Annotated in this window: 97 protein-coding genes and 1 riboswitch (1 of these 98 running past the window's edge); of the genes, 44 read left to right on the top strand and 53 right to left on the bottom strand. The window is 63.7% G+C overall.

The window, feature by feature from the left end:
• A protein-coding gene (murA, locus tag NR193_RS05860; RefSeq protein ID WP_256749930.1) for a UDP-N-acetylglucosamine 1-carboxyvinyltransferase crosses the window boundary here: on the bottom strand, positions 1-546 show its start. It extends 711 nt beyond the left edge of the window; 546 of the gene's 1,257 nt are visible here — the first part of the coding sequence; the start codon lies at positions 544-546; its stop codon lies off the left edge, out of view.
• A gap of 193 nt (positions 547-739) precedes the next feature.
• On the opposite strand from murA, the gene NR193_RS05855 reads away from it, so the two are divergent.
• Both NR193_RS05855 and NR193_RS05850 read left to right on the top strand, forming a co-directional pair.
• Positions 740-1,600 (top strand): MurR/RpiR family transcriptional regulator, encoded by an 861-nt coding sequence (locus tag NR193_RS05855; protein WP_256749929.1) that lies wholly within the window; start codon positions 740-742, stop codon positions 1,598-1,600.
• Positions 1,601-1,817: 217 nt separating this feature from the next.
• On the top strand, positions 1,818-2,507 hold the full coding sequence (locus NR193_RS05850; protein ID WP_256749928.1) for an SDR family NAD(P)-dependent oxidoreductase: 690 nt from the start codon (positions 1,818-1,820) through the stop codon (positions 2,505-2,507).
• A 132-nt stretch (positions 2,508-2,639) separates the two neighbouring features.
• Here the strand turns inward: NR193_RS05850 and NR193_RS05845 are convergent, their stop codons facing one another.
• From NR193_RS05845 to NR193_RS05830, 4 genes are all read right to left on the bottom strand, one after another.
• Entirely contained in the window at positions 2,640-3,995 is a 1,356-nt protein-coding gene (locus tag NR193_RS05845) for a glutamine synthetase family protein (RefSeq protein WP_256749927.1), read from the bottom strand.
• Between the two features lie 218 nt (positions 3,996-4,213).
• The gene (locus NR193_RS05840; protein WP_256749926.1) at positions 4,214-4,912 is read right to left on the bottom strand and encodes a GntR family transcriptional regulator; all 699 of its coding nucleotides are present in this window, start codon (positions 4,910-4,912) and stop codon (positions 4,214-4,216) included.
• Entirely contained in the window at positions 4,885-5,169 is a 285-nt protein-coding gene (locus NR193_RS33610; protein WP_375162687.1) for a hypothetical protein, read from the bottom strand. Before NR193_RS33610 ends, NR193_RS05840 begins: the two co-directional genes overlap by 28 nt.
• Positions 5,166-7,232 (bottom strand): N,N-dimethylformamidase beta subunit family domain-containing protein, encoded by a 2,067-nt coding sequence (locus NR193_RS05830; protein WP_256749925.1) that lies wholly within the window; start codon positions 7,230-7,232, stop codon positions 5,166-5,168. The genes NR193_RS33610 and NR193_RS05830 overlap by 4 nt, the downstream gene beginning before the upstream one ends.
• A gap of 543 nt (positions 7,233-7,775) precedes the next feature.
• On the opposite strand from NR193_RS05830, the gene ftsZ reads away from it, so the two are divergent.
• The 12 genes from ftsZ to NR193_RS05770 all read left to right on the top strand — a co-directional run bounded on the left by ftsZ (position 7,776) and on the right by NR193_RS05770 (position 22,238).
• On the top strand, positions 7,776-8,813 hold the full coding sequence (gene ftsZ, locus NR193_RS05825; RefSeq protein WP_256749924.1) for a cell division protein FtsZ: 1,038 nt from the start codon (positions 7,776-7,778) through the stop codon (positions 8,811-8,813).
• Positions 8,814-9,316: 503 nt separating this feature from the next.
• Positions 9,317-10,291: a sugar-binding transcriptional regulator gene (locus tag NR193_RS05820; RefSeq protein ID WP_256749923.1), complete on the top strand. Its 975-nt coding sequence runs from the start codon at positions 9,317-9,319 to the stop codon at positions 10,289-10,291.
• Between the two features lie 45 nt (positions 10,292-10,336).
• A complete protein-coding gene (locus tag NR193_RS05815; protein ID WP_256749922.1) occupies positions 10,337-11,782 on the top strand; it encodes an ABC transporter substrate-binding protein in 1,446 nt (481 codons plus the stop codon).
• A 209-nt stretch (positions 11,783-11,991) separates the two neighbouring features.
• Positions 11,992-12,915: a carbohydrate ABC transporter permease gene (locus tag NR193_RS05810; protein ID WP_091576905.1), complete on the top strand. Its 924-nt coding sequence runs from the start codon at positions 11,992-11,994 to the stop codon at positions 12,913-12,915.
• Positions 12,916-12,924: 9 nt separating this feature from the next.
• Positions 12,925-13,782 carry a carbohydrate ABC transporter permease gene (locus tag NR193_RS05805; RefSeq protein WP_256749921.1) on the top strand — a complete coding sequence of 286 codons (858 nt, stop codon included), beginning with the start codon at positions 12,925-12,927 and terminating at the stop codon, positions 13,780-13,782.
• A gap of 2 nt (positions 13,783-13,784) precedes the next feature.
• Positions 13,785-14,903, top strand: coding sequence for an ABC transporter ATP-binding protein (locus NR193_RS05800; protein WP_256749920.1), 1,119 nt, complete (start codon positions 13,785-13,787; stop codon positions 14,901-14,903).
• Positions 14,900-16,024, top strand: coding sequence for an ABC transporter ATP-binding protein (locus NR193_RS05795; RefSeq protein WP_256749919.1), 1,125 nt, complete (start codon positions 14,900-14,902; stop codon positions 16,022-16,024). Before NR193_RS05800 ends, NR193_RS05795 begins: the two co-directional genes overlap by 4 nt.
• Complete coding sequence (locus NR193_RS05790) at positions 16,024-17,577, top strand: FGGY-family carbohydrate kinase (RefSeq protein WP_256749918.1); 1,554 nt, start codon at positions 16,024-16,026, stop codon at positions 17,575-17,577. Before NR193_RS05795 ends, NR193_RS05790 begins: the two co-directional genes overlap by 1 nt.
• A gap of 10 nt (positions 17,578-17,587) precedes the next feature.
• Positions 17,588-18,628 (top strand): 2-hydroxyacid dehydrogenase, encoded by a 1,041-nt coding sequence (locus NR193_RS05785; protein ID WP_256749917.1) that lies wholly within the window; start codon positions 17,588-17,590, stop codon positions 18,626-18,628.
• 46 nt (positions 18,629-18,674) lie between these two features.
• Positions 18,675-20,192, top strand: a complete 1,518-nt coding sequence (locus NR193_RS05780; RefSeq protein ID WP_256749916.1) for a glycerol-3-phosphate dehydrogenase — start codon at positions 18,675-18,677, stop codon at positions 20,190-20,192.
• Positions 20,162-21,247 carry a class II aldolase gene (locus NR193_RS05775; protein WP_256749915.1) on the top strand — a complete coding sequence of 362 codons (1,086 nt, stop codon included), beginning with the start codon at positions 20,162-20,164 and terminating at the stop codon, positions 21,245-21,247. The genes NR193_RS05780 and NR193_RS05775 overlap by 31 nt, the downstream gene beginning before the upstream one ends.
• A gap of 49 nt (positions 21,248-21,296) precedes the next feature.
• Positions 21,297-22,238: a sugar phosphate isomerase/epimerase gene (locus NR193_RS05770; RefSeq protein ID WP_256749914.1), complete on the top strand. Its 942-nt coding sequence runs from the start codon at positions 21,297-21,299 to the stop codon at positions 22,236-22,238.
• A 66-nt stretch (positions 22,239-22,304) separates the two neighbouring features.
• On the opposite strand, the gene fba is transcribed toward NR193_RS05770, so the two are convergent.
• On the bottom strand, positions 22,305-23,369 hold the full coding sequence (gene fba, locus NR193_RS05765) for a class II fructose-bisphosphate aldolase (RefSeq protein WP_091576590.1): 1,065 nt from the start codon (positions 23,367-23,369) through the stop codon (positions 22,305-22,307).
• Between the two features lie 271 nt (positions 23,370-23,640).
• Between fba and NR193_RS05760 the strand changes: the two genes are divergently transcribed.
• From NR193_RS05760 to NR193_RS05750, 3 genes are read left to right on the top strand one after another with little or no spacing between them, the layout of a single operon-like run.
• Complete coding sequence (locus NR193_RS05760) at positions 23,641-24,408, top strand: DeoR/GlpR family DNA-binding transcription regulator (RefSeq protein ID WP_256749913.1); 768 nt, start codon at positions 23,641-23,643, stop codon at positions 24,406-24,408.
• 9 nt (positions 24,409-24,417) lie between these two features.
• Complete coding sequence (locus tag NR193_RS05755; RefSeq protein ID WP_256749912.1) at positions 24,418-25,176, top strand: triose-phosphate isomerase; 759 nt, start codon at positions 24,418-24,420, stop codon at positions 25,174-25,176.
• Between the two features lie 39 nt (positions 25,177-25,215).
• Positions 25,216-25,656, top strand: coding sequence for an RpiB/LacA/LacB family sugar-phosphate isomerase (locus NR193_RS05750; protein ID WP_256749911.1), 441 nt, complete (start codon positions 25,216-25,218; stop codon positions 25,654-25,656).
• Here NR193_RS05750 and dhaL read toward each other — a convergent pair.
• The 4 genes from dhaL to NR193_RS05730 form a co-directional block, all read right to left on the bottom strand.
• Complete coding sequence (gene dhaL / locus NR193_RS05745) at positions 25,653-26,288, bottom strand: dihydroxyacetone kinase subunit DhaL (RefSeq protein ID WP_256749910.1); 636 nt, start codon at positions 26,286-26,288, stop codon at positions 25,653-25,655. The genes NR193_RS05750 and dhaL overlap by 4 nt on opposite strands.
• A 15-nt stretch (positions 26,289-26,303) precedes the next feature.
• Positions 26,304-27,311 carry a dihydroxyacetone kinase subunit DhaK gene (locus NR193_RS05740; RefSeq protein ID WP_309145395.1) on the bottom strand — a complete coding sequence of 336 codons (1,008 nt, stop codon included), beginning with the start codon at positions 27,309-27,311 and terminating at the stop codon, positions 26,304-26,306.
• A 75-nt stretch (positions 27,312-27,386) separates the two neighbouring features.
• Complete coding sequence (locus NR193_RS05735) at positions 27,387-27,860, bottom strand: 6,7-dimethyl-8-ribityllumazine synthase (RefSeq protein WP_256749908.1); 474 nt, start codon at positions 27,858-27,860, stop codon at positions 27,387-27,389.
• A gap of 77 nt (positions 27,861-27,937) precedes the next feature.
• A riboswitch (FMN riboswitch) is annotated at positions 27,938-28,117 on the bottom strand.
• Between the two features lie 60 nt (positions 28,118-28,177).
• A complete protein-coding gene (locus NR193_RS05730) occupies positions 28,178-29,398 on the bottom strand; it encodes an MFS transporter (protein WP_256749907.1) in 1,221 nt (406 codons plus the stop codon).
• 48 nt (positions 29,399-29,446) lie between these two features.
• Here NR193_RS05730 and NR193_RS05725 point away from each other — a divergent pair, with 48 nt between their 5' ends.
• The gene (locus NR193_RS05725) at positions 29,447-29,986 is read left to right on the top strand and encodes an Lrp/AsnC family transcriptional regulator (RefSeq protein WP_256749906.1); all 540 of its coding nucleotides are present in this window, start codon (positions 29,447-29,449) and stop codon (positions 29,984-29,986) included.
• A 144-nt stretch (positions 29,987-30,130) separates the two neighbouring features.
• Here NR193_RS05725 and mtnA read toward each other — a convergent pair whose 3' ends face one another.
• Positions 30,131-31,225, bottom strand: a complete 1,095-nt coding sequence (gene mtnA, locus NR193_RS05720; RefSeq protein WP_256749905.1) for an S-methyl-5-thioribose-1-phosphate isomerase — start codon at positions 31,223-31,225, stop codon at positions 30,131-30,133.
• Positions 31,222-32,493, bottom strand: coding sequence for an S-methyl-5-thioribose kinase (gene mtnK / locus NR193_RS05715; RefSeq protein ID WP_256749904.1), 1,272 nt, complete (start codon positions 32,491-32,493; stop codon positions 31,222-31,224). The genes mtnA and mtnK overlap by 4 nt, the downstream gene beginning before the upstream one ends.
• Positions 32,494-32,630: 137 nt before the next feature.
• Here mtnK and NR193_RS05710 point away from each other — a divergent pair, with 137 nt between their 5' ends.
• The 3 genes from NR193_RS05710 to NR193_RS05700 all read left to right on the top strand — a co-directional run bounded on the left by NR193_RS05710 (position 32,631) and on the right by NR193_RS05700 (position 36,321).
• On the top strand, positions 32,631-34,142 hold the full coding sequence (locus tag NR193_RS05710) for a sugar ABC transporter ATP-binding protein (protein WP_256749903.1): 1,512 nt from the start codon (positions 32,631-32,633) through the stop codon (positions 34,140-34,142).
• A gap of 81 nt (positions 34,143-34,223) precedes the next feature.
• On the top strand, positions 34,224-35,219 hold the full coding sequence (locus NR193_RS05705) for an ABC transporter permease (protein ID WP_091576572.1): 996 nt from the start codon (positions 34,224-34,226) through the stop codon (positions 35,217-35,219).
• A 49-nt stretch (positions 35,220-35,268) separates the two neighbouring features.
• Positions 35,269-36,321: a substrate-binding domain-containing protein gene (locus tag NR193_RS05700; RefSeq protein ID WP_256749902.1), complete on the top strand. Its 1,053-nt coding sequence runs from the start codon at positions 35,269-35,271 to the stop codon at positions 36,319-36,321.
• 64 nt (positions 36,322-36,385) lie between these two features.
• Here NR193_RS05700 and NR193_RS05695 read toward each other — a convergent pair whose 3' ends face one another.
• Both NR193_RS05695 and NR193_RS05690 read right to left on the bottom strand, forming a co-directional pair.
• The gene (locus NR193_RS05695) at positions 36,386-38,440 is read right to left on the bottom strand and encodes a bifunctional aldolase/short-chain dehydrogenase (RefSeq protein WP_256749901.1); all 2,055 of its coding nucleotides are present in this window, start codon (positions 38,438-38,440) and stop codon (positions 36,386-36,388) included.
• Between the two features lie 85 nt (positions 38,441-38,525).
• The gene (locus tag NR193_RS05690; protein WP_256749900.1) at positions 38,526-39,494 is read right to left on the bottom strand and encodes a sugar-binding transcriptional regulator; all 969 of its coding nucleotides are present in this window, start codon (positions 39,492-39,494) and stop codon (positions 38,526-38,528) included.
• 198 nt (positions 39,495-39,692) lie between these two features.
• Here NR193_RS05690 and NR193_RS05685 point away from each other — a divergent pair, with 198 nt between their 5' ends.
• The 11 genes from NR193_RS05685 (at position 39,693) to NR193_RS05635 (ending at position 55,104) form a co-directional block, all read left to right on the top strand.
• Positions 39,693-41,333, top strand: coding sequence for an acyl-CoA synthetase (locus NR193_RS05685; protein WP_256749899.1), 1,641 nt, complete (start codon positions 39,693-39,695; stop codon positions 41,331-41,333).
• A 188-nt stretch (positions 41,334-41,521) separates the two neighbouring features.
• Positions 41,522-42,130, top strand: a complete 609-nt coding sequence (locus NR193_RS05680) for a TetR family transcriptional regulator (RefSeq protein WP_256749898.1) — start codon at positions 41,522-41,524, stop codon at positions 42,128-42,130.
• Between the two features lie 54 nt (positions 42,131-42,184).
• Positions 42,185-43,333 (top strand): efflux RND transporter periplasmic adaptor subunit, encoded by a 1,149-nt coding sequence (locus tag NR193_RS05675; protein WP_256749897.1) that lies wholly within the window; start codon positions 42,185-42,187, stop codon positions 43,331-43,333.
• A gap of 199 nt (positions 43,334-43,532) precedes the next feature.
• On the top strand, positions 43,533-46,673 hold the full coding sequence (locus NR193_RS05670; RefSeq protein ID WP_256749896.1) for an efflux RND transporter permease subunit: 3,141 nt from the start codon (positions 43,533-43,535) through the stop codon (positions 46,671-46,673).
• 189 nt (positions 46,674-46,862) lie between these two features.
• Positions 46,863-48,872 (top strand): CocE/NonD family hydrolase, encoded by a 2,010-nt coding sequence (locus tag NR193_RS05665; RefSeq protein ID WP_256749895.1) that lies wholly within the window; start codon positions 46,863-46,865, stop codon positions 48,870-48,872.
• A gap of 132 nt (positions 48,873-49,004) precedes the next feature.
• Positions 49,005-49,955 carry an ABC transporter permease gene (locus NR193_RS05660; RefSeq protein WP_256749894.1) on the top strand — a complete coding sequence of 317 codons (951 nt, stop codon included), beginning with the start codon at positions 49,005-49,007 and terminating at the stop codon, positions 49,953-49,955.
• Positions 49,939-50,826 carry an ABC transporter permease gene (locus NR193_RS05655; RefSeq protein WP_256749893.1) on the top strand — a complete coding sequence of 296 codons (888 nt, stop codon included), beginning with the start codon at positions 49,939-49,941 and terminating at the stop codon, positions 50,824-50,826. Before NR193_RS05660 ends, NR193_RS05655 begins: the two co-directional genes overlap by 17 nt.
• Entirely contained in the window at positions 50,823-51,788 is a 966-nt protein-coding gene (locus NR193_RS05650; RefSeq protein ID WP_256749892.1) for an ABC transporter ATP-binding protein, read from the top strand. The genes NR193_RS05655 and NR193_RS05650 overlap by 4 nt, the downstream gene beginning before the upstream one ends.
• On the top strand, positions 51,785-52,813 hold the full coding sequence (locus tag NR193_RS05645; protein WP_256749891.1) for an ABC transporter ATP-binding protein: 1,029 nt from the start codon (positions 51,785-51,787) through the stop codon (positions 52,811-52,813). Before NR193_RS05650 ends, NR193_RS05645 begins: the two co-directional genes overlap by 4 nt.
• Before the next feature lie 16 nt (positions 52,814-52,829).
• The gene (locus tag NR193_RS05640; protein WP_256749890.1) at positions 52,830-54,377 is read left to right on the top strand and encodes an ABC transporter substrate-binding protein; all 1,548 of its coding nucleotides are present in this window, start codon (positions 52,830-52,832) and stop codon (positions 54,375-54,377) included.
• A gap of 46 nt (positions 54,378-54,423) precedes the next feature.
• Positions 54,424-55,104, top strand: a complete 681-nt coding sequence (locus NR193_RS05635) for a TetR/AcrR family transcriptional regulator (RefSeq protein ID WP_256749889.1) — start codon at positions 54,424-54,426, stop codon at positions 55,102-55,104.
• On the opposite strand, the gene NR193_RS05630 is transcribed toward NR193_RS05635, so the two are convergent.
• The 18 genes from NR193_RS05630 to NR193_RS05545 form a co-directional block, all read right to left on the bottom strand.
• On the bottom strand, positions 55,101-56,639 hold the full coding sequence (locus NR193_RS05630; RefSeq protein ID WP_256749888.1) for a trimethylamine methyltransferase family protein: 1,539 nt from the start codon (positions 56,637-56,639) through the stop codon (positions 55,101-55,103). The two genes, NR193_RS05635 and NR193_RS05630, sit on opposite strands and share 4 nt — an antisense overlap.
• 53 nt (positions 56,640-56,692) lie before the next feature.
• Positions 56,693-58,795 carry an FAD-dependent oxidoreductase gene (locus NR193_RS05625; RefSeq protein WP_256749887.1) on the bottom strand — a complete coding sequence of 701 codons (2,103 nt, stop codon included), beginning with the start codon at positions 58,793-58,795 and terminating at the stop codon, positions 56,693-56,695.
• Positions 58,796-58,975: 180 nt separating this feature from the next.
• Positions 58,976-60,685, bottom strand: coding sequence for an APC family permease (locus NR193_RS05620; protein WP_256749886.1), 1,710 nt, complete (start codon positions 60,683-60,685; stop codon positions 58,976-58,978).
• A gap of 252 nt (positions 60,686-60,937) precedes the next feature.
• On the bottom strand, positions 60,938-63,307 hold the full coding sequence (locus NR193_RS05615; RefSeq protein ID WP_256749885.1) for a DUF1989 domain-containing protein: 2,370 nt from the start codon (positions 63,305-63,307) through the stop codon (positions 60,938-60,940).
• Positions 63,308-63,434: 127 nt separating this feature from the next.
• Positions 63,435-64,064, bottom strand: a complete 630-nt coding sequence (locus tag NR193_RS05610; protein ID WP_256749884.1) for a sarcosine oxidase subunit gamma — start codon at positions 64,062-64,064, stop codon at positions 63,435-63,437.
• A complete protein-coding gene (locus NR193_RS05605) occupies positions 64,057-67,038 on the bottom strand; it encodes a sarcosine oxidase subunit alpha (RefSeq protein ID WP_256749883.1) in 2,982 nt (993 codons plus the stop codon). The genes NR193_RS05610 and NR193_RS05605 overlap by 8 nt, the downstream gene beginning before the upstream one ends.
• Before the next feature lie 241 nt (positions 67,039-67,279).
• Entirely contained in the window at positions 67,280-67,555 is a 276-nt protein-coding gene (locus tag NR193_RS05600; protein WP_256749882.1) for a sarcosine oxidase subunit delta, read from the bottom strand.
• Between the two features lie 16 nt (positions 67,556-67,571).
• Entirely contained in the window at positions 67,572-68,825 is a 1,254-nt protein-coding gene (locus tag NR193_RS05595; RefSeq protein ID WP_256749881.1) for a sarcosine oxidase subunit beta family protein, read from the bottom strand.
• Between the two features lie 89 nt (positions 68,826-68,914).
• The gene (gene glnT, locus NR193_RS05590) at positions 68,915-70,222 is read right to left on the bottom strand and encodes a type III glutamate--ammonia ligase (RefSeq protein ID WP_256749880.1); all 1,308 of its coding nucleotides are present in this window, start codon (positions 70,220-70,222) and stop codon (positions 68,915-68,917) included.
• Positions 70,223-70,261: 39 nt separating this feature from the next.
• Complete coding sequence (locus NR193_RS05585; RefSeq protein ID WP_172351489.1) at positions 70,262-71,590, bottom strand: FMN-binding glutamate synthase family protein; 1,329 nt, start codon at positions 71,588-71,590, stop codon at positions 70,262-70,264.
• 6 nt (positions 71,591-71,596) lie between these two features.
• Positions 71,597-72,322 carry a GXGXG domain-containing protein gene (locus NR193_RS05580; protein ID WP_256749879.1) on the bottom strand — a complete coding sequence of 242 codons (726 nt, stop codon included), beginning with the start codon at positions 72,320-72,322 and terminating at the stop codon, positions 71,597-71,599.
• 4 nt (positions 72,323-72,326) lie between these two features.
• Complete coding sequence (locus NR193_RS05575) at positions 72,327-73,223, bottom strand: glutamine amidotransferase family protein (protein WP_256749878.1); 897 nt, start codon at positions 73,221-73,223, stop codon at positions 72,327-72,329.
• 85 nt (positions 73,224-73,308) lie between these two features.
• Complete coding sequence (locus NR193_RS05570) at positions 73,309-73,638, bottom strand: hypothetical protein (protein WP_256749877.1); 330 nt, start codon at positions 73,636-73,638, stop codon at positions 73,309-73,311.
• On the bottom strand, positions 73,635-74,324 hold the full coding sequence (locus NR193_RS05565; RefSeq protein ID WP_256749876.1) for a hypothetical protein: 690 nt from the start codon (positions 74,322-74,324) through the stop codon (positions 73,635-73,637). Before NR193_RS05565 ends, NR193_RS05570 begins: the two co-directional genes overlap by 4 nt.
• Positions 74,325-74,369: 45 nt before the next feature.
• Entirely contained in the window at positions 74,370-75,764 is a 1,395-nt protein-coding gene (locus NR193_RS05560) for an APC family permease (RefSeq protein ID WP_256749875.1), read from the bottom strand.
• 14 nt (positions 75,765-75,778) lie between these two features.
• The gene (locus NR193_RS05555) at positions 75,779-75,940 is read right to left on the bottom strand and encodes a hypothetical protein (protein WP_256749874.1); all 162 of its coding nucleotides are present in this window, start codon (positions 75,938-75,940) and stop codon (positions 75,779-75,781) included.
• 15 nt (positions 75,941-75,955) lie between these two features.
• Positions 75,956-76,333 (bottom strand): hypothetical protein, encoded by a 378-nt coding sequence (locus NR193_RS05550; RefSeq protein WP_256749873.1) that lies wholly within the window; start codon positions 76,331-76,333, stop codon positions 75,956-75,958.
• Positions 76,334-76,345: 12 nt separating this feature from the next.
• Positions 76,346-76,633: a hypothetical protein gene (locus NR193_RS05545; protein ID WP_256749872.1), complete on the bottom strand. Its 288-nt coding sequence runs from the start codon at positions 76,631-76,633 to the stop codon at positions 76,346-76,348.
• Positions 76,634-76,918: 285 nt separating this feature from the next.
• On the opposite strand from NR193_RS05545, the gene NR193_RS05540 reads away from it, so the two are divergent.
• From NR193_RS05540 to NR193_RS05525, 4 genes are all read left to right on the top strand, one after another.
• On the top strand, positions 76,919-78,052 hold the full coding sequence (locus NR193_RS05540) for an aminomethyltransferase family protein (protein WP_256749871.1): 1,134 nt from the start codon (positions 76,919-76,921) through the stop codon (positions 78,050-78,052).
• A 41-nt stretch (positions 78,053-78,093) separates the two neighbouring features.
• On the top strand, positions 78,094-78,690 hold the full coding sequence (locus NR193_RS05535) for a dimethylamine monooxygenase subunit DmmA family protein (protein WP_256749870.1): 597 nt from the start codon (positions 78,094-78,096) through the stop codon (positions 78,688-78,690).
• A complete protein-coding gene (locus tag NR193_RS05530; protein WP_256749869.1) occupies positions 78,687-79,652 on the top strand; it encodes a PDR/VanB family oxidoreductase in 966 nt (321 codons plus the stop codon). Before NR193_RS05535 ends, NR193_RS05530 begins: the two co-directional genes overlap by 4 nt.
• Positions 79,653-79,742: 90 nt before the next feature.
• On the top strand, positions 79,743-80,783 hold the full coding sequence (locus NR193_RS05525) for a DUF3445 domain-containing protein (protein WP_256749868.1): 1,041 nt from the start codon (positions 79,743-79,745) through the stop codon (positions 80,781-80,783).
• A gap of 146 nt (positions 80,784-80,929) precedes the next feature.
• On the opposite strand, the gene NR193_RS05520 is transcribed toward NR193_RS05525, so the two are convergent.
• Complete coding sequence (locus NR193_RS05520; protein WP_256749867.1) at positions 80,930-81,655, bottom strand: XRE family transcriptional regulator; 726 nt, start codon at positions 81,653-81,655, stop codon at positions 80,930-80,932.
• A 258-nt stretch (positions 81,656-81,913) separates the two neighbouring features.
• Between NR193_RS05520 and NR193_RS05515 the strand changes: the two genes are divergently transcribed.
• A complete protein-coding gene (locus NR193_RS05515; protein ID WP_256749866.1) occupies positions 81,914-83,272 on the top strand; it encodes an NAD(P)-binding domain-containing protein in 1,359 nt (452 codons plus the stop codon).
• Positions 83,273-83,287: 15 nt separating this feature from the next.
• Here NR193_RS05515 and NR193_RS05510 read toward each other — a convergent pair whose 3' ends face one another.
• The 13 genes from NR193_RS05510 to NR193_RS05450 form a co-directional block, all read right to left on the bottom strand.
• The gene (locus tag NR193_RS05510) at positions 83,288-85,270 is read right to left on the bottom strand and encodes a proline/glycine betaine ABC transporter permease (RefSeq protein WP_256749865.1); all 1,983 of its coding nucleotides are present in this window, start codon (positions 85,268-85,270) and stop codon (positions 83,288-83,290) included.
• The gene (locus NR193_RS05505) at positions 85,267-86,352 is read right to left on the bottom strand and encodes a glycine betaine/L-proline ABC transporter ATP-binding protein (protein WP_256749864.1); all 1,086 of its coding nucleotides are present in this window, start codon (positions 86,350-86,352) and stop codon (positions 85,267-85,269) included. The genes NR193_RS05510 and NR193_RS05505 overlap by 4 nt, the downstream gene beginning before the upstream one ends.
• Before the next feature lie 75 nt (positions 86,353-86,427).
• Positions 86,428-87,402: an ABC transporter substrate-binding protein gene (locus NR193_RS05500; RefSeq protein ID WP_256749863.1), complete on the bottom strand. Its 975-nt coding sequence runs from the start codon at positions 87,400-87,402 to the stop codon at positions 86,428-86,430.
• Between the two features lie 12 nt (positions 87,403-87,414).
• Positions 87,415-87,621 (bottom strand): hypothetical protein, encoded by a 207-nt coding sequence (locus tag NR193_RS05495; RefSeq protein WP_256749862.1) that lies wholly within the window; start codon positions 87,619-87,621, stop codon positions 87,415-87,417.
• Between the two features lie 221 nt (positions 87,622-87,842).
• A complete protein-coding gene (locus NR193_RS05490; RefSeq protein WP_256749861.1) occupies positions 87,843-88,607 on the bottom strand; it encodes an SDR family oxidoreductase in 765 nt (254 codons plus the stop codon).
• Between the two features lie 119 nt (positions 88,608-88,726).
• On the bottom strand, positions 88,727-90,757 hold the full coding sequence (locus NR193_RS05485) for an ABC transporter ATP-binding protein (RefSeq protein WP_256749860.1): 2,031 nt from the start codon (positions 90,755-90,757) through the stop codon (positions 88,727-88,729).
• Positions 90,750-91,628 carry an ABC transporter permease gene (locus tag NR193_RS05480; protein ID WP_256749859.1) on the bottom strand — a complete coding sequence of 293 codons (879 nt, stop codon included), beginning with the start codon at positions 91,626-91,628 and terminating at the stop codon, positions 90,750-90,752. Before NR193_RS05480 ends, NR193_RS05485 begins: the two co-directional genes overlap by 8 nt.
• A complete protein-coding gene (locus NR193_RS05475; RefSeq protein WP_256750280.1) occupies positions 91,625-92,578 on the bottom strand; it encodes an ABC transporter permease in 954 nt (317 codons plus the stop codon). The genes NR193_RS05480 and NR193_RS05475 overlap by 4 nt, the downstream gene beginning before the upstream one ends.
• 71 nt (positions 92,579-92,649) lie before the next feature.
• Positions 92,650-94,314 carry an ABC transporter substrate-binding protein gene (locus NR193_RS05470; RefSeq protein WP_256749858.1) on the bottom strand — a complete coding sequence of 555 codons (1,665 nt, stop codon included), beginning with the start codon at positions 94,312-94,314 and terminating at the stop codon, positions 92,650-92,652.
• Positions 94,315-94,549: 235 nt separating this feature from the next.
• Positions 94,550-95,734: a mandelate racemase/muconate lactonizing enzyme family protein gene (locus NR193_RS05465; protein WP_256749857.1), complete on the bottom strand. Its 1,185-nt coding sequence runs from the start codon at positions 95,732-95,734 to the stop codon at positions 94,550-94,552.
• A 1-nt stretch (position 95,735) separates the two neighbouring features.
• Positions 95,736-96,842 carry a mandelate racemase/muconate lactonizing enzyme family protein gene (locus NR193_RS05460; protein WP_256749856.1) on the bottom strand — a complete coding sequence of 369 codons (1,107 nt, stop codon included), beginning with the start codon at positions 96,840-96,842 and terminating at the stop codon, positions 95,736-95,738.
• Positions 96,843-96,877: 35 nt separating this feature from the next.
• On the bottom strand, positions 96,878-97,570 hold the full coding sequence (locus NR193_RS05455; protein WP_256749855.1) for a GntR family transcriptional regulator: 693 nt from the start codon (positions 97,568-97,570) through the stop codon (positions 96,878-96,880).
• Between the two features lie 114 nt (positions 97,571-97,684).
• The gene (locus NR193_RS05450) at positions 97,685-98,473 is read right to left on the bottom strand and encodes a 2OG-Fe(II) oxygenase (protein ID WP_256749854.1); all 789 of its coding nucleotides are present in this window, start codon (positions 98,471-98,473) and stop codon (positions 97,685-97,687) included.
• Positions 98,474-98,576: 103 nt separating this feature from the next.
• Here NR193_RS05450 and NR193_RS05445 point away from each other — a divergent pair, with 103 nt between their 5' ends.
• On the top strand, positions 98,577-99,485 hold the full coding sequence (locus tag NR193_RS05445) for a LysR substrate-binding domain-containing protein (RefSeq protein WP_256749853.1): 909 nt from the start codon (positions 98,577-98,579) through the stop codon (positions 99,483-99,485).
• Positions 99,486-99,529: 44 nt separating this feature from the next.
• Here NR193_RS05445 and NR193_RS05440 read toward each other — a convergent pair whose 3' ends face one another.
• On the bottom strand, positions 99,530-100,684 hold the full coding sequence (locus tag NR193_RS05440; RefSeq protein WP_256749852.1) for an efflux RND transporter periplasmic adaptor subunit: 1,155 nt from the start codon (positions 100,682-100,684) through the stop codon (positions 99,530-99,532).
• Between the two features lie 15 nt (positions 100,685-100,699).
• Positions 100,700-103,885 carry an efflux RND transporter permease subunit gene (locus NR193_RS05435; protein WP_256749851.1) on the bottom strand — a complete coding sequence of 1,062 codons (3,186 nt, stop codon included), beginning with the start codon at positions 103,883-103,885 and terminating at the stop codon, positions 100,700-100,702.
• An 83-nt stretch (positions 103,886-103,968) separates the two neighbouring features.
• Between NR193_RS05435 and NR193_RS05430 the strand changes: the two genes are divergently transcribed.
• Entirely contained in the window at positions 103,969-104,289 is a 321-nt protein-coding gene (locus NR193_RS05430) for a hypothetical protein (RefSeq protein ID WP_256749850.1), read from the top strand.
• A gap of 77 nt (positions 104,290-104,366) precedes the next feature.
• On the top strand, positions 104,367-104,957 hold the full coding sequence (locus NR193_RS05425) for a TetR/AcrR family transcriptional regulator (RefSeq protein WP_256749849.1): 591 nt from the start codon (positions 104,367-104,369) through the stop codon (positions 104,955-104,957).
• Positions 104,958-105,308: 351 nt separating this feature from the next.
• Here NR193_RS05425 and NR193_RS05420 read toward each other — a convergent pair whose 3' ends face one another.
• From NR193_RS05420 to NR193_RS05400, 5 genes are all read right to left on the bottom strand, one after another.
• Positions 105,309-106,331: a LacI family DNA-binding transcriptional regulator gene (locus NR193_RS05420; protein ID WP_256749848.1), complete on the bottom strand. Its 1,023-nt coding sequence runs from the start codon at positions 106,329-106,331 to the stop codon at positions 105,309-105,311.
• A gap of 125 nt (positions 106,332-106,456) precedes the next feature.
• Positions 106,457-107,248, bottom strand: a complete 792-nt coding sequence (locus NR193_RS05415; protein ID WP_256749847.1) for an ATP-binding cassette domain-containing protein — start codon at positions 107,246-107,248, stop codon at positions 106,457-106,459.
• Between the two features lie 3 nt (positions 107,249-107,251).
• Positions 107,252-108,238, bottom strand: a complete 987-nt coding sequence (locus NR193_RS05410) for an ABC transporter permease (RefSeq protein WP_256749846.1) — start codon at positions 108,236-108,238, stop codon at positions 107,252-107,254.
• Between the two features lie 117 nt (positions 108,239-108,355).
• Positions 108,356-109,291 (bottom strand): substrate-binding domain-containing protein, encoded by a 936-nt coding sequence (locus tag NR193_RS05405; RefSeq protein WP_256749845.1) that lies wholly within the window; start codon positions 109,289-109,291, stop codon positions 108,356-108,358.
• 307 nt (positions 109,292-109,598) lie between these two features.
• Positions 109,599-110,756: a fumarylacetoacetate hydrolase family protein gene (locus tag NR193_RS05400; protein ID WP_256749844.1), complete on the bottom strand. Its 1,158-nt coding sequence runs from the start codon at positions 110,754-110,756 to the stop codon at positions 109,599-109,601.
• 221 nt (positions 110,757-110,977) lie between these two features.
• Here NR193_RS05400 and NR193_RS05395 point away from each other — a divergent pair, with 221 nt between their 5' ends.
• The 4 genes from NR193_RS05395 (at position 110,978) to NR193_RS05380 (ending at position 115,139) form a co-directional block, all read left to right on the top strand.
• Positions 110,978-112,261: an FAD-binding oxidoreductase gene (locus NR193_RS05395; protein WP_256749843.1), complete on the top strand. Its 1,284-nt coding sequence runs from the start codon at positions 110,978-110,980 to the stop codon at positions 112,259-112,261.
• An 84-nt stretch (positions 112,262-112,345) separates the two neighbouring features.
• Positions 112,346-113,230 carry an ABC transporter permease gene (locus tag NR193_RS05390; protein ID WP_256749842.1) on the top strand — a complete coding sequence of 295 codons (885 nt, stop codon included), beginning with the start codon at positions 112,346-112,348 and terminating at the stop codon, positions 113,228-113,230.
• A complete protein-coding gene (locus tag NR193_RS05385; protein WP_256749841.1) occupies positions 113,227-114,096 on the top strand; it encodes an ABC transporter permease in 870 nt (289 codons plus the stop codon). Before NR193_RS05390 ends, NR193_RS05385 begins: the two co-directional genes overlap by 4 nt.
• Positions 114,081-115,139: an ABC transporter substrate-binding protein gene (locus tag NR193_RS05380; RefSeq protein ID WP_256749840.1), complete on the top strand. Its 1,059-nt coding sequence runs from the start codon at positions 114,081-114,083 to the stop codon at positions 115,137-115,139. The genes NR193_RS05385 and NR193_RS05380 overlap by 16 nt, the downstream gene beginning before the upstream one ends.
• Positions 115,140-115,343 lie beyond the last annotated feature (204 nt).

Raw genomic sequence — 115,343 nt, 5'->3', positions numbered from 1 at the left:
TTCGGTTTCGCCCTTCGCCGTAGCCGCCGCCATCATCGCGGTTTCCGTTGCCCCGACCGACGGCGAGCTCAAGACGATGCGGGTGCCGGTCAGTCCGCTCGGTGCGGAGGCGACGATCGAGCCATTCTCGATCGCGATGCTGGCGCCCAGTGCCGCGAGCGCCGCCACATGCATGTCGACAGGCCGTGCGCCGATCGCGCAGCCGCCCGGCAGCGAGACCCGCGCCTGACCGAAACGGGCGAGCAGCGGCGCCAGAACGAGCACCGTCGCCCGCATCTTTCGCACCGTGTCGTAGGACGTTTCCTTGGAGACGGCGGCACTGGTGTCGATCGTCGCGGCATGAGCCGATCGTGTCACCTCGGCGCCATGAAGCCGCATCACGCCGAGCATGTTCTCGACGTCGGTCACATCAGGCAGGTTGGTCAGTTCGAGCGGGTAGGGGCTGAGCAGCGCCGCCGCTATCTGCGGCAGGGCGGCATTCTTGGCGCCGGAAATCGTCACCGCGCCTTCCAGCCTTTGTCCGCCGACGATCCGCAATCTGTCCATGGGCTGAAACCTTGGTGATGAGAGCCGGGCCGGCGTCTCGCTCCGGAGATAATGCTCCGAATCCCGATTTTTGGCCCGGTCCAGGTCGAGAATTAATTCTACGTTCTTGGCTGTCAATCGAAATTGGAATAATTTATTCCTTGGCCCGGCAGGTCGTCTCCGGCTTGCGGGCCTGAAAGCGCGAGGGAATCCCGTGTCCGTTCTGAACAGGATCAATGCGAAGCTTGACGCCATGGCGCCTGGCGATCGCGAGATCGGCCAATACATCGTCGACAATCCCGACCAGATGCTGCGGCTGTCGACGGCTGCTCTCGCGGCCGAGATCGGGCGCAGCCAGTCGAGTGTCGTCAAGTTCAGCCAGAAGCTCGGCTATGCCAGCTATCAGGAACTCAAGCTCGCGGTCAGCGAAGCCAAGGCGCAGGAATGGCAGGTGCCGGCCGGCGTCATCCACGGCTCGATCGAGGTCGGCGACAACTACCAGGTCATCCTGAAGAAGCTGATCGGCAGCAAGCTTTTGTCGATGCAGCAGACCGTCGCCGCCAACAGCGAGCGCATCATCTCCAGGACGTTGGAATTGCTGGATGGCGCGCGCCGCATCCATCTCGTCGGTGTCGGCGCCTCCTCCCTGGTGGCGCGCGATTTCTCCTACAAGCTGATGAAGCTCGGCCGCAACGTGCTGCATGACAGTGACAGCCACATCCAGATGGCCAATGTCTCGACGCTCGGGCCCGGCGACGTGCTGTTCGCACTCTCCTATTCCGGCGCCAGCATCGAAACCTTGCGCATCGCCGAACTGGCCCGCAAGCGCGGCACGACGGTGATCGCCGTCACCGGCCTGCACGACAATCCGCTGAGCCGTGTCGCCGACATCCGCCTCTACACCGTCGCCGACGAGGAGCGCGCGCGCTCGTCCTCCATCACCGCGCGCGACGCGCAGCTGACACTGACCGACCTGCTGTTCATCCTGCTCGTGCAGAAGCAGCCGGACGCCAACGAGTATGTCCACAACAGCGAGGCGGCGGTCTCGGTGCTGAAGGCGGATCGCGCCTCGTAGGGTGGCCAGTCAATGGTGGCCAACTCCACCCGCAGCGATCCTTCCCTCTGTCCCGCCGACGTCGTAGGTCGGCTGGTTGTCCGGGAGCTTGCACGTGCAGCTTTTGGCATCAGCATCTGCCAGGCGCCAAAATTCCAGCAAGGCTTTTCTTGCCTCTCGTCGCCGAAGGCGCGACGCTGCGAAACGCAGCGCGTTCGTTCGCAAGGAGGAAGATATCATGGCATCCGACGTCGCAGTGATAGCAGGCGCGGGGCAGGGCCTTAGCGCCTCGCTGGCACGCCTGCTCGCCAAGGATGGTTTTCGTGTGGTCCTGGCCGCCCGCAATGTCCAGAAACTCGCCTCCCTGGTCGACGAAACCGGCGCGCTGGCCGTCGAGACGGACGTCGCTGATCCAGCCTCCGTCACAAATCTGTTCGAGACCGCCGACAAGGCCGGTCCGCTGGCGCTTGCAGTGTTCAACGCCAGCGGGCGCACGCGCGGCCCGATCGCCGAGCTCGATCCCGATGCGGTCAGGCAGGCGCTGCTGGTCGGCGCCTATGGCGGCTTCCTGGTCGGCCAGCAGGCGGCGCGGCGGCTGCTGGCGCGCGGCTCGGGATCGATCCTGTTCACCGGTGCCACCGCCAGCCTCAAGGGATTTTCCGGCTCCGCCGGCTTTGCCATGCCGAAATTCGGGCTTCGCGGACTGGCGCAATCCATGGCCCGCGAACTGGGTCCGCAAAACATCCATGTCGCCCACTTCATCATCGACGGCCAGATCGAGCCGCCCGGACAGCCAGCTGATCCGGACCGGCCGGACCGCCGTCTGTCGCCGGACGCGATCGCCGAGGCCTATCTCGCGATCCATCGTCAGCACCGCAGCGCCTGGAGCTTCGAAGTCGAGCTCAGGCCGTGGGTCGAGGCGTTCTGACAATCCAGCTGGTTTCATGACCGATCGATGCGCGCCCGCTCGGTCGCGCTTGCCCGCCGTATGGATAGATGCCTACATCATCGATGTCGGCAGCGGTGCCCTATAGGGAAGGAAGCTGCCGGTCAGTCGGGGCTAGACGCTTTCGAGATAGGTTTCGATCTCGAAATCGCTGACATTGAGTGCGAACGTATTCAGTTCCTGGCGTTTGCAGGCGATGAAGGAGTCGCGCAGGATCGCTGGAAAGATCTCCGCCACATGGGTTCCGCTCTCAAAGGCGGCGATCGCGGACGCCCAGTCCGGCGGCAGCTTGGCCGGCGCAAGCCCTTGGCCATCGCTGCCGGCCGGGTCGCCCGGCGACATCTGTCTTTCAATGCCGATCAGTGCGGCACCCAATATGGCCGCAAGCACGAGATAGGGATTGGCATCCGCTCCCGAAACGCGATGCTCGATGCGGCGCGCGCCGGTCGGGCCGCCGGGAATGCGGATCGCGACCATGCGGTTCTCGTAGCCCCAGGCGACCGCGGTCGGCGCGTAGGACCTCGGACGAAGCCTGCGGTATGAATTGAAATGCGGTGCGAACACCAGTGTGCTCTCGGCCATCGCCGCAAGCAGGCCGCCGACCGCATGGCGCATGATCTCCGAGCCCTGATCGGTGCCGTCGTCGAAGACGTTGCGCCCTTCGCCGTCGACAAGGCTGAAATGGACGTGAAAGCCATTGCCGGCGCGGTCGCCATAGGGCTTTGCCATGAAACAGGCGGCGAAGCCGTGCTTGCGGGCGATGCCCTTGACCGTGCGTTTGAACAGCACGGCATCGTCGGCCGCCCGCAGGGCGTCCGCGACGTGGTTCAAATTGATCTCGAACTGGCCGACGCCATTTTCAGCAATGGCGGTGTCGACGGGAATGCCTTGTGCCCGGCAGGCTTCGTAGACGTCATGGATGAAGGATTCGAAATCGTCGATCTCGTCGATGGACAACGCCGCATCCGAATCGAGACGACGCCCGGTTACCGGCGAGACGGGCCCGACCGGCCGCTGCGATTGCGGATCGACCAGATAGAATTCAAGTTCAGTCGCCGCGACCGGGGTCAGGCCCAACGCCTTGTAGCGGTCGAGGATTCGAGCCAGCGCCCGCCGGGGATCACCGAGATAGGGCGCGCCGGTTTCATCGGCGAGCCAGAGCGGGACAAGCGCCGTCGGATGCGCCGTCCATTCCACCGGGAGAATGCCGCGTCCGGTCCATTGGCAAAGCCCGTCGGCATCGCCGGTCGAGAAAACCAGCGTGTTACCTTCGATGTCCTCGCCCCAGATGTCGAGCCCGATCAGCGAATAGGGCATGCGCAGCTTGCCTTCCAGCGCCTTGCGGGCCTGCTCGACCGGGATGCGCTTGCCGCGCATGACACCGTTGAGGTCGCACACCGCCGCTCTCAGGCTCTGGATATCGCTTCTGCTTTCAAGCCAGTTCAGAACGTCCGCAATTGCATCGCTCAATTTCCAACCTCTGGTTTTTGGTGCCGCGGCCTGATCGGCCGCACTGTCCCTGGTAAAAATAGCTCGTGAGTTTTTCGAAAACGAACTCTGGCTGCTGCAGAGCGTTTTCCTTATTTTTTCAATTCACTAGCCGGGATGTCGGGAGGCATTTCCAAAACCAATTGCGCGATCTGCGATCGCAACATAAAGGCAAGAGAATGGAAAGCCAAGTGGCATTTCTAGGTTCTTGTTCCCGGAAATCTGGCCTGCTGCAGGATATGTATCGCGCCTTCGTCGATGTCGCGCACGATGGCTGCGCGGGCTCGTTCCCCGTCCTGGGCCTCGATCGCCGCGACGGCTTCCTCGTGATAGTCGATGTCGAGGATGGAGGCGAGGTCATTCTCGAACCCCATGGCGAGGTTCCGCAGAAATGGACCCACCTGCATCCATACGGTCTCGATCAGGAAGATCATCTGCTCGTTGCCGCAATGGCGATAGATCGAGAATTTGAAATCGTAGTTCTTCCTGAGATAGTCGTCGATATCGCCCTTGCGGGCTGCCCGGGTTAGTTCGGTGCCGTGGCGTCGGATCGTCCGCAGATTGTTGCCGTTGATGAGTTTTGTCGCAAGCTCGGTCGCCGAGCCTTCGAGGATCGTCCGCACGGCGGTCAATTGCGAAAACCGTTCGGCCGAGATCACCGGCACCTCGACGCTGCCGTTCGGCATCGGGCTGAGCGCGCGCAATGCCTGGAGCCGCATGAAGGCGCTGCGCACCGGCATGTCGCTGGTGCCGAGTTCCTTGGCGAGCTTGCGTGAGGTCAGCTTCTGGCCAGGTACGAACTGGCCGGACATCAGGGCCCGCACGAGTTCCAGATAGACTTTCTCATGCAAGGGAACGGTGTCGACGGCGGTCAACCCGAATTGTGTTCTGTCGGCCATTGGCGGGTCGCTAATCTACGCAGCTGACGACATTCGCCGCTAGTAATTGTTTTGCTGGCTGAACGCCATGTGTGGGCCGTTGTCAGCGACTTGTGGGTCGGCATGATAGACGCATCGATCGCAGCGCCGCAAGGCACCGGAATGCGCCCCGGGTTGAGGCCAATGACAAAGATGCGATCGGACAGACAGACGGCCTCCTCGGCATCGTGGGTGACGAGGATCACGGTCAGGCGATGCTGCTGCGAGATATGCATCAAGAGCCGCTGCATCCGGCCGGCTGGTTCTTTGCCCTCGCCAGGTGCGCCAGCAAATTCATCGTGATCCTGCCGACGTCGTTCATCGCACTTCCCGTCGGCAATGCGCCGCACCAGGCGACCGAACTCGCGCAGAAGATCAAACCTCCTGAAGGAAGATGGCGCAGCGTCATCTCCGCGCAACGGCGCGCGGCGCACTCGCTGGCGCCGCCCTCATACCAGCGCGTCGCGTCATGGACGAAACTGTCCGGGAAGCCGGTTGCACGCGCAATGACTATCGTATCGAGGGACGTGCCAAGATGCGGATCGGTGGCATCGACCTCATAGCCGGCCGCGCCGCCCAGCACGATGCCCTCGTTGCCGAAGGTCTCGTCGGCGACGCCGTCGAACAGCCATGCGGCCGAAGGTTCATGGCTTTGCGGTGTGCGGGTGAAGGGGCGCGCGCCGTCAAAGCCCATCAGCGAGATGGCGACGCCGGTCAGCGAGAATTCGCCGCGCCCGCTGGCGCGAAGATGACCGCCCGGCTGGTTGGTGATCGACAGCGATTGTTCGGCGATCGGCCCATCCCAGGTGCGCGCCGCCTCGAGCGGCGAACGGCGCAGTTCCATGAGATCGTCCTGGAACGCGACCTTGCCGGCAAAACCATTGCCGCCGAGATAGGCGATGCTGCCGCCTGTTGCCGCGAACTGGCGCAGGGCATGCTCCATTTCGATCGACATGTATTCCGGGTGGCTGCCGGTGACGACGGCCCGATAGCCTTGCAGGCCGGCGAGGCCCCGCTCATGCAGGTCGCGGTCGGTGATGAGATCGAAGGCGATGCCGTTGCTATGGCAGAAGCGCAGCAAGTGCAGGTCGACCGGCAGATTGTGCGGACAACCACACAGCGGGTAATTGTAGTCGTCGCGCAGCGTCGCCTTCGGCTTCCGGTAGGAGCAGATCGACACGCCGCTGAGGTCACTATGGTAGTCGTAGAGCGACTTCAGATTGTTATCGATCGCAAAGCGATGGCCCCGATCCTCGCACATCCACTCGTACAGATGCGCGGGCAGGAATTCATCCGCGTAAGCGAGATAGGTGGCCGTCGGCACCAGGAACAACAGCGGTGAACACCGGAGGGACGAGGTGATGAAGAAGACGATGCGCTCCGATCCACCGGCATGGCCGACCTCGAAGGCGTAGACGCCGGCAGCCGCCTCGGCGGGGACACGCAATTGGTATGAGGCTGGCCACTGCAACGATCCCATGTCGTCGTCGTGGCAATGCACCGCGTCGTAGTGTGACGGCACCAGCCTTGGATCGAAACTCGATCCGTCCCAGCGGCGTGAGGTCATGCAGAACGCCGGTTGGTTGACCGCTTCCAGCAAGAGGGCGCGATCTCCGCCTGTCGAGGCGAGCGGGCCGCTCGGCAGCAAGGTGGGGAACGTCCAGGCAATGCGTCCGGCCGTGGTTTGCAGGGCGATTGCCGAGAACTTGGCGTTGAGCGACCTGACATCGTTTGCCGCGCTGGCGCCGAAGAACACATCGTCTGACGGAGGCTGCCAGGGCAGATTGAATTGCCGATGCAGGCGAAACGGCGCCAACAGGTCGTCGGAGCTGATCCGAAGGACTGTCCCGTCGCCATCGGATGAAATCTCGACCGCCAGCCAGGTGTTTGCCGGCACGGTCCCGCCGGTCTGAAGCGCTTCGCCATGATGGATGAAAGTCAGCTTTCCGTCCTGCAGCTGAAGCCGCAATGCGCCGCCCTCAAACAGCACCCGGACGCCGTCATAGCGGGTCAGATACACTTCAAAGGCGACGCCGCTGATCTCCGCGCACTTGGCAAGTTCCGACGCCGCGATCTTCAGGAAAGATCCCTGATCGAATTCGCGGTGGGACGCGGCATCCCTGGTCGGCCCAACGTGCCAATCCATGAATTCAGCCGAGGGTGTGTCGAGCCGTACGATCCGCACATCGCGCACTTGCCGCGATGACGAGACATGAAGGGCGACAGGCGTTCCTGCCGCTGCGTGCCAGGGAACCGTGTAACCTGAAACGGCCATGGCGCCGTGATCGACGGGACGTCTCATCTCGGCAAAAGTCCGCGCCGCGATTCCGGCCGGTGCAATCCGTTGGATGGCAAATTCGACAATTCTCTCGTACCCCCTTTTTGAATCACACTATGGGCATCGCTTCTTGTGGATATATCCCATCGCGGCACGATCGGTGACAAAGTCCGTTTTTTGAGGGCTCGCGCCGAGGAATGCCCGCGCTCGCATGAGCCGGCGATCGTGTTGTTGCTGCGTGCCCCTTGGTTCGCGTCCGGGTCCCCGCCCGCGGTCGCCGATGCCTATCCTTGAGCTCGGGCAACCCAGCCAGGTTCCGGGGACGCAGGGTCGTCCCGAAGCGGCGCCTGATCACAGGATCGCCGGGGGCGGACAGTCCCGCGGCACGAGGTCGATCCCGTCATCACAAATCTTGACTTTTGCCGCACTTGCACGCGCGGCCGCTCTCTGGCTTTTTGGGGCACCCATCCGAGCGGACTGATTCGCATCATACCGCTCGATTGCAATACCCCCCAAGACAGTCTGCGGGTGGTCGTGAAGCGCGCAATTGGCAAAGGAGAAAGCGGCATGGCCGAGTTCAAGAAGCCCGAGATCTCCGAGATGAGACCCAAGATCACCGTGATCGGCGTTGGCGGCGGAGGTGGGAATGCCGTCAACAACATGATCGCGGAGCAGCTTCAGGGCACCGAGTTCATCGCCGCCAACACCGACGCCCAGGCGCTTGCGATGTCGAAGGCAACGAGGCTGATCCAGCTTGGTGCTCATGTCACCGAGGGGCTGGGTGCCGGATCGCTTCCCGAGATCGGCCGCGCCGCCGCCGAGGAATCGCTTGACGAGATCATGGACCATCTCCAGGGCACGCACATGTGTTTCGTCACCGCCGGCATGGGCGGCGGCACGGGAACCGGAGCCGCTCCGATCATCGCGCATGCGGCGCGCAAGGCCGGCATCCTGACCGTGGGTGTCGTCACCAAGCCGTTCGCGTTCGAGGGCAAGCGGCGCATGCAGATGGCCGAGGAAGGCATCGCGCGGCTTCGCGAGAGCGCCGACACCGTAATCGTCATCCCGAACCAGAACCTGTTCAGGATCGCCGATGCCAAGACCACCTTTGCCGACGCTTTCGTCATCGCCGACCGGGTGCTTTATTCCGGTGTCGGCTGCATTACCGACCTGATCGTCAAGGAAGGCCTGATCAATCTCGACTTCGCCGACGTGAAATCGGTGATGCGGGGCATGGGCCGCGCGATGATGGGTACGGGCGAGGCGTCCGGCGAAAGCCGGGCCATCAAGGCAGCGGAAGCGGCAATCGCCAATCCGCTTCTGGATGAGGCGTCGATGAAGGGCGCAAAGGGCGTTCTGGTCTCTATATCAGGCGGCCGCGACATGACCCTGTTCGAGGTCGATGAAGCCGCCACCCGCATACGCGAAGAGGTCTACGAGGATGCCGACATTATCGTCGGCGCCATCTTCGACAAGAATCTGGAAGGCAAGTTCAGGGTGTCGGTCGTGGCGACCGGGCTCGATCGCCCGTTTGAGGCGGGGGACGCCAACGCCGAGTTCACGGGCGACCGTTCAGGCCAGGCGCCGTCGCGGATACTGCAGTAGGGCGTATTCGATCCGAACGCCGTCCGGCAAAACTCGTGTTCCGCGCATTGCCCGTAGCGTGCCGGGCGAGGGGACGATCCCCCGGGTCGGCCGCATCGCTGCGGCTTCGCGATCAATGCCGGTGGCAAAACGCGGCTCTTCTTCGCAGCGGCGTCATCGCGGTTTGCGTGCTGAGCAGCTTGGCCCCGGACCTTTGACAACGCAGTCAGCCTTATCGTGCAACGACCATGCGGCAATCGGATCTCCGCCCGAGCCGCTGCCTGAATCCGCATAGCCGCACGCTTTCCTGCGCGAAGCATAAGCGCCTTTTCTCTTCTGGCTGCCCGCTGTCATTCCTGACTGGCGCTGCTCATATGGCCGGCTGCCCTGCACTTTGCTCCCCACACGACTGTCGTTGAACAGCCCGAAGGCTGTTTCAAGCCTCGCGCATGGCTGGGCGCTTGACTCCGGGGATGTCTTGTGAAAAATTTTGCATGAGCTGATAAAAATATCAAAGGGCGGAAATGGTCGGATTTGGCAACGGGCTCTTGCGCGACGATGAAACCAGCATGGCGGCGCGTGCCGCATGGCTTCATTACGCCGGCGGCCTGACCCAGTCCGAAGTTGCCAAGCGGCTGGGACTGACCAGCCTCAAGGCCCATCGCCTCATCACCAAGGCCAACCAGGAAGGGCTGGTGAAGGTCTATATCGACGGCGAAGTGTCGGAATGCGTCGAGCTCGAGGACGAACTGTCCCGGCGCTACGGCCTCGATTATTGCGAGGTGGTTCCCGATTTCGATTCGGAAGATCTGCCGCTCAAGGCGCTCGGAATTGCCGGCGCGCAATTTCTCAAGCGCGAGATCGAACGTGGCGAGGAAGCGCTGATCGGCGTCGGCCATGGCCGCACGCTGGCCGCTTGCGTGGAATATCTGCCGCGCACCTCGACCGACAAGATCCGCTTCGTCTCGCTGCTCGGCGGCCTGACGCGGAAATTCTCGGCCAACCCGCATGATGTCATCCACCGCCTCGCCGAACGCACAGGCGCCGAAGCCTACGTCATGCCGGTGCCGATGTTCGCCAATACCGCGGAGGACCGGCTCGTGCTGCTCGGGCAGAAGGGCGTCAGCGAGGTCTTCGATTTTGCGAAATCGGCCGACCTGCTGCTTGCCGGCATCGGCACCGCCGAACGCGAGGCGTCGCTGGTCGCCACCGGCATGATCGAAAAGGGCGAGATGGAGGAGATCCGCCGCAACGGCGGCGTCGGCGAATTGCTCGGCCATTTCTTCGATGATGCCGGCAATGCGGTGGCGACGACCGTTTCCAACCGGGCGCTGGCGCTGGCCAGGGAGGATATCAGCAATCGCCGGATTGTCGCCGTCGCCGGCGGCAAGGTGAAGGTTCGTGCCATCAAGTCGGTGCTGGAGGGCCGCTATCTCAGGGGCCTGATAACCGACGAGCGGACGGCGCGATCGCTCGTGGGAGAGACGCCGGTCGGGTAGCCGGCAACCGTTCAGTTGAAACTACCCTGTGGAGGAGAAGACGAAATGCATGAGAAAGAGAAAGACCTCATTGACGCCTTCCTGCGCGGACAAGTCGACCGTCGCGGGCTGATCAAGGGACTGGGTGCGATGGGCCTTGCCGCGGGTACCGCCGGCACGCTGCTCAATCTGGGCCAGACCCGAGCGCTTGCCGCGGACTTCGACTGGAAGGCGCACAAGGGCAAGACCATCAAGCTCTTGCTCAACAAGCATCCTTACGCCGACGCGATGATCGCCGATCTCGAGAACTTCAAGCAGCTGACCGGCATGAACGTCGTCTATGACGTGTTCCCGGAAGACGTCTATTTCGACAAGGTCACCGCCGCGCTGTCGGCGAGCTCGCCCGAATACGATGCCTTCATGACCGGCGCCTACATGACCTGGACCTATGGTCCGGCCGGCTGGATCACCGACCTCAACGAATGGATCAAGGACCCGGCCAAGACCAACCCGAACTATGCCTGGGACGACTTCCTGCCCGGCGTCAAGAATTCCTGCGCATGGAATGGCAAGCCGGGCGGCGCGCTGGGTTCGGACGACGCCAAGCAGTGGTGCATTCCGTGGGGCTTCGAGCAGAACAACATCACCTACAACAAGGCCATGTTCGACAAGGCCGGCGTCACCATTCCCGGCAACATGGACGAGATGGTTGCCGCGGCGGCCAAGCTCACCAAGGATGTCGGTGGCGGCGTCTACGGCATCGGCGTGCGTGGCTCGCGCTCCTGGGCGACGATCCATCCCGGCTTCCTGTCGGCCTACGCCAATTTTGACCAGAAGGACCTCAATGTCTCGGCTGACGGCAAATTGTCGGCCGCGATGAACACCGCCGAGTCCAAGGCTTTCCACAAGCAGTGGGTTCAGATGATCCAGGAGAGCGGCCCCAAGGACTGGTCGACCTACACCTGGTATCAGGTCGGCACCGATCTCGGCGCCGGCGCCTCGGCGATGATCTTCGACGCCGATATCCTCGGCTACTTCATGAATGGCGGCGACAACAAGATGGCCGGCAAGCTCGCCTTTGCAAGCTTCAAGGCCAATCCGGCGGCCAAGGCGGCGACGCCCAACATCTGGATCTGGTCGCTGGCAATGTCCAATTTCTCGAAGGACAAGGACGCCACCTGGTACTTCATGCAATGGGCCTCCGGTCCGGAGCACGGGCTGTTCGGCGCCACCAAGATGGACTTCGTCAATCCGGTCCGCCAGTCGGTCTGGAAGGACGAGATGTTCCGCGACAAGCTGAATAAGAGCTATCCGGGCTATGTCGAGATGTTCGACGCCTCGGCGCCGGGCGCCAGCATCAAGTTCACGGCGCAGCCGCTGTTCTTCGATCTCACCACCGAATGGGCGGCGACGCTGCAGAAGATGGTGGCCAAGGAAGTGCCGGTCGACGAGGGTCTCGACAAGTTGGCCGAGAGCATCGACGGCCAGCTCAAGGAAGCCGGCCTCGGCTAGGCCAAGGCCCAGGGGCTGGCTCGCCGCGGCAGGCCAGTCCCGACCCGACTTTCACGACTGCGACGCGGCGCCTGGAGCATCGGGCCCAAAAGTGGACTCCGGTTTTGGGAAAAACCGATGCTCGAAAAAAGCGCCGCCAATTCGCCCACCGGCCGCCTGGCTCCCTTGGGCGGCCGGCCGGGCGAGCCAACAGGATCATGGAGCAGCGGATGACTGCCGCAACAACACAAAGGGCCGGGCCGTCCGGCTTCAGGATCAGCAAGAGGGTATTGCCCTACGTGCTCAGCCTGCCGGCCTTGCTGGTCTGCATCGGCATCCTCATCCCATTCCTGACCTCGGTCGTCTATTCGTTCCAGCGCTACCGCCTGAGCCAGCCCTGGGCACGGCAGTTCAACTGGGGCGACAACTACATCTCCTTCTTCACCGACCCGAAGTTCTGGAACACGCTCAAGGTCTCGCTGCTCTATGCGGGCACCACGGTCGTACTGGAGCTGCTTCTCGGTCTCGCCATCGCCATGCTGCTGCAGAAGCGCTCGACGCTGAACAATTTCATCTCGATCATGCTGTTGATGCCGCTGATGACGGCGCCGGCGCTGGCCGCGCTGATGTGGAAGCTGATGACCAATCCCGGCTTCGGTGTGCTGAGTTATCTCGCCAGCCTGATCGGGCTGCAGGATTTCCGCTGGGCCTCGTCGCCGTCGACGGCGCTTTTCACCGTCGTGCTGGTCGATATCTGGGTCTACACGCCCTTCATCATGATCCTCCTGCTGGCCGGCCTGCGCAGCCTGCCGACGCAGCCTTTCGAGGCCGCGGCACTCGACGGCGTGCCGAGGAGCTTCGTGTTCTTCCGCATCACCTTGCCGATGCTGACGCCCTACATACTGACGGCGACGCTGTTCCGCCTGCTCGACTCCATCCAGCAGTTCGACATCATCTACGCGATGACGCAGGGCGGGCCTGGCGATACGCTGACGGTGTTCCAGGTCGAGGCCTATCTGAACTTCTTCCAGTCGACCAATGTCGGCCGCTCGGCGGCGCTGATGATCATCCTGTGGGCGATCACCTATTTCCTCTCCAACATCTTCATCAAGAACTGGCTGCGGCTGCGCGAACGCGCCCGCGGCCAGGCATAGGAGGCGGACATGGAACACACCTCCCTGCTCGAACGCATCCTGCGCGGCGCGGCACTGACGCTGGTCGTGATCTTCTTCATGTTCCCGATCGCCTGGATCTTCATGATGTCGTTCCAGACCAACGAAACCATCCTGCGCATTCCGCCGCAGTTGATCTTCGAGCCGACGCTGGCCAACTACACCGCGCTGATTACCGGCAAGCTGGTGACGGCGGCCGGCACGCTCGACATCGCCTTCATGCGCAACCTGTGGAATTCGGTGTTCCTGTCGGTCACCTCGGTTGCGGTCTCCCTGCTGCTCGGCGTCCCGGCGGCTTACGCCTTCGCGCGGCACAAGTTCCGCGGTTCGGAGGACATCGCCTTCACGCTGCTGTCGTTCAAGTTCGCGCCGGCGCTGCTGGTGCTCTTGCCGCTCACCCTCTATTTCCAGAAGCTTGGATTGGCCAACACCTATATCGGGCTGATCTGGGTCTACCAGCTGATCTGCCTGCCGCTGATCCTGTGGATCGTGCGCGGCTATTTCGAGGACATTCCGGCCGACATCGAATATGCCTACCGCATCGGCGGCCATTCCTGGTTCGCCACCTTCCGCAAGATCGCGCTGCCGCTTGCCGGCCCGGGCATCGCCGCCGCCGGTCTGCTCGCGTTCATCTTTGCCTGGAACAACTTCGTCTTCGCGCTGGTGTTGGCCTCGGCCGACAAGCAGCCGGTGACGGTCGGTGCGCTCGCCTTCATCACCTCCTCGGGCATCCAGTATGGCCAGATTTCGGCGGCCATCGTGTTGTCGATCACGCCGACGCTGGCGCTCGCCCTTTATGCGCAGCGCTATCTCGTCGAAGGTCTGTCGCTCGGCGCGGTGAAAGGATAGAAATGGCCAGCCTCGAACTCAGAAACGTCGTCAAGCGCTACAAGAGCCAGACCGTTCTCGACAATCTGTCCCTGACCGTCGCCGACGGCGAGACCCTTGTCCTGTTCGGCCCCTCCGGCGCCGGCAAGACCGTGCTGCTGCGCCTTGTCGCCGGCGTCATCGATCCGGATGAGGGCAAGATATTCATCGGCGGCGACGACATGACCGATGTCGATGCGGAGTTCCGCGGCATCGGCATGGCTTTCCAGAATTTCGCCTTGTTTCCGCATATGACCGCGTTCGACAACATCGCGACGCCGCTGGAGGCCAAGCGATCATCGCAAAGCGCGATCAAGGCCGGCGTCGAGAGCGTCGCCAAGCTGTTGAAGATCGCCCATGTGCTCAGCCACAAGCCGCGCGCGCTCTCCAACGGCCAGAAGCAGCGCACGGCGCTTGCCCGCGCGCTGGTCGGTTCGCCGCCGCTGCTCCTGCTCGACGATCCCTTGCGCAATGTCGACGCCAAGCTGCGCTTCGAGATGCGCCTCGAACTGCCGAGGCTGCTCGCCGATCGCGGCGCGACCGTCGTCTACGTCACCCAGGACTACAAGGAAGCCATGGCGCTCGGCGACCGCATCGCGGTGATGTCGCAAGGCGTCATCAGGCAGCTCGGCACGCCAGAGCAGATCTACCGCGAGCCGGCCAATATCGAGATCGCGCGACTGTTCGGCGACCCCACCATCAACCTGCTCGACGTCAAGCCCGCGCAGGATACCAGGGGGATCTATGTCGGCCTGTCCAACGTCCAGGTCCATCTGGCCGGTGCCTACGAGACGGCGGTCGGCCGCGACTGCGTGATCGGCCTGCGGCCGGAAGCCTTGAGCTTCGTCGAGGAGGGGGCGCCCGGCGCCATTCCCGTGACCGTAGAGGCCGAGACGCCGCTCAACGAAAAGATCGTCACGCTGGTGCGCACCGTGCGCGGCCGTGAAATTCTGGTCTCGCGCCCGGCCGGAACGCCGGGCCGCAGCGAGGGCAAGGCCCACATCTCCGTCGACAGCAAGAGCGCCTTGTTGTTCGACCACGCCAGCGGCGAGCGCATCGGTTCCAAGAACGTCGTCGTTTTGCGCAACGGAGAAGCGGCATGAGCCCGAGCGCACTCACCATTTCCGGCGTCGACAAGTTCTATGGCCCGATCGACCGGGGCGTTCACGCCGTCCAGAACCTGACGATGGAAATCGGCAAGGGCGAGATCGTGGCGCTGCTCGGCTCGTCGGGCTGCGGCAAGACCTCGACGCTGCGCATGATCGCCGGCTTCGAGGAGGTCTCGCGGGGCGCGATCTCGGTCGGCGGCCGCCAGGTTCACACCTTGCCGCCGGTCAGGCGCAACGTGGCGATGGCGTTCGAGGGCTATTCGCTCTATCCGCCGCTGACCGTGCGCGAGAACATGGCGTTCGCGCTCAAGGCGGCAAGGTTGCCGAAGAGCGAGGTCGACGCCAAGGTCGCCAGCATCGCCAAGCTGCTCGAGATCGAGGACATACTGGAGCGCTACCCCAGCTCCATCTCCGGCGGCCAGCAGCAGCGCGCCAGCCTCGGCCGGGCACTGATCCGGGAGGCCGATCTGCATCTGCTCGACGAGCCGATGGGTCAGCTCGAACCGCAGCTGCGTGCCGTGCTGCGCGGCCGCATCAAGCACTTCATCAAGGAACGCGGCCTGACCGCGATCCTGGTCACCCACGACCAGACCGAGGCCAACGCGCTGGCCGACCGTATCGCGGTGATGGAGGGCGGCGTGCTGCAGCAGTTCGACACGTCGGACAGGATCAAGGAGCGCCCGGCGAACCTGTTCACCGGCACCTTTGTCGGCGAGCCGCCGATGAACGTCTTCGAGGCTTATGTCGGCGCGACCGCCGGCCGCATCAATCTGCGGCTGCCGGATGGGCTCTCGCTCGACTACGACAAGGACGCCTTCAGCGCTGCGGTTCGCGACCAGCTGCTCAGCCGCGAACGGGTCGTCATCGGCATCAGGCCCTACGCGGTGCGGCGCTCGAAGGAGGGTGTTCCGGCCAGGGTTTCGGCCAATCAGTGGCTCGGCGACCAGACCCACATAGCGGCGGACTTTGCCGGCGGCTCGCTGGTTCTGGTCGAACATGACCGCACCCGCCTGGACCTGGGTGCGCCTATCAATGTCAGCATCGATCCGAAGAACCTGCACGTCTTCGACCAGGCGAGCGGCAAGGCCATCTCGCACGGCATGGAGCTTGCGTGATGCGGGATGTCCTGATCGGCCTCGACGCCGGCACCTCCGTCATCAAGTCCATCGCCTTCGACACCGCTGGCCGGCAGATTGCCGCCGCCGCGCTGCCGAACCACTACGAGACGCTGCCGGGCGGTGGCGCCGAACAGGATCTGGCGCGCACATGGAGCGATGCCGCCGCGACCTTGCGCCAGCTCGCCGACAAGGTGCCCGACCTCGCCAACCGAACCGTCGCGATCGCGGTCACCGGGCAAGGCGACGGCACGTGGCTGATCGACGGCAAGGGCGAACCGGTGGCCAAGGGCTGGCTCTGGCTCGATGCGCGCGCCGCCGGTGTCGTCGAGGAGATGCGCGCGCGGCCCGAGGACCGGCTCCGCTTCGAAAGGACCGGCACCGGCCTTGCCGCCTGCCAGCAGGGCTCGCAGTTCGTGTTCATGAAGCGCAACATGCCAGAGATGCTGGCCAAGGCCGCGACGGCCTTCCATTGCAAGGACTGGCTCTATTTCAAACTGACCGGCGAACGCGCAACCGATCCGTCGGAGGGAACCTTCACCTTCGGTGATTTCCACACCCGCGACTATTGCGACGACGTCCTCGACGTGCTCGGCGTCGCCGATCTCAGGCATCTGCTGCCGCCGGTCGTCGACGGCACCAGGCACAGCACCGGACTGTCGCAGGCGGCGGCCGACGCCACCGGGATGCTCGCCGGTACTCCGGTGGTGCTCGGCTATGTCGACGTCGTTTGCACCGCGCTCGGCGCCGGCTTGCTGGATCGCAAGCGCAAGCCCGGCTGCTCGATCATCGGCTCTACCGGCATGCATATGCGGCTGGCCGAAACCCCCGACGACGTGCAGCTCAACCAGGCGGCAACCGGCTACACGATGGCGATGCCGGCGCCCGGCGTGTTCGCGCAGATGCAGTCGAACATGGCGGCAACGCTCAACATCGACTGGGTGCTTGGGCTGGCCTCCGGAATTCTCGCCTCGCAAGGCATCACCCGCAGCAATGGCGAGATGATCGCGCTGGTCGACACCTGGATTGCGGCCTCGCAGCCGGCTTCGCTGCTCTATCAGCCCTACGTGTCCGAGGCCGGCGAGCGCGGGCCGTTCGTCGATGCCAATGCCAGGGCGGGGTTCGTCGGCATTTCCTCGCGGCACGGCTATGCCGACCTCGTCCGCGCGGTCTTCGAGGGGCTGGCCTTCGCGGCGCGCGATTGCTACGCGGCCATGGGGCCGCTGCCTCGTGAGGTTCGCCTGACCGGTGGCGCCGCCCGAAGCCCGGCGCTGCGCAAGATTCTTGGTGCCGCGGTCGGCGCCGATATTCGCACGAGCGAGCGCGAGGAGGCCGGTGCCGCGGGTGCGGCGATGATCGCCGCGGTCTGCGTCGGCCAATACGCATCGATGGATGATTGCGTCGGCGAATGGGTGACGCCCCTGCTTGGCGAGGCGGAGCCAAGCGACCGCAGCCTCGCCGCGATCTACGACAGGATGACCCCATCCTACATGTTGGCGCATGAGGCGCTACGGCCTGTCTGGCGCGCCATGGCTGCATCGAAGGCAAATTGAGAAGTCGAGTATGCCCAGGAAAATAGCGATCATTGGCGACCATTTCATGCTTCCGGACGTGTTTCGCGCCGAAATCGAGAAGGCCGCGAGCGGCGGCCTCGACATCCGCACACTGCAGACGGCATGGCCCGACGAACCGATGGAATTCGGCAATGCGGCGCTCGGCCTCGACAAGATCAAGGAGTATTTCGGCCACCCCGACGAGATCGTCGATTTCATCGGCGATGCCGAAATCCTCGTCACCCAGCTTGCTCCGCTGTCGGACGGCATGATGCGGCGCCTGCCGGCGCTCAAGCTGGTCGCGGTATCGCGCGGCGGCCCCATCAACATCGACATGGGCGCGGCCAGGACTCACGGCATTACCGTGGTCAATGTGCCTGGCCGCAACGCGACCGCCGTGGCCGAGTTCACCATCGGCGCCATCCTGGCCGAGACGCGGCTGATCCGGGTCGGCCACGAGGCCTTGCGCAAGGGCGAATGGCGTGGCGACCTCTACCGTGCCGACCGCACCGGCCGCGAACTCGGCGAGATGACCGTCGGCGTCATCGGCTATGGCAATATCGGCACGAAAGTGGTCCGTCTGCTGCGCGCCTTCGGTTGCCACGTCCTCGTTTGCGACCCCTATGTGCAGTTGAGCGCCGACGACCGCAATGCCGGCGTCGAGCTCGTCGCGCTGGACGATCTCCTGTCCCGTGCCGATGTGGTCACGCTGCATCCCCGGGTGACCGAGGAGACACGCGGCATGATCGGCAAGGACACCATCGCGCGGATGAAGCCGGGGGTAATTCTCATCAACACTGCGCGGGGACCGCTGGTCGACTATGACGCGCTCTACGAGGCGCTTGTTTCGGGACAGATCGCCAGCGCCATGCTGGAGACCTTCGCGATCGAGCCGGTGCCCGCCGAATGGCCTTTGCTGCAGCTTCCCAACGTGACGCTGACGCCGCACATCGCCGGCGCCTCGGTGCGCACCGTGACCTACGCCGCCGAGCAGGCCGCCGAAGAGGTACGCCGCTATATCGCCGGCCTGCCTCCGGTCAATCCGTGCTGAAAGCGGCGGCCATGACCCACAAATTCGGCATCGAGGCCACGGCGGGATGAACGACGGCTCTGAAATCGTCGACCTCTTTGTCGTCGGTGGCGGCATCAACGGTGCGGGCATTGCACGCGACGCCGCCGGGCGCGGGCTTTCCGTCATCCTGTGCGAAAAGGACGATCTGGCCGAAGGCACCAGCTCGAGATCGGGCAAGCTCGTCCATGGTGGCCTGCGCTATCTCGAATATTACGAATTCCGCCTGGTGCGCGAGGCGCTGATCGAGCGCGAGGTGCTGCTGGAATCGGCGCCGCACATCATCTGGCCGATGCGCTTCGTGCTGCCGCACAGCCCGGACGACCGGCCGGCATGGCTGGTCCGGCTCGGCCTGTTCCTCTACGACCATCTCGGCGGCCGCAAGCGGCTGCCGCCGACCCGCACGCTGAACCTGCACACCGCGCCCGAGGGCGCGCCGATCAGGGACGCCTTCAAGCGCGGTTTCGAATATTCCGACTGCTGGGTCGACGATGCCCGCCTTGTGCTCATCAACGCGCTCGATGCGCGCGAGCGTGGCGCCAGCATATTCACCCGAACCGCCTGCACCGCCGCCCGCCGCGAAGATGGCCTGTGGTCTGTCGAAACGCACGACGTCCGAACCGGCATCAGGACGACGGTGCGGGCACGCGCCCTGGTCAACGCAGCCGGTCCCTGGGTCAACGACATCATCAATCGCGTGGCGGGCCAGAACTCCAAACGCAACGTCAGGCTGGTCAAGGGCAGCCACATCGTCGTGCCCAAATTCTGGGAAGGCCGCCAGGCCTATCTCGTCCAGAACAGCGACAAGCGTGTGATCTTCATCAATCCCTACCAGAACGATCTGGCGCTGATCGGCACCACCGACATTCCCTATGATGGCAGGCCCGAAGACGTCGCGGCGGATGCGAGCGAGATCGATTACCTGATCAAGGTGGTCAACCGCTATTTCAAGCGCGGGCTCGTGCGGGACGATGTCGTCTACAGCTTTTCCGGCGTCAGGCCGCTCTACGACGACAATGCCGACAACCCGAGCGCGGTGACCCGCGACTATATCTTCGAGCTCGACGCGCCGTCCGGAGCGGCGCCGCTGCTCTCCGTGTTCGGCGGCAAGATCACCACCTTCCGCAAACTGGCCGAGCATGCGCTGGACAAAATTGCTCCGTTCTTTCCCCGGATGGGCAAGCCCTGGACAGCGAAGGCACATCTGCCAGGCGGTGACATCGCCAATGCCGATTTCGACCGCTTTCTCGGCGAGCTCGGACGCGACTATCCGTGGATGCCGGCATCGCTGATCGATCACTACGGCCGGCTCTACGGGACCAGGACACGTCTTGTGGTCGGCAACGCCAGATCGCTCGCCGAACTGGGGCGACGCTTCGGCACGGATTTCTTCGAGCGCGAGGCCAGCTACCTGTTCGAACAGGAATGGGCGATGACATCAGCCGATATTCTCGAACGGCGCACCAAGCACGGCCTGCATCTTTCCACCGAGGAAAGGTCGGCTTTCGAGGACTGGTGCGCAAGCCGGCTGGCGAGGGCGGGCTGATGGCGGGCTTCGGTTCCGGCTCCACGGAATTCCGGATGTTGCGCTCCTTTTCAGCCAGCATCGGCGCCGATCCGTTGCTGGTCCAGGGCGCCGGCGGCAACACCTCCATCAAGCAGGATGGCGTGTTGTGGATCAAGGCTTCCGGCACCTGGCTGATGAACGCGCTGACCGGCGACATCATGGTACCGGTCGCGCTGGAGCCGTTGCTCGACGCTTTGGCGCATCGCAGCGACGCCGCCGAGAAGGCCGGGCAATTCACGCTTGAGGAGCTCAATCCCCGGCGGCTGCGGCCTTCCATCGAGACGACGGTGCATGCGCTCATGCGGCAGAAGATCGTCGTCCATGTCCATTGTGTCGAGACGATCTCGATCGCCGTCCAGGCCAATGCGGAGGCCTTGCTGGAAGAGCGCCTGCGCGGTCTTGATTGGGCGTACGTGCCTTATCGCAGGCCGGGCCTGCCGCTGGCGCAGGCCATAGCCGAGCGCCTGAAACCCGCGACCAACGTACTCGTTCTCGGCAATCACGGGCTGGTGGTCGCCGCGGACACGGTTGCCGAAGCGGCCTTGCTGCTGCAGCGGGTGACCGGATTGCTCGCTCGCTCGCCACGGCCGGCGCCGGCGCCCGACATCGACGCGCTGCTCAGGCTTGCCATCGGCAGCGACTACCGGCTTCCCGCCTCGACTGCTGCGCATAGCGTCGCGACCGATCTCGCCAGTTGCCGGATCGCCGCTTCGGGCAGCCTCTATCCGGATCATGTGATCTTCCTCGGGGTTGGATCGACGATCGCCGGTCCGGACGAGAATGCAGCGGCCGTCGTGACCCGGAGCGCCGTCGCTCCCATGTCCATTCTGTTTCCGGGCAAGGGCGTCCTGATGCGACGCGACGCCAATGCCGGCGCCGAAGCAATGGCGCGATGCCTGGCCGATGTCGCCGCGCGCGTCGATGGCTCGGTGCGCCTCAACTATCTGAGCCCGAAGGACAATGCCGAACTCCTGAACTGGGACGCCGAAAAATATCGCCAGGAACTCAACCGCACCGGGGTGACGCTGCAATGATGGTATTCGTCGCCTCGATCCCACGGCAACGCTGAGAAGGGGAGCGGTCTTGGCGTTTACGCTCTCCCTCAACACCAATCCGCTGGTCAACCGCTTTGCCGAGCCGGACGATCTGATCGACACCATTGCCTATGACATCGGCATCAGGGACGTGCAGCTTACGCATGAGTTCATCAATCCCGGTTGGCCGGCGGCGACAATCTCGAAGTTCGTACGCCTGTTCCGCGGCGCGCTGGATCGTACCGGCGTGCGCATCACCTCGGGCATGACGGGCCCCTATGGCCGGCTCAATCATTTCGGCCATCCCGACGCCGACGTGCGCCGCTACTATGTCGACTGGTTCAAGACCTTTGCCGACATCTCGGCGGAACTCGGCGCCGGCGGCATGGGCACGCAATTCGCCATCTTCACCCACAGGGACTATGACGACCCCGAGCGCCGCGTGCGGCTGTTCGATATCGCGCTGGAATGCTGGCGCGACGTCGCCGAGCATGCCAGGGCCGCGGGCCTGACCTACCTGTTCTGGGAGCCGATGTCGGTCGGACGCGAATTCGGCCACACCATCGACAACTGCCGGGCGCTGCAGAATGCGATCGACGCGGCCGGCATGGCCATTCCGCTGGAGATGATGGTCGACATCGACCATGGCGACGTGACCTCCAGCAACCCGGATGACATCGACCCCTATGCCTGGGCCAAAGCCTTTCCCAGGCGGTCGCCGATCATCCATATCAAGCAGTCGTCGATGAACAAGGGCGGCCATTGGCCATTCACCGCCACCCACAACCGGGACGGTCGCATCACACCTGAAAAGTTTCTCGAGACGGTTCGGCGCGGCGGCGGCACCGATAACGAGATTTGTCTCGAACTGTCGTTTCGCGAGCGCGAGCCGGTCGACCACCAGGTCGTCGCCATGATCCGCGAGTCGGTCGACTACTGGGCGCCCTTCATCGAAACCGGCAGGGCCGGTCTTCTGCCAAGGGCCGGATAAAGATCGGGCAGGAGCCGATGCGGCTCCTGCCCGATGAAACGCGGTCAAATTTTGATCGGGCGGAACTCAGCCGAATTTCGGATCGAGACTGCCCGACTTGTAGCGCTTGGCCATTTCCGAGACCGGCAGCGGCTTGATCTTCGGCGCGTTGCCGGCGGTGCCGAATTGCTCGAAGCGCTCCTTGCACAGCTTCCGCATCGCCGCCATGGCCGGCGTCAGGTACTTGCGCGGGTCGAATTCGCTCGGGTTCTCGGTCAGCACCTTGCGGATCGCACCGGTCAGCGCCATGCGGTTGTCGGTGTCGATGTTGATCTTGCGCACGCCATGCTTGATGCCGCGCTGGATCTCTTCCACCGGCACGCCCCAGGTCGGCTTCATCTGGCCGCCATATTTGTTGATGATCTCCTGCAGATCCTCCGGCACCGAGGACGAGCCGTGCATGACCAGATGCATGTTGGGCAAGCGGCGGTGTATCTCTTCGATGACATTCATCGCCAGCACCGCGCCGTCCGGCTTGCGCGAGAATTTGTAGGCACCGTGGCTGGTGCCCATGGCCACCGCCAGCGCATCGACATGCGTATCGCGCACGAACTGTTCGGCCTGAACGGGATCGGTCAGCAACTGGTCGTGGCTGACGGTGCCTTCGACGCCGTGGCCGTCTTCCTGCTCGCCGCCGCCCATTTCGAGCGAACCGAGCACGCCGATCTCGCCTTCCACCGACACGCCGCCCCAATGCGCCATGTCGACGACGCGCTTGGTGATGCCGGAATTGTAGGAATAGTCGGCCGGCGTCTTGCCGTCTTCCTTGAGCGACCCGTCCATCATGACAGAGGTGAAGCCGTGCTGGATCGCGGTGACACAGGTGGCTTCGTTGTTGCCATGGTCGAGATGCATGCAGACCGGGATGTCGGGATGGATCTCGACCAGCGCGTCGATCAGCTTGGCCAGCACCACGTCATTGGCATAGGCGCGCGCGCCGCGGCTCGCCTGCAGGATTACAGGTGATTTGGTCTCCTCCGCCGCCTCCATGATGGCAAGGCCTTGTTCCATGTTGTTCATGTTGAAGGCGGGCACGCCATAGCCGTATTCGGCGGCGTGATCGAGCAATTGTCTCAGTGTGATGCGAGCCAACGATTAGTCTCCCGTATCTGGTTTCAAGCCTGTGGTTGCGGACTGTCCGCGCATCGTTCAGCCCACCGATGCTTCTGGCCGGATTTCCGGACAACCGCAACCGTCAGAGGGCGCTCCGATAGCAATTCTTGTTACAGCGCTGCCATTAAAACGAAACGAATATCCCAAGAGAATAACACATTATCACAAATTTTTTGATGTGAATGAGCCGTTTGGTGTTATATTGCAGCCAACGTGAGGCCTTGCCCGGCCCGCGCAAGGAAATCGAGGAATGAAGAGCGACAGCCGCCGGCAAGGCATCATGGATCTGCTGATGGACGCCGGAACGGCGAGCGTCGACGACCTTGCATCGCGCTTCGGCGTGTCGAAGATGACCGTCCACCGCGATCTCGACGAGCTCGAGGAGAGCGGCTTCCTGCGCAAGGTGCGCGGCGGTGCCTCGATCCAGCCCAGCGGCCTCTTCGAAAGCGATTTCCGCTATCGGCAGAAACAGGCGACCGAGGAAAAGCAACGCTTGGCGGCAGCAGCGGTGGCGATGATCGAACCCGGCCAGACGGTGATCATCGATGATGGCTCGACGGCGGGAGGCATTGCCGGCCGTCTCTCGGATTTGCGCCCGCTGACCGTGATCACCAACAATCTGGCCGTCATCGAGGAGCTGTCCGGGGTAGGCGGGATCAACCTCATTGCGCTTGGCGGCCTCTACAGCAAGAAATTCCACGGCTTCTTCGGCCTGCTTGCCGAGGACACGCTGAAATCGCTGCGCGCCGATGTCGCCTTCCTGTCGTCGTCCGCCATCCACGGCGCTTCCGCCTTCCACCAGGACCAGGAAGTGGTTCAGACCAAACGCCTGATGATGGCCGCCGCTGCCCGCAAATATCTGCTGGTCGATCACGGCAAGTTCGGCCGCACGGCCCTGCATTTCCTCACCGACCTCAAGGCGTTCGACGCGGTCTTCACCGGTCGTGAGCTCGAGCCGGGGTTGCGCGAGGCGCTGGATGCCGCCGGTGTTTCGCTGACTTTGGTCGACAAACACTAGGGAGTGCGCGTGGTTTACTGGGTTGGCACAAGTTGGAAGATGAACAAGACGCTTGCCGAGGCGCTGGCGTTCGCCGAGATATTGGCCGGATTCATCCCCGGTTTCGACGATCGCATCCAGCCTTTCATCATCCCGCCCTTCACGGCGGTCCGCGAGGTCAGGCAGGCGCTGTCGCGGACGCGGATCAAGGTCGGGGCGCAAAACATGCACTGGGCCGATGCCGGCGCCTGGACCGGCGAAATCTCGCCGGTGATGCTGAGGGACTGCGACCTCGATCTGGTCGAGCTCGGCCACAGCGAACGGCGCGAGCACTTTGGCGAGACCGACCGTACTGTCGGTCTCAAGACCGCCGCGGCTATCAAGCACGGGCTGGTGCCACTGATCTGCGTCGGCGAGACATTGGCGGAACGCGAAAGTGGGCAGGCGGATGCGGTACTGACGGAGCAGGTGCGGGGTGCGCTGCAATTCCTCGAGGGCGAGGCGAAGGGCGCGAAAATCCTGTTCGCCTACGAACCGGTCTGGGCGATCGGCGACAAGGGCATTCCGGCCAGCTCCGACTATGCCGACAAACAGCAGGCGCTGATCAAGACCGTTGCAGGCGATCTGCTGCCGTCCGTGCCGCCGGTGCTCTATGGCGGCAGCGTCAATCCCGGCAATGCCGCCGAGCTGATCGGCCAGCCCAATGTCGATGGCTTGTTCATCGGCCGCTCCGCCTGGCAGGCGGAAGGCTACATCGACATCCTCAAGCGCGCCTCGGCGGCGATCTGAACCAATCGAGATATCATTCAGTCAAGGAAGGACACGACCATGAAAATAGCCATTGGAGCCGACAGCGCCGGCAAGCCGCTGCTCGATGTCATCGCCGCGCATCTTGCCACCAAGCCTGGCATCACCGTCAGCGATCTCAGCCAGGCCGGCTACTATGCCGACCTGTCGCAGAACCTCGCCCGGACGATCGTCGACGGCAAGAACGATCGCGGCATCCTGTTCTGCGGTACCGGCATCGGTGTTTCGATCTCGGCCAACAAGGTGCCCGGCATTCGCGCCGCGCTTACCCACGACACCTATTCGGCCGAGCGTGCGGCGAAATCCAACAACGCCCAGATCATCACCATGGGCGCCCGCGTCATCGGCCCGGAACTGGCCAAGGCGATCGTCGATGCCTGGCTGGCGTCGGAATTCGACGAGAACGGGCCTTCGGCCGGCAATGTCCAGGCGATCAACAGGCTCGATGGAGCGAAGGCCTAAGCCAGGCTCTTCTTCATCGCCGCGATGACCGTCACGGCCGACGCCGCACCAGGATCGATGTGGCCGAGCGAGCGTTCGCCCAATCGCGAGGAGCGGCCCTTCTGCGCGATCATGTCCTTGGTCGCCTCCGCGCCGCGTTCGGCCGCGGCAAGTGCTGCTTCGAGACTTTCGGACAGCGTCTTGCCGGCTGCATTGGCTGCGGCGGCCGCTTCGGCCGCAGGCTGCCAGGCATCGATCATCGTCTTTTCGCCAAGCTCCGCCTTGCCGCGATCCTTGATGCCTTGTGCCAGGGCCTGGAACAGGGCGTTGAAGTCCGCATCCGCCAGCGTCGCCTTGCCCTTGACGGCGGAAGCCGCGCGCATGAAGGCCGTCGCGTAGAGCGGGCCTGACGAGGCGCCGACGGCATTGAGGAAAGATTTCGCCGCCGTGTTGAGCAGCGCCGTCGGCTCGGTCGTCGCTAGGTCGAGCGATGCCAGCGCGTCGTGCACCGCGCCGAAGCCGAGCGCCATCGCTATGCCGTGGTCGGCGTCGCCAATGACACCGTCGAGCTGGCAGAGCCGGCCCTTGTCGGCCTCTATCGCGCCCGCGATGGCGTCGAACATTCTTTTCAGGTCGGCAGCGTCGATGGTCACGGGATCGCTCTTTCGTCAGCCGGCACGGAACATCGCGCAGTCGCAGGGATGGTCGAGCATGGTCTGCAGCTCGTCGTCGAGATGCATCAGTGTCACCGAGGCGCCGGCCATTTCCAGCGACGTGCAGTAATTGCCGACCCAGGTCGCGTGGATGGAAACACCGACTGCGTCGAGACGCTGCCTGATCCGGCGGTTCATGATGTAGAGCTCCATCAGTGGCGTCGAGCCGAGCGAGTTGACCAGCACCGCGACCTTGTCGCCACGCGACGGTGCCATCTCGGCGAAAATCTTGTCCAGCATCTCGTCCGTGATCTCGTCGGCGGTTTTGAGCTTGCCGCGAGCGATGCCGGGCTCGCCATGGATGCCCATGCCGATCTCCATCTCGTCCGCGCCGATCTCGAAATTCGGCCGCCGGGTCTGCGGCAGCGAGCAGGGCGACAGCGCCACGCCCATGGTGAAGGTGTGGTCGTTGGCCTTGCGCGCGATACGCTCGCATTCGTCGAAGGAGAGCATCCGGTCGCAGGCAGCACCGGCCGCCTTGAAGATGAAGAAATTGCCGGCGACGCCGCGGCGCTTCTGCCGCTGGTCGCGCGGTGCCGAGGCGACGTCGTCGGTGGTCAGCACCGTGCGCACCTCGATGTCGTCCATCGCCGCCATCTCGGCCGCCATGTCGAAGTTCATCACGTCGCCGGCATAGTTGCCGTACATGAACAAGACGCCAGCGCCGCCGCTGACCGCCTTGGCGCATTCGAGGATCGGATCGGGAGGCGGCGAGGCGAAGACATTGCCGATGGCCGCCGCGTCCGCCAGTCCCTTGCCGACAAAGCCGAGGAAGGTCGGCTCGTGGCCCGAGCCGCCGCCGATGACGAGCCCGACCTTGCCGGGCCGCGGCCCGTCGCGGGCGATGATCGAGCGCGTGCTGCCGTCCGCGCTCTTGAGATGGCGAGGATGCGCGGCCAGGATCCCTTCGAGCATCTCCTCGACGGCGCGGTTGCCGTCATTGATGATCTTCTTGGTCTGCACCGGCATCCTCCCGATTTCGGCATTTTCCGAGATACTACAGGCTGTTACCGGGATTTCCACCCGGCGAAGCGTATTTCAGGCCATGACGCGTTCCCGCGCGGCCAGGATCTGGACACAGGCGTCGGCAGCTTCCTTGCCCTTGACGGTGAAGTGCTCGAAGAAGAAGCGGTGATGCTCGGTGCTGTCGTGGTAATTGTGCGGCGTCAGCACAGCCGAAAGCACCGGCACGCCGGTCGACAGCTGCACGTTCATCATGCCGTCGATCACCGCGCTGGCGACGAACTCGTGCCGGTAGATGCCGCCATTGACGACAAAGGCGGTGCCCAGAATCGCGGCATAGCGGCCGGTCTGCGCCAAGGTCTGGGCGTGCAGCGGAATCTCGTAGGCGCCGGGCACATCGAAGACATCGATGGCAAAGCGTCCGTCGCCAAGCGCGGAAAGCTCCGCCTCGAAGGCTTGCACGCACTGGTCGACGATATCGGCATGCCAGCGCGCGCGAATGACGGCGATGCGGGTCGTTTCATAGTCTTTATGGGAATGCTGATTCATGGGTCCATCCTTCCGTTTCGAACCAGAATCAGGACGCACGATACGAAATGCGACCCACCAAGGCGGGCCGTCTTTCGTTTCGTTCTCTTCCATCCGGACTGTAACCGTCGGCTCCGGAATCACACCGGATCTGCTGACCTTTCCGATTGTGCCGGAAAGCGCTCGCGGGCTCGGGCCTGCCGCATGACCCGAAGGTATCATGCACACAAGGTGTCCTTACCGCCGGTGGGGACTTTCACCCCGCCCTGAGAACATTAACGCCGTTTGTATGAAAGGGCAGGGCGCTGCTGTCAACCGGACGAAAGGCTGCTGGCCAATCACGTTCTGTCGACTGGAGCAACTCCGTGAAACGGCGATTCACTCTTGTGCGTGCGCCACGCCGCTGCCGAAGCGGCAACCAGCATCAGCAATGCTGCAACCGCCGCGCAGGCCGCAAAACCGAAGGTAGAATAGAGCGGTCCGAAGGCGGTGGTGCCGACAAAGACCGCCAGATAGGTCACCGCGCTGTTCAGGCCCATGATCGTGCCGCGTCGCGACGGGTCGAGTGCAGACAGGCGCATCACCAGGACGTTCAGTCCGAAATGGTTGGCGAGTCCCCAGACCGCCACCATGGCTATGGTCGGGCCGAAGCTGTCGCTGGTCGCGGCGAGCGCGACATAGACGGTGGCGACCAGAAGATAGGCGAACGGCATGACTCGCCGCGCGCCAAGCCGATCGATCACGCCGTCGAGGAGAGCTGCCGTGCCGAAGCCGACGCCATAGGCGAGGGCGGCCCATCCGTTGGCGCTCACGGGCCTCCCCAATCCACTGTGAAGGTGATCGCCGAGATAGCCATAGACACCGTAGAAGGCGGTCATGAAGGCGGCGCAGGCGACGAGGAGCGGCACGATGCCGGGAATGCCGAGCGCGGCCAGCGGCGTCGGTGCGGGGCCGCTCTTCCTGACGTCGCTCAGTGACGACAGCGTGAGACCGGCCAATGCCAGGGTTGCGAGGAGCGCGACGGCCGCGAAAACCGCACGCCAATGGACGAGGTCGGCAAGCACGGCCGACAGCGAAACACCGGCGACCATGCTCAAGGTCCAGCCGGTCAGCACGACGCCGATGGTGCCGCTTTCGCGTCCAGGCGGCGCGATCGCCGCCGAACTCGCATAGATCGCCGGCATGGCAATACCGGCGGCGATGCCGGCGAGCAGTTGTGCCGTAACCAGCATCGTCACTGTCGGCGCCGCGGCACTTGCGACGAGTGCGATCGCCAGCAGCAGCAAGGCGCCCTGCAGCATCCGGCGCGCGCCAATCCGGTCGATGTGGCGCGCCAGGAACAGGGCGCTTGCGGAGGTTCCGAGGCCGAACACGGCGGAGGCGATCATGACGACCGGCACGCTTGTCGCGAACGACGACGCCACGGCCGGTGCTATCGGGCCAAGGACGAGTGAGTTCGAGCCGATCACGGCGATGCATCCGGTCAGCAGATAGGCGAGGGCCGGGATGGGCGCCCTGGCGTTCGCGGCCAACATTGCTGCTTGATCACTGTTCGACATATGACCATAATGGCCGCATTGAGTTCTGCGGCAACCAGGAATCTCGATATGGATGAAGAAACAGATGACATTCTGCGGAACAAGCCAGCGGCCCGCGACGTCGACGCGATCGACCGAAAGATATTAGGCGTTCTGGTCGACGATGCGACGGTCAGCTATGCCGAACTCGGCGATCGTGTTTGCCTTTCGCCGCCAGCCGCCCATGAGCGCGTCAAGCGCCTTCGACGCAGCGGCGCCATCCGAAACACAGCCGTCATCATCGATCCCAAGGCGGTGAAGAAGCCGTTGCTCGCCTTTGTCCATATCGACACCAGGGGCTGGGGAAAGACACCGGAACTGATGGCGGTCTCGGAGTACCCCGAGGTCGAGGAGATCCACACCGTCGCCGGTGACACCTGCATGTTGCTCAAGGTCCGCACCGAAGACACGAGAGCGCTCGAAGGGCTGCTGGCGCGCCTCTACGAGACGCCCGGGGTCACCTCGACGCGCAGCTATGTGGTTCTGTCGACCTATCTCGAGCGGCCGGTGCAGCCCGGCGTCACCGCCAAGTGGCCGACGCCCAAGCACATGGCCGAGCCTCTGTACTAGAGCAATTACAGGAAAAGTGTGAAACGGTTTTCCGTCCGAAATTGCGAAAAAACAAAGAGTTAGAGCGGTTGGCCGTTTCCGTGAAACGGTGAACTGCTCTAGGGGGCGGAATAGAGCCAGCAGAGCGCTGGTGGAGCCAGCGCGCTACGCCCGCTCCGGGAACATCGCCTTCAGACCCTCGCGCGACGCCTTGGCGACGCCGCGTTCGGTGATCAGTCCGGTCACCAGCCGCGCCGGGGTCACGTCGAAGGCCGGGTTTGCCGCGGGCGTCGTCTCGGGCGATATGCGCACCTGGGCGATCTCGCCCTTGGCGGTCTTGCCCCACACCAGCGAGACCTCGTCGGCCGAGCGCTGCTCGATCGGGATCTCGGCCAGCCCGTCATGCACCGTCCAGTCGATGGTCGGCGACGGCAAGGCGACATAGAACGGCACGTCATTGTCGGCGGCGGCAAGCGCCTTCAGATAGGTGCCGATCTTGTTGCAGACATCGCCGTCGGCGGTGGTTCGGTCGGTGCCGACAATGACCATGTCGATCTCGCCGCGCTGCATCAGGTGGCCGCCGGCATTGTCGACGATCAGCGTGTGCGGCACGCCGTGACCGGCCATCTCCCAGGCGGTCAGCTGGGCGCCCTGGTTGCGCGGGCGCGTTTCGTCGACATAGACGTGGACCGGGATGCCGGCTTCGGTTGCCAGGTAGATCGGCGCCGTTGCGGTGCCATAGTCGACTGTGGCCAGCCAGCCGGCGTTGCAGTGGGTCAGGATGTTGACCGGCTCGCCCTTCTGCTTGCGCGCCGCGATGTCCCTGATGATGGCGAGGCCGTTGGCGCCGATGGCGCGGTTGAGGCCGACATCCTCGTCGGCGATCTCACTGGCGCGCCGATAGGCGGCTGCGGCGCGTTGTTCTGTTGGCAGCGGCCGCAGGAAACCCCGCATCTCATCGAGCGCCCAGCGCAGATTGATCGCGGTCGGGCGGGTCTCGTGCAGTGTTTCCCAAACGGCATCGAGCGCTACGTCCGACGGATCATCCGCCATCTGCATGGCGACGCCATAGGCGGCGGTGACGCCGATCAGCGGCGCGCCGCGCACCCACATGTCGCGGATGGCGGTGGCGATGCCGGCGACGGTGCCGATTGTCTCGATGCGGAAATCATGCGGCAGCCAGCGCTGGTCGATGATCTCCACCGAACGCCCGTCGTCGCTCAGCCAGATGGTCCGATAGTGGCGGTCGCCGACGTTCAAATGCTGCTCTCCTGTTCGATCAGCGTGGCCAGGGTGTTGACCTCGTCGATGCTGTGAATCTGGCGCCGGTTGACGGCGATGTGACGGCCGAACTTCAGCGCCTTCGCCTCACATGTGGCGCGCAGGTCCTCGTCGGCAATGGTCTCGAAATCGGCATTGTGGGCGAGGCCGAGGATGCGCCGGTGAACCTCGATGCCGGCAAAGCCGAGCAGATCGGTCCAGACCTGATGCAGCACGTGGTCGAGCGCCTGCTCGGCGCCCAGCCTGTCGCCCTGATCCTCGAACAGGCTCTTCTGGTAGAGCATGCCGGTGCGCTCGGTGCGCCACAGATGCGAGAACTCGGCGCGGAACACCGACCAGGTCTCGACGACGACGTCGAGCAGATAGGCGCGCATGGCATCGCGCTTGCCGTTCTGTTCATGTCCCCGTTGCGAGAAGAAGGACATCCAGAAATTGGCGAGCAGCATGCCGACATCGAAGGCCATCGGGCCGTAGAAGGCGAACTCCGGATCGATCATCCGCGTTTCGCTCTCTGTCACCATGATCGAGCCGGAATGCAGGTCGCCATGCAACAGCGTCTCGGCATTGGCGGCGAAGATATGCTTCAGCCGCTGCGCCTCGACCTTGAGATCTCGGTCGGCGCGCAGTTCGGCAACGAGGCCGTCGAGCTGCGGGCTGGTATGCCGGTTCATCCTGGCATCGAAATACGGGTCGGAGAACACCAGGTTCTCGGTGATGTCGCAGAGTTCGACATTGTCGGCGAACAGGGCCAGATCGGCCTTGCGGTCCTTGGCCGCCATCGAGAGGTCGGAGCCGCGAAACAGGGTGCGGGCCATGAACAGGCCGATATCCCTGGCGATATCAGGCAGCTGCCGGCCTTCGATCAGCGCCCGCCGCAGGATGACGTGCGGCGACAGATATTCCATGATGATCAGCGCCTGACCTTCATCGAAATGATAGATCGCCGGCACCGAGCCCGGCGCGCGCGCCTCCTGCCGGGTCAGCGCGTGATATTCGAAGAAGGAGCGCTTCAGCGGCAACGGCCAGCTGTCGCCGACCAGGCGGACATAGGGCAGGGCCTGCTTGACCACGGCGGCACCGCTGGCACCCTCGACGATGAACACCAGGTTCAGATTGCCGTCACCGACCTCGCGGACTTTCCAGCCTGTCGTGTCCTTGCCGATCTTCGCGCATAGCGCCTCGTTCGTGCCGAGGCGCGTTGAAAGCGTCTCCACCGACAGTGCTTCGAACGGCAATTTCCCGGTCATTCTTTTCCCTCCCGCCTATGCGCTCCGATCATAGGGGAGCCTTAGCGGCTGGGCCAAGCTAGGAAGCTGTCTGGCAATTGTCAATCGTGTTGACAATTGCCGACATAGACCATAGCGTCATGGTCAGGGAGGAACGCATGGTCGGCAGTGCCGTGTTCCGCGTAGAGGGACTGAGGAAATCCTTTGGCCAGAACGAGGTGCTTGGCGGCGTCTCGCTGGAGCTTCATGCCGGTGAAGTGACGGTGCTGATGGGCGCCAACGGCGCTGGCAAATCCACCCTCGTCAAGATCATCAGCGGCGTCTATGAGCGCGGCGGCGGCACGATGAGCCTCGCCGGCCATGACTTCGCGCCGAACACGCCGGCGGAGGCGATCCGCGCCGGCGTCGTCACCGTTCACCAGAACATCGATGACGGCGTCGTCGCCGATCTCGATGTCGCCACCAACCTGACACTCGACCGGCTGAGCGGCAGCGGCGCCCCGTTCCTGTTCAATCCGGCCCGGGTGCGCCGTGAGGCCAAGGCGGTTGCCGACCGCATGGGGTTGGCGATCGAACTGAAGGCTCGAGTGAGCGATCTTTCGCTGGCCGATCGCCAGATGGTGGCGATTGCCCGCGCCCTGGCGCATCAGCCGAAAGTGCTCATCCTCGACGAGCCGACCTCATCGCTGTCAAGCGCCGAGGCCGACCGGCTGTTTGCGCTGGTCGACAGGCTGCGTGAGCAAGGCGTGGCGATCCTCTACATCTCGCACCGCATGTCGGACATCCGGCGGCTTGCCGACCGCATCGTCTCGATGCGCGACGGGGTCATCTCAGGTGTTTTCGACAGGAAGCCGCTCGACTACGAAGGCGCGGTCAACGCCATGCTCGGCCGCAAGATCCATCTCGACCAGATCGTTGCCAGGAGTTCTGCCAAGGCGATCCTGACCCTCGACGGCCTGCGCATCGCGCCAGGCGCCAGGCCGATCTCGCTGACGCTCGGCGATGGCGAGGTCGTTGCCATTACCGGCCTCGTCGGGGTCGGCAAGACGGCGCTGGCCGAGACGCTGTTTGGTGTGCGCAAGCCGCTTGCCGGCACCATGACGATGAACGGCAAACCTTATGCGCCGGGCTCGGCGGGCGAGGCGATCGCCGCCGGCGTGTTCCTCGTCGCCAAGGATCGCGCCACCAGCGGCATCGTTGGAGGCTTCAACATCGAGCGCAATGTCAGCCTGCCGTTCCTCAGGCGAATGTCGAATCTAGGCGTTCTCAAGCGCCGGCTCGAACGCGCCACCGCGCGTCGGCAGATCGAGGAACTCGGCATCGTCTGTCGCTCAGAGAAGGATGAACTGGCGTCCCTCTCGGGCGGCAACCAGCAGAAGGTGATGGTCGCTCGCTGGATGGCGCAGGACGCAACGCTGTTCATCCTCGACGAGCCGTTTCAGGGCGTCGACATCTCGGCCAGGCGCGACATCGCCGCCAAGCTGAGGGCCAGCGCCAATGGCCGCGCGACGCTGCTGTTCGTCACCGAACTCGATGAGGCGCTGGAGACGGCCGACCGCATCCTGGTGATGTCGGAGCAGACCATCGTCGGTGAACATCGCAACGCCGAAGTCGATCTCGATCGCCTGCTGGCGGAGGTGGCCGGCGGGCCGTTGCACAGCGCGGCCTGAGCGTGGCGGCGGATAAATGGGAATTTGGAATGGAGAGACTATGAGTTGGGTAAGAACGGCAGCGGCGCGCGGGAGCGCTGAATGACGCTGCGCGACCACGCCATTCGCTACGGCTTCATCGTCCTCTTGTTCGGGCTCGTCGCCTATTTCGCGATCGCCGCCGACGGTTTCGTCTCGCCGCAAAGTGCCGTCTTCATTTTCCAGTCGGTCGCCATCACCGGCGTGCTGGCGCTCGGCGTCACCGCCACTCTGGTCGTCGGCGGCTTTGATCTCTCGATCGGCTCGGTCGCCACCTCCGCCATGATGGCTGCGGCCTATGTGATGGTGGTGCTGGAGCAGAACGCGGTCGTCGCGGTCGTCGTCTGCCTGCTGATCGGCGCCATCGTTGGCCTGATCAACGGCTGGCTGATCGTCTACATGCGCGTGCCCGATCTCCTGGCGACGCTCGGCATGATGTTCCTGCTCGTCGGCCTGCAGCGCATCCCGACCGAAGGCCGCTCGATCGCCACCGGCATGACGATGCCCGATGGCTCGGTCGCCAACGGCAAGTTCGGCGACGCCTTTCTGGCGCTCGGCCGCCACCGCTTCGATTTCTTCATCCCGAACCTCATTCCGGTGTCGGTCGTCGTGCTGCTTGTGCTCGCCGTGCTGATCTGGTTCTTCCTCGAATACACCCGCTTCGGCCGGATGATGTACGCGGTCGGCAGCAATGAGCGCGCCGCCGAACTCGCCGGCGCGCCTGTCAAGGCATACAAGATCTGGGCCTACGTCATTTCAGGAGTTTTTGCCTCGATCGGCGGCATTTTGCTCGCTGCCCGACTTGGACGCGGCGATATCGCCTCGGGTAATAATCTGCTGCTCGACGCTGTCGCCGCGGCGCTCATCGGCTACGCGGTGCTCGGCGCCGCCAAGCCGAACGCCTTCGGCACCGCCGTCGGTGCGCTGTTCGTCGGCATCTTGCTGCAAGGCCTGACCATGATGAACGCGCCTTACTACACGCAGGATTTCGTCAAGGGCGTGGTTCTGGTCGTCGCCCTTGTCTTCACCTTTGCCCTTTCCGGCAGGGGCAGGGGATAGCTTTCGACTGGGCAGGATTTTGGGTTCAACAAGAGTGGAGGAAAACAAGGTGAACATCACAAGAAGACTTCTAGGGAAGGTCGCGCTCGGGCTGGCCGGCGCAACCATGCTGATGCAGTTCCCGGCACTGGCGGCGGACAAGCCGGCGCCGTTCGACAAGCCCGGCGTCAAGATCGCGCTGGTGCGCTATCTCTCGACCGGCGACTTCTTCCAGGCCTATCTGTCGGGCGTCGAGGCACAGTCGAAAGCACTCGGTATCGATCTGCGCGTCCTCGACAGCCGCCAGGACGCCGCCCTTCAATCCGACATGGTCGATCAGGCCATCGCGCTTGGCGTGCAGGGCATCATCATCCAGCACGGCCTGACGGAATCGATGAAGGACGCCGCCCAGCGCGCGGTCGATGCCGGCATCAAGGTGGTGGCCTTCGACGTCAATGTCGAAAACCCCAAGATCCCGCAGATCGAGCAGTCCGACCGCGACCTTGCGCGCCTGGCGCTCGAACAGGCGGTCAAGGACAATGGCGACAGCTGGAACGCCGGCTATGTCTATGTCGCCGGCATCGCGCCGCTCGATCGCCGCAACGAGACCTGGGTCGATGTGAAAAAGAAATACTCGGGCATCAAGGAAGTCGCGATGTTCGGCACGCTCGACAATCCGATCGCCAACTCGGTCGCCAACCAGGCGCGTTCGGTGCTGTCGGCTCATCCCGACATCAAGGTGATGTTCGCCCCCTATGACGAATTCGCCAAGGGCGTGAAGATCGCCGTCGACGAAGCCGGCATGAACAAGGGCATCAAGATCTATTCGGCCGATATCTCGACGTCCGATATCGCCGCGATGCGCGAGCCCGACAGCGCCTGGGCAGCGACCGCCGCCACCAACCCGGCCGTCGTCGGCCAGGTCTCGGTGCGTGCTCTGGCGCAACTGCTCGCCGGTGAAGACCCCGGCCACAACGTGATCGTGCCCCCGACGCTGATCACCCAGAAGGAACTGATCGACAAGGACATCAAGAACATGGAAGACCTGTCGGCCAAGCTGCCGCAGTTTGCCCATGCCGATGTCGCGATGCCGGCCTGGATGCCTAACCCGAACGCCAAGTAAGCTTCGTCACGACATAAACGCAAAGGGCGGCCCTCGGGCCGCCCTTTTTGTTGATTGGAAATGCCTACCGCAGCGCCGCCGCGATGTTGCCGCCGTCGACCGTCGTCACATCGGCGGTGGTCCGTTCGGCCAGCGCATGATGCAGGAACGCCTGCGCCACGTCCTGCGCCGTCACTTCCTGGCCAAGCAGATTGCCGGACATGTAGTCCTTCTCCGACACGCCGCGCGCGCCCGAACGGCTGGCGATCATGGCGTCGGTCAAAAGGCCTGAGCGGATGCGGTCGGCGTTGACGGCGTTCGAACGGATGCCGTGGGCGCCATAGTCGAGCGCGTATTGCCGGGACAGGAACAGCGTCGCTGCCTTCGGCACGCCATAGGCGCCGAACTTCGGGCCCGGGTTGACCGCCTGCTTGGAGGTGTTGAACAAAAGCACGCCGCCGGTGCCCTGTTCGAGCATGATGCGCACGGCGTTCTGCGCCACCGACTGATGGGCGAAGAAATTGAGCTCGAAGCTCTTGCGCAGAAGCGCATCGTCGAGCTCGCCGATCCGGCCTTCCCACGCGGCCCCGGCATTGGACACCAGGATGTCGACGCCGCCGAACACGGCAACCGCCCTGTCGAAGGCGGCACGCACCTGCGCGGGATCGGTGATGTCGGCGGCGACGCCGATCGAGTTGTTGCCGGCCTTCTTCGCAGCGTCAGCGGCCTTTTCGGCATCGAGATCGACGACGACGGCGTGGGCGCCATTATCGGCGAACAGCTTGGCCGTCGCCGCGCCGATCGCGCCGGCGCCGCCGGTGATCAGCACCACCTGGCCGGTCAGCGGCTTCGGCTTGTTGGAGGCGAGCTTGGCCTGTTCCAGCGACCAGTATTCGAGCGGGAACAGGTCGGCCTTGGAAAGCGGATGGAAACGGCCGACCGCTTCGGCGCCGCGCACCGCCTCGATCCACATCTCGCCGACGTCGGAAGCGATCTTCGCATCCTTCAGCGTGCGGCCGTGGCCGAACATGCCCAGCCCCGGCACCAGCGTCAGGCGCGGCATCGGGTCGAGCATGGTGCGCTTGACGTCGTCGAGCGCATCGTTGGTTTCGAAATAGGCGCGGTAATCCTTGGCGAATGTCTCGACATGGCTCTTGATCACGGCCTTGTAGTCGCCGATCTTGTCGGCATCGGGCGCCGGCACCGCCATCGGTCCGGTCTTGATGCGGATCGACAGATCGGGCGTCGACACGCCGCGTCCGGCATAGTCGGCGATCTCGGCCGAGTTGATGAAATCTACAATGGCGTCCGAGGTGCGGAAATCGCTGATCATGCGGTCGAAGCGGCCTTCGCCGCGCGCCACCGCGACGGCGCCGCGCAGCATCGGCGCGATGGAAGCCGGTGTGGCGAGCTTTGCCGGCAGCGCAGCCTTTGCCGCCTTCGGCTTGGCGTGCTTGGCGACATAGTCCTCGGCGACATTCACATAGTGGATCATCCGGTCATAGGCTTGCCTGGCATCGTCGCCGAACGTGAAGATGCCATGCTTGTCGAGGATCAGGCCCTCGACCGTCGGGTCGGCGTCGAAGACGTCGGCCGCCGCCTTGGCGAGGTCGAAGCCGGGCATGATGTAGGGCACGTAACCCATCTTGTCGCCGAACACCGTCTTCACCAGCGGCTTGCTGTCTTCCTGATCGACGATGGCGAGGATGGCGGTCGAATGGGTGTGATCGACGAATTTGTGCGGCAGGAAGGCGTGCAGCAGCGTCTCGACCGAGGGATTGGGCGAGGATGGGTCGATGAGGTTCGCCCGCTGCAGGGCGACCATGTCCTCGTCGGAGAGCTTGTCGAGCCTGCGCGCCTTGAGCAGCGCGCCCATCTTCACCGCCGGCAGCCCCTGCGGCTCGATGACGGCCATGTCCCAGCCGCTGCCCTTGACGCACAACACATCCCATTCATCGCCGAGGAGGTCGGTTGCCTTGGTCTTGCAGGAGGTGTTGCCGCCGCCATGCAGCACGAGCCGCGGTTCGCCGCCCAGCAGCCGCGTCGTGTAGACGCGCAGCGCCAGGTCGCCGCCGACGCCTTTCCCGGCATAGTCGGCAACCATCTTTTCCGCGTCGCCGTCATTCCAAAGGTTCTTCATTTCGCTTCGTCCGATTCCGTCTTCTTGGTGGTGGTGAACAGGAAAGCCGCGACGCCTTGATGACAGCGCGGCGAGGGTGGTCTTGCTAGGATGCCTTTTCGCTTGCCGCGGGTCCGGCATGATCCAGCAGCCGCTGCGCCATGCGTGCGCCGATCACCAGATGCGTGCAAAGTCCGCCTGCGATCGCCGCGAGAAGTGGTTCGAACTTGCTGTCCTCCTGCACGACCATCAGGCGCCTGTCGATGGCGCGTAGCGAGGAGAGCTCGGCGGAGATCACCCGGCGGTTGTAGCTGCAATCGAGCAGCTTGCCGTCGGCGTCGATGATCTGCCCGGCGATGACCCCGGCGGCACCTCGGCTGCGCAGTTCCGCCATTTCGTCAGAAGTGAGCGCGCCGCATTTGACCAGATGGCTGTCGGCATCGACCGCTCCGACCGAGTACAGCGCCAGATCGCATTCGCCAATCCCCGACAATTGTTCGCGGATCACCGGCTCGGCGCGCAGCGCGCGCGCCAGCTCTTCCGTCGACAGCACCAGCGGCGCGTAGAAATTGAGGCCCTTGGCGTTGAGCCGCCGCGCGATCTCCATCGTGCACTGGTCGGGCCGGTAGGAATAGGGCGCTCCGAGATTGCCGCAGAGCTGCACCACCGTGACGTCCTGCAGATCGGCATAGGACATGATGTCGGCGATCGTGTAGACGGTGCGGCCCCAGGCAACGCCGATACGGTCGCCCTTCTTGACCAGTTCGAGAAACACGCTCGCCGCCAGCACGGCGATTTCCATCGAGGGGTCGGCGATGTGGTCGTTCCCGGGCGCGATCCAGACGGCATCGAGCTTCAACGCATCCTCGAGCTTGCGCGCCAGCACATCGTCGGTGAAGAGCTGGGTCGAGGTCGAGATGTTGACGATGCCGGTCTCGCGCGCCTTGCGCAGATACATGGCGACCGAGGCGCGGGAAATGTTAAGCTGGCTCGCAACCTGGTCCTGCCGCAGGCCATGCGCGTAATACAGCCACGCGGCCTTGTGAATCAGCTGCTCTGCTGGTCGGATCGCCATGCCATCTCCTCCGCTGACATTATTCACGGCCTTCGACAAAAGTCAAACCGGGCGGGAGAATGCAAACGTCTTTCTCTTGTTGATCGGGATCAAGGCGAAGCCGGCTGTGGTGTATGACAGGCTTCGCATACAAGGATGGTGACGTGGCCTGGAGCCTGTGATTAGAAGTCTCCGACCAGGAAGCTAAGGGGAGGCGGGATGGGCAAGCCTTATGAGCAGGATCTCGACAAGAACGCGGCCAATCACCAGCCGCTGACGCCGCTGACCTACCTGGAGCGCGCTGCAAAGACCTATCCTGACCATATCGCGATCATCCATGGCCGCCAGCGTATGGACTATCGCACGTTCTGGCGCCGGTCGCTGAAGCTTGCCTCGGCGCTTCGCAAGCGCGGCATCGGCAAGGGCGATACGGTCAGCGTCATGTTGTCCAACACGCCGCCGATGCTGGAGGCGCATTTTGGCGTGCCGATGACCAAGGCGGTGCTCCATTCGCTCAACACCCGCCTCGACGCGGCGGTCATCGCCTTCCAGCTCGACCATGCCGAAACCAAGGTGCTGATCGTCGACCGCGAGTTCGCTGGTATCGTCGGACAAGCGCTGGATCTGGCCAAGGTCAAGCCGCTGGTCATCGACTATGACGACCCCGAATACGCCGCCGACGCGCCCTTTCCGAAAGGCCAGCGCATCGGCACATCCGACTATGAGGCGTTTGTCGCTGAAGGCGACGAGGACTTTGCATGGTCGATGCCCGACGACGAATGGGACGCCATTTCGCTCAACTACACTTCCGGTACGACAGGCAATCCAAAGGGCGTCGTCTACCACCATCGCGGCGCCGCCCTGATGGCCTACACCAACACCATCCATGCCGGCATGGCCAAGCATGCGGTCTATCTGTGGACGCTGCCGATGTTCCATTGCAACGGCTGGTGCTTTCCATGGACACTCGCCATTCAGGCGGGCACCCATGTCTGCCTGCGCTGGGTGCGGCCGAAGCCGATCTACGACGCCATCGCCGATCACGGCGTCACGCATCTGTGCGGCGCACCGGTCGTCATGTCTGTGCTGATCAATGCGAAGGACGAAGACAAGCGCGAGTTTCCGCAGACCGTCACCTTCAACACGGCCGCGGCACCGCCGCCGGAAGCCGTGCTGTCCGGCATGGCTGATGCCGGCTTTGCCGTCACCCACCTCTACGGGCTGACCGAGACCTATGGCCCGGCGGTGGTCAACGAATGGCATGACGCCTGGAACGATCTCGAAAAGGGAGAGCGCAGCGCCAGGAAGGCACGACAGGGCGTGCGCTACGCCGCTCTCGAAGGCCTGACCGTCATGGACCCCGAGACGATGCAGGAAACGCCGGCGGATGGCGAGACCATTGGCGAAGTCATGTTCCGCGGCAACATCGTCATGAAAGGCTACCTGAAGAACCGCAAGGCGAGCGACGAAGCCTTTGCCGGCGGCTGGTTCCACTCCGGCGATCTCGGCGTCATGCATCCCGATGGCTACATCCAGCTCAAGGACCGCTCCAAGGACATCATCATTTCCGGAGGCGAGAACATTTCGTCGATCGAGGTCGAGGACGCGCTCTACAAGCACCCTTCCGTTGCCTCTTGTGGCGTCGTCGCCAGGCCCGATGACAAATGGGGCGAGGTGCCCATAGCCTATGTCGAACTGAAGCCCGGCAAGACCGCGACCGAGGCCGAGATCATCGAGCACTGTCGTGCGCTGCTCGCCCGCTTCAAGGTGCCGAAGGCGGTGATCTTCGCCGAAATCCCGAAGACCTCGACCGGCAAGATCCAGAAGTTCCGGCTGCGCGAGATGGCCAAGGTCGCCTGACGGCTTCGACAGCTTCCTTCAAGAATATTTTCAGCGGCCCGCATCCTCGGGCCGCTCCGTGACGTCTGTTGGATGTCACCAGCTGTCACCAATCGTACAGGTACGGCGAAATCGCATTGACAAGGCGCTTGTTTCGATTTACGAGTGACGAAAATTAAAATTCGTCACTCGTAAATAAGCAGAAGGCCATGTCCGAAGCCGCCACCATAGTCGCCGACGCCGCCCGACAGGAAAATGTGACGCGCATACTCGACTGCGCCGAGCGCCTGTTCCGGCACTATGGCTACGGCAAGACCAATGTCGCCGACATCGCGCGCGAACTCGGCATGTCGCCGGCCAATATCTACCGTTTCTTCGCCTCCAAGGTCGAAATCCACCAGGCCGTCTGCGGCCGGATGCTCGGTGCCAGCTACAAGATGGCCTACGAGATTTCCCGCCTGCCGATCAGCGCCGAGGAGCGGCTGCGCCGCTACGTGCATGCGCAGTACAAAATGACGCTGGAGGTCATGCTTGACGACCAGAAGGTCCATGAGATGGTTGTCGTCGCGCTCGAGCGGGACTGGGGCGTCATCGACAAGCACGTCAACAGCATTCACGACCTGTTCGCGGAGGTTATCCGCGATGGCATCGAGGCCGGTGAGTTCAGGGAACAGGACCCGGTGGTCGCGTCACGCTGCTTCGGCGCCGCCACCGTCATCCTGTGCCATCCTCAGATGGTCGCGCAGTGCCTTGCCAAGACCAACCGGGCGATGCCCGACGACCTCATCGACTATGCGATCAAGGCCTTGAAGAAATAGCCGCCGCACACGGGTGCCGGTGTCGACCGTTCATCTCCAGTCAGGAGTACCAAGATGTCTTTGCCCACTTCCATCCTTCGCAAGCTGCCAGTTGCCGGACTGATCGTCGCGGCGCTCGGGCTTGCCGGCTGCTCGCAGGAGAAAGCCGAAGTCAAGGACATCATCCGCCCGGTCAAGGTCGTCGAGATCGCCCAGGCGCATGACACCCGCACGCTGTCCTATTCCGGCTCGGTGCGGGCCCGTACCGAGAGCGCCCTGGCTTTCCGGGTCAACGGCAAGATCACCGAGCGTCTTGTCGACATCGGTCAGCATGTGGCGCCCGGCGACGTGCTCGCCCGCATCGATGCCTCCGACTACGACCTTTCGGTCAAGAGTGCGCAGGCTGCTCTCGATGCCGCCGAGCGGCAGGTCGAGACCGTCGAACTTGCGCGCAAGCGCGCCGAGCAGCTTTTTGCCAAGAACTTTGCGCCGAAATCGCAGCTCGAACAGGCGACGCTGACCTATGACCAGGCCGTCGCCACCCGCGATTCCGCCCGCTCCTCGCTTGATCAGGCCAAGAACCAGGTCGGGTATACCGATCTCAAGGCCGACAGGGACGGCATCGTCACGGCGGTCAACGCCGACGTCGGCCAGGTGGTTGGCTCCGGCACGCCGGTCGTCACCGTCGCCGTCGACGGCGAGAAGGAAGTGCTGATCGCGGTGCCGGAAATGGAAATCGCCGAATTCAAGCCGGGCAAGATCGTCAAGGCCGGCTTCTGGTCCGACGACGCGCTGGCACTTGATGGCAAGGTTCGCGAAGTCGCCGGCAGTGCCGATCCGCAGTCGCGCACCTTTGCCGTCCGCGTCAGCCTGCCCAACGACCCGCGCGTGCTTCTCGGCATGACCGCCAACATTGAAGCTTCGGCGGCCAATGAGCGGCAACTCGTGTCGATCCCGCTGAGCGCGCTGGCCGAGCAAGGCAGCCAGTCGATCGTCTGGACCGTCGATCGTGGCGCCGACACCGTTCATGCCCGCCCGGTCAAGGTCGCCAAGTTCGCCGCCGATGGCGTGCGTGTCGCCGAAGGTCTGAAACCTGGTGATGTCGTGGTCGCGGCCGGCACGCAGTTCATGACCGAGAACCTGAAAGTGAAGCTCGCTGCCGACACGGTGCTGCAGTCCGCCTCCGCGGCAGGCGATGGCAGCGACACCAAGCAGTTGCGCTGACGACAGACAACCGGCTGCGCGTTCCCGCAGCCGCTGGTTTCCGGGCGGCAGGCGCCCGATCCGAGACGCTCGGTTGATGTAACCCCCACATCGATTTTCGCGTCCCACCGCGATGAGTGTTTCTCCGCTCGGAGAGCCTTGCCGCCCGGAAGCCACTACCGAACCTCGATCTTGTTGCCAAACAGATGGAACCACCATCATGACCAATTCCACGGACGAGAAGCGGCCCTTCAACCTGTCACGCTGGGCGATCGGCCATCCCGCCATTGCGCGGTTCCTGTTCGGCCTGATCATCATTTCCGGCGCGCTCGGCCTGATGCGCATGGGCCAGAAGGAAGATCCCGACTTCACCTTCCGGGTGATGGTCGTCCAGGCGATCTGGCCGGGCTCCTCGATCCAGGAGATGGAAGATCAGGTCGTCAACAAGATCGAACGCACGTTGCAGGAGACGCCGCATCTCGACTTCGTGCGCTCCTTCACCCGCGCCGGCAGCGCCATCATCACGGTTCAGATCAAGGGCGACACCAACGCCGAAGAGGTGAAGGATGCCTTCTACCAGGTGCGCAAGAAGGTCGGCGATATCGCAGGCGATCTGCCACAAGGCCTGCTCGGCCCCTATTTCAACGATGAGTTCGGCGACACCTTCATCACCCTGCATTCGATCAGCGGCGACGGCTTCAGCTATCCCGAGTTGAAGAAATTCGCCATCCAGGCGCGCGACATGCTGCTGACGACGCCAGGCGTCGAGAAGGCCGTGATCATCGGCGACCAGCCGGAAAAGCTCTACATCGACGTTTCGTCCAAGGCGCTCGCCGAACGCGGCCTGACGCTTGTCGATCTACAGAACGCGATCAAGGGACAGAACAATGTCGACCCGGCCGGGTCCGTCGATACCGGCACCAACTCGGTGCGCATCTCGGTCGAGGGCGACGTCAGCAAGGTCGAGGACATCCGCAATCTGCGCTTGCGCGCCGGCGGTCAGGTCACACGGCTGGGCGATATCGCCACCGTCACCTCAGGACTGGAAGATCCCTTCCAGCGCAAATACCGCTTCAACGGTCATGACAGCGTGCAGCTTGGTGTCGTCATGGCCAAGGGCTTCAAGGTCACCGATGTCGGCAAGGACGTCGAGGCGACCTACAAGCGCTTTGGAGAGACGTTGCCCTATGGTGTTTCGGTCGACCAGATTTCCGACCAGCCGGGAGTTGTCACGGATGCGGTGGCCGAATTCATGCATGCGCTCGGCGAAGCGCTGCTGATCGTGCTTGTCGTTTCGTTCCTGTCGATCGGCTGGCGCTCGGGCCTGGTCATCGCCATCGCCATTCCGCTGGTTCTGGCAGCCACCTTCGCCATCATGTACGAGCTCGGCATCGACCTGCAGCGTATCTCGCTCGGCGCGTTGATCATCGCGCTTGGCTTGCTGGTCGACGACGCCATGATCGTCGTCGAGATGATGGAGCGCAAACTTGAGGAGGGGCTGGTCAAGATCGAGGCGGCAAGCTTCGCCTATTCCTCGACCGCCTTCCCGATGTTGACCGGCACGCTGATCACCACCGCCGGCTTCATCCCTGTCGGCTTCGCCGCTTCGACGGCCGGCGAATATGTGCGCACCTTGTTCTACGTCGTCGGCATCGCGCTGGTCGTGTCCTGGTTCGTCGCGGTCTATTTCACGCCATGGCTCGGCAACATGATCCTCAAGCAGCGCAAGCATGCCGGCAGCCATCATGACGTCTTCGACACGCGCTTCTACCGCAGGCTTCGCGCCACGGTCGGCTGGGCCGTGCGCCATCGCATCATCGTTCTGGTGATGACGCTGGTGACCTTCGGCACCAGCCTGTGGGCGTTCCAGTTCATTCCGCAGAACTTCTTCCCGCAGTCGTCGCGGCCGGAAATCCTCGTCGATCTCTGGCTGCCGGAAGGCACCAGCATCAAGGAGGTCGAGACACAGGCCAAGGCGCTCGAGGCCAAGATGATGGACGACAAGGACAAGCGCTTCATCGCCACCTATATCGGCGAAGGCGCGCCGCGCTTCTTCCTGCCGCTCGATCAGCAGCTGCGCAATCCGAACTTTGCCCAGATGCTGGTCATGGCCAATGACGAGCCGGCGCGCGAAAGGCTGATCGTCAAGCTGCGCGCCGTCCTGGCCGAGGATTTCCCCTCCATCCGCGCCAAGGTCGACCGCCTGTTCCTCGGGCCGCCGACCGGCTGGCCGGTGCAGATGCGCGTCATGGGTCCGGATCGCCAGGAGGTACGCCGCATCGCCGATCAGGTGAAGGCGAAGTTCCGCGAGGATCCGCTGCTCGGCGCCGTGCATGACGACTGGCTGGAGCCGGTGCCGGCGATGAAGCTGGTCATCGACCAGGATCGCGCCCGTGCGCTCGGCGTCACCTCGCAGCGCATCCGCCAGATGCTGCAGACAGCAATGTCGGGCGCGCCGCTCGACGACTTCCGTGACGGCGAGGAGACGGTGTCCATCGTTGCCCGCGAGCCGGATGCCAGCCGCAGCCTGCTGTCCTCGGTCGACTCCGTCTACATCCCGACCGATTTCGGCGGCTTCGTGCCGCTGTCGCAGGTGGCCAAGGTGGTGCCGGTGCTGGAGCAAGGCATCGAATGGCGCCGTGACCGCTTGCCGACCATCAGCGTGCGGGCGACGCTGCCCGACGGCGTGCAGTCAAACGACGTCGTCACCAAGATGTACAAGGACATGCAGGGCCTGCGCGATGGCCTGGCGCCCGGATACAAGATCGAGATCCAGGGCGGCGCCGAGGATTCGGCGGAAAGCCAGGCGTCGATCGCCGCCAAGGCGCCGGTCATGCTCGCCATCATCGTGGTTCTGCTGATGATACAGCTGCAGAATTTCGGCAAGGCGATGCTGGTGCTGGCCACCGGTCCGCTCGGCATCATCGGTGCGGCTGCAGCACTGCTGATCAGCGGCGCGCCGTTCGGCTTCGTCGCCATCCTCGGCGTCATTGCGCTGCTCGGCATCATCATGCGCAATTCGATCATCCTGGTCGACCAGATCGACCAGGACATCGCCAGAGGCATGGACCGCTCCGAAGCGATCATCGGCTCGGCCGTCCGGCGTTTCCGGCCGATCGTGCTGACGGCGATGACGGCGGTGCTGGCGCTGATCCCGATCTCGCGCGCTGTCTTTTGGGGTCCGCTCGCCTACGCCATGATGGGCGGCATCCTCGTTGCCACCGTGCTGACCATCCTGGTGCTGCCGGCGGGCTATGCCCTGTTCTTTGGGCGGGAACCCAAGAAGGCGGTGGATACGGAACAGACGCCTGAACCAGAGTTGCCTGCCGAAAGGCCGCAACTGGCGCTGGCTGCCGAATAAATAGCGCGGGCCGGACGGTACTGTCCGGCCCGCAAATTTTGCGGTCTCTTCCAATGATTCATAACCCGGTCTCTCATCGGTCCGACCGACCGTGAATGGTATGCGGCGCCAAAAAGCGCGAAGCGGGATTGCGCGTTAAATCGCCTTGTTGTACGAACGTTCAACAAGGCGATTTAACGGGTACCTGCCGTGGTACGAACCGAGTTCCCCTTTGCCGTCGAAACCGTCGATCCGCTCTGGATCACGCTGGCCGACGGCACCCGCATAGCCGCCACTTTGTGGCGCCCGCGTACCGACGCCAAGGTGCCTGTCGTCGTCGAAATGGTGCCCTATCGCCGCCGTGACGGCACCGTGGCGCGTGACATCGACATCCATCCCTGGCTTGCCGGGCACGGCATTGCCTGCGCCCGCATCGATATCAGGGGCTCGGGCGATTCCGATGGCGATCTGGCCGACGAGTACTTGCCCCGCGAGCAGCAAGACGCCTGCGAGATCATCGCCCATTTGGCCGCGCAATCCTGGTGCAATGGCAATGTCGGCATGACCGGCATTTCCTGGGGCGGCTTCAACGCGCTGCAGGTTGCTGCGCGACGGCCGCCGGCCTTGAAGGCCATCATCACCAACTGTGCCACCGACGACCGCTACGCCGACGACATCCACTATATGGGTGGCGCGCTGCTCACCGAGCAGGAGATGTGGTCGAACTTCATGCTGGTGAAGAAGGCGATGGCTCCCGATCCGCAGATCGTCGGCGACGCCTGGCGCGCCATGTGGCTCAGCCGTCTTGAGGCGACAAGCTCGCTGTCGGAAATCTGGCTCGCGCACCAGCGCCGCGACGACTACTGGCGTCAGGGCTCGATCTGCGAAGATCATGCGGCGATCGAATGCGCGGTCATGGCCGTGTGCGGCTGGGAGGACAGCTATTCCAACTTCGTGCCGCGCCTGCTCGAGCATCTGCCCGGACCCAAGCTTGGCATCGTCGGTCCGTGGTCGCATGCCTATCCCTGTCGCGGTGCACCGGGGCCGTTGATCGGCTATCTGCAGGAGGCGCTGCGCTGGTGGCGCCATTGGCTGTGCGGCGAAGACACCGGCATCATGGATGAGCCGCTCTACCGGGTCTGGATTACCGGGGAGGAGCGACCGCAGCCTTTTTACCTCCCGGATCATGCCGGCAGCTGGGCCGCCGAGGAGCAATGGCCGTCGCCGCGCATCGAACGCCGTGTTCTGCACCTGAACGCGGCCGGGCTGAGCAGAGAACCAGCGCCGGGTGCCACGCTTTCGGTGCGCTCGCCGGCCAGCGCCGGGCGCGACTGCGGCCGCTGGGGCGGTTATGGCGGCTCCTGTCCGGACATGGCCATCGACCAGCGCCGCGAGGACGGCCTGGCGCTGTGCTTCGACACCTCGCCCCTCGACGGCGACCTGACCCTGCTCGGCGCGCCGGAACTGGATCTGCTCGTCAGCGTCGACCAACCGCATGTCAACCTTGCCGCCCGCCTCTGCGACGTCTATCCCGACGGCACTTCGGCGCTGATGACCTATGGCGTGCTCAACCTCAGCCACCGCGACAGCCATGAGCGTCCGACGCCCTGTCCGGTCGGAACGCCGTTCCGCGTGCGGCTGAAGCTCAACGATTTCGCCCGTACCGTGCCGAAGGGCCATCGCATCCGGCTGGCGCTGGCCAACCAGCACTGGCCGATCCTGTGGCCGCAGCCGAAACTGTCGACGCTGTCGGTTGCCAGTGGCGACAGCGCGGTGATGCTTCCCGTGCGCCCGCCGTCGCCGCGCGATCGCGACGCCCGCTTCGAGCCTGCCGAAACCGCGCCGCCGGTGCCGACAACGACCCTGGACGACGGTTTCGATCGCCGCATCGTCACCGACGATGTCGGCAGCGGCATGCAGACCATCGCGCTGAGTTCCGACCATGGCCGCAAGCGCTACGACGATCGCACCATCACCGTCTCCTCGGCCAACAGCGACACGATGAGCATCCGCGCCGACGATCCGCTGTCGGCCAGGCTCGTCACCGAATACCGCTGGGCCATTGCCAGCGGCGATGCCGACACCGAGGCCATGGCGGTAACCGAGCTGACATCCGATGAAACGCATTTCAACCTGAGTTGGCGGCTCGAGGCCCGAGAACGGGGCAGGCTCGTCCACAGCGCCTCGGCAACGCGACGCATCAGGCGCGATTTCGCATAGAGCCGGATGATTTCAGGTCGAGTCGACCTGAAATCTGAATCCAGCTCTAAATCAAAGAGATAGAGCATGATGTCGTCCGAAAACCGCTTCACACTTTTCGGCATCATGCTCTAGGGAGAGGGGAGGGAGACCATGCTTGCATATGCAGTGAAGCGCATCGGTCTCGGCCTCCTGATCCTCGTCCTCGTCATGGTCGCCATGTATGCGGCCGCCTTCCTGGTACCCGGCGATCCGGCAACCGTGGCGCTCGGTCCCCGCGCCACGCCGGAACTGAAGCGGCTGCTGATCGAGCGCATGGGTCTCGACCAGCCGGTGTGGTGGCAGATCGTCGAATTCTTCCGCAACGCCCTGACCGGCAATCTCGGCTACGACGTCTGGTCGAACCGGCCCGTCTCCACGCTCGTCATGGAGGCGCTGCCGAACACGCTGATCCTCGGGCTCACCGCGCTCGCGGTCGCGCTTCTCATCGGCGTTCCGCTCGGCTGCCTGTCGGTGATGCGGCGCGGCACGCTTGCCGATGCCGTCATCGGCGTGCTCTCGGTCGGCGTCATCGCCGTGCCGTCCTTCGTCGTCGCCATCTATTCGCTGCTGCTCTTTGCCGTCACGCTGCGCTGGCTGCCGGCCATCGGCGCCGGCGAGGCCGGTGACATCGTCAGCCAGGCCAAGGCGCTGGTCATGCCGGCGGCGGCGATAGCGCTCGGCTGGATCGGCTACATCGCCCGCATGGTGCGCGCCTCGATGATGGAGGTGATGGGCGAACCGCACATTCGCACCGCCCGCTCCTTCGGCCTGCCGGAGTGGAAGATCGTTTCCAAATACGCGTTGCGCATCGCCGTCATCCCGACCATCTCGCTGGTCGCCGTCGGTCTCGGCAGCATCCTGTCCAGCGCCGTCTTCGTCGAGGCGGTGTTCGCGCGGCCCGGCATCGGCAAGCTGATCACGGACGCCGTCAACACCCGCAACTATCCGGTCGTCATGGGCACGGTGCTGATCATGACCGCCATCTACGTCTCCATCACCATAGCCGCCGATCTCCTGATCGCGCGGCTCGATCCGAGGGTGCGCGATGTCTTCCGTGGCTGACGCCTCGCTGTCCGTTCCGGATCGGCAACGGTTTCCGCTGCTGCGTGCGCTGCTTGCCGATCCGTTCACCGGCGTGGCGCTGATCCTGGTCATCGGCTTCCTCGTCACCGCCGTCTTCGCGCCGTGGCTGGCGCCCTATTCGCCGGTCAAGATCGATGTCCTGCACAAGCTGCAGCCACCATCCGTCGAGCACTGGTTCGGTACCGATCATCTCGGCCGCGATCTCCTGTCGCGCGTCATCTACGGCGCGCGCACGGCGTTGACGATCGCCATGGTCTCCGTCGCCATAGCCGGTGCGATCGGCCTGATGCTCGGGCTGATCGCCGGCTACGGGCCGCGCTGGCTCGACGCCATGCTGGTGCTGAGCTTCGACAGCCTGAATTCGCTGCCGATGATCATGTTCGCGCTCGCCATCATCACCGTGCTCGGCGCCGGCACGGGCACGCTGATCATCGTCATCGCTGCGACTTCCTTTCCGAGCTATGCCAGGCTGATCCGGGCGCAGACGCTGGCGCTGAAGAACAGCGACTACATCCTCGCCGAGCGCCTGCTCGACGCCAGCCCGGCGCGCATCATCTTCATCCACCTTCTGCCCAACGTCGTCGGCCCGCTGATCATCCTGCTGTCGATGGACATTCCGGTCGTCATCATGGTCGAGGCGGGCTTGAGCTTCCTCGGCCTTGGCGTCAGGCCGCCGACGCCGTCCTGGGGCTCTATCCTCTATGACGGCTACACCAGCATCCGCTCGGCACCGTTCATGGTCATCTTCGGTGGGCTGCCGCTGGTGCTGGCAACGCTCGGCTTCACCTTCCTCGGCGAGGGTCTGCGCGACTATCTCGATCCGCGCCTGCAGTTGCGGAGGCCGGCATGAGCGGTTCGCTCGCCGCCAGCGATCTCAGCGTCCGCTACGAGACGCCACATGGCGCGGTGCACGCGTTGCGCCATGTCGACATCGAAGCGCATCCAGGCGAGGTGATCGGCATTGTCGGCGAGAGCGGCTGCGGCAAGTCCACGCTGGTCACCGCCTTGGCAAACCTGCTGCCGGCCAATGCCCGCATCGACGGGTCGATCAGCTACAACGGCGTTGATCTCGCCAAGCTCGACGCCCATCGCCAGCGCCTGCTGCGCGGCGACGAGATCGCGCTGGTCAGCCAGGATCCGATGACGGCCTTCAACCCGGTGCTGACCATCGGTGACCAGCTTGTCGACTTCCAGCACCACCGCAAGGATCTCGGTCGCGCGCAGAAGCGGTCCCGCATCGCCGCCATGCTTGGCCGCGTCGGCATCGCCGATGCGGAACGGCGGATGGACTGCTATCCGCACGAACTCTCCGGCGGCATGCGCCAGCGCGTGGCCATTGCCGCCGCCTTGCTGACCGATCCCGGCCTGCTCATCGCCGACGAGCCGACGACCGCGCTCGATGTCACCATGGAGGCGCAGATCATCCATCTGCTGCGCGAACTGAGGCGCGAATATAACGGCATCATCATCGTCGTCTCGCACCATCTCGGCGTCATCGCCGAGCTCTGCGACCGGGTCTATGTCATGTATGCCGGGGAGGTGGTGGAGGGCGGCGAGGTCGACGCGATCTTCCACGATGCGAGGCATCCCTACACGCAAGCGCTGCTCGCCTGCGATCCGGCCCGCTTCCATGAAAGGCTGGAGAGGCTGCCGACCATCCCCGGCACGCCGCCAAACCTCACCCAGCCGCCATCCGGATGCGTCTACGCACCACGCTGCGACCGTGCCTTTGCGCCATGCGTCTCAGTCGCGCCACCGCTGGTGAAGCTCTCCGCCTCCCATGTCGCGCGCTGTCATGCGGTGATGCCATGAGCCCGCTGCTCGCTGTCGAGGACCTGTCGGTGACTTTCGCCCGCAACGGGTTGTTCAGCCGCCTGATCAACCCGTTCCCGTTGCCGAGCTTCAATGTCATCGACGGCGTGACGCTGTCGCTGATGCCCGGCGAGACACTGGGTCTGGTCGGCGAGTCCGGTTCCGGCAAGACGACGCTTGCCCGCACCATTCTCGGGCTGGTGCGCGCGGCTGCGGGCCGCATCGTCTTCGAGGGCAGGGAGGTACAGACGCCGGCCGATTTCCGCGCCATGCGCCGGCACTCGGCGATGATGTTCCAGGATCCGGTGGCGTCGCTCAGTCCACGCCTGCGTATCGGCACACTGCTGACCGAGCCGCAGATCATTCAGGGCGTGCCGATGCCGGACCGCCGCGCCGCGGCCAGGGCGCTGCTGGCGCTGGTCGGGCTGCCGGCGTCCTTCGTCGACCGCTTTCCGCATGAGCTGTCCGGCGGCCAGGCGCGCCGCGTCGGCGTCGCCCGGGCGCTGGCGATGAAACCGCATCTGCTGCTCGCCGACGAGCCGACCGCCGGCCTCGATGTCTCGGTGCAGGGCGACGTGCTCAACCTGATCGGCGAGTTGAAGCGCGAGCTCGGTTTCGCCGCCATGATCGTCACCCACAATCTGGCAATGATCCGCCATGTCAGCGACCGGCTGGCCATCATGTATCTCGGCCGGCTGGTCGAGACCGGACCGACGCGGGACGTGTTCTCCGCGCCCATGCATCCCTACACCGCGACGCTGATCCAGTCCGAACCGGTGCCCGACCCGCGCCGGCGCAGCCAAAATCCTGCCGTCACCGGCGAAATCCCGAGCGTTTTCCGGCGCCCACCGGGCTGCGAGTTCCACACGCGCTGCCCGATCGCGCGCGATCGCTGCAAGACCGAGGCACCGGCCTATCGACCGATGGGCGCCGACCGGATGGTGCGCTGCCATTTCCCGCTGGAGACCGGCGGGCAAGAACGGGAAGCCTTCTCACGCGCTTCCGCAAACCAAAGGGGAAACTGACATGACACGATGGAACATGGACAGACGTGCATTCCTGAAAGCGGCCGGCGCGCTGGGGGCCGGGCTGGCGATGAAGCCGGGTTTCGCCTGGTCGGCCGATGGCGACACGCTGCGCATCCGCATGGATGGCGATTTGCAGACGCTTGACCCCGCCTTCATGATCGGCGGCATCGAGGACGTCATCATGCGCGGCATCTATGTGTCGCTGAACCGTCTCGGTGATCTCCGGGAAGGTTCGCCATGGTCGCTGTGGGGGGCGCAGACGCTTGAGCTGAAGGATCCGAAGACGATTGCCTTCACGCTGATCGACGGGCTGAAATGGTCGAAAGGCCTTGGTCCCGTCACCGCCGCGGACGTGAAATTCTCCTACGAGCGCATCGCCGATCCGAAGCTGTCGTCGCCCTGGGCTTATCAGTTCGAAAAGCTTGACCGCGTCGAAGTGGTCGATGCCAGATCCGGCATCATCCATCTCAAGGACCCGTACCAGCCGATCTTCGTCACCAGCCTGCCTTACTATGGCGGCCACATCATCAGCCGCGCCGGTACCGAGAAGGCGGGCGGCAAGTTCACCACCGAGCCACCGGCAACCTGCGGTCCCTATCTCTTCTCCGACTGGCAGCAAAAGCAGAAGGTGACGCTCACCGCCAATCCTGACTGGCCGGGCCCGAAGCCGGATTTCGGCAAGGTCGAAATCTACATCGTCGCTGACGACCAGGCGGCGCAGCTTGCCTATGAAGCCGATGCCTTCGACTACACAAAGATCGCCATTTCGGCGACCAAGGCGGTCAAGGCCAGTCCGCCCGCCAACACCAAGGTGATCGAGGCGCAGTCGACCCGTTATGTCTGGCTGACCATCAACATGCTGAGCCCACGTCTCAAGGACCTCAAGGTGCGGCAGGCCGTGCAATACGGTGTCGATGTCGGGCAGATACTCACCGGTGTCTATGATGACCTCACCAAGCGCTCCACGGGCGTCGTGCAGCCTGGCACCAAATTCGCGCGCGCCAGCAACCTGATTGCGGCGCCGGACTATGAAAAGTCCGCCGCGCTGCTCACCGAAGCCGGTGTCAGTAATCTGTCGCTGACGCTGACGGTGATGAACGATTCCATCCGCACGGCGACGGCGCAGATCATCCAGGCCAGTCTCGAACAGGCCGGCATCAAGGTCGAGATCCAGCCTTACGACGAGGCCGCATTCTGGGGCGTCGGCGACAAGACGCAAGGCGATGGCTACAAGAACGTCGATCTGGCGCTGATGGACTTCGCCGGTGGCGTCGATCCGTCCGAAAACCTGGTCTGGTTCCGCCCCGACCAGATCGGCGCCTACAACTGGTCCGGCTTCGACAGTGCTGAATTCGAGACCAGCTATCAGCAGTTGGTGGCGGAAAGCGATCCGGCGAAGCGCGTCGCGCTGTCCAACCGGATGGAGGATCTGATGGAGCAGTCCGGCGGGTTCGTCTTCATCTGCCACCAGCCGCTGGTCGTCATCCACAAGACGGATTTCGAGCCGGTCATCTATCCCGACGGCCACCCCAATCCGGTGCTGTTCAAGAAGCGGGTGTGACCGGCGGCAAGTGGACAGTTTGGCCGCAATCGATTAGCTGGAGCCCATGACGGAAGCCCAACCAGCAACTGCCAGAAAGAAGCGCGGCGCCAAGAAATCGCCGCCGCGCTTCAGCCGCGAACAGGCCGATGTGCGCCGCTCCATGCTGATCGAGGCGGCGACGCGATGCCTGTCGGTGGGCGGCATCGGCGCCTTCACCATCGATCGCATCTGCAAGGAGGCCGGCGTCTCGCGTGGCCTTATCAACCATCACTTCGAAAGCCTCGATGGGTTGCTGGTCGAGGTCTACAAATCCTCGCTCTATGCCAGCGTCAACAACCAGATTGCCGAAGCCAAGCGCCGCCGCGCCGAGACTTCGGACTGGCCGCCGCAGGCAGCGCTCGCTGCCCTGGTGCACTCCAATTTCTCGCCCGATTATTTCAGCCGCGACAACCTGCTGATCTGGCTATCGCTGTGGGGCGAAATTGCCGTCAACCCGCGTCTCAAGGCGGCGCATCGCGAACTCTACGACGCCTATCGGGCGGAACTCGCGGAGGACATCGCGGCGGTCGCAAAGCCGCGCGGCAGGGATGTCGATGCGCCGGCGCTGGCGCGCAATTTCATCGCCCTGGTCGACGGGCTCTGGCTCGAATGGTGTCTCGACGAAAGCGTCGTGACGCCACAGGCCGCCGAAGCCGCCGGCTTTGAAATGCTGGAGGCACAGGTCGGGCCTTTGCGGGGCGCCTAGTTCAGCGGTGAGCCGCCCTCGCGCTTGCGGCGTTCCATATAGTCGCGCAACGCCTCGTCGATGCCGGGATCGATCGGCGGCTGTTCGTATTCGGCGACCATGCGCTTCCAGATGACGTTGGCCCGCTCGCGCGCCGTCACCTGGCCGCGCTCCATCCATGTGTCGTAATTGTCCCAGTTGGACACCAGCGGCGAATAGAAGGCGCGCTCGTAGCGCTGCATCGTGTGCGCCGCGCCGAAGAAGTGTCCGGCCGGACCGACCTCGCGCACGGCTTCCAGTGCCAGCGTGTCGATATCCACCACCGGCGGTTCGAAATAGGCGCACATCATCTGCAGCATCTCGGCATCGATGACCAGCTTCTCGAACGATGCGGTGAGCCCGCCGCCGAGCCAGCCGGCGGCGTGCAGCACCAGGTTGGCGCCACCCATCAGGCACCCCCACAGCGACATCGCGCTCTCATAGGCGGCCTGCGCGTCGACTGAATTGGCGGCGGTGACATTGCTCGAGCGGAACGGCACGCCGATCAGCCGGCATAGCTGGCCGGTGATCTGCGCGGCTTGCGTGTATTCGGGCGTGCCGAAGGCCGGCGCTCCGGTCTTCATGTCGACATTGGAAGTGAAGCCGCCATACATCACCGGCACCCCGGGTCGCACGATCTGGGTCAACACGATGCCGGCCAGCGCCTCGGCATGCTGCTGCGACAGCGCCCCGGCGAGCGTCACCGGGCTCATCGCGCCGGCGAGCGTGAACGGCGTGATGACATTGACCTGGCCATGCTCGGCCAGTGCGATCAGCCCTTCGGCCATCGGCTCGTCGAGCTGCAGTGGCGAATTGGTGTTGATGATGCCGGTGAACACCGGCATCTCCTGCGCGAGGTTCTCGCGCGTCGTGCCGAGCGAGATCGCCACCATCTCCAGCGCGTCGATGGCGCGTCCGCGGCCGAGCGCCTGCGGCTGCCAGTTCTTGTCGAGCAAGGTGATCTCGGCATAGTAGAGATCGAGATGGCGCGTGTTCTGGTGCAGGTCGAGCGGCTCGAACGGCCCGCCGCCCTCCTGGTGCAGCACGTTGAACGACTGGATGAGTTTCAAGTAGTCGCACATCTCGGCATAGGTGCCGGGACGGCGGCCGCGATCATTGTCCATGACATAGGCCGGCCCGCCCACTGACGACAGGATGCAGTGCCGTCCGCCGACCTTGACATTCTTCTGCGGGTTGCGGGCGCGCAGTTCGAAGGATGACGGCGCCATGGCGACGCGCTCCATGACCATGGCGCGGTCGAAGCGCACCCGCATCTCGCCTTCGTCGACATCGCAGCCAGCCGCGCGATAGAACTGGCGCGCCTGCGGTTGCAGCACCCGCATGCCGATCTCTTCGAGGATGGTGAGGCCCATTTCGTGGATCGTCCGCACCTGGTCGGCCGACAGGATCTCGATCGGCGCATAGGACCGTGTCAGCTGTTTCCATGGCCGCTGTTCGATGCCGCCGATCTCGCGCTGCGGGCGGCCGGGTCTGCGACGTGCCGTGATGCGCTCCATGGTTCTCTAGAACTCCTTGTTTGACGCAATTCCGAACGGAAAACCGTTTCGCTCTATTCGGCAGCTGTGCGCATATCGAAATCCGCCACCGCGTCGACGATCGGCGTGTCGCGGCGGTAGGGCTGCCAGCGGATTTTTGCACCGATCTCCTGAGCAAGCTTGTGGCCGCTGTGCACAGCGTGCGCAATGGCGCCCGGGGCCAGTGCGTCGCCAACACGATCGACGCTGCGGATGCCGGCCGCCGCAAGCTCGTCCGCCCGTTCGGTCAGTGTCTCGAACAGCTCATTGCGCGGCAATCTCAGCCCGACGATCAACACCGAGCGGCAGGCGACGCGAGTCTCCTCACCGGTGAATAGATGCGCCAGTATCGCCGTCTCGCCGTCGAAGGACTTTAGGAGATGCAGCGTGGTCACCGGCACCTTGCGCCGTGCCAGCGCCCGATGCACCAGCGGCAACTCATTGGTCATGATCGTCCATGCGGACGCCTGGCCCGCTGGCGTCACGTAGCTGACCGGGATGCCCCGCGCGGCCAGATGTTCAGTGAGAACGCCGCCCATGTAATAGTTGTCGAAATCGAAAACCAAGGTGGGCCCCTGAGGAAGCCGGCCGCCGGCAACGTCGTCGGGGGTCAGCACATCGGGACGGTCGAGCCGGCCGACCGGAATCTCCAGCGAGGAGTAGAGCATATCGGTCCAGCGCGCGCCGGTCGCCAGCACCACGCGGTCCGGTGCCAGGGCGATGATCTCGTCCGCGCCCATGGGACTCTCGGGATAGAGCGAGACGTTGCTCATCTCGTCGAGGCGCCCGAGCCGGTAGTCGACGACGCGGTTCCAGGCCGAGAGGCCGGGCAGCGTCTTCTCGAAGGTCAGCCGCCCGCCGAAGGACCGGCTGCTGTCGGCGAGCATCACCTCATGGCCGCGACGGCCGAGCGTGAGCGCGCATTCGAGCCCGGCCGGCCCGCCGCCGACAATCAGGATCCGCTCAGGCTTATCGGCGCGCTCGACGCGTTCGGGGTGCCAGCCGCGCCGCCACTCTTCGCCTGCGGTCGGGTTCTGGGTACAGCGCACCGGCACGCCGTCATGCCAGCTCGAAATGCAGATGTTGCAGCCGATGCATTCGCGGATTTCAGCCTCGCGGCCCTCCCGGATCTTGTTCGGCAGGAAGGGGTCGGCGATCGACGGGCGCGCGCCGCCGATGAAGTCCAGCACGCCGCGCCTGATCTGCGAGACCATGGTGTCGGGAGAGGTGAAGCGGCCGACGCCGACCACCGGCTTCTTCGTCAGCGACTTGACGAAATCGATCACCGGCTCGTGGCTGCCTTCCCCCGTGAAACGCGACGCCGAACAGTCGGTCGGACTGGAATCCATCTTGACGTCGAACAGGTCGGGCAGGTCGGCGAGCAGCTCGATCAGCTCGTGCGCTTCCGAGGGCTGGTTGCGACCGGGCCGGCCGCGCAATTCCTCGAGGCTTACCCGCAAGGCGACGCCGCAATCCTTGCCGACAGCGTCCTTGGTGACCTCGATCATCTCGCGCACGAAGCGCACCCGGTTCTCGATCGGTCCGCCATATTGGTCGGTGCGATGGTTGTATTCCGGCAGCAGGAACTCGTAGCCGAGATAGCCCATGCCGGCATAGACATAGACGATGTCGAAGCCAGCCCTGCGCGCCTTGCGCGCCGCCTCGGCCTGGCACCTCAAGAACTCGCGTATGTCGGCCTTGTCCATCGTCTTCGGCCGCAGATTGCCCATGAAGCCGACATGTGTGGCCATCCACGGAATCCCGGATGGTGACAGCGGCGGCAGGCGGCTTGTCCTGTTCATGACCGATGCGCCGCCGTGCCATAGTTCCACGCCGGCAAGGGCGCCGTGGCGGTGCGCCGCCTCCGTCATCAGCGCATGCGCGCGGATATCGTTGTCGTCCCACATCGTGGCGAAAGGCAGTGGCGTGTCGTCCGAGGTTGGGTCGATCGAACAGGCCCCGGTGCAGATCACGCCCCATCCGCCCTCGGCCTTGGCCTCGCGAAAGGCGGCGCGCACCCGCGGCAGCGCGTTGGTCATGCCGCTGGCGTGCGGCACTTGATAGAAGCGGTTCGGCGCGGTGACGGGCCCGATCCGCATCGGCTCGAACAGGATTTCGTAGCGGGGATTGCACGGCATCGAGGCTTCTCGAATATGCTTGTTGAACGATCGTACAACAAGCATATTCGCACGCCGGGCGCCGCGCAATGGGCAGGGAAGCAAACAACAAAAAATCCATCCCGGCTTTCGCCGGGATGGATTGAGATCGCAGGGAGGATGCGGAACGGGCGCTGATCGGCGCCCGTTCAAAGACCCTGGTCAGATGACGAAAAACCAGTTGGCGAGCAGCATCACCACGACACCGGCGACCAGCGTCAGATAGGGCAGCATTCCCGCCTTTTTGACCGAGAGGTCGGCACCCGTCATGCCGAGGTCCGCCATCATATGGTCGGGGAACTTGCCGCCGTCCTGGATATAATGCCGGTAACAGAACACCGGGATGATCAGGGCAGCCGTAATCAGCCCGGCCCACAGCGCCATCGGGTTCCACACCTTGGCACCGGCACCCATGAAGATCGCATTGACATAGGCGAAGATCGCACCGACGCCGAGCAGCCAGCTCGGTGCCTTCCACGGCCGCGCGATATGGCCGTTGTCGATACGATGGATCCAGCCGGCGTTGAGGTTGAGGAAGTTGAAGATGATGTAGCCGCAGTTCGACACGGCGAGGATGAAGAAGAAGCTCGTCGCATCGGCCGAGGCGATGGCCAGCACGATCAGGTTGAAGACGAGATCGGTCCACATGGCACGGGTCGGCGCGCCATGCTCGTTGACATGGCTGAGATAGCGCGGCAGCCAGCCGTCGACGGAGCCCTGGTAGAGCGTGCGCGAGGAACCGGCCATCGCCGTCATGATGCACAGCACCAGCGCCAGGATCATCAGCATCACCAGCAGGCTGTGGATCAGCGCCCCGCCACCGACCATGCCGGCCAGCGCGTCGGCAACGCCGGAGCCGTCGACGATCGGGGTCGCCAGCATGCCGTTCAGCCCCAGCACGCCCTGGAAGGTGAAGGGCACCAGGATGAACAGCAGCATGCACAACAGGCCGGAATAGAAGATGGCCTTGAACGTGTCGGTGCCGGGGTTCTTGAACTCCGAAGTGTAGCAGACGGCGGTCTCGAAACCGTAGGTCGACCATGCGGCGATGAACATGCCGCCGAGCACGAGGGTCCAGCCGGCGATGTTCCAGGCGCCGGGCTCGGGAGCATAGGCGGCTGCCAGCGGCACCAGCGGCGAAAAATTCGCCCAGTTGATCTGGCCGGTGACGATCGGCACGACGCCGACGATCAGCATCGGGATGATGACCAGCAGGCCGATATATTTCTGCACGTTGGCCGTGCCCAGGATGCCGCGATGCTGGATCGAGAAGATGATCAGCATCAGCACCGCGCCGATGAAGAAGGTCGCGTTGAGCGTGAAGGAAACCGGACCCAGCGTGTGGCTGTACAGCGTCCAGTTGCGGATTGCCGGCGTGGCGGCCGCGGTCACCGCCGTGACGGCGTCGGCGGCACTCGTTCCGGCATGCGCGGCGATATAGGCGACGACATCCGGCGAGGCATCGGTGAACAGCGGCACCGGCGCCAGCGCGTTGAGGATGTAGGCGGCGGCGATCGAGCAGCCGAGTGACAGCACCGGTGACCAGGCGAACCAGTTGCACCACACCGATAGCGGCGCGATGAACTTCGAATAACGCAGCCAGGCGGTGGCGCCGTAGATCGAGGCGCCGCCGGACTTGTTCGGGAACAGGCCGGCGATTTCGGCATAGGTGAAGGATTGCAGGAAGCCCATGATCATGGACGCCGTCCAGATCAGGAAGGCCAATGTTCCGGTCGTGCCGGCAATGCCGCCGATCGAGAACAGGACCAGCGCCGGAACGCCGCTTGCCACCCAGAAAGCGCCGCGCCAGTCGATATGCCTCAGCAGCTTGCTTTCGGCAGGCTGCTCCAGGGCCGTGCTTATCGTGCTCATATGTGTGAATTCCCCTTTTTTGTGTTCCCCACCGGCGACGCCTCGACTTCGCGAAGCTTGTTCCCCGGCATGTGATCGCACGGCTGCCGTGTTTCCACTCAGTCGCATTTTTTTCTTAAGAGTGAAGATCGATCCGGCGCGCTTTCACGTCAAGCGTTTTGTGACGCCGTGCACATCACGCTTGCGAGCGTGCGGGCTCACGCGTCCGGCGACGTCGCCGACCGGCCGGTCTGTACGTCGCGAAAGCGGTCGTCAGGAGCGTGGTCTGGTCTTCTGCGGGTCGTAGTGCGCGAAAGCGACGACGCGGGCCGGCAGCCGTTTGCTGTGGCCGTCGAGCTTGCCGATCTCGACCTCGGTGCCGATAGCGGCATGGGTGACATCTAGCCTCGCCAGCGCGATGTTCTTGTTCAACAGGGGAGAGCGCATGCTGGAGGTGACCACGCCAATCTGCGCGCGGCCGACATGGACGCAGTCGCCATGGCCCACAGTGACATTGGCGTCGATGTCGAGGCCGACCAGCCTTGTCTGCGGGTTTTCCTTACGCCGGATCAGCGCCTCGCGGCCGATGAAGTCATCGGTCTTGGTCTTCAGCGGCACGGTAAAGCCGATGCCGGCCTCGAAGGGATCGGTCTGGTCGGAGAACTCGTAGCCGGCGAAGATCAGTCCGGCCTCGATGCGCACCATGTCGAGCGCCTGCAGTCCCATCGGCTTCAACCCATACGGCTGGCCGGCTTCCCAGATGGCGTCGAACACCTTTTCGGCGTCGCGCGGATGGCACCATATCTCGTAGCCGAGCTCGCCGGTATAGCCGGTGCGCGAGACCACGACGGGAATGCCGTTGCCGCCGCCAATGCGCGCGACAGCAAACCGAAACCACTCGAGTTCGTCGATCGACGGCTGCAGCGGCGAGGTCCAGATCACCTGCCTGAGAATGTCGCGGCTCTTCGGCCCTTGCACGGCGACATTGTGCATCTGGTCGGTCGAGGAACGCACCAGCACGTTGAGGCCGAGCTTCGCCGCCGTCTCGCGCAACCATTCGCCGGACAGATCGTCGCCACCGACCCAGCGGAAATTGTCCTTGCCGAGGCGCAGCAGCGTGCCGTCGTCGATCATGCCGCCATGCTCGTAGCACATCGCCGAATAGACGACCTGGCCGACGCCGAGCTTCTTGACGTCGCGGGTCAGCGTGTATTGCAGCAAGGCTTCGGAATCCGGGCCGGTGACCTCGAACTTGCGCAGCGGCGACAGGTCCATGATCACGGCGTCCTGCCGGCAGGCCCAGTATTCGTCGATCGGACCTTGCTTGGCGAAAGAATTGGCCAGCCAGTAGCCCCGGTACTCGACGAAGTTGCGGGTGTGCTTGGCAAAGCGCGAATGAAAGGATGTCTCGCGGGTCATTTTGGGTTCCGAATCGGGCGTCATGCGTCTGGCGATCGCTCGCGAGAATTTGTGCTGACCGGAATAGGTCCGCACATGGATGTCGGTCAGGTTCCAGCCATTGGCGGGCGTCGTGTCGTCGGGGCAGGCGGAGGACACGCAGACGATGTCGGTGAGCGCGCGCAGCAGCACATAGTCGCCCGGCCGCGACCACGGCTCGTCGGACACCATGACGCCGTGCGCGTCGATCGCGGTGTTGAAGAAGAAGTTGATCGCCATCCAGCCGGCGCGGGGATTGACGCCCTTGTCCGACAAAGCGCGGTTGAAGTTCTCCGAGCAGTTGGTGTGACCGGGATAGCCGATGTCGTCGTAATATTTGGCCGCGCAAGCGAGCGCAAAGGCGTCATGTCGGCCACACGTGTCCTGCACCACCTCGACCAGCGGCTCCATGTCCTGGTCGTAGTATTTCGAATGCAGGCCGGGCATCGGGTAGCTTGATCCCATCAGCGTGCGGGTCGTCGTCACGTCGAGAGGATGGTCGAGGCCTTTGTCCAGCTTGCGCGCCGAAAAGCACTGGAAGTCGGTGCACTGGCGCCCGTCGACATCGATGATCTGCAGATAGTCCCCGGCTTTGACGAAATAGGATTCCGCAGTCGCCGAATAGACGCGCAAATCGAGCACGGGATCGGCGAGTGGATCGGCCAACTGCGATTTCGCCACCGGGCGGATGGTAGCGCGACGGACAATAACCGCGAGCGGTGTCGCCGTGTCGTGGCCGTCAACCAGCATCGGCCCGCCGGGGGCGGCGATGACCATCGAGCCGTCGCGCAGGGCAGTGAAACCCTGCTCGGTGCCGGCGGGTGTAGCGGCACCAAACACGCGCAGCGCCTTGGCCTGGTCGATCCGCACCTGACGGCGCGCGAGCCCGCGCCGAAGTGCGGCGAGACTGTCATCGCCCACGGCGAGCAGCGCCTTGATGCCGGCGGCGTTGCTGTTCGATGTCTCACCAAAAATACCGGTATCGGTCGCGCCGGTCTTGTCCCAGGCCAGCATTTCGCAGGCCTGGCCACCCTCGACATTGCGCACGGTGATTGTGTCGCCGGCTTCGAACTCGATGAGAACCGCGCCGTTTCCCTGGATCGTATAACGCTCCATGCCCGGCGGCAGCGCGATCTGGCCCGGCCTCAGGATCAGGCTGGGCTTGGGCGGTCCGGCTGCGATTGCAGGGTAGGGCGACTGGCTCATCTCAGCCTTGCGGTTCGAGAAACAAGTTTGCCTGTATGTGAAATTATTTTAGCAGCAAGAATAGGCAGCAAGGCCGGATTTGGCAAGGTGGAGGTGGCGGACTACCCATCGCCAGCAGGGTTGAAAACTAGGCCAGTTCCTCGGAGTGGCTGATGTCGACGCCGTATTCGGCAGCGGCATCAAGCATCGTGTGCCACAGGCTTTCGGCGAAGGTCGCAAACACCAGAAGGTTGAACACCGCCTGTCCGTCGGGCCGATCGCCACCGCGCCACAGCGTGACGCTCGTATGATCCATCGAGGTCGCGGCAGCCGCACCAATCGGGAATGTCGCCGGGTGAAGGTCGATCGACGACAGCTTGGCCAGCATGACACGCGCCTTCGATCCGGAAATGCCGATCAGAGCGCGCGCATGCGACTGGTCCGACAGCGAGGCGGGGCCGGACAATGCCGGTGCCAGCGTTTGCATTGTGTGCTTGCCGCCCTTCGACAGCACAAAAAACTGATCCGGCCCGGACCAGATCAGCATGGCATCTTGAGTTGGGACCGCCTTGGGTGCGTCAGGCGCTACCAAGCCGAAACGGGCCTTTGCCGCCTTTGCCAGTTCAGCCGCCTGGCCGCGCCGCGCCATCACCTGGATCAGGTCGAAATTGCGAATCTCGGTCAGCGAGACGCCGGCTTCGGTGCCGCGTGCTCCATGCGCACCGACGACCAGCGCATGCTCGAGTGGACTGCGGGAAACCCAGGAAAAATCAGCCACGCTGGCGCCCTCCATCTGGATCGTAGAAGACGGGGTTGCACAGTTCGACATCATAGTCTTCGCCGCGCAGCGGATCATGCGCATGAACGATTTCGCCGATGCGCTCGCGCCCGCGCTCGACGAGGCCGAGCCCGATCCACTGGTCGAGCGTCGGCGAGAAACACACCGATGTGACGTAGCCCTGGTCGTTGCCCGGGCCGGGTGTCTGGCCTTTCGGGATGATGTGCGCGCCGGACCGCAGCCGGCGTGTCTTGTCGGTCGGCTTGATGCCGACGACGACCTGACGATCCGGCGCGACCAGTGCCTCGCGCCCGGCCATGACGCGGCCGATATAGTCCTTCTTGGTCGACATCATCTTGCCCAGGCCCAGATCGGCCGCCGTTGTCGTTCCGCTCAGCTCTGGTCCGGCGACGTGACCCTTTTCGACCCGCATGACGCCAAGCGCCTCGGTGCCGTAAGGCGTCACGCCGAATGGCTTGCCCGCCAGCATCAGGTTGCGTGCCATGGCATCGCCGAAACGTGCCGGCACGGAAATCTCGAACGCCATCTCACCTGAGAACGAGATGCGGAACAGCCGCGCCTTGATGCCACCGCGCAACGCCACTTCGCGGGCGCCCATGAAGGGAAAGCCCTCGTTCGACAGGTCCACGGCCGGATCGACGATTTCTTTCAGCAGGTCACGTGTCTTCGGCCCGGCGATCGAGAATTGCGCCCACTGGTCGGAGACCGAGGTCAACTGCACGTCGAGCTCCGGAAACAGCACCTGCCGGCAGAACTCGAGATGCTGCATCACCAGTCCGGCCTTGGCCGTGGTGGTGGTCAGGAAATAGTGGTCCTCGGCCAGCCGCGACGTCGTGCCGTCGTCATAGACGATGCCATCCTCGCGCAGCATCAGTCCGTAGCGCGCCTTGCCCACGGCAAGATTGGAGAAGGTGTTGATGTAGACGCGATCGAGGAAGGCGCCGGCATCCGCGCCATGCACGTCGATCTTGCCGAGCGTCGAGACATCGCAGAAGCCGACACCGCTACGCACCGCCTTGACCTCGCGGGTCACCGATTCCAGCCAGTCCTTCTCGCCGGCGCGCGGATACCATTGCGCGCGCTTCCACAGGCCGGTGTCGACGAAGACGGCGCCCTGTTCGGCTGCCCATTGATGCGACGGCGTCAGCCGCGTCGCGTGAAAAGTCTCGTCGCGATGATGGCCGGCGAAGGCGCCGATGGCGACCGGCACATAGGGCGGCCGGTAGATCGTCGTGCCAGTCTCGGGGATGGAGCGACCGCTCACCGCCGCCATGATGGCGAGGCCGGCGACGTTGGAGGTCTTGCCCTGGTCGGTGGCCATGCCGAGCGTCGTATAGCGCTTCAGGTGCTCGACCGATTCAAAGCCTTCGCGCTGTGCCAGTTCGATGTCGGATGCCGTCACATCGTGCTGGTAGTCGACAAAAGCCTTGCCCTTGCCGGCGACGTGCCAGAGCGGGGTGAGCGAGAACGCTTCGTCATTGGCGACGGGCGCGGTGCCCGCCTTGCCGTTGTGTCCTGCGTCACGCGCCGCTGCTGCACCCGCGGCAAACCCCTGGCTGAGGCACGCACCGAGTCCGAAATCGCCGTTGGCCGCGCCGGCGGCCACCATACCGGGAGGCGCGCCATCCGGCACGAAGGCAGCGATGTCGTCGCGCCATTTCGGCCGGCCGCGATGATAGGAGGTCAGCCCGACAGCAGGGTTCCAGCCGCCGGAGACGGCAAGACCGTCGGCCTCGACTTCGGCGCGTGCACCGCCGGTCAGTGACACCGCAATTTTCCTGACGCCATCCTTGCCGCCTTCGACGCCGCTGACGGAGCCGTGCAGCACCGGGAAGCCGCCCTTGGAGGCCAGCGAGCGATACGCGGCCGATACATCAGGCCGCGCGTCGATCACCGCCGCGATCTGCAATCCCGCGCCGAGTGCGGTCTCGACCGTGCGCCAGCCGTCCTCATTGTTGGTGAACAGCGCGATGCGTTTTGCCGGCGTTGCGGCGTATCGCGCGATATAGGTCCGCATCGCCGAAGCCATCATCACGCCAGGCATGTCGTTGCCGGCAAAGACGATCGGCCGCTCAAGGGCGCCGGCGGCGACCACGCAGCGTTTGGCCACGATCCGCCACAGACGCTGGCGCACCTGGTGTTCGGGCGGCGAGGGTAGGTGGTCGTTGACCCGTTCGATCGCACCATAGGTGCCGCCATCATAGACGCCGAACAATGTCGTGCGGGTCATGATGCGGACGTCGGGCATCGCCGCAAGCTCAGCCAGCGTCCGCGACAGCCACTCGGCTGCTGGAACGCCATCGATCGTGCCGCCATCCGAGAGCAGGCGGCCACCTGGCGTGAAATCCTCTTCACACAGGATGACGCGGGCGCCGCTGCGACCGGCGGCGAGTGCCGCCGCAAGGCCAGCCGGGCCGGAGCCGGCGATCAGCACATCGCAATGCACCCAGGCCTTGTCGTAGTGGTCGGGATCTGCGACGCCGGCGGCGCGGCCAAGGCCGGCGGCGCGGCGGATTGCCGGCTCGTAGATCGCTTCCCAGAACTTGGCCGGCCACATGAAGGTCTTGTAGTAGAAGCCGGCGACGAAGATCGGCGCGAACAGCTGGTTGACCGACATCACGTCGTGGCGCAGCGACGGCCAACGGTTCTGGCTGGCGGCCTCGAGCCCCTCATAGAGTTCGGCGGTCGTTGCCTTGGTGTTCGGCTCGCGCCGCGCGCCCGTACGCAGTTCGACCAGCGCGTTGGGCTCTTCCGAGCCGGCAGTCAGGATACCGCGCGGGCGATGATATTTGAACGAACGGCCGACCAGCTTGACGCCATTGGCGATCAGTGCGGAGGCGAGCGTGTCGCCCTGGAAGCCTGAGAAGGTCTTGCCGTCGAAGCGGAAGTTAAGCGCCGCCGAGCGGTCGATGAGACCGCCGGAAGCGAGACGATGGGACTGGCTGGATGTCACGACTGCCGGCCTCTCATCGATTCGATGTCATGCGGGAGCGTCGCGCTGCCCCTCATCGCCCTGCCGGGCCCTTCTCCCCGTATAGTGACGGGGAGAAGGGCGCTCTCGTCCACGATTTCGCTAATCATCAACGTTGCAGGAAGAGCTCCGAGGTCGCGGCCATCTCCCTTCTCCCCGTCTCTATACGGGGAGAAGGTGCCGGCAGGCAGATGAGGGGCGGCGCTGACTTGGACAGGAATATTCATTTCAAAGCCTGCCTCGCCCCGGCGCCCGCTGCCGGTTCGACAGCAGAAATCTCGTGCGTCAGCGTGTTGCGGGCAACCTTCAGCCAGGCCCGGCAGCCGCCGCCATGATACCAGTATTCGCTCGTCGCGCCGGCGACGTTGTCGCGCAGATAGACATAGTCGAACGCCTCGTCTTCCGAAGCGCCGGCCACCGGCCGCACTGGCTTGGCGTCGCCGAGATAGGTGAACTCGCCGAGTTCGCGTTCTCCGCAGAAGGGACAGACAATACGCATGATTTCTTGACCGTCCTCAGTGCAGGTTCGGTTGGGCGCCCTGGCCCTTTTCGTCGATCATCGCGCCGCGCCGGAAGCGGTCGAGGCGGAACCTTGCGGCCTCCTCATGCGGCGTGTCGCGGGCCAGCAGATGGGCAAAGACGAAGCCCGATCCCGGCGTTGCCTTGAAGCCGCCATAGCACCAGCCGGCGTTCAAGTAGAGGCCGTCGACCGGCGTCTTGTCGATGATCGGCGAGCCGTCCATCGACATGTCCATGATGCCGCCCCACTGGCGCAGCAGGCGCACGCGGCCGATCATCGGCATCAGCGCCATGCCGCCCTCGCAGACGTCTTCCATCACGGGCATGTTGCCGCGCTGGGCGTAGGAATTGTAGCCATCGATGTCGCCGCCGAAGACCAGCCCGCCCTTGTCCGACTGGCTGACATAGAAATGCCCGGCGCCGAAGGTCATGACGTTGGGCAGCAGCGGCTTGATCGCCTCGGAGACGAAGGCCTGCAGCACATGGCTTTCGATCGGCAGGCGCAGGCCCGCCATCGCCGCGACGCGTGAGGAACTGCCGGCAACGGCCATGCCGACCTTGCCGGCGCCGATCTTGCCACGCGAGGTCTCGACGCCCGTCACCTTGCCGTTGGCGTCGCGCACGAAGCCCGTCACCTCGCAGTTCTGGATGATATCGACGCCGAGCGCACTCGCCGCGTGGGCATAGCCCCAGACCACGGCGTCATGCCGTGCCGTGCCGCCGCGTCGCTGCAAGAGCCCGCCTTGCACGGGAAAGCGCGCATTGTCGAAGTTCAGGAACGGCATCATCTTCTTGACCGCGGCGAGGTCGAGCAGTTCGGCGTCGATGCCGTTGATGCGCATCGTGTTGCCGCGCCGCGCATAGGCGTCGCGCTGCGCGTCGGAGTGATAGAGGTTGACGACGCCGCGTTGGCTGACCATCGCGTTGTAGTTGAGGTCCTGCTCCATCCGCTCCCACAGCTTCATCGACAATTCGTAGAAGCCGGTGTTGCCGGGCAGACCGTAATTGGAGCGGATGATGGTGGTGTTGCGGCCGGCATTGCCGGAACCGATCCAGCCTTTTTCCAGCACGGCGACATTCTTGATGCCGTATTCGCTGGCCAGGAACCAGGCGGTGGCCAGGCCATGGCCGCCACCGCCGATGATCACCACGTCATAGCGGTCCTTCGGCGTGGCATCGCGCCAGGTGCGTTGCCAGTTCTTGTGACCGGAAAGCGCGGCGCGGGCGAGCGAAAAGATCGAGTATTTCATACGTTTATTCCGAGGTCGCTCGCACCGCGCTGGATTCCTGGTGCATCGGATTCACCCGAAAACCGCTTCACACTTTTCGGTCCGATGCTCTAGATATCCAGCGTGTGGTCGCGCTCCCATTGCGTGAAGTGCGAAGCATAGGAATTCCATTCCTGGTGCTTCAGCTTTAGGTAGGCCGACGAGAATTCCTCACCCAGCGCCGCCTTGAGCGATTTGTCCTTGTCGAACTCGCGCAAGGCGTCGAGCAGGTTGAGCGGCAGTTTAGGCGCGCCCTTCACGGTATGACCGTGCTGGTACATGTCGATGTCGTAACGCTTGCCGGGGTCGGCCTTCGAGCGGATGCCGTCGAGGCCGGCGGCGATGATGACCGCCTGCAGCAAATAGGGGTTGGCCGCGCCGTCGGGCAGGCGCAGTTCGAAACGGCCGGGGCCGGGCACGCGCACCATGTGGGTGCGGTTGTTGCCGGTCCAGGTCACCGTGTTCGGCGCCCAGGTCGCGCCCGAAATGGTGCGCGGCGCGTTGATGCGCTTGTAGGAGTTGACCGTGGGGTTGGTGATCGCGGCCAAGGCCGAGGCATGCTTCATGATGCCGCCGAGGAAGTTCTTGCCCTTGGCGGAGAGGCCGAGCTCCATCGAATTGTCGGCGAAGACATTGGTCTTGCCGGCCTTGTCCCACACCGAGATGTGGGCATGGCAGCCATTGCCGGTCAGGCCCTGGAATGGTTTTGGCATGAAGGTCGCGCGCAGGCCATGCTTCTCCGCGATCGACTTGACCATGAACTTGAAGAAGGAGTGCTTGTCGGCGGTGGCGAGCGCATCGTCGAAGGCCCAGTTCATCTCGAACTGACCGTTGGCATCCTCGTGGTCGTTCTGGTAGGCGCCCCAGCCGAGCGCCAGCATGTGGTCGCAGATCTCGGCGATGACATCGTAGCGGCGCATCACCGCTTGCTGGTCATAGCAAGGCTTCGACGCCGTGTCGTATTCGTCGGAGATCGTCTTGCCGTCGGGCGAGATCAGGAAGAATTCGGCCTCGACGCCGGTCTTGACATGCATGCCGTCACTCGCCGCTTCGGCGACGAGCCGCTTCAGCGTGTTGCGCGGCGCCTGGTCGACCTCCTTGTCGTCCATGATGCAGTTGGCGGCGACCCAGGCGACATCGGGCTTCCATGGCAACTGGATGACCGAAGCCGGGTCCGGCACCGCCAGCATATCCGGGTGTGCCGGCGTGAGATCCAGCCAGGTGGCGAAACCGGCAAAGCCGGCGCCGTCCTTCTGCATGTCGGCGATCGCCTGCGCCGGCACCAGCTTGGCACGCTGGCCACCGAACAGGTCGGTGTAGGAAATCATGAAATACTTGACGCCGTTCTCTTTGGCGAATGCGGCGAGATCGTTCCCCATTATAGTTCCTCGCTTATGGTATTTTTGGTGGTCTAGTTCTTAGAAGCCGTTCTTTCCCGGTATCCAGTTGGTGCCGGCCAGCGGCACGCCGGCCATGGCGGCTGCCTCGATCGTCAGGGCGACGAGATCTTCGGGTTCGAGATTGTGCAGGCTGTTCTTGCCGCAGGCGCGGGCAATCGTCTGCGCCTCGAGCGTCATCACCTTGAGGTAGTTCGCCAGCCGGCGTCCGGCGGCAACCGGGTCGACCCGCTTCATCAGTTCGGGGTCCTGCGTCGTGATGCCGGCCGGGTCGCGCCCCTCGTGCCAGTCGTCATAGGCCCCGGCCGTGGTGCCGAGCTCGTTGTACTCCGCCTCCCAGCGCGGGTCGTTGTCGCCGAGCGCGACAAGGGCGGCTGTGCCGATCGACACCGCGTCGACGCCGAGCGCCAGCGCCTTGGCGACATCGGCACCGTTGCGGATGCCGCCGGAGACGATCAGTTGCACCTTGCGGTGCATGCCGAGATCCTGCAGCGCCTGCACCGCCGGCCTGATACAGGCGAGCGTCGGCTGGCCGACATTTTCGATGAACACTTCCTGCGTGGCGGCCGTGCCGCCCTGCATGCCGTCGACGACGACGACATCGGCGCCGGCCTTCACCGCAAGCGCTGTATCGTAATAGGGGCGCGCGCCGCCGACCTTGACGTAGATCGGCTTTTCCCAGTCGGTAATTTCGCGCAGTTCGAGGATCTTGATCTCGAGGTCGTCGGGACCGGTCCAGTCGGGGTGGCGTGAGGCCGAGCGCTGGTCGATGCCTTTCGGCAACGTGCGCATCTCGGCGACGCGGTCGGAAATCTTCTGGCCGAGCAGCATGCCGCCGCCACCGGGCTTGGCACCCTGGCCGACAACGACCTCGATGGCATCGGCCCGGCGCAGGTCGCGCGGGTTCATGCCATAGCGGGATGGCAGGTACTGATAGACCAGCGTCTTGGAATGGCCGCGCTCTTCCTCTGTCATGCCGCCATCGCCCGTGGTGGTCGAGGTGCCGGCCAGTGTCGCGCCTCGGCCGAGGGCCTCCTTCGCAGGGCCGGACAACGAGCCAAAGCTCATCCCGGCGATGGTGATCGGGATCTTCAGTTCGATCGGCTTCTTGGCATGGCGGGAGCCCAGCACGACGCTGGTGTCGCAGCGCTCGCGATAGCCTTCGAGCGGATAGCGCGAGATCGAGGCGCCGAGGAACAGAAGGTCGTCGAAATGCGGCAGCTTGCGTTTGGCGCCGCCGCCACGGATGTCATAGATGCCGGTTGCCGCGGCGCGGCGGATTTCGGAAAGCGTGTAGTCGTCGAAGGTCGCGGATTTGCGCGGCGTCGTCGGCGGATTCTTGTAGGTCATGCTGCCTCAATACGCGTCGGCGTTGTCGATATTGAAATTGTAGAGCGTGCGCGCCGAGCCGTAACGCTTGAATTCCGTCGGCTTGATGCCAGTCACACCGGCGCGGTCGAGCAGGCCCTGCAACAATTCCAGATGTTCGGGCCGCATTTCCTTGGCGATGCAGTCGGCGCCGAGGCTGTCGACATTGCCACGCACGAAAAGCCGCGCCTCGTAGATGGAATCGCCCAGCGCATCGCCGGCATCGCCCAGCACCACCAGATTGCCGGACTGCGCCATGAAGGCCGACATGTGGCCGATATTGCCGCGCACGACGATGTCGATGCCCTTCATCGAGATGCCACAGCGCGACGACGCGTTGCCTTCGATGACCAGCAAGCCGCCCTTGCCGGTGGCGCCGGCATACTGGCTGGCGTCGCCCTTGATGATGATCGAGCCCGACATCATGTTCTCGCCGACGCCGGGTCCAGCCGAACCGTGCACTGTGATCGTGGCGCCGTCATTCATGCCGCCGCAGTAATAGCCGACGCTGCCGCGCACATCGATGGTGATGGGCTGATCGACGCCGACGGCGACCGAATGATTGCCCTTCGGGTTCAGCACTTCCCATGCCGTTTCATTCGAGCCGGGCGTCAGATTGTGCAGCGCCTGGTTGAGCTCGCGCAGCGACATGACGTCGAGGTCGAAGACGCGTGCGTGGCTTTGGTCGTGCGTTGCCTTGGAGGTTGCCGGCATGAACTCAATGCTCCCAGAAATAGACGGTTGCGGGCTCCGGTTCCCAGACCCTCGCATTGTCTATGCCGGGCAGTTTGGTCAGCGCGCGATACTCCGAGCCGAAGGCGACATACTGGTCGGTCTCGGCCATGACGGCGGGCTTGCAGGCGATCGGATCGCGCACGACGCCGAAGCCGTTCTTGGTGCCGACGACGAAGGTGAAGAAGCCATCGAGGTCGGACAGCGTGCCTTCCAGCGCTTCGCCGAGGTTCTTGCCGTGCGCCATCTGCGAGGAGAGGTAGGCCGCCGCGACTTCGGTGTCGTTCTCGGTCTCGAATCTCATGCCTTCGCGAACCAGCTCGCGGCGGACATTGTTGTGGTTCGACAGCGAGCCATTGTGCACCAGGCACTGGTCGGCGCCGGTCGAAAACGGATGCGCGCCCATCGTCGTCACCGCCGATTCCGTCGCCATGCGGGTATGGCCGATGCCATGCGTGCCAGTCATGCTGCGGACATCGAAACGGTCGACCACCGCCTCCGGCAGACCGACTTCCTTGTAGATTTCGACAACGTCGCCGGTGCCCATGATGCGGATGTCGGGGCGCAGTGCCTGGATGGCCTCGCGCGCTTCGTCGATCTTGGCGGGCGTGGTCCTGACCACGGCATGGGTCGATTTCACCGCGATGCTCACCGGCGTTCCGATGGCCTTGGCGAGTTCGGTGTCGAGTCCGCGGAAATCGCGCTCCGGCTTGGCCGACTGGATGGTGATCTTGGCCTCATTCTTGGAAGGTGCGCCATAGATGGCGATGCCGGCGCTGTCCGGGCCGCGATCGCTGAGCGAGATCAGCATCTGCGACAGCATCGAGCCGAGCTGGGGCTCAAGCGACTTGTCCTTCAAAAAAAGTCCGACGATTCCACACATGTCAGCCTCCCGGCGTTTGTAGCTAGAAGATGATGTATCGAATGAGTCCCATAAATTCAATCGTATGAAAAAAATATTCCTCTAGTTACGTGTGCGGCGCAATGCCGCCGTGACCACTATCGCTGTCCCGGCGGGCATTGTGAACCCATTGGGCATGGCGGATGCGGGCCAACTTGTAGGCATCGAGGACCGACAGCGCATAGACCAGGAAGCCACCCGCATGGCGGCCGACGAAGCTGGCGTCCGGCGGGGCGATCTTGGCCGTCACCCATGCCAGGATCACCATGAAGAAAAGAAACTGCAAGCCTCGCACCGGCACGCCGAGAATGACGTGTCCGCTAGCGGGCAAGACAATCGCGGCGCCGAGGACGACATACGGATTTGCCGGGGCGGGCTGGGCGGTGGAGTTGGTCATGCGGCTTGCCGTTCGTTTCTGTTGATGGCGTCGCGAAGCGTCGACGCTGATTCCAGCAGTCTCTCGATCAGCGCCGGGTCCAGCGTGGCGTCGCCAAATTCGGCTTGCCGGAAGACGCCGTAGCGCGCGCGTTCGGCCTCCGCCAGCAGCCAGACGATGCGCACTCCGTTCGGGGTGATCAGCAGTTCCTTGGCGCGCCCTTCGCAAAAGACCCCTAGGTGATCGGCGATGATCTCCTGTGGGAAGCGAACGCCTTTGCGATCCGTCCGCACCACGGCCTCCGCCGGCAATGCCGAACTCTTCGGCAGTGAATGATCGAGATGATGGAAATTGGAGAAGGTCGTCGGCGACCCCGGCCGCATCATCATGTCGAACGTGCCTGGCACCGCCACCTTTTCGGTGATCGAGACGCTCAGCCAGCGCGCCGGAAGTTTTCTCGTCGCCAGCGTGTCGACGATGGTGCGGATCTGGACGCGCCAGCCGTTCCATGATCCTTCCCAGGTGATGACACCGGCTGTGCCGTCCGAGACATTGGCTGCGTCGGCAATGACAGTGCGGATGTTGGCTTGCTCGACGGCGAGCGCCACTGACGCCTTGTTGCGGCTGGCGCGCGCCAACCAGGCAAGGTGAAGGACGAGAGCCAGGACAATTGCTCCGGCAAGCAGTGCTGACGTCACTTCGGACATTTCGTCATGCCAGGCCCGCCCAGGATCCGGACGGGCCTTCTCCCATCAATAGCCCTGCGGCTTCGGCCACGGCATGGTGAACTGGTCGCCGCGCCGCACGAATTTGTAGCGGTAGAAATGGAACCACAGCGAAATCAGGAAGTAGAAGGCGACCATGGCGATCAGCTGCGAACCGAAGCCGAGGAAGATCGCGAAGAAGGTCACCACGCACAGGCAGAACAGCACGATCGCCGGCAGCGGATGGAAGGGGTGCGTGTAGCCGCGGCGGATCGAGCCGAGCGGCCACTTCTTCCTGAACATGACGATGTTGATGCTCATGAACGTATACTGCAGCACGCCCGACAGGATCGAGAAGGTGATCGCCTGATTGAGGTCGGCGATGAAGGCGAACGCAAGCGCGATCGGCAAAAGGAACAGGATCGACCGATAGGGCGTGCGATATTTCGGGTGCACCGCCGAGAACCAGCTCGGCAGATAGCGGTCGCGGCCGAGCGAGAACCAGGCCCGCGCCGCGTCGTTGATGCAGCCATTGGCCGATGCAAGCGCTGCCAGCAGCGTGGCGATGAACAAAAGGTTCTCGAGCAGCGGGCTGCCGGTCAGCTTGCCCGCGTCCCACAGCGGATAGTAGGTGATGCCAAGATATTCCCATGGCATCAGCGAGGCGCAGACATACCAGGTCATGGCGGCGGCGATCAAAAGCGTGATCATGCCGGCCATGGTGCCGTAGGGCAGGGAGCGCGCCGGCGAGCGCACTTCCTCGGCGGCCTGCGTGGTGCCTTCGATGCCGAGATAATACCAGATGCCGAACTGGAAGGCGGCGATGACGCCGATCCAGCCATAGGGCAGGGCGTTGTCGGGAGTGACCAGTTCATTGAGCTTCAGCACCGCGCCCTGCGTCCACGGGCTGACCGAGAAGAACAGGATGACGATCGAGATATAGGCGATCGCGGTGATGACGAAATTGACGTTGAGCGTCATCAGCACGCCGCGATAGTTGAGCCACGCCAGCACCACGATTGTGGCGGCGATGAAGGAATTGTGGGTGAGCCCTTCGACGCCGGCCTTGGCGACGATGGTGTCGCCGAGCAGGATGGCATCGGACACTTCGAGCATGGTGTAGGCGAAGACCAGGAACAGCGCGACGTTGAAAGCCATCAGCGGTCCGACGATGTGCTTGGCCTGCGCGTACTGGCCGCCGGCGGCGGCGACGGTCGATGTCACCTCGGAATCGATCATGGCGACCGAGGTATAGAGCAGCCCGACGATCCAGCAGACGATCAGCGCCGCCAGAGCGCCGCCCTTGTCGGCGGCAAAGTTCCAGCCGGTGAACTCGCCGACCAGGACGATGCCGACGCCGAGCGCCCAGACATGGGCTGGGCCAAGCACGCGCAGCAGTGAAACCCTGTCTCCGTGGATTGTCGGTTCAAGAGTGATCGTCATTGTTCAATCCCCACTCAGATCCGGTGTTTTTCGGAAACGGCTTCAAGCTCGCCTTCGCGCGAGGAAGTCAGGACATCCTCGGCGTAGGTGGTATCCACCTTGAACCAGTCGTAGAGCATCCACAGCGCGAGCACGATCGATATGCCCCAGCAAGCGTAAGAGAGTGCCACCCACATGATGCGTCCCCCGGATTACTTGTCGTCGAACTTTTCGTTGATGACGTCGCGATATTCGCGGTCGGATGCGCGGAACAGGAAGACGAAATAGCCGATCAGCACCGCGGCCATGATGATCAGCGTCGGCCAGTCGATCACGTAGTGGAAACGGTTCTGGATGATGTCGTGCGCCGTTTCCGGCGTGTAGCCGAGTCTTTCCCAGATCGAGGCCATGGTCGGGTTCTGGCCAAGCGCTTCCCAGGTCTTCGCGTCGAGTACGTCGATGGACTTCGCAGCTCCGGCTAGACCCAGCTTCAGCGGCAGCCACAGCGCCACGAATATAGCGACGACCACGACGACGATATCGAAGATCTGCCCGGCCTTGCTCTGCTCAGGCGGCGTGTAGCGGGACATGCTTTCTACCCCTCAGGACTTGCGGTTGCGGAAGGCGTCGGCGTTCTTGATGTCGAGGCCGTAGATGAACTCCTTGTCTTCCTTGTAGTGCTTGACCATCGCCAGGATGGCGGCCGTGTTGAAGATCAGCACCGCGGCGGCGGCGATCGCCACCACAAGCTTGATCCCGGCGTCGGGTATGTATGGCCAGGTCATCAGCAGAACGAAGAGGATCGTCGCCCACAGGCAGATGATCAGCAGCGCGGATCCGCGCAGGTCGGAACGGTACAGCGCTTCGATGCGCTGCTGCAGGTCTGACATCGGTTTTCCCCTTTTTGTCGACGCCCGGTTCCGAATCCACCGTCCGCCGCCCTCTTTCAAGAGAGTGAAATTTTTTTCATAAATTCAGACCGAATTCGGCAATTGTCAAGGCGAATTTACGTTAAGTTAACCGTTTGGTTCGGCGGTCGATTTTGCCTGACAATGAAATTATTTGCTTGCAGGGGATTGCAGGCCTCCTGCGTTTACGATCAATATTCGACCAAAGCTCCGGCCTGTGTGCAAAGGAGCAGGGAACAGCAGGATTTTCGGACGGAGGACGAGCGGATGACGGCATCCTGGAGATTTTCGACCCTGGCGGATCGCCATCGCGCGCTTGGTTCGAAGCTCGAAGACTGGAGCGGCATGGGCACCGCCTGGACCTATGACAAGGATGCCGACGAGGAATACATCGCCATCCGCACCAAGGCCGGGCTGATGGATGTGTCGGGCCTGAAGAAGGTCCACATCACCGGGCCGCACGCCTCGCATCTCATCGACCTGGCCACCACGCGCGACGTGGAGAAGATCTATCCGGGCAAGTCGGCCTATGCCTGCATGCTGAACGAGGCGGGAAAATTCACCGACGACTGCATCCTCTACCGCACCGGCCCGAACGCCTGGATGGTCGTGCACGGTTCGGGCACCGGCCATGAGGAACTGCAGCGCGCGGCCATGGGCCGTGATGTGTCGCTGCGCTTCGACGACAACCTGCATGATTTGTCGCTGCAGGGTCCGACATCAGTCGACTATCTGGCCAAGCATGTGCCGGGCATTCGCGATCTCAACTATTTCCATCACATGCAGACGCAGCTGTTCGGCCTGCCCGTGATGATCTCGCGCACCGGCTACACCGGGGAACGCGGCTACGAGATCTTCTGCCGCGGCCAGGATGCAGGCACGATCTGGGACCGGATCCTCGACGAGGGCAAGAGTGCCGGCATCATCCCGTGCCGCTTCACCACGCTCGATATGCTGCGCGTCGAAAGCTACCTCTTGTTCTACCCCTACGACAATTCGCAGAAGTACCCGTTCGAGAACGAAGGCCCCGGCGACACGCTGTGGGAACTCGGCCTCGACTTCACCGTCAGCCCCGGCAAGACCGGCTTCCGCGGCGCCGAGGAGCATTACCGCCTGAAAGGCAAGGAGCGCTTCAAGATCTATGGCGTCCTGCTCGATGGCAAGGAGCCGGCCGACGAGGGCGCGCCGGTCTATAGCGACGGCAAGAAGGTCGGTGTGGTGACCTGCGCCATGTATTCGCCGCTGGTCAAGAAATCGATGGGCATCGCCCGCCTCGATGTCGACTGCGCGGTCAAGGACACCAAGCTGGAAATCCGCAACAGGAGCGGCGCCATCAAGGCGACGGCGCAGCCGCTTCCCTTCGATGATCCCAAGAAGACCAAGCGCACGGCGAAAGGTTGAGGCGTAGTCGACAGCGAGGGGTTCGAGGCACGAAGACTTAAATGGCAGCCAAAAGCATCATCAGCCGGCCCGTTTACGGAACCTTGTCTCCGCAACCCGGCAAGCACCATCTTTTCATCGCCGATGCCGAGGGTGCGCTCGCTATATCGGACATGGCCGGGAGAGCCCCCGCCGGGTTTTTCGACGGCGCCGAAATAGACTTCATTCCAGGGCCTGATGGCAAGCACGTCGCCGCCCTCGAAGCGCTGAAGCCGGCACAGTTTCATCAGGCGCCGTCCTTCGCCAGCCTGTTGCCCCGGTTGAGACAAACGCTGGCCAACGCGCACATGGGCTTGCGTCTCTATCTTGCCGGCACCGAAGGCCTGATCGGCCAGGCCATGCAGGTGGCACTCGAAGCCGGCATCGACCACACCTCGATCCAGACCGAGCATCGCGGCTCGCTGGCGCGCCGCATGCAATGCGTCCACTGCAAGGGCATCACCGAGAATGTGACGACGCAGCCGGCGACCTGCGCACATTGCGGCCTGCTGCTTCTGGTGCGCGATCACTATTCCCGGCGCATCGCGGCCTTCCAGGGTGTGTGCATCAACGCCGAGGATCGCAGCGAAATCCCTCCGATGGAGGAGATCTTCCGATGAGCACCGGCACCACCAAGCTCGATGTCGTCGTCAGCGACGTCGTCCCGGTCAACGAGCTGGTCACCCGCTTCCACTTCCGCAGGCGCGACGGGCAGCTCTTGCCGACCTTTTCCGGCGGCGCCCATGTCGTGGTCGAGATGCGCGATGGCGGGCGCACCCGGCTCAATCCCTATTCGCTGATGGGCTCGCCGCTCGACACGCGCGAATACACGATCTCGGTGCGGCGCGACGATGTCGGCCGCGGCGGCTCGCTGTTCATGCACAGGAGCGTCAGGCCCGGCCTGGAGATGGTCATCAGCTATCCGGTCAACCTGTTCTCGCTCGACCTGCGTGCCAAAAAACATTTGATGCTGGCGGGCGGCATCGGCATCACGCCGTTCATGGCGCAGACCGCGCAACTGGCGGCGGAAGGCGGCAATTTCGAACTGCACTACACCTGCCGCACCGCTTCGCTCGGCACCTATGCCGATGTGCTTCGGGAGCGCTACGACCGCCGCATCAGGCTCTACCATGACGACCGCGACGAGCGCATCGAACTCGACCGGCTGCTGTCGACACAACCGCTCGGCACGCATCTCTATGTTTGCGGCCCCTCAGGAATGATTGGCTGGGTGCGCGACCGCGCCGCCGCGCTGGGCTGGCCGGCGGAGACCGTGCATTTCGAGCATTTCGCGGCACCCCAGCCCGGGCTGCCCTTCGATGTGACGCTTGCCGTCAGCGGCAAGACGATCAGGGTCGACGAGCAGCAGAGCCTCCTGGAAGCGATCGAGGCGGCCGGCGTCGATCCGCCCTACCTCTGCCGTGGCGGCGTCTGCGGCCAGTGCGAAACCAATGTCGTCTCCTATGACGGCAAGTTCATCCACAACGACCACTGGCTGAGCGAGGAAGACCACCGCTCCGGCTGCAAGATCATGCCGTGCGTGTCGCGCTTCGAGGGCCGGTCGCTGGTGCTGGAGCGGTAGAGCATTTTGCAGCCAAGTGGATACACTTGGCGTCGCAGAAATGCGGCTAAACAAAGAGATAGAGCGGGCATCCCGCTCTAGGAGGAAATCATGGGCATCACCTTTCGCAAGGAAACGTTCCGCGACGATTTCAGCTTCAAGAACAGCCCGGAGCATATCAGGCGGTTTCCGTTCCCCTTCCACGAAGATGCCTACATGTATGCGGTCAACATCGAGCCGCATGTCGTCGGGCCGAAGGGCAGCGTGCTGGAAAACTTGATCGACGTCGACGAGCACTATGTCGCCGAGATGCAGGACCGGGCTCTGGTGCTCGCCGAGGATCCGCTGCGCTGCCAGTCGTTGCCGCACATGACGCTGGCCGGCTGGGACCTGCTGGAGCTTCTGATGGAGCAGCAGGCGCTGGGCTATCCCGAGCATTTCACGCTCTCCCGCGACGGCGACCGCTGGCGCTGGATCAACCGGCCGCTCGGCATCGACGACACCTTCACCTTCGGAGACACCTCGACGCTGCCCTACGGGCCGATGGAGTATATCACCCGGCAAAGCCAGGGCGATTTCTGCATCCTCGACCAGCGCGACGGCAATCTGTGGATGGATGCCGGCATGGTCACCACGCAGGCCGACTGGTCGCTCGATTTCGACATCGGCATGAACTTCTTCGAGTGGCACGCGCCGGTGCCGCTGGCGCATGAGAAGGGGATTTTCACCCGCGCGCTGAAGTTCCTCACCAACATCCAGCAAGGCAAGCCGGCGCGGCGCCTGAACTGGACGATGACCATCAATCCTCGCCTCGATACGAGCCCGGAAAATTATCACAAATGGGGCCCGGACCGGACGACGGTCACACCGGAGAACGTCGGCGACAAGGTGCATCTGCGTGTCGAGCTGCAGAGTTTCTGGCGGCTGCCGCGCTCGAATGGCATCGTCTTCCCGATCCGCTGCTACCTGATCAAGATGGACGAACTGGTGACGCAGCCGAAATGGGCGAGGCGCCTGCACCGCGTCATCCGCGACCTGCCTGACGAACTCGCCAACTACAAGGGTCTGACGCGCTACCGCCCGACACTGGTCGAGTGGCTGTCGAAGCTGGATGATGGCAGCCCGACGTCGCCGGGTTTCGGGCCGGATTGAGTTTCATCTGTGATGTTTGCGCTGACCTTCACCCTTAACGGGGAGAGGGGATCGCCAGCGCTGGAGTTCGTCCCTTCTCCCCGTCCTTAACGGGGAGAAGGTGCCGGCAGGCGGATGAGGGGCGGCGCCGACATTCGAGAGTTTTCTCACCCCGCGCTGTTCTGCGGATAGCAGATGATCGAGAGATAGCGCATCGGCAGTCGTGTCAGTTGCTCGGGCCCATGCGGCGCATCGGCGTCGAAGAACAGGCTGTCACCGGGCTTCATCGGGTAGAGGTTGCTGCCGTGCCGGTAAACAACCTCGCCCTCCAGCATGTAGAGGAATTCCATGCCCTCGTGCTGGAAGGTCGGGAACACATCGGAATCCTCGGTCAGGGTGATCAGATAGGGCTCGACGACGACGCCGCTGGTGTTCGAGCCGATATGGCCGAGCAGATTGTACTGGTGGCCGGCGCGCGTGCCGCGACGCTCGACATCGAGACCTTCGCCGGCCTTGACGAAGACGGCGCTCCGTTCCTCCTCGAAGCGGCGGAAGAAGGCGGTGACCGGAACGCCGAGCGCCCGCGACAGCGCCTGCAAGGTGGTCAGCGACGGCGAGGTGATGCCGTTCTCGATCTTCGACAGCATGCCCAGCGAAATGTCGGTCGCGACCGCCAGATCAGCGACGGTGATACCGAGCTTCTTGCGGAACGCCCGCACCTCGCGGCCGATCGCCACCTCAAGCACTTTCTCGCGGGTGTCGCGGATGGCGTGCGGGTTCTGCGTCAGGGGTGCCCGGATGGTCTTGCCGTCCGCCGAGACCTTTGGCAGCGGCTTTGCCTTTGCACCGGCAGGGTTGGCACCAGCCTTGGGATCGGAAGTCTTTTTTGCCATGTCGCCACCCCGGACTTTGAAGATTTATTTCACCCGAGGTGAACATATTCGGTGCCGATACAGGAGCGCAACCGCGACGGCAAGCCAATTGGGGGCGCATGCTCGTGATCCAGCGTTTGAGCGCGTTCGATTTCTGCGGCAAATCCGCCCTGGCGGAACGCTGTTTCAGCACGCAGGCTGTTGACAGCACGCAAGGGCCAATTACTGTCCTGTGAGTGAAATTTGTTTCGTTAGGGAAATCAGACCGGGAGGCCTGCAATGAAAAGTCGCGTTGCCGTCATTGGGGCCGGACCGTCCGGCCTTGCCCAGCTGCGAGCCTTCAAGTCGGCGGCGGACAAGGGCGCCGAGATTCCCGAGATCGTCTGCTTCGAAAAGCAGTCCGATTGGGGCGGCCTGTGGAACTACACCTGGCGCACCGGCCTCGACGAGCATGGCGACCCGGTGCACGGCTCGATGTACCGCTACCTCTGGTCGAACGGGCCAAAGGAATGCCTGGAATTCGCCGACTACACTTTCGAGGAGCATTTCGGCCGGCCGATCGGTTCCTATCCGCCACGCGCCGTGCTGTGGGATTACATCAAGGGCCGCGTCGAAAAGTCGGGCGTGCGCAAATGGGTGCGCTTCAACAGTCCGGTGCGCATGGTGACGTTTTCGGACGAGACGAAGAAATTCACTGTCACCGCGCATGACCGCACCAACGACGTCACCTATTCGGAAGAGTTCGACAATGTCGTCGTCGCTTCCGGGCATTTCTCGGTGCCCAACGTTCCCTATTTCGAAGGTTTTTCGACCTTCAACGGCCGCATCCTGCACAGCCACGACTTCCGCGACGCCATGGAGTTCAAGGGCAAGGACATATTGATCATCGGCCGCTCCTATTCGGCCGAGGACATCGGTTCGCAATGCTACAAATACGGCGCCAAATCGATCACCTCCAGCTACCGCTCCAAGCCGATGGGCTTCAAATGGCCGGAGAATTGGAAGGAAGTACCGCTGCTGCAGAAGGTCGTCGGCAAGACGGCCCACTTCAAGGACGGTACCACCAAGGATGTCGACGCCATCATCCTGTGCACCGGCTACCTGCATTCCTTCCCCTTCCTCACCGACGATCTGAAACTCAAGACCGCCAACCGCATGTGGCCGCTGGACCTCTATGAGGGCGTCGTCTGGGAGAAGAATCCGAAGCTGTTCTATATCGGCATGCAGGACCAGTTCTACACCTTCAACATGTTCGACGCGCAAGCCTGGTACGCGCGCGACGTCATCATGGGCCGCATCAAGCTACCCTCCGCCAAGGCTATGGCCGAGCACGGCGCCAAGTGGCGCGCGCGCGAGGAAACGCTGGAGGACGCCGAGCAGATGATCTGGTTCCAGGGCGACTACACCAGGGAATTGATGGACCAGACCGATTATCCCGGCTTCGACGTCGAGGCGGTCAACCGGACCTTCATGGAGTGGGAGCACCACAAGGGCGAAGACATTATGAGCTTCCGCGACCATGCCTACCGTTCGCTGATGACCGGCACCATGGCGCCGCTGCACCATACGCCCTGGCTGCAGGCGCTGGATGACTCGATGGAGAGCTATCTCGAGGTCAAAGGGGTGGCGGCGGAATAGCCGTCGCGCCTCGGACTACCCCAATCTTGCCCGTGCTTTCGCCGTCCAGGCGTTGAAGAGCCGGTCGGCGACGATCCCGATGAAGGCGATGGCGAGGCCGGCGACGATGCCACGGCCGGAATCGGCCTTGGACAGCGCGATGAACACCTCCTGGCCGAGGTCGCGCGTGCCGACCATGGCGCAGATGATGATCATCGCCAGCGCCATCAGGATCGTCTGGTTGACGCCCAGCATGATCTCCGGCAGCGCCAGCGGCAATTGCACACGGAAGAAGGTTTGACGCGGCGTGCAGCCGGAAACCTTGGCTGCCTCGATCAGCGCCGGCGGCACCTGCCTGATGCCGTGATTGGTATAGCGGATGGCCGGCACAACGGCGAAGGCGACGGTGGCGATCATCGCGGTGACGTCGCCGACGCGGAACAGCATCACCACCGGAATGATGAAGCAGAACGACGGCAGCACCTGCAGCGTGTCGATAACAGGGGTGACGATCTTCTCGAACCGGTCGCTGCGCGAGGCCATCAGCCCGATCGGAATGCCGATCAGGCAGGCGATGAAGGCCGAGATGCCGCAGAGATAGACCGTCGCCATGGTTTTTTCCCATAGGCCGGTCACCGCGCAGAAGGCGGTCAGTACGGCGACCAGGGCGGCCAGGCGCAGGCCGCTGAGCTGATAGCCGGCAAGGCCGAGCAGGAATACCGCGCCCAGCCATGGGAACCCTTCGCAGAAGGCACGCACCGGATTGAGCACGTTGAGGATCAGCGCCACGCGGAAGGCCTCGATTACGTCGAAGAAATTGATCGTCACCCAGTTCACCGCCGCTTTCCACAGCGGCGCGGTGGTGAAGGTGATCGCCTTCGGCACCGCCGCGAAGGCTGGTACGAACAGGCCGAGCAGTGTTGTCACGACAAGGATCGCGATAGCCAGAGAGAGATTGGGGTAACGCCGCCAGAACACCGGGCTGGTCTCTTGATGGACATGGCCCTTCGCGTTGTTGTGCGCGATGGCCTGGCTCAGCCGGTCGAGCGCGATGGCCAGCGCCACAATGGCGAGCCCGGCCTCCATCGCCTCGCCGACCTTCAGTGCCCGCAGCGCCAGAAGCACATCGTAGCCAAGGCCGCCGGCGCCGATCATCGAGGCGATGATCACCATGTTGAGCGCCAGCATGATCACCTGGTTGACGCCGACCATCAGCGTCGGCCGCGCCGAAGGCAGCAGCACCCGCCACAGTTTCTGCCGCGCCGTGCAGCCGGCCATCTCGCTGAAGTCGTCGATTTCCGAAGGGACGCGCGACAGCCCCAGCATCGTCGCCCGCACCATCGGCGGCGTGGCGAAGATCGCGGTCGCGATCATCGCCGAAACCGGGCTGTTGCCAAACAGAAGCAGCATCGGGATGAGGTAGGCGAAGGTTGGGATCGTCTGCATCAGATCAAGCGCTGGGGAGATGATGAGCCTCTCCGCCCACGGCTTGCGCCAGGCCCAGATACCGGCGAACAGCCCGGTTACGATGCAGAACGGCACGGCGATGGAAATCAGCGCCAGCGTCAGCATGGCGCTGGTCCATTGGCCGAACAGGGCAATGTAGAGGAAGCAGCCGCCGACCAGCATGCCGAGCTTCCGGCCGCCAACGGCATGCCCGGCGAGGAACGCGGCAGCGCACACACCGACCCAGGACAGCCGAGGCAGGATGACGGTATCGGCGCCATGGCCGAACTTGAAATTCTTGGCCAAGAGATTGAGCGCGAAGTCGAGCGGCACGCCGAGCACCGCGGTGATCGAGCGCGTCAGCCAGGACAGGTTCGACTTGATCCAGCGCATCAGTGCGCTGACCCAGTCGGCGACCGGCACGACGGCGCTGTCGGGATAATTGACGGCCCAGGGCAGACTGTCTTGCAGCAGGAACGTGACAAGCACGATGGCAAGTGCCGAGGCCCAGACCAGAAGCCAGACCTGAACCGGGCGCCCCCTTGCCTCGCTGGCACTTGCCGTCACCGTCATGCGCCGGTTCCCGAACGCTCGATGCCGGCCAGCAGATCGATCACCGCTTGCGGCGTCACCTCGCCGATCGGCTTGCCGGTGCCGTTGATCACCGCGAAGGGTTTGCCGGCCGCAACGATGCTGGCCGAGAAGCTGGCGATCTTTGCATCCGGCGCCACCGTGCCGCCATGTTCGCTGCCATCGCAGGCACGCATCAGGCCGCGCGCCGAGATCACCTTGGCTCGGTCGACGTCGCGGGTGAATTCGGCGACATAGTCGGTCGCCGGATTGACCACCAGTTCCTCCGGCGTACCGATCTGGATGACCTCGCCATCCTTCATGATGGCGATACGGTCGGCCAGCCGGATCGCCTCGTCGAAATCATGGGTGATGAAGACGATGGTCTTGTGCAGCATCGTTTGCAGCCGCATCAGTTCGTCCTGCATCTCGCGGCGGATCAGCGGGTCGAGCGCCGAGAACGGCTCGTCGAGGAACCAGATCTCCGGTTTTGTCGCCAGGCTGCGGGCGATGCCGACACGCTGCTGCTGGCCGCCGGAAAGCTCGCGCGGATAGAAATGCTCGCGGCCGCGCAGGCCGACGAGCTCGATGACCTCGCGGGCCCGTGCCTCGCGTGTCGGCCTGTTCTGCCCCTGGATGCTGAGCGGGAAGGCGATGTTCTCCAGCACGTTGAGATGCGGCAGCAGGGCAAAATTCTGGAACACCATGCCCATGCGGTGACGTCGCAATTCGATCAGCGCGGCATCGGAAATCTTCAGCAGGTCCTTGCCTTCGAATTCGACCTTGCCATGCGTCGGCTCGACCAGCCGCGACATGCAACGCACCAGCGTCGATTTGCCGGACCCCGATAGGCCCATGATGATGAAAATCTCGCCCTGGCGGATCTCGAGATCGACGGCGCGCACGGCGCCGACCAGTCCGGCAGCAGTGACATCCGCCATGCTGGCCTTGCCGTCGCGCTCGCGGATGAAATTGGCCGCGTTCGATCCGAACAGCTTCCAGACATTGCGGCAGGCAAGTTTTATTGGACGGGCATCCTTTGGCGTGCCCGCTGCGTCCGCGCCCTGTTCAGTCCTGTCCGCCATCCAATCGTCCTTCTGGAACACCAGCAATTGAGACCCGGCTGGTCAACAGCCAGGTCTCATTTTCCAGTCGGTCTATTACTGCGCCCAGGCTTTCCAGTCGGCCTCGTGAGCGGCGATCCAGGCGGCGGCGACATCTTCCGGTGTCTTGCCGTCGAGGTCGATCTCACCGCTCATCTTGTTGAGCTCGTCGGTGTCGATCGTGAAATTCTTCGCGACCTTGTAGGCGACCGGCCATTTGTCCTTCATGCCGGACCAGGAGTATTTCCAGATCTCGCCATGCGGCTTGCCGCAGTCATATTTGGCGTCGGGGTTCGTGCCCCATTTCGGGTCGTTGTAGCACTCGGGCGTGTATTCGGGGAATTGCACCCATTCGCCCTTGTACTTGGCCGGCGCCCAGTGTGGCGAATAGATCCACAGCATGATCGGCGCCTTGCGCTGATAGGCAGAATCCAGTTCGGCGAACATCGCCGCATCGGTGCCGGCATGGATGACGGTGAACGGCAGCTTGAGCGCCGCGACGCGCTCGTCGTCGAAGCCTTCCCAGGTCACGGGGCCGCCGAGATAGCGTCCCTTCGGGGCGGTTTCCGCCGTTGAGAACGACGCCGCGCATGCCGGGTCGAGCAGGGCATGCCAGTCCGGCAAGGTGGGGCACTTCTCCTTCATGTATTCGGGGAACCACCACTCTTCCTTGGCCTTCGGGCCGAGCTTGCCGAGCCGTTCGGTCTGCCCGGTGGCGTCCGACGCCTTCATGGCTTCGCCTGCGGTCGTGTCCCAGAATTCCAGCCCGACATCGAGGTCACCATTGGTGAGACCCGTGGTCAGGCTGGAGAGGTAGTCGGCGGTCGGATATTCCACCGTGTAGCCGAGCTTTTCGAGGATGCCGCCGAGAATCTTGGCGTTCAGGTTGACGCTGGTCCAGTCGAACAGCGCGATCTTGATCGGGTCGTTGGACTCGGGCGCGGCGGCGTGGGCGGACGGTGTCAGCAGGCTGAGCGTCGCGAGCGCGAGGGCGCCCATCGACAGTTTCGAGATCTGGCTGCGAAATGACATGCTTGTTCTCCTTCAAGCTGTGTGAAAGTTGTCGTTCGTTCCCTTCTTGCGGCTTTTCTTGATTGTGTTGGAAAGGCTGGTCGTTGCGCAAGGACGTTGTCGCCATGCAGCGGCTGGAGCCGGTGCAGGCGCGATGGTGCTCAATTCGAAGGTGGTGATGTCGTGCCGAAGGGGCCGCGTCATGGCTGCCGAAGGATTGCTGCCGAAGCGGTCATCCATGGATCGATCGCCGGCGCTGCGGCGCTCTGAAATTTGCGAGCCATGAAGGTCCCACGATTTCGGCTATCGGCCTCGGCAAGCCCCATCTTGCGAAACCTTTTCATGGGATGAAATTATATATACCAAGGTTCATCCCACGCAACGACTAACGCCTCGCGACATGAATAATTTCAGACTGCAGGCGAAGTCTCGGCTGTCACTCAGCCGTTCGATCTTCCGTCCTACCAGCAGACGTAGCCGCCATCGACGATCAGGTCGAGGCCGGTGACGAAGCTCGATGCACGGCTGGCCAGGAACACCGTCGGCCCGACCATCTCCTCCGGCGCCGCCATGCGTCCCATCGGCGTGTCGCGTTTGAAGATCTTCACCTCTTCCGCCACCTCCGGCCGCTTGTTCATCGGCGTCAGCGTGTAGCCCGGACTGACGACATTGACGCGCAGCCCGCGGTCGGCCCACTCCATGGCGAGGCTCTTCGACATGTGGATGACGGCGGCTTTCGAGGAGTTGTAGTGCGCCTGCGTCAGCCCGCGATTGACGATGGTTCCCGACATCGAGGCGATGTTGATGATCGAGCCCTTGCGTCGCGCCAGCATCTTGCGGGCTTCGGCCTGGCAGGACAGGAACACGCCGGCGACATTGACCTCGTGCACCTTCTGCCATTTCTCCAGCGACAGCGTCTCGGCGGGTTCCGAGCCGGCAATGCCGGCATTGTTGACGGCGACGGTCAGCGCACCGAGTTCGGCCTCGACGCGCTCGATCGCCGCCGTGAGATCGCTCTGCGACGTCACCGTGCCGGTCAGCACCAGCGCCTTGCGGCCGAGTGCCGTGATCCGGTGCGCGGTTTCGTCCAGCCCACCCTTCGACGCATGGCCGAAACAGGCGACGTCGGCGCCTGCCTCGGCCAGTCCGATCGCGATTGCCTGGCCGATGCCGCTGCCGGCGCCGGTGACCAGCGCGACATCGCCGTCCAGCTTGAAAAGATCCATCACGCCCTCCCTTGGCTCAGGGAGGGTATGCGCTGAACCGTGCCTGGATCAAGCGCACTGCGCGCAAGCGGTCAGATAGTCCGCTGGTGCTCAGAAAGAGCCTTCGATAGCGATGCGCGCTATGCCGGTTCGGTCACGACCGCCTTCTGCAGCCTCGCCAACTCCGCATAGGGGATGTGGCAGCGGATCGAATGGCCAGGCTGCGCCTCGCTCAGCGGCGGCTCCTGCTGTTCGCAGATCGCACCGATCTTTCGCGGACAGCGTGTGTGGAACACGCAACCCGACGGCGGATTGGTGGCGCTCGGGATTTCACCGTCGAGGCGAATGCGCGCCGTCTCGGTCTGATCGAGCTTGGGCACGGCCGACAGCAGCGCTTCCGTATAGGGATGGTGCGGACCGGAAAAGACGTCTTCCGATGGTCCGAGCTCCATGATGCGGCCGAGATAGAGCACGGCGATCTTGTCCGAGAGGTACCGGACCACGGCAAGATCGTGCGAGATGAAGATGTAGCTCACATCTTCCTTCGACTGCAGGTCGGCGAGCAGGTTGAGGATCGCCGCCTGCACCGACACGTCGAGCGCCGACGTCGGCTCGTCGCAGACGACGATGCGCGGGTCGCCGGCGAAGGCGCGTGCGATGGCGACGCGCTGCTTCAGGCCGCCCGAAAGCTGGCGTGGCTTGACGGCGAGATGCCGGTCGGTCAGCCGGACCGAGCGGACGAGGTCGTTGAGGCGAGCCTCCAGTGCCTTGCCGCTCAAGCCCGCCAGCCGCTTCAGCGCGCGGCTGATCAGGTGCCGGATCGAATGCGAGCGGTTCAGCGCCGAGTCCGGATTCTGGAAGACGATCTGCATCGCTTTGACCTGGTCGTCGCTGCGGTTTGCCAGCCGCGGCGCCAGCGCCTTGCCTTCCAGCTCGATGGTGCCGCCTTCGTCCGGCGGCACCAGGCCGAGCAGCAGCCTGGCGAAGGTGGTCTTGCCGCTGCCGGATTCGCCGACCAGCCCGAGCGTTTCGCCGGGCCTCAGATCGAGCGACACGTCCTTGACGGCACGCAGTGCGTGGCCGTGGCTGGCATAGGTTTTGTTCAACCCGGCGACGCGCAGGACGGGTGCCGCTGTTGCCTTCGGCGCAGGCGCTACATTGCTCGGTGTCGCGCGCGGCAGCGCTTGCGCCTTCTCGTGATAGTGACAGCGCGACAGCCTGCCACCGAGATCGTAGAGCGGCGGCAATTCGGTGCGGCAGCGGTCATCGGCGAGCGCGCAGCGGTCGGCGAAGGCGCAGCCCTTGATGGCGGCGCCGATGCCGGGCAGGAAGCCCGGAATGGTGTCGAGGCGACCCTGGTCCTTGCGCTGTCCGCCACGCGGCAGGCAGCGCAGCAACGCCACCGTGTAAGGGTGACGCGGGTCGTTGAACACGACATCCGTCGGCCCTTCTTCCACCAGCATGCCGGCATAGAGAACGCCGACGCGGTCGCACATGTTGGCGACGACCGCGAGGTTATGGCTGATGAACAGGATCGAGGCCGACAGTTCCTGCCTGAGCTGCGCGATCAGGTCGAGCACTTCGGCCTCCACCGTCGCGTCGAGGCCGGTGGTAGGCTCGTCGAGGATCAGCATCGACGGATCGTTGGCGAGTGCCATGGCAATCGCCACGCGCTGCTGCATGCCGCCGGAAAGCTGGTGCGGGTAGCGTTGCATGACGCTTGTCGGGTCGGAGATACGCACCCGGTTCAGCATGGCGATCGCGCGATCCTCGGCCGCCTTGCCCGTTATGCTGCCGAGCTCGAAGATCTCGGTCAGTTGCCGGCCGACGCGGATCGACGGGTTGAGCGCCTTGCCGGGATCCTGGTAGACCATGGAAACGCTTTCGGCCCGCGCCCGCCTCAGCGCCTCGGCGTCCAGCTTCATGACGTCCTGGCCGTCGAGCGAGATCGCACCGCCGGTGATCGAGCCGTTCCTCGGCAGATAGCGCACCACGGTGAGCGCCACGGTGGATTTGCCGCAGCCGGATTCACCGACCAGCCCATAGGCTTCGCCTTGGCCGATGGTGAGGCTGAGGTTGCGCAGCACCGCTCGGTTGCGGCCGGCAACACGGTAGGCAACCGACAGATCGGTGAGTTCGAGCGCGTTTTCGGCTTTGGCGGATCTAGTCATTGAGCGCTCCGTGAACGCCGTCGGCCACCAGATTGACACCGATCACCAGCGAGGCGATGGCCAGCGCGTCGAACAGCACCGTCCACCAGAAGCCGCCGCCGATCATGCCGTAATTGCTGGAAATGCTGAGCCCCCAGTCGGGCGAGGGCGGCTGAATGCCGAAGCCCATGAAGGAGAGCGTGGCGACCGCGAAAATGGCATAGCCGAGCCGCACGGTGGTTTCGACCAGGATCGGCGGGATGACGTTGGGCAGGATCTCGACGAACATTGTATGCAGCGCGCTTTCGTGCCTGAGCTGCGCGGCGGCGACATAGTCGAGTTCGCGCTCGGCGAGCACCGCGGAGCGCACGGTGCGCGCGATGATTGGCGCGAAGCTCAGACCAATGACGACGATGACGGTCGTCTTGGAGGTGCCGAGCGCGACGATCGCCAGCAGCGCGACGATGACCACCGGGATCGCCATGAAGGCCTCGAGGATGCGGCTGACGACATCGTCGACGATGCCGCGAAAATAACCGGTGATGAGGCCGAGCGCCGTGCCGGCCACTGTCGCCAGCAAGGTCGCCAGCGGCGCGACGGTCAGGATGTCGCGCGAGCCGACGATGACGCGCGAGAAGACGTCGCGGCCGATCTGGTCGGTGCCGAACCAGTGCTCGGCCGAAGGCGGGGCCAGCGCATTGATGATGTCGTCGGCAAGCGGATCATAGGGCGCGAAATGTTCGCCGAAAAGCGCGCAGGCAACCCAGAACAGCACGATGACGAGACCGGTGAGGAACGTGCCGGAGCGCAGCAGCGAAAACAGCACCTCCGCCAGCGGGCCACGCCGGCGCGTATCGTCGGGTGTCGGGGAGCTGGTTGGGATGGCGCTCATTGATCTGACCCCAGCCGGATGCGCGGATTGAGCATGGAATAGAGAAAGTCGGCGGCAAGCGTCGCCACGGCATAGACGATGCCTATGGTGAGAATTCCCGATTCCAGCATCGGGAAATCCTTGCCGCGCGCCGCGGTGAAGATCAGTGAGCCGATGCCCTGGTAACGGAACAGCGTTTCGATCACCACGAGGCCGCCAATGAGATAGCCGGTCTGCGTCGCGATGACGGTGATGGTCGGCAACAGCGCGTTGCGCAGCACATGCCGCCAGATCACCGTGCGCCACGGCAGGCCCTTGAGCACGGCGGTGCGCGTGTAGTCGGAATCGAGCGCCTCGATCATGCCGGAGCGTGCCATGCGGGCGATGTAGCCGAACAGCACCAGGAACAGCGGCAGCGAAGGCAGGATCAGGTAGTACAACTGGGTGAAGAAGCCGGCATCACGCGGCCATGCGGCTGATATCGGCAGCCAGCGCAGCCAGACGCCGAAAATCAGGATCAGGATGATGCCGGTGACGAACTCCGGCAACACCGTCACTGACAGGCCGCCGAGGCTGATGATGCGGTCGAGCGGCCGGTTGAGATTGAGCGCGGCAACGACGCCGCCGAGGATGCCGATCGGCACCACAAGCACGAAGGCGACCGCCGCCAGCTTCATCGAATTGCCCAGCGCATCGATGACGAAGGGCGCTACCGGCGAGCGGAAGATATAGGACGTGCCCATGTCGCCCCGGACGAAATTCCAGATCCAGGTCGCATATTGGGTGAGCAGCGGTCGATCGACACCGAGCGTGTGATTGAGCGCCTCGACCGCGCGCTGGTCGGCGAACGGGCCCAATATGGCGCGACCGACATTGCCGGGCAGCACCTGGCCGCCCAGGAACACCATGATGCTGAGCAGGAACAGCGTGACGAGCGATAGAGAGACACGCCGGACAAAGAAGGAGAGAATGGCTAACACTCCTTGTGAAGCCAGCCCCCATGAGGGAGCTGGCTGTTAGAGGATTGGCTTTCCCTTCTGGCTCAGGCCTTCGATGCCTTGTCGAGGAACAGCTGCGACATCGCGGTCGGCTGCACGCCGGTGACACCTTTCGCCGTCGCTGTCAGGTAGTCGTAGAAATAGCCGAAGATGACGGGCGTTTCCTCGAGCAGCAGCTTCTGGATCTTGCCTGCCGTCGCCTTCTGCGCCTCGAGGTCGAGCGCCGCGATATAGCTGGTCGCGAGTGTGTCGTAGTCCTTGTTCTTGAAGTGCGCCGCGTTCCAGGTGCCGTCGCTTTTCAGCGGCGCGGCAAGGAACACGTTCGGCACACCGCGGTGACCATAGTCGGTGATGCCCATCACCGAATCCAGCCAGTTCGATTTGCCGAACACCGCGTCTCCGTAATAGGCGCCCTGGTCGAGGATGTTGAGCTCGAGCTCGATGCCGATCTCCTTGACCCAGTTCTGGATGAGCTGGGCGTATTCGGGGATTTCGAGGTAGCGCTCGGTGGTCAGCGTCACCTTGAAGCCCTTGCCGGCGCCGGCCGCTTCCATCAGCTGCTTGGCCTGCGCGATATCCTGCTTGCGCTGCGGCACGCTTGTATCGGTCGAGGGATACGCAGGCGCAAACGGGCTGTCGTTGCCCGGTGAAGCCCGGCCTTTCATCAGGCCGGCAACCAGCTTGTCGCGGTCGAGGCTGAGCGCGATGGCGCGGCGCACGCGCGGGTCCTTGAAGGGATCGGAATCGCAGCGCAAATGCAGTTGCTGGTGTGCGACCGACTTCAGGCTGATGATGTCGACATTCGGATCGTTGAGCAGCGCGACGCCCGCCAGCACCGGCATCTGGTTGATGATGTCGACCTGCCCGCCCTGCAGTGCCAGGATCTGTGGCTGCGTGTCGGCGAAGAAGGTGAACTCGGTGCGCTCGGGCAATGCCTTCGGCCCCCAATAGTCTTCGTTGCGGACGAAGGATGCGCCGACCTTTGCCGTGTACTTCTCGATCTTGAACGGCCCGGTGCCGTCGAAGCTTTTTTCGTAGTCGCCCTTGTAGCTCGCCGGGATGATGACGGCGTTGTAGTTGTCGGACGACACCATGTAGGGGAAGTTGCCATTCGGAGCGTCGAGATGGAACTCCACCGTGTAGTCGTCGACCTTCTTGGTGGCGCCCTTCTGCAGGATGCCGGTGAACACCGACAGCGCGTTGGACGAATTGGCGGGGTCGGCAAGGCGGTCGATGCTGGCCACGACATCGTCGGCCTTCATCTCGCCGCCGCTGTGGAATTTCACGCCCTTGCGCAGCTTGAAGGTCCACACCGTGCCGTTGTCGTTCGGCTTCCAGCTCTCGGCCAGCGCCGGCTGCAGCACGAGGTCGGGTCCATCGACGCAGAGGAATTCGGCAACCTGCTGCATGACCAGCAGGCCGCCTGCATCGGCGATGGTGACCGGATCGATCGTCGCCGCCGGCACGCTGCTGGCGACACGGATCGTGGCGCCGGGTGCGCCCGCGGCACGCGCCAGTGAGGGCATGCTGCCAAGGCCGGCAGCCATGCCGATACGGCCCAGCAGCGGCAGCGACAGGCCGAGCAGGCTGCCATGGCGGACGAAGTCGCGGCGGCTGACGCGACCGTCGACGAGGCCATCGATGAGGTGATTTTCGAGCGGCGAACGATTGCGCCGGATCAGGTCGAGGATGCTATAGTTCCTGCTCATGGGTTTTACCCTTTCCCCTATTTCTTATGGTTGACGAAATTTCGTGGATTGCTCCATTTTCCGGCCGCCAGAAGCCTGTCGACCGGGACTCTAGCATGCGGTTTTGTCCGGTCCATCCAGTCCTTGACGTGGATGCGCCGGTTTCTTGGCTGCACTGCTTCCATCCGTCTGTGTCCGACTTGCCCGACCAGGGTCGTGGCGGTTGGCTTCTTGTGTCTTGGCCGCCTGTCGTCATCTAGTTCAGCGGCAAGCGGCGATAGGTTCCGGGCTTTGCCGGGTCATGATACTTGTTGCACGGTCCTTTCTCGGTAAAGTCTCTGTGACAGGCGGCGAGGTTTTCCCGCGACAAGGTGATGCCGAGACCCGGGCCCTCCGGCACGCGCACGACGTTGTTCCTTGGCGAAAACGGCCCCTGCTCGGTGATATCCATCGGCAGCATGCGAAAGAGCGACTGGTTCGGCTCCCTGATCCAGCCGAGCGCCGCGCACAGATGCAAATAGGCGGCGCTGCCGATGCCGCTGTCGCCGCTGTAGCACCAGAAATCGATGCCGGCGTGTTCGCAGGCGCCGACGAAACGCAGCAGGCGGCCGATGCCGCCATGCGCCGTCGGGTTGCCGACGAAAGCGTCCGGCACTTTCATCTCCATGGCCCGCCCGATGTCGATGTTGTGGGTCGAGAACGGGATCGAGCAATGGCGCCGCAACTCGCGCATCTCCTCGATCGTCGCCACCGGGTCCTCCCAGTTGCGCACGCCGAGGTCTTCCAGCGGCCGCGCCAGCCGCCGCGCCGTCGCCAAGGAATAGGCCTGGTTGGAATCGATGCGGATCATCGCATCGTCGCCGAGCTTTTCGCGGATCAGCTCGACCATCCTGAGCGAAATCTTCGGATCCTGGGTCGAGAACTTGCCTTCGAAGAAGGTCGTTCCGTGCGTCTCGTGCAATTCGACGCAATAGTCGGCGACTTCTTCCGGCGTCGTCTCGCCCTTCACCTTTGGCCCGTCTCCGCGCAACGAAAAATAGTCGGTGAACGGGATGTCCTTGCGCACGGCGCCGCCAAGCAATTGGTAGAGCGGCTGGTTCCATGCCTTGCCGCGCAGATCCCACAACGCCATCTCGATGGCGCCGAAGGCCATGATGCGGCTGCGGTCGTTGATCGATTGCACACCGGTCCAGTAGGGCAGGCAGACATGCTCGGCGCCGGCGATGTCGAAGGCGTCACGGCCGGTCAGCCGTGGTGCCAGACCATCGTTGATAATTGCCGCGGCAGCCGGCGTCGGGGCCTCGCCGAGGCCGATCAAGCCGTCCTCCGTTTCGACCTCGACAATGGTTGGCGAAAACCCGTCGAGTTCGCCGAACACCCAGGCGTAAGGCGCCTCGAGGCGCAGGTTGATCGGCGTTGCCGTGATGCGGCGGATTTTCATGTCAGCGGCCGACCTCGAAGAACGGCGCGCCGAGCAGGCCGGGAACGACGTCGATGCCAAGGCCCGGTCCGTCAGGAATGCCCATGCGGCTGCCGCTGACCGGTGGCATGTTCGACGCGGTGCGCACCGTCACCCATTCGTGGAAGGCGATCGCGTGCAGCCGGCGCTCCTCCGGCGTCGACAGCGACAGATGCGCCATGGCAGCTGTGTCGATCTCGGCGCCGCCGGTGTCCTCGACGGTGATCATGAAGCCGAGGTCGACGGCGAGGTCGCGGATCTGGCGGGTCTTGCTGACGCCGCCGAGCCGCGAGATCTTCAGCGTCAGGCCGTCGGCCGCGCCCTTGCGGTGGATGTCGAGCATGTCGTCGAGCGAGGCGACGGACTCGTCGAGCACCATCGGCTTGTCGAGTGAGCGGCGCACCGACACGCATTCGTCGATGGTGATGCAGGGCTGCTCGAACGTGTAGTCGATGGCGCGCGTCGCATCAGCGAACTGGCGCGCCTGGTAGGGCGTCCAGCCGGCATTGGCGTCGCAGAAGATGACAGTGCCTTTCGGCACCGAAGCGGCGACCGCGGTGACGCGCTCGATGTCGTCATGGACATTGCCGCCGACCTTGACCTGCAGCCGGTGGAAGCCATCCTTGACGATCCGCTTCGCCAGCGCCGCCATGTCGTCGACGCTGCCGTGGGTGACGACCTTGTAGAGTTCAGCGGTCTCGCTCTCCTGGCCGCCGAGCAGCGTGACCAGCGGTACATCGGCGGCGCGTGCCGCGAGATCCCAGCACGCCATGTCGAGCGCCGACTTGATGTAGGGGTGCCCCTTGAACACCGTGTCCATCAACCGGCCGATGCTGGCCAGCCCGCGTGGATCGTGGCCGACGAGATGCGGCGCGATCTCCACCACACCTGCGCGGACGCCAGCCGCGAAGGCAGGCGAGTAGAAATTGCCGAGCGGCGCCATCTCGCCCCAGCCCGTCAAACCGCTATCGGAGGTAATGGAAACGATCACCGCGTCGAAGGCGTCGGCAACGCGCCCCTTCGACATGCGATAAGGCCCGTCCACGAAGGGCTGCACGACATGGTAGGCTTTTATGGTTTCGATCTGCACGTGTCTGTCCGTTGGCTACGATGTCTGGGAATTGGTCAGGCGCCTTTCGACGGGCGCTGTTCGAGGCCGCGCGCGTAAGAGAGAAGCTCTTCGAAATCGAGGTCGATGTGTTCGCGGGCATGGCGCTGGGCGGCGCGCATGTCGGTGCCCTTGAGCAGCGACACATAGGTCTCGTGAACGTCTTCGGCCGGTACCGCTTCCTTGCGTGCCTGCTGGTGCAGCGCGAAATACATCTGCAACCGGCTGGTCAATCGCGCCCAGGTTTCCAGCAGCACCGAATTGTCGGCCCATTCGTAGATCAGGCCATGCAGCTGCAGCGCCGTTTCGATCTGGCGGGTGGTATCGCGGTTGCGGGTCGCCTGCTTCACCGTCTCGTGGCGCCGGTCGAGCTCATCGAAAAACCGCTGGTCGCGCAGTGGCCATGTCCGCTCGATGGCGAACTCGTCCAGCACCTTGTTGAGCGAATAGGCATCGTCGATGTCCTTGGCGGTGACATCGATGACGAAGGTGCCGGCATAGGGAATGCTGGTCAGGATGCCTTCCTGGACCAGCTCGCGCATCGCCTCGCGCAGCGGCGCGCGGCTGACCCGCATCTGTTCGGAGATCCGGAGCTCGTTGAGCTTCTGGCCTGGTTCCAACTGGCCGGTCAGGATCGCGCGCCGCAGCAGCGCGACGATTTCGGCGCGGCGCGTGGTGTCCGCGATCGGACTGAAATCCGCTTTCCCCATTCGGCCACTCCCAAGGAAACCGAGAGCAAGACAAGCAGATTGTCGACAATCTAACAAGAGACTATTTTCGGATTTCGATGGCCTCGAAGCATGATGCGTCCTGACAATCGGTCCTCAGGCCGCGCGGCCGTAGAAGCCGATACGCTCCTCGTCGCTGAACATGACGCCGGGTTTCTCGTAATAGGAGAAAACCGCGATCATGCGCTCGCGATTGCCTTCGACGGTGGTGACGCGATGCGCGGTGTTCTTGCCGCGAAAGACGTTCAGCGTGCCCGGCTTCATGCGCAGGATCTTGGCCTCGGGGTCACGCCCTTCGAGCAATCTGGCGACGCCGTCATAGTTGGGATTGTCGTCCGAACGGAGGTCGGTGCGGTATTCGAGATCGCCGCCGCGTTCCGACGCCTGCAGCAGAAGGGTGGTGGTGAATTCCGAGCGGTCGAAATGCCAGTTGAGCGCCTCGCCGGCCCGATAGGCCATGACATTGGTGCGCGCCAGCGGATCTTGCATGACATGCAGCCGGCTCTTGCCCATTGTCGCCGCCAGGAAGCGCTGCAACGGTTCGTATTCGTAGATGGCGAGCACGACACTGCCGGGGATCTGGTCGGCACAGACGGTGTGGCTGATGGTCTCGACCTTGCGCAAGGCCGGGTGATCGGGAGCAAGCTCGGGAATATCAGGCTTGAAGTAGATGTTGTGCGTCCGCTTGTGCACATGCGACCGCGCATCCATGACCGGCTTGATTTCCCGCACCGCCTTTTCAGCCACGCCGGGCCGCAGAAACCCTTCGAGGTTGAACATGCCGCCGGCTTCGACCGCCGCGATGGATTGTTCGACGAGGTGCTGCCATTCGGCGCTGCCTTCGCGGTCGAGCGGATAGCGGTCGAGATCGAGAATGTCTTTCATGATCATAAGCTCCGAGGTTCCGCGCACATGAGATGGCAAAAAAATCTTTCTCTCAACGCGGAAAATTATTAGGATTGAGCAAGAAAAACTTATGGAGCCCGATGTGGAACGGCTGCCTCCGCTGAATGCCATCAAGGCCTTTGAAGTCGCCGCCCGCGCCGGCAGCTTCACCCTGGCCGCGACCGAGCTTGGCGTCTCCTCGGCGGCGGTCAGCCAGCAGATACGCAATCTCGAAACCTGGTTCGGCAAGCAGCTTTTCGTGCGCAGCGGCAACCGCATCGCACTGACAGACGCCGGCCACGCCATCTACCCACAGACCGCGCGTGCGCTGGGCGACATCGCCGCGATCGGCCGGCGCATGCAGGAAGGCGGTTTGAGGACACGTCTGGTCGTGAGCGTGCCGTTTTCGCTGGCCGAACTGTGGCTGGCGCCGAGGCTGGCCGTGCTTCTCGATACCTTTCCGCGGATGGCGATCGATGTTCGGGTCGAGGACGATCCGGTCGACCTCACGCGCCAGAACATCGACCTGCGCATCAGCTATGGCGACTATCACTATCCCGGACTGAAACTGGTGCGTCTCGTCCATGACGACGTGCTGCCGGTCTGCGCGCCGGAGTTCTGGCACAGATACGGCAATGGTGATCCAAACCTGGCGGATCTGCATGAGAGCCTGTTCATCCACACCAATTGGGGACCGAACTACGCCTCGCACCCGACCTGGGCCGATTGGTTCGCGGCATCCGGCGGCAGTCGCGCGCCCGATCCCTCGCATGGGCGCCGGGTCGGTCTGTCTAGCCTGGCGATCGCCTCGGCAAGATTGGGTCTGGGCATTGCCCTTGGCCAGCGGGTCATGGCGCGCGCCGATCTGGAGGCCGGTCGGTTGATCGCGTTGTCATCCGTCTCGGTTCGCCTTGGGCATCCCTATTGTGCGTTCATGCCGCCGGCCAAGGCTGACCGGGCCGATGTCGCGGGTCTGGTAGAGCTTCTCACGAAAACGGCGCCCGCGACCTGAGAAAAGGTCGAGGGCGCCGTGCGGAAACCGGGCCTGCGGGGGAGTCAGGTAGCCGGTTTCTGTGGCAGTGGCGAGATCGGCATTCCGGGTCCGATCTTCTGCAGATTGCCTGTTATCACCTGGTCGCCTTCGGAGACGCCGCTGAGGATGGCCACCAGATCGCCGCTCGTCGGGCCAAGCGAGACCAGCCGCTGGTCGACCGTGTTGCCCTTGCCGACGACGTAGAGATATTTGCCGAGCTGGCTTGAGCCGAGCGCCGTCTGCGGCACCATCAACGCATCGGGCTGCTGCTTGATATGCAGCCGCACGCGGACATATTGGCCGGGCATCAGTGTGAACTTCGCATTGCCGATGGTGGCGCGGGCGGTGATTGTGCCGGTCGAGTGGTCGACCGTGTTGTCGATGAACGTGAGTTCGCCCTTCTGGCTGGTCTCGGTCTCACCCGGGAGCAGGACCTCGACCTCGATCGGGCCGGCCGCGCGGGCCTGTTCGATCTCGGCCAGATCCGTCTCGCTCGGATTGAAGGTGACGTAGATCGGGTCGAGCTGCACCAGCGTGTTGAGCACGGTGCCGGCAACGCTGACCAGCGTTCCGACCGAGGCCTGGTTGCGGCCCAGGCGCCCGGTGAACGGAGCATGGATTTCGGCGTAGCTCAGATTGAGCTCCGCCGTGCGTACAGCCGCCTGGTTGAGAGCCAGCGACGCTTGCGCTTCGCGCAAGGTGCTGGTGCGCTGGTCGAAGCTGTCCTTGTCCAGATAACCGCTCTTGGCGAGTTCGGTGCCGCGGCCGAGATTGGAACGCGCATAATCGAGCGTCGCCGTATCGCGCTGCACCTGGGCCTTCGCCTGGTCGAGTGCGGCCTGGAAGTCGTCGGGCGAGATCTTGTAGAGAAGGTCGCCCTGCCGCACATCCGCGCCGTCTTGCGCCGTCTGCTCCTGCAGGTAGCCGGGGACGCGCGCTTGCAGCGTGATGCTGCGGATCGGCTCGATCCGGGCGGCATAGTCGAGATAGATCGGGATCGTCTTCTTGACGACGCTCGCCACCGGCACAGGCATGACAAACGCCGCCGGAGCGGGTGTCGCCGCTCCGGCCGTGCCGGTGCTCAGCCTGAGATTGCCCATGTCGAGCAGGTGGACGCTGGCCACCGAAATGGCACCCAGCGCGACAGCCGCTCCCAACGCGATTTTCCATTTACGCATGATTAGTCTCCAATCTTATTCGGCCGCTTCCGCAAGGGGAGGGAAGGCGGGTTCGGCTGTCGGTTCAGTTTGCTTGGAGGCGGGTTCGCCGCTTTCGCGGCGTTCCCGCAGTTGTTCGATGACCGCGTAAAAGACCGGCACGAACACCAGCGACAGGATGGTCGCCGCGACCATGCCGCCAAACACGGTGGTGCCGATCGACTGGCGGCTGGCGGCGCCGGCGCCGGTGGCAAACATCAACGGCAGCACGCCGAGGATGAAGGCGAAGGCCGTCATCAGGATCGGCCGCAGCCTGAGCCGCGCGGCTTCCATCGCCGCCTCGACGATGCTGAGGCCCTCCTCGCGTCGCCGTCTTGCGAACTCGACGATCAAAATCGCGTTCTTGGCCGCCAGGCCAATCAGCATGACGAAGCCGATCTGCGAATAGACGTCGATCTGCATGCTGCGTGCCCACAGCGCCGCGAAGGCACCGAACAGGGCCAGCGGCACCGCCAGCAGCACCATGAAGGGCATCGCCCAGCTCTCGTACTGCGCCGCCAGGATCAGGAAGACGAAGACGATGGCGAGGCCGAAGACGACGGACGCGATCGATCCTGCCTTGAGCTCCTGGAAGGTGATGCCGGTCCATTCGAAACCGAAATCCCTGGGCAGCGCGGTGGCGGCGGCCCGTTCCATCGCGGCGACCGCCTGGCCCGAGGAAAAGCCGGGTGCGGCACCGCCATTGATCGTGGCCGAGGCGTTGTTGTTGTAATGCGGCACGGTTTCCGGGCCGACGAAGGGCACCAGCTTGCCCAGCGTGCTGAGCGGCACCATGCCGCCGGAGGCATTGCGCACATAGAGCCGCGAAATGTCGGCGGCGCCCGCACGTGAATCCTTGTCGGCCTGGATGGTCACCCGGAAGGTGCGGCCGAACAGGTTGAAATCGTTCACGTAGAGCGAGCCGAGATAGATCTGCAGTGTGTTGAACACGTCCGGCAGGTTCAGGCCAAGCAGCTTGGCCTTGCTGCGGTCGAGATCGTAGTTGAACTGCGGCGTCGAGGTCGAGAACGGCGAAAACAGCTGCTGCGGATTGATTTCCGGCTGCTTGCGCGCCTCGGCGATCACGGCTTGCGTCGCGTCGTTGAGTGCCGAGCTGCCGCGACCGGTGAGATCCTCGACGACGAATTCGAAGCCGCCTGTCGTTCCGATACCAGGTATCGAGGGCGGATCGAAGCTCAGCGCGAAGGCTTCCGGAATCTGCATCAGCTTGCCGCGCACATCGGCGACGAGCTTCGATGCGCTCTGGTCGGGACCGCGTTCCTCCCAAGGCTTCAGGATGGCGAATTCGACCGCTGAGTTCGACTGCGCGGCGCTGGTCAGGAAGTTCAGGCCGCTGATCGAGCCGACGATGTCGACGCCGGGCGTCGACTGCAGGATGTCACGCGCCTTCTGCGCCACCGCGTCGGTGCGCTCCAGCGACGCGCCGTCGGGCAACTGGATGACGACGAAGAAATAGCCCTGGTCCTCGACCGGAAGGAAGGTCGACGGCAGGCGCTGCCAGACGAAGTAGGTGGCGACCAGGCCGGCCGCGAACAGGCCAAGCATGATCCAGCGCAGGCGGATGAGAATGCGCACGCCATGGGCATAGGCATGCGAGAGCTTGTCGAAGCCCGTATTGAACCAGCGGAACAGGACGGACTGCGTTGGCTGGCGATGCCGCAGGAAGGCGGCACTGAGCGCGGGGCTCAGTGTCAGCGAATTGAAGGCGGAGATGCCGACCGAGATCGCCACCGTCAGCGCGAACTGATTGTAGAGCCGGCCGGAGACGCCGGGAATGAAGGCGACCGGCACGAACACCGCCATCAGCACGGCGGTGGTGGCGATGATCGGACCGGTGACTTCGGCCATCGCTGCCTTTGTCGCCGCGAGCGGCTTGAGCCCGGCCTCCAGCTGTCGTTCGACATTCTCGACCACCACGATGGCATCGTCGACGACGAGGCCGATCGCCAGCACCATGCCGAGCAGGCTGAGCATGTTGAGCGAGAAGCCAAGCATCTCCATGACGACGAGTGTCGCCACCAGCGACACCGGAATGGCGATTGTCGGGATGATCGTCGTGCGCCAGCTCTGCAGGAAGATGAACACCACGGCGACGACGAGGACCAAGGCTTCGCCAAGCGTGATCAGCACGTCATGCATCGACGCCGAGACGAAGCGCGTGGTGTCATAGTGCATCGCATAGGAGACACCCTTCGGGAACCGGCTGGACAGCTCTTGCATCTTGTCCTTGACGCGCTGCTGCAGATCGAGCGCGTTGGAGCCGGGCATCTGATAGACGGCGAGCACGACGGTCGGGTCCTTGCCGAAGAAGGCCGACGACGAATATTGCAGCGCGCCGAGCTCGATGCGGGCGACGTCGCGTAGCCGCACCAGGGAGCCGCTGGCGGTGTTGGCGCGCACCACGATGTCGCCGAATTCCTTGGGATCGCTCAAGCGGCCGACGGCATTGACCTGCATCTCGAAGGCCGTGCCGGCCGGAGCCGGAGACTGGCCGATCTTGCCGGCCGCCACCTGGACGTTCTGCTCTGCGATGGCGTTCTGGACGTCGACCGCGGTAATGCCGAGATTGGCGAGCTTGTCGGGGTCGAGCCAGACGCGCATCGAATAGCGCCGTTCGCCGAAGATCTGCACGTCGCCGACGCCGGGCAGACGCTTCAGCGGATCGACGACCTGAAGGTAGGCAAGGTTGCTCAGCGCCACCGGATCGATCGAACCGTCGGGCGAGGTGAGATTGACGATCAGGACGAAGTTCGGGTTCTGCTTCTTGATCGTCACGCCGCCCTGGTTGACGATCGCCGGCAGCGACGATGCCGCTTGCGAGACGCGGTTCTGGACGTCGACGGCGGCGGTGCTCAGGGAATAGCCGACATCAAAGGTGATGGTGATTGTCGAGGAGCCGTCATTGGAGCTCGACGACGACATGTAGGTCATGCCCTGCACGCCGTTGATCTGCTGCTCCAGCGGCGTCGTCACCGTGTCGGCCACCACTTGCGCGCTGGCGCCCGGATAATGGGCGCTGACCACGACCTGGGGTGGCGTGATATCCGGAAACTGCGAGACGGGCAGCAGGAAATAACAAATCGTCCCGGCGAGCACCATGATGATGGCGATCGCCGAGGCGAAGATCGGACGGTGGATGAAGAAGTTTACCACGACACACATGCCTCGCCGGCTGCTCTTGCCCGCCCGAAGGCGCTGGCAACCCTGGACAACTGTCCGTGCCCGTCACGGGAGGCTTCCCGCGAATGCAGCAACGGCACTTCGGGACGCTGTTCATCGGCAAGCGAGCGAAGCATTTTCTCGAAAGCGCGGGGGTCGACCCCATCTGCTTTCATGACCAGCCGGATCATCGGATCCCGGACGGCCTCATCTATGGTAAGATCGCGGCGCTGTGGCATTGGCCGGCTCCTTGTCTGTCGATTCGCAGCCCATGCTCGCGAACCGTTTTTCATCTCTTCACCGGCCGAGGCCGCATGATCTGCAATTTTTCGCCCATCTCTATCTGGCAGGACCAGTTCACGGTCTTGTTATTGACGAAAGGCGACATAGGTGTTACCAGTAAGTAACATTCATGACGTTACAGACCGGTAACACCCTAGTCAAGAGGTGGCCGAGGGTTTTTTGGAAACGAAAGGAGATCATGATGGCAGACGGCGTCGTGGAGCGCTCTCGTCCCCGGGATCGGATTCTGGAGACAGCGCGTGACATGTTCCACAAGCATGGCATCAAGGGCGTCGGCGTCGACGCCATCACCGAAGCTGCCGGCACGAACAAGATGACGCTCTACCGTCACTTCGAATCCAAGGACGAATTGATCGTCGAGTGTCTGCGCGCCAACGCGGCCAAGGCCGGCGCCATGTGGGACGCGTTCGAGACCGAATTTCCTGGTGACAAGCTTGCCCAACTGCATGCCTGGGTTCGCAAGGCGGCTGCCATGCTCAAGGCTGACGGCCGCGGCTGCGACATGGCCAATGCCGCCGCTGAGCTGACCGAGCCGGACCATCCGGCCAGGCTGGTGATCAAGGAGCTCAAGGAAGCCCAGCGCGAGCGCCTGGTGACGCTATGTCGGGATGCCGGCATTGGTCAGGCCGAACTGCTCGCCGATACGCTGTCGCTGCTGTTCGAAGGCGCGCGTGTCAGTGTGCAGACCGTGGGCACCGAAGGGCCGAGCACGCAGTTCGTGCGCATGGCCGAAGGGCTGATCGTTTCCTTCCGGGGCACTGCCGCCGGCTGAAGTCTCGCGGATCGCTGACGCCCCATTCGATTTCATGACCGGGAATTGGACGGCGCCTCACGCCATTGGCGTGGAAGGCGCTGCAATCATTTCTGGCCGAAACGAAAAAAGCCCGCTGCCGGGAGGAGGTGGCAGCGGGCTCGATTTCGAATGTGGCGCGGGAGGAGGTGCACCCCATTCAGCGTCGGCATCGCATCTGGGAGGAGTAGATGGCCGACAACCAGAAGCTATGACGTGCCCAACGATTCGGCAATCGTGGATCGTGCATAGCAGCTGTGCAGATTCGCCGTATCGCGCGCGAAAGTTGTGGGCTGTGGCCAGAACAGCACAGGCTGCCTTCGCGGCGCGCCATCACTGCGCCGGCACGTTCTCCCTGAAGATCAATCGCGGCTCGATGAACTTCCTTGTCAGATAGGGCGCGGAGGATGCAATCGAGCCGAGCAGGCGAATGACGGATTGTTCGGCGATCAGCCTGGCATTCTGGTCGATGACGACATCGAGCAGGTCGTCGACGAGATAGCCTCGCGTTTCCCTTGTCAGGTCGTGGCAGATGAACACCGGCTTGCGGTTCGGCTTGGCTTCGCGGAGCGCTCTTGCCACGCCCGAGCGTCCGGCTCCGACGCAATAGATGCCGAGCAATTCCGGCTCGTTGTGCAGCGCCTTCATGGTCTCGGTATAGCTCACTTCCGGCTCGTCGTTGATCTCGACGGCGCTGCTGATCATCAGGTTGGGAAACTCCTCGTTGAGCACCGAGCGGAAACCCATTTCGCGTTCTTCGTGGCCGCGATAGGAGCGCGAGCCGACGACCATCGCCAGACGACCGGTACGGCCGCCAAGGAACCGTCCCATCAACAGTGCCGCCGTTCGTCCGGCCACCCGGTTGTCGATGCCGACATAGGCCGATCGCGGTGCCGCCGGAATATCGGACACCAGCGTCACCAGGCGGATGCCGGCATCGACGATGTCGCGCAGGATGTTGCGGGTCCGCGGGTGGTCGATGGCGATGACACCGACGCCGTTGGCCCTGAGCGAGAGGTTTTCAATGGCGCTCTGCAAGGCGTTCGGCGAGATCCCGGCAAGGTTGTGGATCCGGCAAGAAGCGACCAGCGGCAGGCGCGCGGCGTAGTCCTCGATATGTCCGGCGAGATCGCTCATGAAAGCGTTGGTGCCGATCGGCAGCAGGAATTCGAGATGGGCGGGTCGCGAGGGAAGCGTCACCTGATCGGCCACCGGTAGATAACCGAGCTGCTTGGCTGCCTCCATCACGCGCTGCCGGTTGGCCGCGCTGGCGCCCGCCCGGTTGTTGAGCACCCTGTCGACCGTTGCGGTCGACAGCCCACAGCTCCTGGCAATATCCGAGACGGTGGCTTTCATCCCGCAACCCTATGCGCCGATGCGATACCGCGCCAGACGAGCGATGCGACTTGAGGTGACGGCTGATTGCCGCCCATCAACCGGACGCATTTCAGCTGGTTTGACAAGGCGGCTTCCGCCCGTGCTCAGTGCGATGGCTTGCCGTCGGCGATGGCATCGCGAATTTCCTTGTCCGACATGCCTGTGATGATCCGTTCGACTTCCGCCACGCTGGTCTTTTTCGGGTCGATGTCGTCGGCCACCACCTTGCCCCTGCGCATGACGACGATGCGGTCGACCACCTGGAACACATGGTGGATGTTGTGGGCGATGAAGATGCAGGAATGCCCTGAATCGCGGGCACTGCGCACGAAGCTCAGCACACCTTGCGTCTCGGCAACGCCGAGATTGTTGGTCGGCTCGTCGAGGATGATGAGGTCGCTGTCGAAGTGCATGGCGCGCGCGATGGCCACAGCCTGGCGCTCGCCGCCGGACAGCGAGCCGATCGGCGTCGTCGGCGGGATATTCTTCGAGATGCCGACCTGCTTGAGCAGGTCGCGGGCGACATTGTTCATGGCGTCCTGGTCCATGCGGTTGAGGAAACGCGGCGGCTTGATCGGTTCACGTCCGAGGAACAGATTGCGGGCGATCGACAGTTGCGTGACCAGCGCCGAGTCCTGGTAGATCGTCTCGATGCCGTGGGCGATGGCATCGCTGGTGCTGCGGAGGTTGACCTTTTTGCCGCGGATGAAGATATCGCCGCTGGTCAGCGGCACCGCTCCCGAAAGCACCTTGATCAGCGTCGACTTGCCGGCGCCGTTGTCGCCGAGCAGTCCGACGATCTCCCTTTCATTGACGTGGAAGCTGGCATCCTCCAGGGCCTGCACGCGGCCATAGGACTTGCGGATGTTCTGCATGCGGATCAGTGGCTCGGCCATGGTTCAAGTCCCTGCCTGATGCCGGCGTTCCAGCCATGAATGGAGCGCCATCATGCCAAGGATGATCGCGCCGATGAAGATGTTGTAGGCGAGGCCTGGCACGCCGATCAGCACGATGCCGTTGCGCATCACGCGCAGGATCAGGATGCCGAGCACGGTGCCTATGATCGTGCCGCGCCCGCCGGTCAGCGCCGTGCCGCCGATCACCACCATGGCGATGACCTCGAGCTCATAGCCGGTGCCGCTGTTGGGATTGGCCGCCGAGGTGCGCAGCGAGCTGATCACGCCGGCGAGCGATGCCATGACCGACGACAGGATGAACAGGCCGATCTTGACACCGCTGACATTGACGCCGCGGGCGCGCGCCGCGTTGGGATTGCCGCCGGCTGCCTGGATCCAGTTGCCGGTGCGGCTTTGCGTCAGGACATAGCCGAGCGCGATGGCCGCGGCGATGAACCAGAACAGCGACATGTAAATGCGGAACGGCCCGATGAAGAAGTCGCCGACCAGCGCCTCCGCCAGCCAGCTGCCTTCCGCGCTCCATGTGCGTTGCGGGAAACCGTCGGTGACGAAAAGGGCGGTGCCGCGCACCACCAGCAGCATGCCGAGCGTGACCAGGAAGGACGGGATCTTGAGCTGCGTCACGAACCAGCCATTGACCAGGCCGATCAAGGCTGCGACCAGCAGCGCGACGATGAAGCCGACTTCAAGCGAGGTGAGACCGCTGTTGAACAGCGTCCACATCAGCACCGGCGAAAAGCCGAACAGCGAACCGACGGAAAGGTCGAATTCGCCTGACGTCATCAGCAGCGTCATCGCCAGCGCGATCAGGCCGAGCTCGACCGTGAAGGCCAGCGTGTTGGAGATGTTCTGGGGCGACAGGAAGTCGTGGTTGAAGCCCCAGAAAACAGCGATCTCGATGACGAGCAGCACGAAAGGCCCGAATTCAGGCCGCGCGATCAGGCGTTGGATGAGCGAACGATTTTCCACGAGGTACCCGCGACTTGGTTGGAACGAGCCGGGACCTCCACCGCATCAAGCGGGACATGTCGCGGCGCAAGAAAATCCCCGGCGCTGCGAAAAGGTGCGGCGCCAGGGATCGCGGGTTTATTTACCGGACAGGATCTTGTCGTAGACCGCGGCGGTGTCCTTTTCATAGAGCGCGCCGGTGATGACGTTGAAGCCCGGAGGGATGCCGCTGGCGGCCATGTTGGCGAGCGACAACGCCACATAGCTGGTTGCTTGCGGGTCCTGCCACTGGCCGGCATTGACATAGCCGTTCAGCACTTCCTGGGTGGTGTCGAGCGAGTTGCCCCAGCCGACGACCGGGATTTCGCCTGGCTTGATGCCGACCTGGTCGAAGACCCGCTTGATCGAGCCGGTGACGAGGTCGCCGAGGCCGATGATCGCTTTGACCTTGGCCTTGTTGGCGGTGAGGTAATCGACCATGCGGTTGATCACTTCGGCCTGATCGAGCGTCGCCTCGGTGATCTCATAGGTGATGCCCAGCGGCCCGAAGACGCTCTTGATGCCTTCCTCTTCCTGGACGCCATAGGTGGCGCCGGGGATTTCGACCGGCATCCAGACGAAGTCGCCCTTCTTCACCAGCCCCTTGTCGACCAGATACTGCGCCCAGTGCTTGCCGAAGGTGACGTTGTCGCCGCCGACATAGGCGTTGAAATTGGCCTTGGGATCGGGCGTGTTGAAATTGATGATCGGGATGTTGGCCGCGCGGGCTTCCTTGACGATCTCGACGAGGCTGCCCGGATCGGGGCTGGTGGTGACGATGCCATCGGCCTTGGCGGAGAGGGCGGCGCGAACCGCCTCCTGCTGCGAGGCGACGTCGCCATTGTGGAACGAGGTGTTGACGGTGTTGCCGGTGTCTTTCGCCCATTGCTTGGCGCCGGCGAGGAAGTAGGTCCACACCGGATCGGCCGGACCGCCATGCGAAATCCAGTAGAACGTCTTGGCCTGTGCCGCTGCTGGTACCACCATCAGCGCCACCAACAGGCCGTATAAAACGAGTCTTAGCCGTGTCAGCATTTGATTTCCTCCCGTTTGAAGATGATCAGTCCGGATCCACTTCTTGTTCCGGCAAGAACCGGATCGCGTCTCTCTCGCCGGCGCCAAGTTGAATGCGTCAGAGCATTCCCTTTTTCGACGGATGGCAAGCCTCCATCTGCAAGTCGTAGTTGGCGTCCGACGAGGCGCCATCAACGGTCCCATCAGATTGCATCAGTTGAGGTGATTTTTTCCGACGCTCGGATGATTGGCGTCGGGGCTCAGCCGAACGGGTTGTCCTGGCCGCCTTCGACGCGCCGGTTGGTGGCTGCCCTTCTGGGCGAGGACCCTAAATGAGCTCCGCCTTCGCCAGCTCGCGCATCAGATGGCTGGCGCCGTAGGTCCAGTGCGGGCAGTCGGGTGACAACCGTACGCGGTTGACCAGCGCGCCGAATTTCTCCGACGAGATGGTGACGATGTCGCCGACCTTGTGGGTGAAGCCCTTGCCCTTCTCGCCGCGATCCTTGGACGGCACGAACATGGTGCCGAGATAGAGCGCCAGCCCATCCGGATACTGATGATGCGGGCCCATGGCGGCGGCAACCAGTTCTTCCGGCGAGCGGCTGATCTCGGCCATCGAGCTCGCGCCCTCCAGTGAGAACCCGTCCTCGCCCTCGACCTTCAGGCGCACGACGGCCCGTTTCACGTCATCGATCGAGAATGTGTCGTCGAACAGGCGGATGAAAGGGCCAAGTGCCGCCGAGGCATTGTTGTCCTTGGCCTTGCCGAGCAGCAGCGCCGAGCGCCCTTCGACGTCGCGCAGATTGACGTCGTTGCCGATGGTGGCGCCGACGATCCTGCCGCTGCTGGCGGCGATCATGGCGATCTCCGGCTCCGGATTGTTCCAGGTCGACACCGGGTGCAGGCCGACATCGGCGCCGAAGCCGACCGAGGCCATCGGCTGGCATTTGGTGAAGATCTCGGCATCGGGGCCGATGCCGACTTCCAGATATTGCGACCAGGCGCCGCGGGCGATGAGCTTGGCTTTGATCTCCATCGCTTCGGGCGAGCCGGGCTTGAGCTTCGACAGGTCGTGGCCGATCAACCCGGCGATGTCGGCGCGGATGGCGTCGGCCTTTTCCGCCGAACCGCGCGCCTGTTCCTCGATCACCCGTTCCAGCAGGCTGACGACGAAGGTGACGCCCGACGCCTTGACCGCCTGCAGGTCGACCGGGGACAGGAGATACGGCTTTGCCGGATCGCATGTGGCCTGGAAGCTGTTGGAGGCGATGGCGTCGAGTGACCCGATTGGCTTGCCCTCGGCCGATCGGACGTGACCGGCGGGATCAGGCATCTCACAGACATCACGCACGGTCGGAGCCGCACGCGATGTGATGTCGAACACGGTGCCATCGCGGACCGTGACCACCAGCGGATGCGAGGCATCGCTGCTCCTGGCGCGGCCGAGAAAAAGGCCTTCAGCGGGCAGGTGCGTCGGGTTCGTCATGGCGTTCGGTCCTCTGGATGATCAACAATGCGAGCTGGCCGGATCGGCGCGGCACTTTCACCGGATTCCGGTCAAAGGTCTATCCCGTCACTGCCGATCGGATTCCAGTTCTGCGATGATCTGTTGGAGACAGTCCACAAACGAAAATCGAGGCGCTCTTTCAAAATTGTGAAATATTGGCTAGGATTTTCACCGAAACGCAGCGTAATCCAGGTGACCCTTTGTCCGCACCATTCTCCGATCCGATCTGGCGCAAGCCGCAGGCAGCCTCCAAGTTCCAGTCGCTTTTTCCGAGCGGCGATCGTGTCGATGTCGTGGTTGTCGGTGGTGGTATCATGGGTCTGTCGACCGCGCTGCATGCTGCTCGCCTTGGCATGTCGGTCCAGGTGCTGGAGGCCGGTGAAATCGGCCAGGGCGCGTCGGGGCTCAATGGCGGTCAGGTCATTCCCGGCCTCAAATATGATCCGGAATGGCTGCTGGAGCATTTTGGCGAGGAGCGCGGCGAGGCGCTTGTCAATTTTGCCGCCTCGACTGCCGATGCGGTGTTCGAACTGATCCGCGACGAACAGCTGTCGGTACCGTTCGTTCAAAAGGGCTGGATCCAGGCGGCTCATACCGAGGTTGCACTGAAAGCAGCGGCAAACCGTGACCGGCAATGGCGGGCGCGGGGTGCCGACGTCCAGCTTCTGAGCGCGACGGAGATCGCTTCGATGACTGGCGCGCGCGGCTATCTCGGCGGCTGGCACGATCGCCGCGCCGGTGTGATCGATCCGCTTGCCTATACGTCGGAACTCGCCCGGGTCGCAGCGGCGGCTGGTGTGAGGATAGCCGAGCGCCAGAGGGTCGTACGGCTCACCAATGCCGCCGATATCTGGCGCATTTCAACCGAAAATGGCGCGGAATTGCAGGCCAAGGCCGTCGTCCTCGCGACCAACGCCTACACGGACGGCCTGATCCCCGGCCTCGCCGAGACGATCGTGCCGTTGCATTCCTTCCAGATTGCGACCGCGCCGTTGCCGCCTGACCTGGCAGCCACAATCCTGCCTGAAGGGCAGGCGGTGTCGGATTCCAGGCGCATCCTTGTCTATTACCGCAAGAGCGCAGATGGGCGGCTGGTGCTCGGCGGGCGTGGCCGCATGGCCTTGCCGTCGAGTGCCGGTGACTGGGCACATCTCGAGCGCGCACTGCTGCGGCTCTATCCGGCACTGTCTGGCCTCGCCATCGAAAGGCGCTGGTTCGGCCGGGTGGCGATGACGCCGGACCATCTTCCGCATATCCACGAGCCCGAGCGGGGCCTCGTCGCCGTGGTCGGTTGCCAGGGCCGCGGCGTCGGCCTGATGACGGCGCTTGGCGAGCGCCTCGCGGGCTATCTCCAAAGTGGTGATGCCAGGCAATTGCCATTTCCGCTTTCACCGATCCGGCCGATCCCGTTTCATGCTTTCCGGCAGGTCGGCGTCGCCGCAACGATCGCCTGGTATCGCTTGCTCGACGCGCTGGAGCGTTGACCGCGGCATCAACGGGATTCCGCTTGACAGTTTCATGAATATGAAAAATTCTTAGCTAATTTCAAAATTTCGATGGGCAGGTCGATGTCGACCCTAGTTGCAACACGAGCGCCAGAGGCCCGGTCTTCATCGGGCTTCCGGATCGCCATGTTGCTGCCGGGCGCGCTGGTCACCTTCCTGCTGATCTTGTTTTCCCTTGGCCTTGTGCTTTTCCTCGCCTTCCGCGGCAATGACGGTTCGCTGCTCGGCGCCGGTTTCACCGTGGCGAACTTCGCCACCGTGGTGTCCGATCCGCTGTACTGGACGGTGACGCTGCGCTCGCTGGTCATTGCCGCTCTGGTCACGCTGGCCACGGTCGTCACCGCCTATCCGGTCGCCTACTATCTCGCCTTTCACGCCGGACGGCGCCGCGGCCTGCTGCTGTTCCTGGTGACGCTGCCGTTCTGGACCAGCTATCTCCTGCGCGTCTTCGCCTGGAAGATCGTTCTGGCCTACAATGGCGTGCTGAATTCGGCGCTGATCGAAAGCGGCATCTGGTCCGAGCCGACATTGGCCTTTCTCAACACGCCGGCCGCCGTCGTCGTCACGCTTGCCCACGCCTATGCACCGTTCGCCATCCTGCCGATCTATGTGGCGCTGGACACAATCCCGAAATCGCTGATCGAGGCCGCTTCCGATCTTGGCGCCAGACCCTTCACATCGTTCCGCCGGGTCGTGCTACCCAATTCTATGCCGGGCGTGCTGGCGGCGGCCCTCGTCGTCTTCGTGCCGACGGTCGGCGACTATGTCACGCCAGCGCTCGTCGGCGGCCCGGCCAGTACGATGATCGGTACGCTGATCCAGGCTGAGTTCGGCAAGGCCAATGACTGGCCATTTGGCGCCGCGCTCTCCGTCGCCGTCATGCTGGTCATCCTCTGCGTGGTGCTGGTCGCGCGCTTCACCGACCGCAGATTTGGCAGCCGCACATGAGCGGCGCGCGCACGGAAGGAGGCGGCCGCTGGCTTGGCGTCTACGTCGTCGCCTACCTGGTCTTTCTCTATCTGCCGGTGTTGCTGATCCCGCTGTTTTCCTTCAACAATTCGATCCAGCCAGCGTTTCCGCTGCAAGGCTTTACCTTGCAATGGTACGCGACGCTGTTCGGCAATTCAGCATTGTCCGGCGCGCTCTTGAACAGCCTGGTCATCGGTGCCATAGCCGCCACCGGCGCAACGATCTGCGGCATCACCGTATCCTACATGGACCTCTATGGCCGCTCGCCGCTGGCCGCCACCATCAGTGCCATTGCGCGGCTGCCGATCCTGATCCCGGGCGTCATCGTCGGCATATCGCTGCTGATCCTCGTCAATCTCATTGATCTCGGACCATCGCGCATTGCCATCGTTCTCGGCCACATTCTGGTGGCGCTGCCAACGACGGTGGTGATCATGCGCAGCCGCTTCGCGGCCATCCCGAAAACCATTCGCGAGGCGGCACTCGATCTCGGCGCCTCCGACTGGACGACCTTCCGGCGCGTGATGCTGCCGCTCAGCCTCCCGGCCATCGTTTCGGCGTTCATGCTGGCCTTCCTGATCTCGTTCGACGAATTCATCGTCGTCTTCTTCCTCGCCGGCACCGAGCCGACGCTGCCGCTCTACATCTGGAGCCAGCTGCGTTTCCCCAAATCGTTGCCGACGGTCATGGCGCTGGGCACGTCGATCCTGGCGGTGTCCTTCGTCATTGCGGCAATCGCCGAAATCCTGCGCCATCGCGGCCTGTCCGCGCCGGCGCCACGACCCGCGGATCCATCACAACCAAAACAAACCGAGAGAGGAGAACTGCAATGGCATTCGACCTGATAAAGACGGCCCGGGCTGGTCTGGCCGCCCTGGCGTTGGCGCTGTCGTCGACCGTCGCTTTCGCCGGCGACAAGCTGCAATATTTCACCTGGTCGGGCTACGAACTGCCCGACTTCAACAAGAGCTTCCTCGCCGCGCACCCCGATGGCGTCGAGGCCTCGATCTTCGGTGACGACGATGACGCCTTCACCAAGGTCAAGGCCGGCTTCCGCCCTGACATCGCCCATCCCTGCTACGACAAGGTGGCGCGCTGGAACAAGGAAGGCCTGCTGCAGCCGATCGACACCAAGCGTATCAAGAACTGGGATTCGATCTTCCCGGTCTTCAAGAACCTGCCCGACCTGCAGGCCGGCGACGGCAAGGTCTGGATGGTGCCGTGGGACTGGGGCAACACGTCGATCCTTTACCGCACCGATCTGGTGAAGAACCCGGAAGCGAGCTGGAACCTGCTGTGGGACAAGCAGTACGCCGGTCGCATGGCGACGATCGACGCGGTGCATGACACGCCGATCGTTGCGGCGCTGCTGGCCGGCGTCAATCCGTTCGACATGACGCCGGCTGAGATGGACAAGGTGGCGGCAAAGCTGCGCGAGCAGCGCCCGCTGCTCTCCAACTACACCACCGACATGACTTCGGTCGAGCAGGCGCTGGCAAGCGGCCAACTGGTCGCCGCCATGACCTGGAACGCGTCCGCCACCTCGTTGAAGAAGCAGGGCGTGCCGGTCGAGTTCATGAAGCCGAAGGAAGGCATGCTGACCTGGGCTTGCGGCTTCGTCATGCTGAAGGACGCCAAGAATGTCGATCTCGCCTACGACTTCATCAACAGCCGGCTGGACGCCGACTCGGGCAAATACCTGATCGAGTCCTATGGCTATGGCAGCTCGCTGAGCTCTGCCTTTGCCACCGTGCCGAAGGAGGATCTGGAGAAATTGCAGCTGCCGTCCGATCCGGAAGTGATGCTGAAGACCACCATCTTCACCGGGCCGATGAAACAGAATGACGAACTTGCCAAGATGTTCGAGAAGGTCAAGGCAGGCGGCTGAGCTGTGGCCGTATTGGACGACCAATTGGCGAAGTTTGCGCTGCCCCTCACCTGCCTGCCGGCATCCTCTCCCCGTATAGTGACGGGGAGAGGGGCGCTGTCCTCGCCGGTTTCGCCAATCACCAGCGGAAGGGTGCCGGCGTTGCGGCTATCTCCCTTCTCCCCGTCACTATACGGGGAGAAGGTGCCGGCAGGCGGATGAGGG

Source organism: Mesorhizobium sp. Mes31 (assembly GCF_024519675.1).
Taxonomy (GTDB): Bacteria; Pseudomonadota; Alphaproteobacteria; order Rhizobiales; family Rhizobiaceae; genus Mesorhizobium.
The sequence above is the reverse complement of the archived record's forward strand: the minus strand, read 5'-3'. Positions and strand labels throughout refer to the sequence as shown.

Coding starts and splice junctions, on each gene's coding strand:
- NR193_RS05810 (WP_091576905.1), top strand. CDS start 11,992: ATGACTGCCGCAACAACACAAAGGGCCGGGCCGTCCGGCTTCAGGATC.
- NR193_RS05505 (WP_256749864.1), bottom strand. CDS start 86,352: ATGGCGGACAGGACTGAACAGGGCGCGGACGCAGCGGGCACGCCAAAG.
- NR193_RS05695 (WP_256749901.1), bottom strand. CDS start 38,440: ATGAAGAACCTTTGGAATGACGGCGACGCGGAAAAGATGGTTGCCGAC.
- NR193_RS05535 (WP_256749870.1), top strand. CDS start 78,094: ATGGCAGCCAAAAGCATCATCAGCCGGCCCGTTTACGGAACCTTGTCT.
- NR193_RS05830 (WP_256749925.1), bottom strand. CDS start 7,232: ATGAGACGTCCCGTCGATCACGGCGCCATGGCCGTTTCAGGTTACACG.
- NR193_RS05420 (WP_256749848.1), bottom strand. CDS start 106,331: ATGAAAGCCACCGTCTCGGATATTGCCAGGAGCTGTGGGCTGTCGACC.
- NR193_RS05655 (WP_256749893.1), top strand. CDS start 49,939: ATGTCTTCCGTGGCTGACGCCTCGCTGTCCGTTCCGGATCGGCAACGG.
- NR193_RS05760 (WP_256749913.1), top strand. CDS start 23,641: ATGAAGAGCGACAGCCGCCGGCAAGGCATCATGGATCTGCTGATGGAC.
- NR193_RS05795 (WP_256749919.1), top strand. CDS start 14,900: ATGAGCCCGAGCGCACTCACCATTTCCGGCGTCGACAAGTTCTATGGC.
- NR193_RS05780 (WP_256749916.1), top strand. CDS start 18,675: ATGAACGACGGCTCTGAAATCGTCGACCTCTTTGTCGTCGGTGGCGGC.
- NR193_RS05490 (WP_256749861.1), bottom strand. CDS start 88,607: ATGGATCTTTTCAAGCTGGACGGCGATGTCGCGCTGGTCACCGGCGCC.
- NR193_RS05580 (WP_256749879.1), bottom strand. CDS start 72,322: ATGCCGGCAACCTCCAAGGCAACGCACGACCAAAGCCACGCACGCGTC.
- NR193_RS05520 (WP_256749867.1), bottom strand. CDS start 81,655: ATGGCAAAAAAGACTTCCGATCCCAAGGCTGGTGCCAACCCTGCCGGT.
- NR193_RS05735 (WP_256749908.1), bottom strand. CDS start 27,860: ATGAATCAGCATTCCCATAAAGACTATGAAACGACCCGCATCGCCGTC.
- NR193_RS05440 (WP_256749852.1), bottom strand. CDS start 100,684: ATGCGTAAATGGAAAATCGCGTTGGGAGCGGCTGTCGCGCTGGGTGCC.
- NR193_RS05500 (WP_256749863.1), bottom strand. CDS start 87,402: ATGTCATTTCGCAGCCAGATCTCGAAACTGTCGATGGGCGCCCTCGCG.
- NR193_RS05495 (WP_256749862.1), bottom strand. CDS start 87,621: ATGGATGACCGCTTCGGCAGCAATCCTTCGGCAGCCATGACGCGGCCC.
- NR193_RS05645 (WP_256749891.1), top strand. CDS start 51,785: ATGAGCCCGCTGCTCGCTGTCGAGGACCTGTCGGTGACTTTCGCCCGC.
- NR193_RS05750 (WP_256749911.1), top strand. CDS start 25,216: ATGAAAATAGCCATTGGAGCCGACAGCGCCGGCAAGCCGCTGCTCGAT.
- ftsZ (WP_256749924.1), top strand. CDS start 7,776: ATGGCCGAGTTCAAGAAGCCCGAGATCTCCGAGATGAGACCCAAGATC.
- NR193_RS05540 (WP_256749871.1), top strand. CDS start 76,919: ATGACGGCATCCTGGAGATTTTCGACCCTGGCGGATCGCCATCGCGCG.
- NR193_RS05730 (WP_256749907.1), bottom strand. CDS start 29,398: ATGTCGAACAGTGATCAAGCAGCAATGTTGGCCGCGAACGCCAGGGCG.
- NR193_RS05465 (WP_256749857.1), bottom strand. CDS start 95,734: ATGAAAATCCGCCGCATCACGGCAACGCCGATCAACCTGCGCCTCGAG.
- NR193_RS05635 (WP_256749889.1), top strand. CDS start 54,424: ATGACGGAAGCCCAACCAGCAACTGCCAGAAAGAAGCGCGGCGCCAAG.
- NR193_RS05725 (WP_256749906.1), top strand. CDS start 29,447: ATGGATGAAGAAACAGATGACATTCTGCGGAACAAGCCAGCGGCCCGC.
- NR193_RS05550 (WP_256749873.1), bottom strand. CDS start 76,333: ATGTCCCGCTACACGCCGCCTGAGCAGAGCAAGGCCGGGCAGATCTTC.
- NR193_RS05640 (WP_256749890.1), top strand. CDS start 52,830: ATGGACAGACGTGCATTCCTGAAAGCGGCCGGCGCGCTGGGGGCCGGG.
- NR193_RS05455 (WP_256749855.1), bottom strand. CDS start 97,570: ATGGGGAAAGCGGATTTCAGTCCGATCGCGGACACCACGCGCCGCGCC.
- NR193_RS05710 (WP_256749903.1), top strand. CDS start 32,631: ATGGTCGGCAGTGCCGTGTTCCGCGTAGAGGGACTGAGGAAATCCTTT.
- NR193_RS05805 (WP_256749921.1), top strand. CDS start 12,925: ATGGAACACACCTCCCTGCTCGAACGCATCCTGCGCGGCGCGGCACTG.
- NR193_RS05820 (WP_256749923.1), top strand. CDS start 9,317: ATGGTCGGATTTGGCAACGGGCTCTTGCGCGACGATGAAACCAGCATG.
- glnT (WP_256749880.1), bottom strand. CDS start 70,222: ATGGGGAACGATCTCGCCGCATTCGCCAAAGAGAACGGCGTCAAGTAT.
- NR193_RS05430 (WP_256749850.1), top strand. CDS start 103,969: ATGCAGCAACGGCACTTCGGGACGCTGTTCATCGGCAAGCGAGCGAAG.
- NR193_RS05620 (WP_256749886.1), bottom strand. CDS start 60,685: ATGAGCACGATAAGCACGGCCCTGGAGCAGCCTGCCGAAAGCAAGCTG.
- NR193_RS05660 (WP_256749894.1), top strand. CDS start 49,005: ATGCTTGCATATGCAGTGAAGCGCATCGGTCTCGGCCTCCTGATCCTC.
- NR193_RS05555 (WP_256749874.1), bottom strand. CDS start 75,940: ATGTGGGTGGCACTCTCTTACGCTTGCTGGGGCATATCGATCGTGCTC.
- NR193_RS05570 (WP_256749877.1), bottom strand. CDS start 73,638: ATGACCAACTCCACCGCCCAGCCCGCCCCGGCAAATCCGTATGTCGTC.
- NR193_RS05625 (WP_256749887.1), bottom strand. CDS start 58,795: ATGCCGTGCAATCCCCGCTACGAAATCCTGTTCGAGCCGATGCGGATC.
- mtnK (WP_256749904.1), bottom strand. CDS start 32,493: ATGACCGGGAAATTGCCGTTCGAAGCACTGTCGGTGGAGACGCTTTCA.
- NR193_RS05470 (WP_256749858.1), bottom strand. CDS start 94,314: ATGAGCAGGAACTATAGCATCCTCGACCTGATCCGGCGCAATCGTTCG.
- NR193_RS05595 (WP_256749881.1), bottom strand. CDS start 68,825: ATGAAATACTCGATCTTTTCGCTCGCCCGCGCCGCGCTTTCCGGTCAC.
- NR193_RS05785 (WP_256749917.1), top strand. CDS start 17,588: ATGCCCAGGAAAATAGCGATCATTGGCGACCATTTCATGCTTCCGGAC.
- NR193_RS05525 (WP_256749868.1), top strand. CDS start 79,743: ATGGGCATCACCTTTCGCAAGGAAACGTTCCGCGACGATTTCAGCTTC.
- NR193_RS05840 (WP_256749926.1), bottom strand. CDS start 4,912: ATGGCCGACAGAACACAATTCGGGTTGACCGCCGTCGACACCGTTCCC.
- NR193_RS05600 (WP_256749882.1), bottom strand. CDS start 67,555: ATGCGTATTGTCTGTCCCTTCTGCGGAGAACGCGAACTCGGCGAGTTC.
- NR193_RS05545 (WP_256749872.1), bottom strand. CDS start 76,633: ATGTCAGACCTGCAGCAGCGCATCGAAGCGCTGTACCGTTCCGACCTG.
- NR193_RS05680 (WP_256749898.1), top strand. CDS start 41,522: ATGTCCGAAGCCGCCACCATAGTCGCCGACGCCGCCCGACAGGAAAAT.
- NR193_RS05575 (WP_256749878.1), bottom strand. CDS start 73,223: ATGTGTGGAATCGTCGGACTTTTTTTGAAGGACAAGTCGCTTGAGCCC.
- NR193_RS05560 (WP_256749875.1), bottom strand. CDS start 75,764: ATGACGATCACTCTTGAACCGACAATCCACGGAGACAGGGTTTCACTG.
- NR193_RS05800 (WP_256749920.1), top strand. CDS start 13,785: ATGGCCAGCCTCGAACTCAGAAACGTCGTCAAGCGCTACAAGAGCCAG.
- NR193_RS05530 (WP_256749869.1), top strand. CDS start 78,687: ATGAGCACCGGCACCACCAAGCTCGATGTCGTCGTCAGCGACGTCGTC.
- NR193_RS05675 (WP_256749897.1), top strand. CDS start 42,185: ATGTCTTTGCCCACTTCCATCCTTCGCAAGCTGCCAGTTGCCGGACTG.
- NR193_RS05670 (WP_256749896.1), top strand. CDS start 43,533: ATGACCAATTCCACGGACGAGAAGCGGCCCTTCAACCTGTCACGCTGG.
- NR193_RS05790 (WP_256749918.1), top strand. CDS start 16,024: ATGCGGGATGTCCTGATCGGCCTCGACGCCGGCACCTCCGTCATCAAG.
- NR193_RS05690 (WP_256749900.1), bottom strand. CDS start 39,494: ATGGCGATCCGACCAGCAGAGCAGCTGATTCACAAGGCCGCGTGGCTG.
- NR193_RS05705 (WP_091576572.1), top strand. CDS start 34,224: ATGACGCTGCGCGACCACGCCATTCGCTACGGCTTCATCGTCCTCTTG.
- NR193_RS05385 (WP_256749841.1), top strand. CDS start 113,227: ATGAGCGGCGCGCGCACGGAAGGAGGCGGCCGCTGGCTTGGCGTCTAC.
- NR193_RS05510 (WP_256749865.1), bottom strand. CDS start 85,270: ATGACGGTGACGGCAAGTGCCAGCGAGGCAAGGGGGCGCCCGGTTCAG.
- NR193_RS05435 (WP_256749851.1), bottom strand. CDS start 103,885: ATGTGTGTCGTGGTAAACTTCTTCATCCACCGTCCGATCTTCGCCTCG.
- NR193_RS05390 (WP_256749842.1), top strand. CDS start 112,346: ATGTCGACCCTAGTTGCAACACGAGCGCCAGAGGCCCGGTCTTCATCG.
- NR193_RS05485 (WP_256749860.1), bottom strand. CDS start 90,757: ATGACTAGATCCGCCAAAGCCGAAAACGCGCTCGAACTCACCGATCTG.
- NR193_RS05850 (WP_256749928.1), top strand. CDS start 1,818: ATGGCATCCGACGTCGCAGTGATAGCAGGCGCGGGGCAGGGCCTTAGC.
- NR193_RS05400 (WP_256749844.1), bottom strand. CDS start 110,756: ATGACGAACCCGACGCACCTGCCCGCTGAAGGCCTTTTTCTCGGCCGC.
- NR193_RS05585 (WP_172351489.1), bottom strand. CDS start 71,590: ATGACCTACAAGAATCCGCCGACGACGCCGCGCAAATCCGCGACCTTC.
- NR193_RS05565 (WP_256749876.1), bottom strand. CDS start 74,324: ATGTCCGAAGTGACGTCAGCACTGCTTGCCGGAGCAATTGTCCTGGCT.
- NR193_RS05405 (WP_256749845.1), bottom strand. CDS start 109,291: ATGCTGACACGGCTAAGACTCGTTTTATACGGCCTGTTGGTGGCGCTG.
- NR193_RS05380 (WP_256749840.1), top strand. CDS start 114,081: ATGGCATTCGACCTGATAAAGACGGCCCGGGCTGGTCTGGCCGCCCTG.
- NR193_RS05415 (WP_256749847.1), bottom strand. CDS start 107,248: ATGGCCGAGCCACTGATCCGCATGCAGAACATCCGCAAGTCCTATGGC.
- NR193_RS05425 (WP_256749849.1), top strand. CDS start 104,367: ATGGCAGACGGCGTCGTGGAGCGCTCTCGTCCCCGGGATCGGATTCTG.
- NR193_RS05480 (WP_256749859.1), bottom strand. CDS start 91,628: ATGAGCGCCATCCCAACCAGCTCCCCGACACCCGACGATACGCGCCGG.
- NR193_RS05515 (WP_256749866.1), top strand. CDS start 81,914: ATGAAAAGTCGCGTTGCCGTCATTGGGGCCGGACCGTCCGGCCTTGCC.
- NR193_RS05630 (WP_256749888.1), bottom strand. CDS start 56,639: ATGGAGCGCATCACGGCACGTCGCAGACCCGGCCGCCCGCAGCGCGAG.
- NR193_RS05650 (WP_256749892.1), top strand. CDS start 50,823: ATGAGCGGTTCGCTCGCCGCCAGCGATCTCAGCGTCCGCTACGAGACG.
- NR193_RS05815 (WP_256749922.1), top strand. CDS start 10,337: ATGCATGAGAAAGAGAAAGACCTCATTGACGCCTTCCTGCGCGGACAA.
- NR193_RS05685 (WP_256749899.1), top strand. CDS start 39,693: ATGGGCAAGCCTTATGAGCAGGATCTCGACAAGAACGCGGCCAATCAC.
- NR193_RS05615 (WP_256749885.1), bottom strand. CDS start 63,307: ATGAGCCAGTCGCCCTACCCTGCAATCGCAGCCGGACCGCCCAAGCCC.
- NR193_RS05450 (WP_256749854.1), bottom strand. CDS start 98,473: ATGAAAGACATTCTCGATCTCGACCGCTATCCGCTCGACCGCGAAGGC.